Below are 115,343 nucleotides of genomic sequence, written 5' to 3' on the forward strand. Positions count from 1 at the left end.
ATCCGTATCGACGGTGTCCTGCACGAGTTCACCACCGTGCCGGGCGTCAAGGAGGACGTCACCGACCTGATCCTCAACATCAAGCAGCTGGTCGTCTCCTCGGAGCACGACGAGCCGGTCGTGATGTACCTGCGCAAGCAGGGCCCGGGTCTGGTCACCGCCGCCGACATCGCGCCCCCGGCCGGTGTCGAGGTGCACAACCCCGACCTCGTCCTCGCCACGCTCAACGGCAAGGGCAAGCTGGAGATGGAGCTGACGGTCGAGCGTGGCCGCGGTTACGTCTCCGCCGTGCAGAACAAGCAGGTGGGCCAGGAGATCGGCCGTATCCCGGTCGACTCCATCTACTCGCCGGTGCTCAAGGTCACGTACAAGGTCGAGGCGACCCGTGTCGAGCAGCGCACCGACTTCGACAAGCTGATCGTCGACGTCGAGACCAAGCAGGCCATGCGTCCCCGTGACGCCATGGCGTCCGCCGGTAAGACCCTGGTGGAGCTGTTCGGTCTGGCCCGCGAGCTCAACATCGACGCCGAGGGCATCGACATGGGCCCCTCGCCCACGGACGCCGCCCTGGCCGCCGATCTGGCGCTGCCGATCGAGGAGCTGGAGCTCACGGTCCGCTCCTACAACTGCCTCAAGCGTGAGGGCATCCACTCCGTGGGTGAGCTCGTCGCCCGCTCCGAGGCCGACCTCCTGGACATCCGCAACTTCGGTGCGAAGTCCATCGACGAGGTCAAGGCGAAGCTGGCCGGCATGGGCCTGGCCCTCAAGGACAGCCCGCCCGGATTCGACCCGACCGCCGCCGCCGACGCCTTTGGTGCCGACGACGATGCGGACGCGGGCTTTGTGGAGACCGAGCAGTACTAAGAGCTCGGACCTTCCGGTCTGCACTCGGGTGCGGGTGCGCTGTGGCTGGTCGCGCAGTTCCCCGCGCCCCTTCCGGTCGGGCCCCTTCGGGGCCTCGACCGGATCTCTGACAGACAACCGTCTGCTCAGATACTGACTTCGGTACCTGATACGGCCGGGGCAGACACACAGGAGAAGAACCATGCCGAAGCCCACCAAGGGTGCCCGTCTGGGCGGCAGCGCCGCGCACGAGAAGCTGCTCCTCGCGAACCTCGCGAAGGCGCTCTTCGAGCACGGCCGTATCACCACCACCGAGGCGAAGGCCCGCCGTCTGCGGCCGTACGCCGAGCGTCTGGTCACCAAGGCGAAGAAGGGCGACCTTCACAACCGCCGTCAGGTGCTCCAGGTCATCACGGACAAGAGCATCGTGCACACGCTCTTCACCGAGATCGGCCCGCGGTACGAGAACCGTCCGGGTGGCTACACCCGTATCACCAAGATCGGTAACCGTCGTGGCGACAACGCGCCCATGGCTGTCATCGAGCTGGTCGAGGCGCTGACGGTCGCGCAGCAGGCGACGGGTGAGGCCGAGGCCGCCACGAAGCGTGCCGCCAAGGACGCCGACGAGGTCAAGGCTGCCGAGGTTGTCGAGGTCGAGGACGCCAAGGTCGACGTGACCAAGGCCGACGAGGCCGAGGACGCCGCCGAGGAGTCGAAGGAGGCGTAAGGCCGTCCTTTGACTGCGGCGCCGTAGTGGCTGGTTGCGCAGTTCCCCGCGCCCCTGAAGGGGCGCGTGAGCGGGTCCGTTCCTTTCAGGGACGGGCCCGCTTTTCTTGCCCTGAGAGGATTCTCCCGTGAGTGACGAAGTTCAGCCCGGCCATGTCCGCATCCGCCTCGACCTGTCCTACGACGGGAGTGGGTTTCACGGGTGGGCCAAGCAGGCCGGGGGGAAGCGGACCGTGCAGGGGGAGATCGAGGAGGCGCTGCGGGTCGTCACCCGGTCACAGGGGACGACGTACGACCTGACCGTGGCCGGGCGGACGGATGCCGGGGTGCACGCGCGGGGGCAGGTGGCGCATGTCGATCTGCCGGCCGGGGTGTGGGAGGAGCAGCGCGAGAAGCTGCTGAAGCGGCTCGCCGGGCGGCTGCCGAAGGACGTGCGGGTGTGGGCGCTGGGTGAGGCGCCGGCGGGGTTCAACGCGCGGTTCGCGGCGCTGTGGCGGCGGTACGTCTACCGGGTCGGGGACCGGCCGGGGGGCGTGGACCCGCTGCTGCGCCATCACGTCCTGTGGCACGACTGGGAGTTGGACGTCGCCGTGATGGACGCGGCCGCCAAGTCACTGGTCGGGGAGCACGACTTCGCCGCGTACGCGAAGAAGCGGGAGGGGGCGACGACCATTCGCGAGATCCTCGGCTTCGGGGTGACCCGGCGGGCGGACGGGGTCGTCGAGATCGAGGTGCGGGCCGACGCCTTCTGCCACAACCAAGTGCGGTCGATGGTGGGCGCGTTGCTGTTCGTCGGCGACGGGCACCGGGGCGTGGAGTGGCCGCGGCGCGTTCTTGACGCCGGCGTGCGGGACAGCGCCGTGCATGTCGTGCGGCCGCACGGGCTGACCCTGGAGGAAGTCGCGTACCCGGCGGCCGGCCTGCTGCTGGAGAGGCAGCGGGAGGCGCGCCGGGTGCGGGTGCGGTCGGCCTGACGGATGTGACGGATCAGCCGGCGAGGACCGTCTTGAACTTCGGTTCCAGGTACGGGGCCAGGGAAAGGGCGTAGCTGCCGCTCATGTGGCTGTAGTCCCAGTAGACGACGTGCCCGCCGATCACGGCCGGGCAGTAGCCGTCGGCGCAGAAGGCCGGAATCGTGTCGATGACCTTGAACCCGGACTTCTGGGCCGCCTCCCGTTCCATGAGGCGGAACTCGGCGCGGTCGATCATTTCCGTGGACGGGCGGCTGCAGGCGCCGATGTCGTCGGAGTTCTGGGCGAGGCAGTCCGGAACGGAGCGGTTCGGGTACGGCGTGTCCGTGAGGTAGACGAGCTTCGCGCCGGTGGCCTTCAGGCGCTTGAAGGTCTGGTCCGCGCCCTCCTCGGTGGTGGTCCCCTGGACCCGGTTGGCGACGACGAGCACGTCCGGCTTGAGCTGGTCGATCTTGTCGAGGGCCGTCTTCCGCCAGCTCGTGCACTCGGTGTAGTCGCGTCCGAGGTCCTCGCGGGTGATCTTGTACACCTCGGGGGTACAGCCGCTCTTGATCACGGTGATGACCTTGACGTGCAGCTTCTTGCCGAGTTCGTTGAACGCGTTGCCCCACTGGTAGGCGTGCGAGTCGCCCATCAGCACCATCGTCCGCTTGGCCGTGGTGTCGCCGATGACGCACTCGTCGCGCAGGGTGTAGCCGGTGATGAGCAGGTCGTCGATGCAGCCGTGGTCGCCGCGGTCGCTGGGGGCCTTGAGCAGGGCCGACTCGCTGATCCGGGGATGGTCGCGCTCCTTCACGGCCTGTTCGACGGAGGCGATGCCCTGGTAGCCGTTGGCGGCGGCGCCGGAGGCGGTCTGGACCGACAGGTTGAGCGGCACCCGTACGGCGAGAGTCGTGGCGACGGCCGCGGTGCCGGTCAGGGTCAGGCCGACGAGGATGCCGCGCCACGGGATCTGTACCAGCTTGGCGTTGGCCTTCAGCCGCCGTTCGATCAGGTAATGCGTGGCGACGGCCAGTACGAAGGAGCCCGCAGCGACCCGGAAACGGTCGGAGTAGCTGAACTCGCGGGTGACGATTTCGGGCCAGAGGATCAGCATCGGCCAGTGCCAGAGGTACCAGCCGTAGCTGACGTTGCCGACGAAGTCGGTCACGGGGTTGAACAGGACCCGCTCGACGCCGTGGCGGGGCGCCGCGCAGCCGCCCGCGATGACCAGGGCGGCGCCCAGTACCGGGCCGCCCACGGCGTATCCGGGCAGCGGGGTCTTCTCCGTGATGAGGAGTGCGGTGACCAGGGTGGTGCCGAGCCCGGCCCAGGTGAGGAAAGCCGCGAAGCCCTGGTTCACACGGGACAGGAGCCGGGCGTTGAGGGCGACGAAGACGCCGAGGGCGAGCTCCCACACCCGGGTCTGGGTGCCGAAGTAGGCGAGCGGCTGGTTGGTCTGGGTCTGCGTGACCGACAGATACAGCGAGCCGCCGATCACGGTGGCCAGGAAGAGTCCGATGAAGAAGCGGCTGCGGAAGACGACCCGGCTGAACCAGGCGACGACGACGAGCGCGAGTGGCGCGACGACGTAGAACTGCTCTTCGATGCCCAGCGACCAGAAGTGCTGGTACGGCGACTGGCTGCCGTCGTTGGCGAAGTAGTCGGTGCCGTTCTCGGCGAGGCGCCAGTTGATGAAGCTCAGCGAAGCCGCGAAGCCGTCTGACATGTAGTCGCGGAAACGGAACGGGCTGGCGTAGATCCAGGCCACGACGGCCGTCACGACGATGACGAGGGAGGCGCCCGGCGCCAGCCGTCGGAACCGGCGGGCCCAGAACTTGCCGAGCGACACCTTGCCGGTCTTGTCGATCTCCGCGAGGAGCTGGCTGCCGATGAGGAAGCCGCTGAGCGTGAAGCTGACGTCGACGCCGCCGTGGATGCCGAGGATGCCCGTGTGCATCAGGACGACCATCGTGATCGCTACGGCTCGCAGGCCCTGCAGGTCGGGGCGGTATTTCCGCAGCCGGTCTTCCTTCGGGGCGCTGCGGCGGTGCCGGTCCGACCGGTGCTCGGGCGGCTCCGTCGGGTCGCCTACAGGGATGGCTTGATGGGTGGTCACTTCTCTCCAGTAACTGTCCGGTCGGGCCGGCGGATTCAGTGGGCCGTCGGGCAGGCGGCAGCCGTCCCGCTGACGCGCACCCCCTGGGCGGGAATGCGGATGCCGCAGGACAGCCGCAGCTGGGCGGGCAGCTCGTTCTCCGCGCCGACGTGGGAGTGGCAGCCCACCACCGCCTCGCGCAGAATCGATTCGCTACCGATGGAGGCGTCGTGGTCCACCACGGACTCATGGATCCGGGCGCCCTCGGCCACGGTGACGCGTTCGCCGACGATGGAGCGGTCGACGACCACGTGCGGGCCGATGACGGCGCCCGGGCCGATCGTCGAGCCGCCCGTGACGCGGGCGGTCGGGTCGACGGTGGCCGTGGGGTGGATCAGGGCCTCGGCGGGCGGGCCGACCAGCGGCGAGGCCGCCCGGCCGGTGACCAGGTCGGCGGAGCCGTGCACGAAGGCCAGCGGGGTTCCCAGGTCACGCCAGTAGTCGGCGGTGGTGTGGCCGAAGACGCGGCCGCCCCGGGCGACGAGCCCCGGGAAGGTCTCCTGCTCGACCGAGACCTCGCGGTCGGCCGGGATGGCGTCCAGGACGGACCGGCGGAAGACGTAGCAGCCGGCGTTGATCTGGTCGGTGACGCACTCCTCCGCCGTCTTGGGCTTCTCCAGGAAGGAGAGCACCCGGCCGTTCTCGTCGGTGGGGACGAGCCCGAAGGCGCGGGGGTCGGCGACCCTGGTGAGGTGCAGGGTGACGTCGGCCCGCCGGGCCTCGTGCCGCTCCAGGACGGCGCGCAGGTCGACACCGGAGAGGATGTCGCCGTTGAGGACGAGGACCGGGGCGTCGGACGGGCCGCGCAGCAGGCGGCCGGCGTTGCGGATGGCGCCGCCGGTGCCCAGCGGGACCTCCTCGACGGCGTAGGAGATCTCCAGGTCCTCGGAGAAGCCCCGGAACTCGTCCTCGAAGAGGTCGGCGAGATACGAGGTGGCGAACACCAGGTGCTCGACACCGGCCGTCATCAGCTTGGCCACCTGGTGGCGGATGAAGGAGGAGCCCGCGACGCCGAGAAGCGGTTTCGGGGTGTGGTTGGTCAGTGGGCGCAGGCGGGTTCCCTTGCCGCCCACCAGAATGATGGCTTCTTGCATGATTGCCTCGCTCGGTCAGCTAGCGGTGTCAGTCCCGGGGCCCGCGTAGTCGGAGGTGAAACAGGACTTGATCGCCTTCTCGGAGAGGGGGCGACCGGCGAAGTCGAGCCGGGAGGCAACCTTGTCGTCGGGCTTGTCGTTGGGGTCGTCGTCGAAGTAGATCGACCACCAGTAGACGCCGCTCATCTTCCGTTCCTGGACCACCCGGCAGACGGCGGTGTACCAGTTGGCCTGCACCTGGAGGTTGACGGCGCGCTTGGCGTAGAAGTTGCCGGGGGAGTGGTAGGCGCCGTTCATGGCGCCGATGCCGGCCTCGGCGACGGTGATCTTCGGCAGGGTGCCGGTGGCCTTCTTGTCCAGCCAGTCGTCCCAGCCGTTGACGAGGGTGTCCACCGAGGCGTCGTCGTCGACCTTGACGGGGAAGTACGCGTCGATGCCGAGGTGGCTGACGGGCATGGAGATCGGGCCGCTGACGTAGTTGTCCCAGTTCGCGTCGTACGCGACCTCGCCGGTGAACTCCTTCTCGGCCCTGTCCACGAGCGCGTTCCAGCGGTCGTCGCCCTCCATGGAGTTCAGCTCGGTGCCGATGACGAAGGTCGCCGCTTTCTCGCCCTGGGCCGCCTTCAGGTAGGGGGTCAGGAACTTCTCGTACGAGGCGAACCAGGCGTCACGGTCGGAGGGGGCGATGTTCCCGCGCCAGTTGCCGTCCGCGATGTCGAGCGACGTCTCGTCCATGAGCGGCCTGACCGTCGTGCGCAGTCCGGCCTCGTGGAAGATCGCCAATATCCGGGCGAGCCGCTCGGGGGTGGGGGTCTTGGTGCCGCCGGTGATCTTCGTCGAGGACTTGTTCCCGGTGAAGAACGGGAAGGAGACGCTGACGGAGTTGGCGTGCAGGCCGACCAGGTAGTTCGCGTGGAGCCGGGCCTGCTTCTCCACGTAGGCGAGGGGGTGGTCGGGGTTGTCCTCCCAGTAGAGCTGGACGCCCCACTGCGGCATGCCCTTCTTCCACTCCTTGCCGACCTTGGCGATCTCGGTGTTCTCCGAAGGGGCCGCGGTGCCGGTGCCGGACTTGGACCCGGCCGGGTGGGCGGGCTCGCTGCCGTCGAGCACCAGGTGGGGCATGAGGGATCCGGACGACCACTGCAGGGGGTGGTCGCCGATCACGAAGGGTGCCGCGACCACGAGGGAGATGACGGTGACGGGGAGCACGGCGAGCATGGGCAGGCGTGCGCGCTTCATGGGTGTGAGGTCTCTTCCGGATCAGGCGGGCTTGGCGATGACGACGAACTTGTTCTCCTCACGGCGGAGGAACTTCCAGAGGCCCTTGATGCCCCCGATTCCTTCGATGAGGGAGAAGTAGGGCAGCAGCAGGAGGACCGCCACGGGCTCCCACCACCTGCGCCGGCCGCTGACCGAGGCGATCGCGTTGAGCCGCAGCCCTTCCCAGTACGCCCAGATCACATACGCGAAGCTGATCGACCACAGAATGACCACGGACTGGGTCACGGGCGAGGTGTTCATGTCGCCGATGAACCAGGCGACGAAGATGATCGTGCCGACGTGCTGAAGAGGTCCGAGGATCCAGCTCGTCACGCAGATGGTCAGGAACCAGCGGTAGCGCAGCGGGACCCTGCGGTTGAAGCAGAGGGCGACCAGGCCCCAGGCCCAGCGCTCGCGCTGCTTGATGAAGTCCTTGGCGTTGGCCGGTGAGGCGCCGTAGCAGCGGCCGTTGAACCAGTCGCTGCGGCCCGGGTAGAGACGGCAGAAGGTCAGGGCGAGCCGGGCGTCCTCGACGATCTCCCTGGGGCCGAAGTCCCAGCCGATCTCGGCCTCGATGGAGGCACGGATGACGAGCAGCTCGCCGTGCACGCCGGCGGCCGGGGTGCCGAGGCCGGTGAAGGCCCGGAAGCGCGCGATGTCGTCGGCGGGGCGGATGGCGTCGGCGAACCAGGTGAGCAGGCTCACCGCGTTCTCGCGCGGGTAGGTCAGGATGCCCTGCGCCATGTGCTTGACCTCTTCGGGGGTCGCACGGCGCTGGCGGTTGATGAACTGGGCGAGGGACGCCGAGGTGTCGGGGCCGACACCGGTGTCGTCGTCCATGTGCAGCACCCAGACGTGGTCGAGGGCCTCGCGCTCCTCGATGCGCAGCTCGTGGGCGTAGTTGTTGGCACGGGCCTTGAAGCGGGTGCCGTTCTCGGTCTCGTACGCCTTGGGCACGGTGACCACGCGGATCAGCGGGCTGACCGCGGCCAGCTCGTCGATCCGCGCCCCGGCCTCGCAGCCCTCCTCGGTGAGCACGTCCACGCGCATGTACGGGAACCACTCCGGGAGGTGCTCCACGTAGGAGAGGACGGAGCGCTCCAGGGCCGGGTAGGTGTCGTGCCGCCCGATGGTGGGGACGAGGACGATCAGGAAGTCCTGGTCCACCAGCGCCGGCGGAGTCATCAGATGCGCCTTGCGGAGCCGGCGGCGGATGAGGAAGAAGCCCTGTACTGACACGAGTACACCGGGAACCGGAAGCGCCCAGCAGATGGTGATGAGCCACGCCAGCGGCGAGTCGCTGGGTGTGTACGACCACAGGCTGAACAGGGTCAGGAAGACCAGTGGGATCAGGAACGGCAGGATGGCCGGTTTCCAGGCGGCGGTGCGCTTCGCCAGTTTCACGGTGTGCCGCGAATGCGGCGCACCGCTGTCGACCGTTGTCGATGCCATGACGGCTGTGGAACTCCCCGTGAGATCGGTGGCGCGCGGAGGCATCGACGGACCTCGGCCGTGGCATGGCATGGCAGAGCACGCCAGGACGGCTTCGCTGTTCCGGGTTCGATCCCCCCGCGCCTTCTATAGGCGCCTCGGTCAGCCGCCTCTCAGATGCCCCCCCGGGCGCCCGAACCACTGACCGAACAGAACAGCGATCCTTGCATGTATGTGCAGTACATGGGAATGCGTGTGTGGAAGTTGTGTTCGGAAGTTAACCTCAGTGACTCTTGTTCAGTGATTCCCAGTCCACATCCGAAACGTGGACGGGGCGTCCACCGGTGATCACTTTCGGTGAGCCGTAGGTCCGCTTCACATCGGCCGTGGTGTTCTTCGCCCGGGGCTCGGCGAGATTGTCGTACGACAGTGCCTGGCCCCACACCGTCCACATGACCCATGGCGTCCGGGTCAGGGTCCGGGGCTGCGCCGCGTTCAGCGGGACGTGGAAGGACTCGGCGACGATGCGCGGCCTGCGGTACTTCTCCAGGCCCCGGTACCAGACCTCGGTCCAGGCGCCGCCGACCGGCTTGGCCGGGGTGTCGCTGTAGTCGTCGACGCCCACTATGTCGACGTAGCGGCCGCCCGGATAGTACGCCCCGGGCCGGCGGCCGTAGGTGCCGTCCCAGGAGCTGGGCGACCAGACGAAGATCAGGTTGTGCAGGCCGCGGCGGTGCACCAGGTGGTCGTGGGCCAGCCGCCACAGCTTCCGGAAGGCGGCGGGATCCTGCCCCGCCCACCAGAAGCCGTGGCCCGGCGGGGTGTTCATCTCGTGGTACGGGCGCAGCAGCACCGGCACCCCCTGGCCGGCGAGATAGCCGAGATGGTCCGCGAGGAAGTCGAGGTCGTGCAGCAGGGCCTGGTGCTCGGCGCTGCCCGCGGTGACCACCCGGCCGAACCAGCCGCGGTCCTTCGCGCCGGGGGAGTTGCGCAGCAGGGTCTGCTCGAAACCCTTGACCGGGCTGCCCGGGTAGGGCTGGTGGAAGGAGAAACCGACCAGGCCCGCGGGGCCGCCGCCGTTGTGCGGCAGGGAGACCTCGGCGCCGGAGGCGCACTCCTGGTGGGTGCCGGAGGGCCGGTAGGAGCCGTCGGCCGCCCGGGGCAGGCCCGACCACACGCCGACCGCGAGATCCACGGCGTCCTCGGTGTACCCCCAGAAGCGCCGGCAGGCCGGCCAGGCCCGGGAGTAGGAGCGGGCCGTGCCCACCGCCCAGCCCGGCTGCCCGTAACCGGGGCCGAGGTCCAGCTCCACGAAACCGGGCAGCCGTCCGGTGATGTCCCGGGCCTTGCGGTAGTAGTAGCCCGGCTGCTTGGTGCCCCGGTAGTCGCCGTAGCCCGCGTTGTAGCGCTCGTTCTGCAGCTCCACGTGCTGCCCGATCACGGTGCGGGTCGCACGGCCGCGGCGGGCGTCGTTCTCCAGGCCGGCCAGCAGCGCGTAGACCCGGCGGGCCGCCGGCGTCGCGTCGGGGTCACGGTCCCGCAGGTCGGTGGGGACGAGCCGCGGGACCCGCGCGGCGTCCCGGTCGTCCCGCCAGGCCTCCCACAGCGCCAGCGGACCCAGCAGCCCGGCGACGGCACCCGCCCCGACGAGCCCGACCCGTCCCCGCATGCGCATGATCCCCGCCCGCCCCCGTTCCCTCCCCGACCGAACCCGAGGCCATTGTGCCGCCGGTCAGAACCTAGTAGGACTCCTGACTCCGCTAGGTCTTCACGTTGGGCCTGCTCAGGAGCATGTTGGGCAGGTGGACGCCGGGTCGACGACGATCAGGGCCTCGCCGGTGAAGTTGCCGATGCCGGGGCGGAGGAAGGAGTCGGCCATGTCGGTGCGCACCGGGAAGTGCGGGTTCCGGTTCGCCGCGCAGGGTCACGCCCAGGGAGAGCCTGAGCGGCGCGGCGATGCGGTACCTGCCGGGCGGGAAGTAGACCGTGCCGCCCTGGCCGGCCGCGTCGATGGCCTTCTGGATGGCGGGCTGGTCGTCGGCGGAGTCGTCGCCGAGGGCGCCGTACGCGGTGTCCCGCACGTTCAGCCGGCCCGCGCCGGTGCCGGACGCGGCGGCCGCCGGGGCCGCGGTGGCGACCGTGGTGGCGAGAGCCGTGCCGTCGAGGCCGGCCGCACCGGCGAGCAGTCCGCGTCTGGACGTGTCCGTCATGAGTCCCCCCAAGGGCCCGACGACCGGTGATCTCCTTGATCACCGGTCGGGCCCGGGGAGAGTCTCAGGTGCTCCGCGGATACGTCACTGGTTCGCGGCCGCCGAGGCCTGGGCCTCGCCCCGCCTGCGGATCTGCCGGAAGGTGAACTCCGCCAGGTCGTCACCGGTCTGGAAGACCTTGGTGTCCTTGGTGGTGACGTCCTTGCCGTTGAGGAAGCCGGCGGTGGTGAAGTAGGCGTACCGGCCGTAGGAGTTGGTCGTCGTACGGCAGACGCCGGAGGTGCAGAAGGCCTTCACCCCGGAGCCGGCCAGTGCGCTGACGAAGCCCTTCTTGTCGGCCTCGGTCTTGGCCTTGGCCGCCTGCGCCTCGGTGTCGAAGACGGCCACGCCCACCGTCACCGCGGCGCCGTCCTTGAAGTAGGTGACGCGCAGCAGCCGGGTGCAGTCATTCTTGGTGAGGATGTTCGGGAGGGTGCCCTTGGCGGCCGTGGCGCACTTCTTGGTGTCGGCCGTGGCGCCCTTCTTGTACACCGTCTCGCCCATGGTCAGCTGGGTGCCCGGGAAGAGGGTCTCGGCGCTCAGTGGCGCCGTGTCCTTCTTCACACTGGATATGAATTCCTCGGGGTCCAGCGGCGGCGGCGCACTCGTCGGCGCGAAGGACGGCGCCGAGTCCGCCGAGTCGCTCGGCAGCGAGGCGCTCGCGGGCAGGTTGCTGGGTGTTCCGGAGGCGTTGTTGTCGCCGTTCGCGGACACCACGGCCATGGCGACGGCCGTGCCGATCGCCAGCGTGGCGACCACGCCACCACCGATGAACAGCACTCTGCGCCGCTTGTTCCGCGTCTCCGAGGCCTCGGCGAGCGCGGCCCAGTCCGGGGTCTGGTCGGTGCCCCCGTTCCAGGGCTGCTGCGACTGCGGTTTCCAGGGATCCCACTGGGACTGGGGTCCCCCCTGCCCATAGCTCATGGGGCGCATCTTAGACGGGGGCCGGGGGTACTGGTGTGACAGTACGAAGGGTGATAGTGGACCTTTGGGGCACGGGGGAGCATCCCGGTGCCGTCGCGCGCCGCGGAAGTCCGCGCGAGCTCGTTTTGACCCGTCAGGGGGCACCCTTGTAAGCTTCCTCATCGTTGTGTATTGGTTCGCTCATTCTCACGGGAGTGGCCTCTACCTAGGTTCCCTGGAGCAGTTACCAGTGGGCGGCATACGGGCAGCGTCTCCGGCATTGTCGTCCCCAGCTGCACGATCGCTTCAGTGATGCCATGTGTCAGTACCCATCCACTGAAGAAGAAGGCTGCGAAGTGCGTACGTACAGCCCTAAGCCCGGCGATGTGACTCGCCAGTGGCACGTCATCGACGCCCAGGACATCGTCCTGGGTCGTCTCGCCACCACCGCCGCGTCCCTTCTGCGGGGCAAGCACAAGCCGATCTACGCTCCTCACGTCGACACCGGTGACTTCGTCATCATCATCAACGCCGACAAGGTGCACCTGTCCGGCAACAAGCGGACCCAGAAGATGGCGTACCGCCACTCCGGCTACCCGGGCGGTCTGCGCTCCGTCCGCTACGACGAGCTGCTGGACAAGAACCCCGAGAAGGCCGTCGAGAAGGCCGTCAAGGGCATGCTCCCCAAGAACACGCTGGGCCGTCAGATGCTCTCGAAGCTGAAGGTCTACAAGGGTGACGTGCACCCGCACGCTGCGCAGCAGCCGGTGCCGTTCGAGATCACCCAGGTCGCGCAGTAAGTCCGGCCACCCCCTAAGACTGAAGAGAATCTGAGGAGAATCGTGGCCGAGACCACCGTTGAGCAGCCGGTCGAAGAGACCGAGACCGAGCTGGTCGACATCGACAGCTACACCACCGAGTCCGAGGTCCCCGTCGAGGGTGAGTACACCTCGGAGTCCCTCGCGTCCCGCTTCGGCGACCCGCAGCCGGCCGCCGGCCTGGGCCGTCGCAAGAACGCCATCGCCCGCGTCCGGATCGTCCCGGGCACCGGCAAGTGGAAGATCAACGGTCGCACCCTTGAGGACTACTTCCCCAACAAGGTGCACCAGCAGGAAGTCAACGAGCCCTTCAAGGTGCTGGAGCTCGAGGGCCGTTACGACGTCGTCGCCCGCATCGCCGGTGGCGGTGTCTCCGGCCAGGCCGGTGCGCTCCGTCTCGGTGTCGCCCGCGCCCTGAACGAGGCCGACGTCGACAACAACCGCGGCCCGCTCAAGAAGGCCGGCTTCCTCAAGCGCGACGACCGTGCGGTCGAGCGCAAGAAGGCCGGTCTGAAGAAGGCCCGCAAGGCCCCGCAGTACAGCAAGCGTTAATCGCTCGCTGCCTGCCCGTACGCATATACGGGCCCGGCCCGCGTATCCGGGTCCTGGCTCGGCGCGTACTCCGAACGCCCCGGCGGCACGCCACATGTGCCGCCGGGGCGTTCGTTTATCCCGGCCAAGGGCGTATAACGACACAAGACGCTCAAAGGCTGGTGTGATCGCATGACTAAGCGCCTGCCATCATTTCCTGGCAGCAAAGACGCTTCTTCAGGAGGACAAGTGGGACGACTCTTCGGCACGGACGGCGTGCGCGGCGTCGCCAACGCGGACCTGACGGCCGAGATGGCGCTCGCGCTGTCGGTGGCGGCGGCGCACGTGCTGGCCGAGGCGGGCACGTTCGAGGGCCACCGGCCGAAGGCGGTCGTCGGGCGGGATCCCCGCGCGTCCGGGGAGTTCCTGGAAGCGGCCGTGGTCGCGGGCCTGGCGAGCGCGGGCGTCGACGTCCTGCGCGTCGGGGTGCTGCCCACCCCGGCGGTCGCGTTCCTGACCGGCGCACTCGGCGCCGACCTGGGCGTCATGCTCTCCGCCAGCCACAACGCCATGCCCGACAACGGCATCAAGTTCTTCGCCCGCGGCGGCCACAAGCTCGCCGACGAGCTCGAGGACCGGATCGAGGCGGTCTACGAGTCCCACCGCCACGGCGAGCCCTGGGAGCGGCCCACCGGCGCGGGCGTCGGCCGGGTACGGTCCTACGACGAGGGCTCCGAGCAGTACATCGCCCACCTGCTGTCGGTCGTTCCGAACCGGCTCGACGGGCTGAAGATCGTCCTGGACGAAGCGCACGGCGCGGCCGCGGGGGTCTCGCCGGAGGCGTTCCGCCGGGCCGGCGCGGACCTCGTCACGATCGGCGCGGAGCCGGACGGGCTCAACATCAACGACGGCTGCGGCTCCACGCACCTCGGCAAGCTGAAGGCCGCGGTCGTCGAGCACGGGGCCGCCTTCGGCATCGCGCACGACGGCGACGCGGACCGGTGCCTGGCCGTCGACCACACCGGCGAGGAGATCGACGGCGACCAGATCCTGGCCGTGCTGGCGCTGGACATGCGGGAACGGGGTGCGCTGCGCGCCGACACCGTCGTCGCCACCGTCATGTCCAACCTCGGCTTCAAGCTGGCGCTGGAGCGGGAAGGACTGCACCTCGTCCAGACCGCGGTCGGTGACCGGTACGTCCTGGAGGAGATGAAGGAGCACGGGTACGCCCTCGGCGGCGAGCAGTCCGGGCACGTCATCATCCTCGACCACGCGACGACCGGTGACGGCACGCTGACCGGGCTGCTGCTGGCGGCGCGGGTCGCCCAGACCGGGCGGTCGCTGCGGGAGCTGGCGGGCGTGATGGAGCGGCTGCCGCAGGTGCTGATCAACGTGCCGGACGTCGACAAGTCCCGGGTGAAGACCTCCGGGGACCTGGCGGCGGCCGTCGCGGAGGCGGAGCGGGAGCTGGGGGAGACGGGGCGCGTGCTGCTGCGCCCCTCGGGCACCGAGCCGTTGGTACGGGTGATGGTGGAGGCCGCGGACATCGAGCAGGCCCGGTCGGTGGCGGGGCGGTTGGCCGACGCCGTGAAGTCCGCGCTCGGGTAGGTTTTCTCGCCGGGTTCGGGCCGCCGGGGGAGGTGCCCCTTAAGGGGCACTGTCCCTCGGCCGGGGCGAGCGCGCCGGGGGTGATCAGACGCAGAGGCGGCATGACGCCTCTGCGACAGGCGGGGATGTCAGAGCTTGCGCAGCCTCAGCCGCTGCACCTTGTGGTCCGGGCCCTTGCGGACGACCAGGGCGGCGCGGCCGCGGGTGGGGGCGATGTTCTCGACCAGGTTGGCCTTGTTGATGGTGCGCCACAGGCCGCGGGCGTACTCCAGGGCCTCCTCCTCGGACACCTGGGTGTACTTCCTGAAGTACGAGTCCGGGTTCTGGAAGGCGGTCGCGCGCAGCTTGCGGAAACGGTTGAGGTACCAGCGCTCGATGTCCTCGGCGCTCGCGTCGACGTACACGCTGAAGTCGAAGTAGTCGGCGAGGCCGACCCGGGTGCGGCCGTCCTTGCCGGGCAGGGCGGGCTGGAGGACGTTGAGCCCTTCGACGATCAGGATGTCCGGGCGCCGGACGGTGAGCTTCCGGTCCGGCACGATGTCGTAGATCAGGTGTGAGTAGACGGGGGCGGTGACCTCGTCCTTGCCGGCCTTGATGTCGGCGACGAAGCGGGTCAGGGCCCGGCGGTCGTACGACTCGGGGAAGCCCTTGCGCGCCATCAGACCGCGGGCTTCCAGTTCCTTGGTGGGAAGCAGGAAGCCGTCCGTCGTCACCAGCTCGACGCGCGGGTGCTCGGGCCAGCGGGAGAGCAGGGCCTGCAGGAGCCGGGCGACGGTCGACTTCCCGACGGCCACCGAGCCCGCCACGCCTATGACGAACGGGGTGCCGGACTGGGAGCCCTGTTCGCCGAGGAAGGTGTTCAGGGCGCCTCTGAGCCCGTCAGTGGCACCGACGTACAGATTGAGCAGGCGGGACAGCGGGAGGTAGATGTCCCGCACCTCGTCGAGGTCGATGACGTCGCCGAGGCCACGCAGCTTCTCGACCTCCTCGGCGGTGAGCGGCAACGGTGTCTTGTCGCGCAGCGCGCTCCACTCGGAACGGGTGAGGTCGACATAGGGAGTCGCCTCCGGCCTGTGCCGGTGGGCGCTCCGGGGCATCGGGGAGACCGGAGAGATCACAATCCATTGTTAACGGAGTTTGAACTGGGTGGGGGGTGGGGTCGGTCACGTGGTCAGCGGTCCGGCGGTATCCGAAGCCCTTCGTTCTGTTCTGCCGGCACGCTTCGTCGGGGAGCTCTCAGCCCTCGTTGTCCAGCGCGGCTCCGGGAGCCTTGCGCAGGGCGAGGCTTCTGCCTGCCAGCTGTGCGAGCGACTTGGCGCGTGCGACAAAGATCTCCGGGTCGTCCATCCTGGCAGTCACCTGCGGCGGATAGATGTCGGAATCGACGTGGCCGGGAAACGCGTCACGCAACGCGGTCAGAACATTCGTCTGATCAGGCTCGGGGAGTTCCCCGAGGAAGACATGGCCCGATGCGGCACCTGCAGCGACATCACGCTTTGCCTGATCGTCCGTCACATGCCGGAGAACGAAAGTGGCCACATCGTCGAAGAGGGCGGACGTGGCGAACCAGTTGAGGTCCTCTCCCGGCCCGCTGGGTGGGAGAGACACGAGCTTTGTCATCGCTTCTTTTCCTCTCGCAGTCCTTGTAGCAGGGTGGGCGGGCGGAGTCTCGGAAGTCCCGGCAGTCCGGGGCACCGGGACGCGGCATGACGACGGGCCCCGTGATGCGGCGACATCGTTCCCCCCGGTTGCCGGCGGGCCTACGCCTGCCGGGTGGTCATGCGCCGGTCAAGCGCGGGCCATGGTAGGCGTACGGCGGCCGTGCCGGGCAAGCGACTTCGTGCGAGGAGCGGCGGGGGAGTGGCGTGAAGTCGCGCATTGTCCGGGGGCGAGGGGGTGTGTTCACGGCACGCCCACGGGAATCCCGCGGCAGTCCTGCGTGCGGGACCGGTGGGCGGGATCCGCGGGCGACCGGTGACGGCCGGATGAGGTCGGCTGGGTTTCCATCGGTGCGGATCGGCTCGATGATTTCCGATTTCGGGCACGCTGAGCCGTGTTCGGGTGGAGGTCGGCACTTAGGCTGCCGCTCATGTGCGGAATCGTGGGATACGTGGGGGCGCAGTCGGCGCTCGATGTGGTGGTCGCCGGGCTGAAGCGGCTGGAGTACCGCGGGTACGACTCCGCGGGCGTCGCCGTGCTCGCGGACGGCGGGCTGGCCTCGGCGAAGAAGGCCGGGAAGCTGGTCAACCTGGAGAAGGAGCTGACGGAGCGGCCGCTGCCGGCCGGTGCCACCGGGATCGGGCACACCCGCTGGGCCACGCACGGCGGGCCGACGGACGCCAACGCGCATCCGCACCTCGACAACGCGGGCCAGGTCGCCGTCGTCCACAACGGGATCATCGAGAACTTCGCCGCGCTGCGCGCCGAGTTGGCGGAGCGCGGGCACGACCTCGCCTCCGAGACGGACACCGAGGTGGTCGCGCATCTGCTGGCGGAGGAGTTCTCCGTGACCGCCGACCTCGCGGAGGCGATGCGGCTGGTGTGCCGGCGCCTGGAGGGCGCGTTCACGCTGGTCGCCGTGCACGCGGACGACCCGGACGTGGTCGTCGGCGCACGCCGGAACTCCCCGCTGGTGGTGGGCGTTGGAGAGGGCGAGGCCTTTCTCGCCTCGGACGTCGCCGCGTTCATCGCCCACACGCGGTCGGCGATCGAGCTGGGCCAGGACCAGGTGGTGGAGCTGCGCCGGGACGGCGTGACGGTGACGGGCTTCGACGGCGCCCCGGCGGACGTCCGCTCGTACCACGTCGACTGGGACGCGTCGGCAGCGGAAAAGGGGGGTTATGACTACTTCATGCTCAAGGAGATCGCCGAGCAGCCCAAGGCGGTCGCCGATACGCTCCTGGGCCGCATCGACGCGGCCGGCTCCCTGACCCTCGACGAAGTCCGGATCGGCGCCACCGAGCTGCGCGAGGTGGACAAGGTCGTCATCGTCGCCTGCGGTACGGCCTTCCACGCAGGCCTGATCGCCAAGTACGCCATCGAGCACTGGACGCGCATCCCCTGCGAGGTGGAGCTGGCCAGCGAGTTCCGGTACCGGGACCCGATCCTGGACTCCCGGAGCCTGGTGATCGCCATCTCCCAGTCCGGCGAGACCATGGACACCCTGATGGCCCTGCGGCATGCGCGGGAACAGGGCTCCAAGGTCCTGGCGATCTGCAACACCAACGGCTCGACGATCCCGCGCGAGTCGGACGCGGTGCTGTACACCCACGCCGGTCCTGAGGTCGCGGTCGCCTCGACCAAGGCGTTCCTCACCCAGTTGGTGGCCTGCTACCTGGTCGCCCTGTACCTCGGACAGGTGCGGGGCACCAAGTGGGGCGACGAGGTCGGCGCCGTGATCCGGGACCTCTCGCACATCTCCGGCGAGGTCGAGCGGGTCCTGGAGACCATGGAGCCGGTACGGGAGCTCGCGCGCTCCCTCGCCGACAAGAAGACGGTGCTGTTCCTCGGCCGGCACGTCGGCTACCCGGTCGCCCTCGAAGGCGCCCTGAAGCTCAAGGAACTGGCCTACATGCACGCCGAGGGCTTCGCGGCGGGCGAGCTGAAGCACGGCCCGATCGCGCTGATCGAGGAGGACCTGCCGGTGGTGGTCGTCGTGCCGTCACCGCGCGGCCGGTCCGTCCTCCACGACAAGATCGTCTCCAACATCCAGGAGATCCGGGCCCGGGGCGCGCGCACGATCGTGATCGCGGAGGAGGGGGACGAGGCGGTGGTCCCGTACGCAGACCACCTGATCCGCATCCCGGCCACCCCGACCCTGCTCCAGCCCCTCGTCTCCACGGTCCCCCTCCAGGTCTTCGCCTGCGAACTGGCCACGGCCCGCGGCAACGAGGTCGACCAGCCGCGCAACCTGGCGAAGTCGGTGACAGTGGAGTGAGGCGAGGCGGCCGGGCGGGCCTGCGGTGGCCGGGGCGATCGTAGAGTGCCCGGGTGAGCATCATCGGGGTAGGGATCGACGTCGCCGAGATCGACCGGTTCCGGGAGTCGCTGGAGCGGACTCCCGGGCTGGCCAGGCGGCTTTTCGTGGAGCGGGAGTTGCTGCTGCCGAGCGGGGAGCGGCGCGGTATCGCCTCGCTCGCGGCGCGGTTCGCGGCCAAGGAGGCGCTGGCCAAGGCGCTGGGGGCACCGCCCGGGCTGCTCTGGACGGACGCGGAGGTGCTCGTGGAGGACAGCGGGCGGCCGTGGTTGCAGGTGAAGGGGAGCGTGGCCGCGTGCGCGGCGGAACTCGGGGTGCGGTCCTGGCATGTGTCGCTCAGCCATGACGCCGGGGTGGCGTCGGCGGTGGTGATCGCGGAGGGGTGACCCGGGCGGGGCGGGCGGATGCGCGCCCCACCGGTTCCGGGGGAGACTCGGGGCATGCGGACTGCTTACAGCGTGGAGACGGTACGGGCGGCCGAGCGGGAGTTGATGGCGCGGCTGCCGGAAGGGGCGCTGATGCAGCGGGCCGTCGCCGGGCTGGCCGCCACCTGCGCCGAGTTGCTCGGACGGGTGTACGGCAGCCGGGTGGTGCTGCTGGTCGGCAGCGGGGACAACGGCGGCGACGCGCTGTACGCCGGGGCACGGCTGGCGAAGAGGGGGGCGGGGGTCGCGGCCGTGCTGCTCGCGCCGGAGCGCACCCACGCCGGCGGCCTGGCGGCGCTGCGCCGGGCCGGCGGTACGGCCGTACTCCCCGGTGCCGCCGAGGAGTTGATCCTGCGGTCCGATCTCGTCGTGGACGGGATCGTGGGGATCGGCGGGAAGGGCGGGCTGCGGCCCGAGGCCGCCGCGCTGGTCGCCGTGGTGGAACGGTCGCGCGCCGTCGTCGTCGCCGTGGACCTGCCCAGCGGGGTGGACGCGGACAGCGGCGAGGTGCGGGGAGCGGCCCTACGGGCGGACCTGACCGTCACCTTCGGCACGCACAAGCCGGGGCTGCTGATCGATCCGGCGCGGGAGTACGCCGGTTCGGTGCGGCTGGTCGACATCGGGCTCGAACTGCCCGAGGAGGCCGAACTGGAGGCCTTGCAGGACGTGGACGTGGCGCGGCTGCTGCCGATGCCGTCCGCGGAGAGCGACAAGTACCGGCGGGGAGTGGTGGGGATCGCCGCCGGGTCGGCCCGTTATCCCGGGGCCGCGGTGCTCGCCGTCGCGGGGGCGTTGCGGGGCGGGGCCGGGGCCGTACGGTACGTCGGGCCCGCCGGGGACGAGGTGCTGGCGCGGTTTCCCGAGACGCTGGTGTCGGACGGGGGGCCGCGCAAGGCCGGGCGGGTGCAGGCGTGGGTGGTCGGACCGGGAGCCGGAGACCACGCCGAGGCCGTCGCCGAGGTGCTGGAGGCGGACGTGCCGGTGCTGGTCGACGCGGACGGGCTGCGGCTCGCCGACCGGGACGCGGTGCGTGCTCGTACGGCGCCGACGCTGATGACGCCGCATGCCGGGGAGGCGGCGGCGCTGCTGGGGGTACGGCGGGAGGAGGTCGAGGCCGGCCGGCTCGCGGCGGTGCGGGAGCTGGCGGGGGCGTATCGGGCGACGGTGCTGTTGAAGGGGGCGACGACGCTGGTGGCGGAGCCGGGGGGAGGGGCGGCGGCCGTGCGGGTGAACGCGACGGGGACGCCGTGGCTGGCCACCGCGGGGAGTGGGGATGTGCTGTCGGGGCTGGCCGGGTCGTTGCTGGCGTGCGGTCTTGACGGGCGGGACGCGGGGAGTGTGGCGGCGTATCTGCACGGGCTCGCGGGGCGGTTCGCGGCGGAGGGGGCGCCGACGGTTGCGCATGCGGTGGCTGACGCGTTGGGGGCGGCGTGGAGGGGTGTTTTCCCACCCACCCGCCCGACTCGGTAGGCCAAGACCTCACCCTCCAGGGGCAGCGTTGTGCGGCGGGTGCGGCCGGGTGGGGGCTGATCGCGCAGTTCCCCGCGCCCCTGAGGGGCACGCGCTGCTCGCCTCGGCCGCGGAGTGGGGCCCCGTGATCCTGAGGGGCGCGTGCTGCTCGTGTCGGCCGCGGAGTGGGGTGGGGTGCTCGGAAGGGGGGCGGTTCTGTCGGGCGTGTGGGTACCCCGTCTCGCCGGAGGCCCCTGCATCCGTCGGGTGACCTGGCCGCGCGGCTTCGCCGGATTTCTGGGTGTGCGGGGTTGTCTGATCGCATGATTAGTGGACGAATCGTGCGTTATCGGGGCGGTTCTGCACGCGGGGTCGCGGGGGCCCTCGTCGCCGCCGTGGTCGTTCTGTGCCTCGGGGCCGGGAGCGTCGCCGCGGACACCGTTCCCAACCCGCCCTCCGCCGTTGCCGAGTCGGAGCTGGTGCCGGGGGTCGCGCCCGGCCCCGGGCAGCCGTGGCAGATCGACACCCCCGACCAGATGCTGGCGCCGAAGGTGTACACGCCCAGCGCCAAGGAGGACGCCGTCGAGCCCAAGGAGGCGCCGCCGGGGGCGTACGACCTCGTCGAGTACGTGCCGCTCAGCGACGCCGTCGCCAAGGTGAGCTGCTCCAAGCTGACCGGGCCGTACCAGCGGCAGATCGAGCAGTGGCTGAAGCTGAAGGTGGACGGGAAGCAGTCCACCGCCGACTGCAAGGCCATCCAGAAGTTTCAGAAGCAGTACAAGATCAAGCCGGCCATCGGGTTCGCGGGGCCCGTGACCTGGTACCAGATGATGCTCCTCTCGGCGAAGAAGAACCCGAACGCCAAGAAGAACTGCCCCGTGAAGTCGTACCGGGTCGTCTGTGTCGATCTCAACCGGCAGGTCACCTGGGTGCAGAAGGGCAGCAAGGTGGTCTTCGGGCCGGTGCAGATGCGGAGCGGACGGAAGGGGTACGCGACCCGGGCCGGGTGGCACACCGTCTACTGGCGGCACAAGAACCACTGGTCGACCCTGTACAACTCGCCCATGCCGTACGCCCAGTTCTTCGACGGCGGCCAGGCCTTCCACGCCGTCTACGGCTCCATCTACACCACCGTCGGCTCCTGGGGCTGTGTGAACCTCAAGCTCGGCGACGCGAAGAAGCTGTGGGGTGTGCTGAAGAAGGGCGACAAGGTGTACGTGTGGGGGCACCGGACGGGTACCTGAACCGGTGCCCGGCGGGTACCCGAGGGTGACCGGGGCCCGTACGGGGGCCTGTGCCGGAGGGCTGTCAGAGGCCTCTGAGACACTGGGGGCGCGATGAGTGAGACAGCTAGTGCACCGACCGCGCCCCTGCGCGCCCGCGCCGAGATCGACCTGGCCGCCCTGCGGGCCAACGTGCGGACCCTGCGCGCCCTCGCGCCGGGCGCGGCCCTGATGGCCGTGGTGAAGTCCGACGCGTACGGCCACGGGGCCGTCCGGTGTGCCCGCGAGGCCGTCCGGGCGGGCGCGGGCTGGCTCGGTACGGCCACCCCCGAGGAGGCCCTGGCGCTGCGCGCGGACCCCGGGCTGCCCGCGGACGTGCGGATCATGTGCTGGCTGTGGACCCCCGGCGGGCCGTGGCGGGAGGCCGTCGAGGCCGACCTCGACGTGTCGGTGAGCGGGATGTGGGCGCTGCGGGAGGTCGTCGCGGCCGCCCGCGCCGCCGGCCGCCCCGCGCGCGTACAGCTCAAGGCCGACACCGGGCTCGGGCGCAACGGCTGCCAGCCCGGTGACTGGCCCGAGCTGGTCGCCGAGGCGCTGCGCGCGCAGACGGCGGGGCTGGTCCGGATCACGGGGCTCTGGTCGCACTTCGCCTGCGCCGACGAGCCCGGCCATCCCTCCATCGCCGCCCAGCTCACCGCCTTCCGCGAGATGCTCGCCCACGCCGAGGAGCAGGGCGTGCGCCCCGAGGTGCGGCACATCGCCAACTCGCCGGCCACCCTCACCCTCCCCGAGTCCCACTTCGACCTGGTCCGCACGGGTATCGCCCTCTACGGCCTCTCGCCCAGCCCCGAACTGGGCAGCGCGGCCGACTTCGGGCTGCGTCCGGTGATGACCCTCTCCGCCTCCCTCGCCCTGGTGAAGCACGTCCCGGGCGGCCACGGCGTGAGCTACGGGCACCTGTACGTCACCCCCGGTGAGACCACTCTCGGGCTGGTCCCCGTCGGCTACGCGGACGGCATCCCGCGCCATGCCTCCGGCACCGGACCGGTGCTGGTCGGCGGCAAGTGGCGGACGGTCGCCGGGCGCGTCGCCATGGACCAGTTCGTCGTCGACCTCGGCGGCGACGAACCCGAAGTCGGCTCCGAGGCCGTGCTGTTCGGTCCGGGCGACCGGGGCGAGCCCACCGCCGAGGACTGGGCCCAGGCCGCGGGCACCATCGCCTACGAAATCGTCACCCGCATCGGAACCCGGGTTCCCCGCGTCTATGTGAACGGGGAACCGAGTGGGCAAGAACCAGGGGACGAGGACTGACCTCAGGGGTTCGGCAACGGCAGAACCCGGTTACACCTGTAACAGCAGCAACACACGCAACACTCACCTCGTGAGCATCACCCGTATCACCTAACGAGCGAACTGCAGTACGGCGAAGAGGAGCGGTACGTGAGCGAGAGCAGTGCGGAGGCCGTAGCGGACGCCGCGGCGGCCGTCGCTTCCGCCACGGGGGCGGACGGGAGTTGGCTCAAGGTCACCGGTATCGCCGGGGCCGCCATAGGAGTGCTCGCCGCCGGGGCGGCCGCGGGGGTCGCCGTGGAGCGGATGACCGTCGGCCGCGGGATGCGCCGCAAGGCCCGGCTGGCCCTGGACTCGGCGGGACCGTACGGCACCCTGCGCGGCACACCCGGCAAGGCGACCTCCGACGACGGCACCGAGCTGTACTACGAGGTGGACGAGGTGGAGCCCGACCTCGGCCCGGCCGTCTCGCCGCGCCGCCGCCGGCTCTTCGGCCGCAAGGCGCCCGCCCCCGTCACCGTCGTCTTCAGCCACGGCTACTGCCTCAACCAGGACTCCTGGCACTTCCAGCGGGCGGCCCTGCGCGGGGTCGTCCGCACCGTGCACTGGGACCAGCGCAGCCACGGCCGCTCCGAACGCGGTGTCGCCCAGCACGAGAGCGGCGTTCCGCTCACCATCGACCAGCTGGGCCGGGACCTGAAGGCCGTCCTCGACGCGGCCGTCCCCGAGGGGCCGATCGTGCTGGTCGGGCACTCGATGGGCGGCATGACCGTGATGGCGCTCGCCGCGCAGTACCCCGAGCTGATCCGCGAGCGGGTCGTCGCCACCGCCTTCGTCGGTACGTCGTCCGGGCGGCTCGGCGAGGTCAACTTCGGGCTGCCGGTCGCCGGCGTCAACGCGGTGCGCCGGGTGCTGCCCGGAGTGCTGAAGGCGCTGGGCACCCAGGCCGCGCTGGTGGAGAAGGGACGGCGGGCCACCGCCGACCTGTTCGCCGGGATCATCAAGCGGTACTCGTTCGCGTCCCGGGACGTCGACCCGGCCGTCGAGCGGTTCGCCGAGCGGATGATCGAGTCCACCCCGATCGACGTGGTCGCCGAGTTCTACCCGGCCTTCACCGACCACGACAAGACCGCGGCCCTCGCCTATTTCCAGAACGTGCCGGTGCTGGTGCTGGCCGGGGTGCAGGATCTCGTCACCCCCAGCGAGCACAGCGAGGTCATCGCCGATCTGCTGCCCGACGCCGAACTGGTGCTGGTCCCGGACGCCGGTCACCTGGTCATGCTGGAACACCCGGAAGTGGTCACCGACCGCCTCGCCGACCTGCTCACCCGCGCGGGTGCCGTGCCGGCAGGGGCTACGGTAAGTGGCTATGGAAGCACCAGCAGCACGGCACAGCCAGGCTGACGGCCTGGCCGGAGCCGGGGCCGGCAACGGCACGGAGTTGATCGTTAACTCTCCCGGGCAGATGGGGGAGCTGGGGCGCCGACTGGCCAAGTTGCTGCGCGCCGGTGACCTCGTGATGCTCAGCGGGGAACTCGGCGCCGGCAAGACGACGCTGGCCCGCGGACTGGGCGACGGGCTCGGTGTGCGCGGGGCCGTCACCTCCCCGACCTTTGTGATCGCCCGCGTCCATCCGTCCCTCGGGGACGGGCCGCCGCTCGTCCACGTCGACGCGTACCGCCTGGGCGGCGGGCTCGACGAGATGGAGGACCTGGACCTCGACGTCTCGCTGCCCGACTCGGTGGTCGTCGTGGAGTGGGGCGAGGGCAAGGTCGAGGAGCTGACCGAGGACCGGCTCGTCGTACGGATCCACCGGGCCGTCGGGGACACGACCGACGAGGTACGGCACGTGACCCTGACGGGGCTCGGGGAGCGGTGGGCCGCGGTGGCTCTGGGCGTGCTGTCCGCCTGAGCGGCGGGCGGAGCCGGGTCCGCCGTTGCGGTGGGCGCGGGCCGGGGGCCGCGTGAACATTCCGACAAGGCGTCGGCAAGATATTGCGTTTCGTGACTCGGGCGTGGTCACATGGTACCCAGCCCGTAGTTAGGTGTACCTAACTTCGTCCGCCCCCGCAGCTCAGGAGGCGTCCATGCCCGCGTCCACGTCCAAGGAGCGGCGGCCGTTCGCGGTCGCCGGAGTGTCCATGCGCGAGCTTCTGGCGTCCTGTGCGGCCGCTGACGCGGTGTCGAGGCCGCCGAGAGTGCCGGAGCTGCCTCTGAGGCCGGTCGAGCAGGACCGTAGGGCTGCCTAGGCGGGGGCGGCCGGTAGGTTCTCCGGCGCGGCTGTGTGGGGGCTGAGCGCGCCCGCGCGGCGACAGCCGCATATCGATACAGCCCCGCGCCCCTACGGGGCGCGTTCCTCGGGGGCGTTCAACGGATCACCATCACCTTCACGCCGATCGTCGCGAACATCCACATCGCGTCGCCGTCGGGGCGGGTTTCGCGGATGCCGCCTGTTTTGACCGTCGGGTCGGGGGGTTCGATCATGCTCGTGCCGGTGGCCGCGCTGAAGCCGATCGCCGAGCCGTCCTTCGTGGTGGTGAAGCGGACCACGTGTTCGATGGGGAGGCCGTCCGTGCCCGTGACCGCCTTGGAGCGGGACGTCACCCAGTAGGCGCCCACGGGCGGGTCGATCGTGCCGGGCCGCACCGGGAAGGTGCGCTCGACGCGCTCGCGCTCGTCGACGAGCCAGACCCGGTCGTCGTCCACCGAGTACACCACCCGTTCACCCGTTCCGGAGTTGTTCGGCAGGGCGGTGGGGTGGTGCTGGTCGCGGGGTGCCTTGGTCGCCGGCGCTCCCGGGGCGGGGCTCGACGAGGGCCTGTCGCCGAGGCCGGGCGGTACGGTGGCAGAGGCCTGGTAGGCGAGGAGACCGACCGCCCCGACAGCCGCCGCGGTGAGGCCGGCCACGATTCCCGAGCTGGTCCCTGACACGTGCGCCACCTCTGACTCGCCGTATATGTCGTACTTCGTACAGACCGTAGCAGTCAGTGACCGTCCGCCCCTGGCGGCCGTGCTCGCGGCGTCGGAGCCGTAGGCTGTTCGCGTGCTCTTGCTCGCTCTGGATACCGCCACCCCCGCCGTCACCGTCGCGTTGCACGACGGTGAGGCCGTCATCGCCTCGTCGGGTCAGGTGGACGCGCGCCGGCACGGCGAGCTGCTGCTGCCGGCCGTCGACCGCGTTCTCGCCGAGGCCGGGGTCAAGCTGGACGCCGTCACCGGGATCGTCACAGGCGTCGGTCCCGGTCCCTACACCGGCCTGCGGGTCGGTCTGATGACCGCGGACACCTTCGGGCTCGCGCTGGGCGTGCCCGTGTACGGCCTCTGCACGCTCGACGGGCTCGCCTACGCGGCCGACGTCGAGAAGGGCCCGTTCGTCGTGGCGACCGACGCCCGCCGCAAGGAGGTCTACTGGGCGACGTACGCCGACTCGCGCACTCGGCTCACGGATCCGGCCGTCGACCGGCCCGCCGACATCGCCGAGCAGGTCGCCGGGATGCCCGCCGTCGGAGCCGGGGCGATGCTCTACCCCGGCACCTTCCCGGTCGTGCACGAACCCGAGCACGTCTCCGCGGCCGCCCTCGCCTCGCTCGCCGTCGAGCGGCTGGCCGCCGGCGAGGAGCTGCCCGCGCCCCGGCCGCTGTATCTGCGCCGGCCGGACGCCCAGGTGCCCAAGAACTACAAGGTGGTCACCCCCAAGTGACGGCACAGTTGCGCGAGATGCGCTGGTGGGACATCGACCGGGTCCTGGAGCTGGAGAAGGGCCTGTTCCCCGAGGACGCCTGGTCGCGGGGGATGTTCTGGTCCGAGCTGGCCCACTCGAGGGGTCCGGAGGCGACCCGGCGGTACGTGGTCGCGCTGGCGGACGAGCAGGTCATCGGGTACGCGGGGCTGGCCGCCCAGGGCGAACTCGGGGACGTCCAGACCATCGCCGTCGCCCGCGACCACTGGGGCACCGGGCTCGGCGGACAGCTCCTCACCGAGCTGCTGCGGGCCGCGACCGCCTTCGAGTGCGCCGAGGTCATGCTGGAGTGCCGGGTCGACAACACCCGCGCGCAGAAGCTCTACGAGCGGTTCGGCTTCGAGGCCATCGGGTTCCGACGCGGCTACTACCAGCCGGGGAACGTGGACGCCCTGGTGATGCGCCTGATGACGAAACCGGGCGGCGGCCCCGCCGACGGCCCCACTTCCGGACAAGGAACCGAGATCAATGGCTGACGAACCCCTGGTTCTGGGGATCGAGACCTCCTGCGACGAGACCGGCGTCGGCATCGTCCGGGGCACCACGCTGCTCGCCGACGCCATCGCCTCGTCCGTCGACGAGCACGCCCGCTTCGGCGGAGTGGTGCCCGAGGTGGCGTCCCGGGCGCACCTGGAGGCGATGGTCCCGACCATCGAGCGCGCGCTGAAGGACGCGGGCGTGAGCGCGAAGGACCTGGACGGCATCGCGGTCACGGCCGGCCCCGGCCTGGCCGGCGCGCTGCTGGTGGGTGTCTCGGCGGCGAAGGCGTACGCGTACGCGCTCGGCAAGCCCCTGTACGGCGTGAACCACCTCGCCTCCCACATCTGCGTCGACCAGCTGGAGCACGGTCCGCTGCCGGAGCCGACGATGGCCCTGCTGGTGTCCGGCGGGCACAGCTCCCTGCTGCTCTCCTCGGACATCACCTCCGACGTACGGCCGCTCGGCGCGACCATCGACGACGCGGCCGGCGAGGCCTTCGACAAGATCGCCCGCGTGCTGAACCTGGGCTTCCCCGGCGGCCCGGTCATCGACCGCTACGCGAAGGAGGGGGACCCGCGGGCCATCGCCTTCCCGCGCGGTCTCACCGGTCCGCGCGACCCGGCGTACGACTTCTCCTTCTCCGGCCTCAAGACGGCGGTGGCCCGCTGGATCGAGGCCAGGCGGGCGGCCGGCGAGGACGTCCCGGTCCGCGACGTGTCGGCCTCCTTCCAGGAGGCGGTCGTGGACGTCCTGACCCGCAAGGCCGTCCGGGCCTGCCGCGACGAGGGCGTCGACCACCTGATGATCGGCGGCGGGGTCGCCGCCAACTCCCGGCTGCGTGCCCTGGCCCAGGAGCGCTGCGAGGCCGCGGGCATCCGGCTCCGCGTCCCCCGCCCGAAGCTGTGCACGGACAACGGCGCGATGGTGGCCGCCCTCGGCGCCGAGATGGTCGCGCGCAACCGGGCCGCGTCCGGCTGGGACCTCTCGGCGGACAGCTCCCTGCCGGTGACGGACCCGCATGTGCCGGGCCACCACCACGACCATGTGCACGAGGTCAGCAAGGAGAACCTGTACACGTGACGGTCGCGTTGATGTGGGAGGCGCGGGCGGTGCCCGGCCGGGGCGCGGACCTGCTGACGTGGGCGCGTGAGCAGGGCCTTTCCGGGACCCCGCTGCGCCGGGAGACCTTCCGGGCACCGCAGGACCGGGTCCTGGTGATCACCTGGTGGGACGGGTCGTACGACGACTCGGGCTTCCCCGAACTCGCCGACCCGCCCGGGGACCTGGTGACCCGCCCGGTGCACCGCTGGCGCTTCGAGTCGGCCGGGGTGGAGACCCTCTAGGGCCTCGGCCACGTCTGGCGGATCTGGGCGTCGGTCATGGCGGAGGTGCGGGCCGTCGGGGCCTGTTCGAGGCCGAAGCCGATGAGCAGGACCTCGGCGTAGCGGCGCCAGGCGTCGGGGGCGATGTCGTGGGTGCGGTCCACGACGGCGCCGACCATGTACAGGTAGGCGTACACGTCGGAGGCGGCGAAGTCCGCGCGGACCGCGCCCGCCGCCACGGCCCGTGCCACCAGGCCGTCGACATGGCCGCCGAGTTCGTCGCGCATCGCGGCGAGCGGCCCGGTGCCGAGGTCCGCGTGGGCGAGGATGACGTCCAGGGCCCGGTCCCCGGCGCGCCAGCGCGCCGTCTCCAGCAGGTACTGGCGCAGCGCCCGGCCGGGGTCGGTGTGCTCTTCGGCCGCCGCCGCGAGCCCCAGGAACGTGGTGAACCGCTCGGTGAACAGGGCGTCGATCAGCGTCTGGAGGTCGGCGAAGCGGCGGTAGACCGTGCCGACGCCGACCCCCGCCTCGTGGGCGATCTCGTTGAGGGTGACGACGGCACCCCGCCGCGCGATCATGCGGTTGGCCGTGTCCATGATCAGCTGACGGTTTCGTTCCGCGTCCGCGCGCAGCGGGCGTTGCGTTTCCCGGGTCACACCGGGACATTCTCCAGTACGGCCGGGCGGGGCAGCCGGCCGGCCAGGAGCAGGGCGCCGGTCACGGTGCCCCACAGCAGCCAGGAGTAGACCCCGGCGCGCTCGAACACCCCGGCGGTGCTCGCCGAGGCACCGACCAGGGTCTCGCTGAGCAGGCCCAGCACGCCGACCGTGACACTGAAGACGCGGTACGGCGTCGGGGCGCCGAGACCGCGCAGCGACCCCGCCATGATCACGACGGTGTTCGCGCACAGGATGCCGACGGCGGCCGCGACGACATGGACGACCAGGCTGTAGCCCGGCCCGTGCGCGGAGCCGTGGAAGAGCCCGACCAGGACGAACGCCACGCCGTGGGTGGCGGCGAGGGCGACGACGACGCGCCGCGCACGGCCGCTGACCAGCACGGACAGCAGGATCACGCCGGTCGCGAAGAGGATCCCCTGGAGCATGAAGGAGGTGTTCATCAGCTGGTGCTCGGGGGAGCAGAGCTCGCGGCCCTGGAACTTGGTGCCGCAGTCCGGCACACCGAGGTCGCTGATGTAGTTGGTGGCGTAGCTGTAGGGCGGATCGTTCCAGGCCGCCGCGGTGACGGCTTCGGCGATCACCCATTGCAGGGCGTTCACCACCAGGACGACGGCGCCCAGCGACAGCCGACGGCTGCGTGACATCGGGACTCCTCACGTTGCGGACCAGGCCGGCACGCACCACCGTAGCACTAAGCGGATAACTCTATCCGCTTAGTGTGGTGGCGGGCCGTGAGGAGTGCCCTGCCGCAGGTCAGGAAGCCGTCTGCGGCGCCCCGGCGGTCACACCACCTCCGTCTCGCAGCGCAGCATCCGGTCCGGGCCCAACCGCCGCACCGGACCCGTCAGTTGCAGCCGCACCGCGGCTCGGACCTCCGTGCTCGAAGCGCCCACCCGCAGCTCCAGCCCGCCCGGCTCCACCACCCGTGCGCCCTCCCGGTCGGTGAACGCCGAGAGGTCGGTGTGGAAGCGGAAGGTCAGCCGGCGGGACTCGCCCGGCGCCAGGTCCACGCGCCGGTAGCCGATCAGGCGGACGTCCGGGCGGGTCACCGACGCCACCGGGTCGTGCAGGTAGAGCTGCACGACCTCCGTGCCGGCCCGGTCACCGGTGTTGCGGACCGCCACGGTCACGTCGTAGGAACCGTCCGTGCCGATCCCGGCCGTGGCCTGCGACACGAGGTCCCACGCGAACGTCGTGTACGAGCGGCCGTGCCCGAACGGGTACAGCGGGGTCGGGTCCAGGTTGCTGAGCTCGCCCGCCAGGCCGAGCGGGGGCTGAAGGTAGGTCCAGGGCTGGCCGCCGGGCACCCGCGGGACGCTCACCGGCAGCCGGCCCGAGGGGTTGACGCGGCCCGACAGCACGCCCGCCACCGCCGGGCCGCCCTCCTCCCCGGGGAAGAACGCCTGCACCACCGCGCCGAGCCGGCCCTGCCAGCGGCCCAGCGCGTAGGGGCGCCCGGTGAGCAGGACCAGGACCACCGGGACGCCCGTCGAAAGCAGCGCGTCCAGCAGGTCGGCCTGGACGCCGGGCAGCGACAGATCGGCGACGTCACAGCCCTCGCCCGACGTGCCCCGCCCGAACAGGCCCGCCCGGTCGCCGAGCACCGCCACGCACACGTCCGCCTCCGCGGCGCGCGCCACCGCCTCCTCGAAGCCCGCGGTGTCCGGGTCGGAGACGTCACAGCCCTCGGCGAACGTCACCTTCGCGTCCGGGAGTTCGGCGCGCAGCGACTCCAGGACGGTGGGGATGGCGATGCCCAGGTCGACCTCCGGGTGGTGGGTCAGGACATGCGACGGGAAGGAGTAGCAGCCGAGCATGGCCAGGGCGTCGGCCGCGCGCGGGCCGACCACCGCGACACGGGTGCCGGGGGCCAGCGGCAGGACGCCGTCCGGGTTGTCCAGCAGGACCACCGACTCCTCCGCCAGCCGGCGGGCCAGGCCGCGGTTGGCCGCCGAGTCGAGGTCGACCGGGCCCTGGGGCTCGGGATCCCAGTCCGCGTCCAGCAGCCCCAGTTCGCACTTCTGGAGCAGCACCCGGCGGACCGCCCGGTCCACCAGGACCTCGGGGACCGTGCCCTCCCGCACCGCCGTCACCAGCGGGCGGCCGTAGCACTTGAGGGTCGGCAGTTCGACGTCGATACCCGCCGCCAGCGCGAGACGGGCCGCCTCCGCCTCCGTGCCCGCCACCCGGTGGAGGGTCTGCAGGAAGCCGATGCCGAAGTAGTCGGCGACGACGGTTCCCGTGAAGTCCCAGTCGTCACGGAGCAGTTCGGTCAGCAGACGGGGGTCCGCCGACGCCGGGACACCGTCCGTCTCGTTGTACGCCGCCATCACCGAACGGGCCCCGCCCTCGCGCAGCGCCATCTCGAACGGGGGGAGGGTGACGTCCGCGAACTCCCGTACCCCGGCCCGCACCGGGGCCAGATTGCGGGCGCCGGCCGAGGCGGCGTACCCCGCGAAGTGCTTCAGCGTGGCGATGATCCCGGCCGACTCCAGGCCCCGGACATAGGCCGTGCCGATCGTGCCCACCAGGTACGGGTCCTCGCCGATCGTCTCCTCGACCCGGCCCCAGCGCGGGTCCCGGACCACGTCCAGGACGGGGGCCAGACCCTGGTGCACGCCGACCGAGCGCAGGTCCGCGCCGATGCTCCGGCCCAGCTCCTCCACCAGCGGCGGGTCGAAGGCGGCGCCCCAGGCGAGCGGGACCGGATAGGCCGTCGCCTGCCAGGCCGTGAAGCCGGCCAGGCACTCCTCGTGGGCGATCGCCGGGATGCCGAAGCGGCCGGCGGCGGTGATCCGGCGCTGGGCGCGGGCCAGTGCGCGCGCGCCCAGCGCCGGGTCCACAGGGGCGGTGCCGAAGGAGCGGGTCAGCTGGCCGAGGCCGAGGGTGACCAGCTCGTCCCAGACGTAGTCGGCGGTCATCTCGCGTTGCAGCGGGGCGACCCCGTCGCCGTCGGTGGCGGCGCCCACCCACACGCCGTAGAGCTGGGCGGTCTTCTCCTCCAGGGTCATCCGGGGGAGCAGGTCGTCGACGCGGGCCGGGGCGGGCAGTGCGGGGTCTCGCCAAGGAGCGGTGGTCATGAAACTCCCGTCACGAATGTTTCGTACAACACACCGAATGTTCCGGGAACCTATGGCGTGCGCAGGTCTTCGTCAAGGGGGAGCGCAGGGATACGATCGCGGGCATGACGCCTCCGAAGCCCGCAGAAACGCAGACGGCGACACTCGCCGAAATCGCCCGTGAGGCCGGCGTGTCCGCTCCGACTGTTTCGAAGGTCCTGAACGGGCGCGCGGATGTCGCGCCGGCGACCCGCACCCGGGTCGAGGAGCTGCTGCGCGCCTACGGCTACCGGCGCCGGCGCGCCGAGGCCTCCCGGTCGCCGCTGATCGACCTGGTCTTCCACGAGCTGGAGAGCGCCTGGGCGATGGAGGTCATCCGGGGGGTGGAGAACGTGGCCCGGGACGCCGGGCTGAGCGTGGTGCTCAGCGAGAGCGCCGGGCGGCTCACCCCGGGGCGGACCTGGGCCGACCAGGTGGCGGCGCGGCGGCCGCACGGGGTGGTGCTGGTGCTGTCGGGGCTGGACGAGTCGCAGCGGGCGCTGCTGCTGAGCCGGTCGATCCCGTTCGTGGTGATGGACCCGGCGGGGGACCCGGGGCCCGACGTCCCCTCGATCGGGGCGACGAACTGGCAGGGCGGCCTGGCCGCGACCCGGCACCTGGTCGAACTGGGGCACCGGCGCATCGGGGCGATCAGCGGGCCGGCCCGGATGATGTGCAGCCGGGCCCGGGTGGACGGCTACCGGGCCGCGCTGGAGACCGCCGGGCTCCCCGTCGACCAGGGCCTGGTCAAGGCCGGGGACTTCCACCACGACGCCGGCTACCGGCTCGGCCTGGAGCTGCTGCGCATGCCCGACCGGCCCACCGCCGTCTTCACCGGCAACGACCTCCAGGCGCTCGGGCTGTACGAGGCCGCGCGTGAGCTGGGGCTGCGGATCCCGGAGGACGTGAGCATCGTCGGGTTCGACGATCTGCCGGTGGCCCGCTGGGTGGGGCCGCCGCTGACGACCGTACGGCAGCCGCTCACCGAGATGGCCGAGGCGGCGGCCCGGCTGGTGCTGGAGATGGGGCGGGCGGAGGAGGCCACCACCGCGACCCGGGTGGAGCTCGCGACCAGCCTGGTGGTGCGGTCGAGCACGGCGGCGCCCGCGGCCGGGTGAGACCGGCTGGCCGGAAGTTGACGTATTGACGGGTGGTGCGGGCGTCTCCACACTCCACCGAAGCCAATCGGTTGTACGACCGAAAGTTTCGGAGGCACCCGCAGTGAGATCTCTGAGAACAGGCTTGTCCACCCGCTTGTCGACCCGCTTGTCCACCCGGTTGTCCACGGGCTTGTCCCTGGCGGCACTCGTCACCGGCGCCGCACTGCTGTTCACGGCGCCCGCGGCGCACGCCGCCGACACCCCGCTGCGCGACCTCGCCGCCGCCAAGGGCAAGGTCATCGGCACCGCGGTCACCGGCGCCAAGCTCACCGGGACGTACGGCGACGTCGCCGGCGCCCAGTTCAGCTCGCTGACCCCGGGCAACGCCATGAAGTGGGGGTCGGTCGAGCCCACCCAGGGCGGCTTCAACTGGACCGAGGCCGACCAGATCGTCGCCTTCGCGCAGGCCCACAACCAGCAGGTACGCGGCCACACCCTGGTCTGGCACAGCCAGAACCCCGGCTGGCTGACGAACGGCACCTGGACCTCCGCCCAGCTGAGCAGCCTGCTGCAGAACCACATCAGCACCGAGGTCGGCCGCTACCAGGGCAGGATCGCCGCCTGGGACGTCGTCAACGAGCCCTTCAACGAGGACGGCACCTACCGCTCCACCCTCTGGTACAACGGCCTCGGCGCCGACTACATCGCCAACGCCCTGACCTGGGCTCACGCGGCCGATCCGGCGGCCAAGCTGTACATCAACGACTACAACGCCGAGGGCGTCAACGCGAAGTCCACGGCCCTGTACAACCTGGTCAGGTCCCTGAAGGCGGCGGGCGTCCCGATCGACGGGGTCGGCCTCCAGGCCCACCTGATCCTCGGCCAGGTGCCCTCGACCCTCCAGCAGAACATCCAGCGCTTCGCCGACCTCGGTGTCGACGTGGCGATCACCGAGCTGGACATCCGGATGGCACTGCCCTCCGACTCCGCCAAACTCGCCCAGCAGAAGGCCGACTTCAAGTCGGTGCTGGCCGCGTGCGTGGCCGTGAGCCGCTGCGTCAACGTCACGGTGTGGGGCTTCACCGACTCCGACTCCTGGGTGGACAGCACCTTCCCGGGGTACGGGGCGGCAACCCCGTACGACGCGAACTACGTGCCGAAACCGGCGTACTACGGGATCGCGGAGGCGCTCGGCGGGACCACGACCACACCGCCGCCGACCGGTGCCTGCTCGGCCGCCTACAGCGTGGGCAGCCAGTGGAACACCGGGTTCACCGGCCAGGTGACCATCTCCTGCTCGGGCGCCTCCCTCACCTCCTGGAAGGTGAACTGGACGTACGGTGCCGGGCAGCAGATCACCCAGGCCTGGAACGCCGTCTGCACCCAGTCGGGCGCGGCCGTGTCCTGCGCGAACGCCTCCTACAACGGGACGGTGGCGGACGGGAGTTCGGTGACCTTCGGGTTCAACGCGTCCTGGAGCGGCAGCAATCCGGTGCCGACGGTCACACTGAGTCCGGTCTGAGAAGGGTGAGATTTTCCGAAGAAAACCTCTTCGCGGCGCTCGCGCTAACAGTCCCCTAATAATTCGGACTTACGTTCCTGTCTCGTGACGGGACACGAGGAGCAAGGCGGCGCGGGCAGACGGGCGGGCCGGCGGTCGAGAGGGCTGAAGATCGTCGGCCTCACCCTGGCGGGGGTCATGACGCTGGGCGTCGCGGGCGCGGGGTGGGTCTACTGGCACCTCAACGACAACATCAAGAGCGTCGACATCAACAGCGCGCTCGGGGACGACCGCCCGGCGAAGGCGGTGACGACGCCGACGGCCACCGCGTCCGCGTCGGCGTCCCCGCTGCCCACCGGCTCCGTCAACATCCTGGTGCTGGGCTCGGACTCGCGCAGCGGCAAGGAGAACCAGGAACTCGGCGGCGGCGACAGCTCGGGCGCCCGCTCCGACACGGCGATGGTCGTCCATGTCGACGCCGGCCGGACGTCGGCCACCGTCGTCAGCATCCCCCGCGACACCCTGGTCACCCGCCCCTCCTGCCCGCTGTCCTCCGGCGGCTCGACGTCCGCCGCCTACGGCGCGATGTTCAACAGCGCCTACTCGGTGGGCGGGGCGGTGTGCGCGGTGAAGACGGTCGAGTCGATCACCGGCGTCCGCATGGACCACTACCTGGAGATCGACTTCTCGGGCTTCGCCAAGCTGGTGGACGCGCTCGGCGGGGTGACCGTGACCACCGACCAGGACATCGACGACGACGACAGCCATCTGCACCTGAAGAAGGGCACCCACCACCTCGACGGCACCACGGCCCTGGCGCTCGCCCGCACCCGGCACGGCATAGGCGACGGCAGCGACCTCGGCCGGATAGGCCTCCAGCAGAAACTGGTCAAGGCCCTGCTGGACCAGATGGCCTCCATCAGCCTCCTGACCAACCCGGCCAAGCTCTACGAGGTCGCCGACGCGGTCACCTCCAGCCTCACCACCGACACGGGCCTGGACTCGCTCAGCGAGCTGATGCGCCTCGGCCAGAGCCTCAAGGGCCTGACCTCGGACCACCTCAAGACGGTGATGATGCCCGTGGTGACGGCACCCTCCGACCCCAACCGGGTGGTCGCCGACGAGCCCGAGGCGAGCGACCTGTGGAAGTCACTGCGCTAGGACCTGTGACCGGCCCTGTCACCGGCCCTGTCACCGGTGCGGAAAAAACTTCGGGAAATTCCGGCGCGTGTGTCGATCCGGTCCCGGCGCGTTCGACGCAAGGGTGAGATGCGGGGAGAGACCCCGCACCGCACCGGAATCCCAGGAGCCACCATGCCCCGTTACCTGTCGCTCGTGAAGATCGACGAGTCCGCCGCCCCCGCCGAAGGCCCCAGCCAGGAGCTGATGCAGCGGATGGGCGAGCTGATCGAGGAGATCACCAAGGCCGGCGTGATGCTGGACACCGCGGGGCTCACGCCGACCGCCCAGGGCACCCGGGTGCACTGGGAGGGCGGGAAGATCTCCGTCACCGACGGGCCGTTCACCGAGTCCAAGGAGGTCGTCGGCGGTTACGCGATCATGCAGTGCAAGGACATGGCCGAGGCCCTGGAGTGGACCAAGCGGTTCCTCAAGGTGCACGAGGAGTTCTGGACGGTGACCTGCGAGGTGCGGGAGATCGCGGAGGGCTGACCCTCCTGGCGTACCGCCGTCCGGGGGTGTCGAATGGAGGGCTGTGAGCACACAGCCCTCCGTCGACGCCGATGCCCGGCACGCCATCGAGACCGTCTTCCGTCTGGAGTCGCCCCGCGTGATCGCCGGCGTCGCCCGGATCGTCCGGGACGTCGGCATCGCGGAGGAACTGGCGCAGGACGCCCTCGTCGCCGCCCTGGAGCAGTGGCCCCGGGACGGGGTGCCCGACAACCCGGGCGCCTGGCTCATGGCCACCGCCCGCCACCGCGCCGTCGACCTGGTCCGGCGCCGGGAGAACTACACCCGCAAGCTCCGGGAGATCGGCCGGAGCCTCGCGGACGTGCCCCCGCCGGAGCTGCCCGCCGACCCCGACGGCATCGACGACGACCTGCTCCGCCTGGTCTTCACCGCCTGCCACCCGGTGCTGTCGCCTCAGGCCCGCACCGCCCTCACCCTGCGCCTCCTCGGCGGTCTGGGCACGGCCGAGATCGCCCGCGCCTTCCTCGTCCCCGAGCCGACCGTCGCCCAGCGCATCGTCCGCGCCAAGCGCACCCTCGCCACCAGGAACATCGCCTTCGAGGTGCCCTACGGCCCGGACCGCGAGGCCCGGCTCGGCTCCGTGCTCGACGTCATCTACCTGATCCACAACGAGGGGTACGCGGCCACGGCGGGCGACGACTGGCTGCGCCCGTCGCTGTGCGAGGACGCGCTGCGGCTGGCCCGCGTGCTGTCCTCGCTGATGCCGAAGGAGCCGGAGGTGCACGCCCTCACCTCGCTCCTCGAGTTCCAGTCCGCCCGCACGGCCGCCCGCACCGGCCCGGACGGCACCCCCGTCCTGCTCGGGGACCAGAACCGCCGCCGCTGGAACCGCATGCTCATCGCCCGCGGCATCAGGGCGCTGGCCCGCGCGGAGGCCACGGCGACGGGCGCCCCGGGGCCGTACGCGCTCCAGGCGGCCATCGCGGCCTGTCACGCGCACGCGTACACCTACGAGGAGACCGACTGGAGGTCCATCGCCACCCTGTACGGCCTGCTGGCGGCCCGGTCCCCGTCCCCGGTCGTCGAGCTGAACCGGGCGGTGGCCGTGTCGATGGCGGACGGCCCGGCGGCGGCGCTGGCGATCGTGGACCCGCTGACGGCCGAACCGGCCCTGCGCGACTACCACTTGCTGCCCAGCGTGCGAGGTGACCTGCTGGCCCGCCTCGGGCGTACGGCGGAGGCCCGCGCGGAGTTCGAACGGGCGGCGGGTCTGGCACGCAACGAGCGGGAGCGGGAGCTGCTGCTGGCCAGGGCACGGGAGTGCGCTGCGTAACCTGGAGGCACACAGCTGTTCACTCGCAACTCTGTTCCCATGGCAACTAGTTGGCCACTACAGTGACCCGGCTCCTGTACAGGGGCTGTACCGACCATGGGGGGTCGACAACTTGAGAATGTTCACGCGCCGCCGTACGGCGGCGCTCGCGACCGCGGCCGTACTGGCCGCGACGGGCACCCTGGCGCTCGCGCCGGGTGCCGTCGCCGACGACGCCGGCAACTGGCCCGGCACCGAGGGCAAGATCCTCGTCGACGGGGGCATGCTGATCGACCCGGCGACGGGCAGAACCACGCAGATTCCAGGCGTCGGCGGCGACTACGCCGCCTGGGCGCCGGACGGCAGCCGGCTGGTCACCAGCGCGGGCCAGATCTCCAGCTACCGTCCCAGCGGCTCCACCAAGATCACCCTTCCCTGGGCGGACGGCGTGCGCTCCAGCGCCGTCTACGAGGACCTCGCCTACGGCTGGAACGGCCGGTACGTCGTCTTCTCCACCGGTGGCCAGCTCGTCTACGGCCCCTCGGACGGGTCGTGGGCCCCCGAGCCGCTGCTCAGCAGCACCCTGGAGCCGTCCACCGTCTGCGACACCCACCCGACGGTGAACCCGGCGTCGGGTCTGGTCGCCTTCCAGCGCAACGTCGCCTACGGCTGCTACGACAACGCCGGCGTCTACGTCTACGACTCGGACGCGAAGACGGTCAAGCGCGTCCTGACCGACGCCGAGCAGCCCGACTGGTCGCCCGACGGCACCAGGCTGGCCTTCGTCCGCAAGGACACCGACGGCAACTACCAGGTGTTCACGGCGAACGCGGACGGCACCGGTGTCAAGCAGCTGACGACGGGACCGCGCTCGTACGCCAACCCGTCCTGGTCGCCGACCGGCACCCGGATCGTCTTCGACGCGCACACCTCGCCCGACAGCGGCGACGTGCACACCGTCGAGTACGCGGACGTGGCCACCGGCGAGCTGACCAAGGTCGCGGACACCGCCGGACAGAACTTCGGCGTCAACCCCAGCTGGCAGCCGGTCCGCAAGAACACCACCGCCCGGGTCTGGGGCGCCGACGCGAACGCCACCGACATCGCCTCCTCGCGCTGGAGCTGGAACACCGTCGGCCAGAGCGAGCCGGGCCTGCTGGACGCCAAGTCCGCCGTGCTGCTCGGCCAGGACGACTCGGCCGACGCGCCCGTCGCGACCGCACTGGCCGGCAAGCGGCAGGGCCCGGTGCTGACGACCGTGAAGACCGGGCTGTCGACGGCGGTGAAGAACGAGCTGAAGCGCACCCTGAAGAAGGGCGCGAACGTCTGGATGGTCGGCGGGACCTCGGTCCTCACCACCAACGTCTCCACCCAGCTGAAGTCCCTCGGCTACGTCCCGAAGCGGGTCTCCGGCACCGACCGCTACGACACCTCGGTCAAGGTGGCGAAGACGGTCACGACCAGCCCGACGTACGTCTTCCTGGCCAGCGGCACCGACTACCAGGCGGCCCTCCCGGCGGCCGCCGCGGCCGGCGCCGACGGCACCGGCAGCACCGGCAGCGTGGTCCTGACCAGCGGCAAGTCGCTGACGTCGGCGGTGAAGTCGTACCTCAACAGCCTCAACCCGGCCAAGACCATGGTCATCACGGTCGGGGCCGACGCGAAGTACGCGCTGACCCATGCGTCGTTCTCCAAGTGGCCGTCGACGTACTACTACTACCCGATCACGGGGGCCAACAGCGAGGCCCTCTCGGTGGCCCTCGCCAAGTTCTGGTGGACCACCCCCGGCCAGGCCGCCGTCGCCTACGCCGGCTCCTGGCGGGACGGGGTCTCCGCGGGCTCGGCGATGAACGTCTACGGGCCCGTGCTGTGGACCTCCCGGCCCGCCCTGTCCGACGAGGTCAAGAGCTATCTGCTGCGCGAGTCCGCCGGCACCCAGTCCGTGGTCGCCTTCGGCGACACCGGCTCGGTCACGGCGGGCGCGCTGAACACGGCGGGCTCGTCGATCAGCGCGAGCGGCAACGACTTCGAGTACCGGCCGTACTTCAACGGCGTCGCCTCGGCCGCGCGCACCTTCGCGCTGCGCACGGACGCCGGTGAGCCCGCTTCGGCCGCCACCAAGTCCGGCCGGGCGACCGACCGGAACCCGACGTCGCTCAGGACGGCCCAGCACCAGTAGCCGGCCGCGGGGGGGCGCCGACGAGCATGGTCGGCGCCCCCGCCACCCGGGTCAGGAACACGGTCGCCGCGTTCGGCCCCTGCGGCTTGACCTTCCTGCGCAGCTCCTCCGGCTCCACGGCCGAGCCGCGCTTCTTCACGGTCAGGGTGCCGACCCCGCGCTCCCGCAGCAGCGCCTTCAGCTTCTTCACGTTGAAGGGGAGCCGGTCGGTGATCTCGTACGGCGTCGCCCAGGTGGTGGCGCGCAGTTCGTCGGCCGTGATGTACGCGATCGTCGGGTCGACGAGCCCGCCGTCCAGCTCCTCGGCCACCTCGGCGACCAGATGGGCGCGGATGACGGCGCCGTCGGGCTCGTACAGGTACCGCCCCACGGGACGGACCCGAGGATCGGGCAGGCCCCGGCCGAGCAGCGTGCGCGGGCCGGGCAGCAGGGTGGCGCGGACCGCCCCGGGCGCCGTCCCGAACCACAGCACCGCCTCCTTCACGTCGCCCGCGTCCGAGATCCACTCCGCCTCGGCATCCGCCGGGACCGCCTCGTGCGGGACGCCGGGGGCGATCTTCAGCGCGGCGGTGCGGGCCGCCCCGCGGGCCGCCTCGATCGCCCAGGACAGGGGCGGCGAGTAGGCCTCCGGGTCGAAGATGCGGCCGCGGCCGCCGCGCCGGGCCGGGTCGACGAACACGGCGTCGTAGCCGGCCGTGTCCACCTCCGTGACGTCCGCCTCCCGGACCTCGATCAGGCCGGCCAGCCCCAGCGCGTCGGCGTTCGCCCGCGCCGCGGCCGCCGTCACCGGGTCCCGGTCCACGGCGAGCACCCGGATCCCGGCCCGCGCGAGCGCGATCGCGTCGCCCCCGATCCCGCAGCACAGGTCGGCGACCGAGGTCACCCCGAGCGCCGTCAGCCGCTGGGCCCGGTACGAGGCGACGCTCGCCCGCGTCGACTGCTCGACCCCGTTCGGCGTGAAGAACATGCGGTCCGCGTCCGCCTCCCCGAACTTCGCCGCCGCCCGCTGCCGCAGCCGGGCCTGGGTGAGCGCCGCCGACACCAGTTCGGCGGGGTGCGTGCGGCGCAGCCGGGTGGCCACGGCGAGTTCGTCGGCGGGGGCGGTGCCGCGCACCTCGGCGAGGAGGGCGCGGCCCTCGGGGGAGAGGAGGGGGGCGAGGAGGTCGTTCACCGGGTCATTGTCGGCCAGTCGGTGGATGGTTCGCCTCCGGCGGCGGTGTCGGCGCCGGTTCCGGGGGAGGGCCTGGAAGGATCCGACGCCATGCGAGTAGTCGTACAAAATGACAAAAATGGGTTGAAGGCGGGTATGGCGGGCCTGCTGGCCGCGGCCGCCCTGATGTCCGGCTGCGCGGGGCCGGACACCGGCTCCACCGCCCGTCCCGCCGCCGGCCAGCAGCCGCACCGGGCGGCGCCCGCCCCCGACTCCCACGCCGCCCGGGTCGCCGCCGCCCGGCGCTGGGGCCTGGACGCGGTCCCGCTGCGGCCCCCGGCCCCGCCGAAGATGAAGCCGAGGATCACCGCGCGCGACGGCTTCGAGGTGGACGGGCAGGAGGAGGACGACCTGCCCCCGGTCTTCACCACGATCCCGACCAGGCAGAAGATCGTCTTCCTCACCATCGACGACGGCTGGAACAAGGACCCGCGGTTCCTCCGCATGATGAACGACCTGCGGATCCCCTACACCGCGTTCCTCAGCAACTACCTGGTCAAGGACGACTACGGCTTCTTCCGCACGATGCAGGCCGAGGGCCACACCCTGAACAACCACACCCTGACCCACCCGTATCTGCCGGGCCTGTCCTACGAGGAGCAGAGGGACGAGATCTGCGGCATGCAGGCGATCATGAAGAAGCAGTTCGGCAAGGCGCCGACGGTCTTCCGGCCGCCCTACGGCAACTACAACGGCGACACCCTGCGCGCCGCCAAGTCCTGCGGCATCAAGTACGCGCCGATCTGGGACGAGGAGGTGTTCGTCGACCACTGGGAGTACCGCGAGTGGGACCGCGGCCTGCACCCCGGTGACATCGTGCTCACGCACTTCCGGGGCAAGGACGACTGGGACGGCACGATGATCGACGACATGCGCCGCTTTCTGAACAAGGTCACCCGCGAGGGTTATGCGGTGGCGCGCCTGGAGGACTACCTGTGAGCCGGCCGAGGGCGGCGGCCGCGCTGCTGACCGCCGCCCTCCTCCTGGCGGGCTGCGCGCAGTCCGTCGACCCGATCGAACGGCTGGGCAAGAAGGCGGCCGACCGGGTACGGCCGCACGGCCCGGCCGGCGAACAGCTCTACCGCCACTGGGGCCTGACCGCCCCCCTCCTCCCGGCGCCGCACCCCCCGCTCCACCCGCTCGCCCTCCGCACGGCCCTCCCCCCGGTCGTCGACCACGTCCCCACCACCGACAAGGTCGTCTTCCTCACCTACGACGACGGCGCCGAGAAGGACCCCCGGTTCGTGGACATGGTCCGTGAACTGCGGCTCCCGGTGAGCATGTTCCTCACGGACAGCGTGGTCGGCCCCGGCTACGGCCACTTCGCCCGCCTCCAGGAGGTCGGCGCGAGCGTCCAGAACCACACCCTCGACCACCCGGCCATGCCCGGCCTGCCCTACGCCGGCCAGCGCGCCGAGATCTGCGGCCAGCAGGAGAAACTCAAGTCCCGCTTCGGCATCCGCCCCCGCCTCTTCCGCCCGCCCTACGGCACGTACGACACCACCACCCTGCACGCGGCGGCCGACTGCGGGGTGACGGCGGTGGTCCTGTGGCGCGCGGCGATGACGGCCGACGGGATCGCGTACCGCCGCGGTGAGAAGCAGCTGCGCCCCGGCGACATCGTCCTGGTCGGCCCGGACGAGGCCACGGGCCTGACCCTGCGCGAACGCACCACCCGCCTGCTCCGCCGGGTCCAGGAGAACGGCCTGACGGTGGGGCGGCTGGAGGACTACCTGTAGGACCGGCAGGCGCCGCATCCCGGCCCGTGCGGCGTTCGGTTCCCGGCCCGTCAGGCGTTCGAGTTCCCGGCCCGTGCGGCGTTCGGGGACGAGGCCGAAGGTGAAAGCGGGGGGGCGGGGGCGGCAGCCCCAGGGGCGTTCACCGCGGCCCCGGTCACCGTTTTTTCGGCGCCGCGCCGCAGGTAATTGGCACTCCGCTTGACCGAGTGCTAATCGCGGTCATAGTCTCGGCTCTGGCACTCGGCAGATGAGAGTGCCAACAACGCGACGGGCAGGTCCGGCACCCGCGACGACGGATCCACCTGGTCGCCACCTCAGACAGTTAACCCCGTGAGATCTCCGAAGGGGGAGGTCGGATCGTGACGACCACCAGCTCCAAGGTTGCCATCAAGCCGCTCGAGGACCGCATTGTGGTCCAGCCGCTCGACGCCGAGCAGACCACCGCCTCTGGCCTGGTCATCCCGGACACCGCGAAGGAGAAGCCCCAGGAGGGTGCTGTCCTCGCCGTGGGCCCGGGCCGTTTCGAGAACGGCGAGCGCCTGCCGCTCGACGTCAAGGTCGGCGACGTCGTGCTCTACAGCAAGTACGGCGGCACCGAGGTGAAGTACAACGGCGACGAGTACCTCGTCCTCTCGGCTCGCGACGTGCTCGCGATCATCGAGAAGTAGTCACCTCAAGCACATTCTGCTTTGAGCTGCGCCCCTGGCCCCCGCGACCTTATGAAGCCGGGCGCCGGGGGCGCGGCTCGTTTCACCCACGTTTTCCGAGAGGGCTGAACCGCTCCCATGGCGAAGATCCTGAAGTTCGACGAGGACGCCCGTCGCGCCCTCGAGCGCGGCGTCAACAAGCTTGCCGACACGGTCAAGGTGACGATCGGCCCCAAGGGCCGCAACGTCGTCATCGACAAGAAGTTCGGCGCACCCACCATCACCAACGACGGTGTCACCATCGCCCGCGAGGTCGAGCTCGACGACCCGTACGAGAACCTCGGCGCCCAGCTGGTGAAGGAGGTGGCGACCAAGACCAACGACATCGCGGGTGACGGTACGACCACCGCCACCGTGCTGGCCCAGGCGCTCGTCCGCGAGGGCCTGCGCAACGTCGCCGCCGGTGCCTCCCCGGCCGCCCTGAAGAAGGGCATCGACGCGGCCGTCGCCGCCGTCTCCGAGGAGCTGCTCGCCACCGCGCGCCCGATCGACGACAAGGCCGACATCGCGGCCGTCGCCGGTCTGTCCGCGCAGGACAGCCAGGTCGGCGAGCTCATCGCCGAGGCGATGGACAAGGTCGGCAAGGACGGTGTCATCACCGTCGAGGAGTCCAACACCTTCGGTCTGGAGCTGGACTTCACCGAGGGCATGGCCTTCGACAAGGGCTACCTGTCGCCGTACTTTGTGACGGACCAGGAGCGCATGGAGGCCGTCCTGGAGGACCCCTACATCCTCATCAACCAGGGCAAGGTCTCCTCCATCGCGGACCTGCTCCCGCTGCTCGAGAAGATCATCCAGGGCAACGCCTCCCGCCCGCTGCTGATCATCGCCGAGGACGTCGACGGCGAGGCGCTCTCCACCCTCGTCGTCAACAAGATCCGCGGCACCTTCAACGCGGTCGCGGTCAAGGCCCCCGGCTTCGGCGACCGCCGCAAGGCGATGCTGGAGGACCTGGCGGTCCTCACCGGCGCCACGGTCATCTCCGAGGAGGTCGGCCTCAAGCTCGACCAGGTCGGCCTGGACGTGCTGGGCTCCGCCCGCCGTGTCACGGTCACCAAGGACGACACCACGGTCGTCGACGGTGCCGGTGACTCCGGTGCCGTCACCGGCCGCGTCGCCCAGATCAAGGCCGAGATCGAGAACACGGACTCCGACTGGGACCGCGAGAAGCTCCAGGAGCGCCTCGCGAAGCTGGCCGGCGGCGTGTGCGTGATCAAGGTCGGCGCCGCCACCGAGGTGGAGCTGAAGGAGAAGAAGCACCGTCTGGAGGACGCCATCTCCGCGACCCGCGCCGCGGTCGAGGAGGGCATCGTCTCCGGTGGTGGCTCCGCGCTCGTCCACGCCGCGAAGGTGCTGGAGGGCGGCCTGGGCAAGACCGGCGACGAGGCCACCGGTGTCGCCGTGGTCCGCCGCGCGGTCGTCGAGCCGCTGCGCTGGATCGCCGAGAACGCCGGCCTGGAGGGCTACGTCATCACCTCCAAGGTCGCCGAGCTCGACAAGGGCCAGGGCTTCAACGCCGCCACCGGCGAGTACGGCGACCTGGTCAAGGCCGGCGTCATCGACCCGGTCAAGGTCACCCGCTCCGCCCTGGAGAACGCCGCCTCCATCGCCTCCCTCCTCCTGACGACCGAGACCCTGGTCGTCGAGAAGAAGGAAGAGGAGGAGCCGGCGGCCGCCGGTCACTCCCACGGCCACTCCCACTGAGGCAACGCCCCAGTAACCGAAGAAGCCCCCGTCCCCGGTCGTCCGCCGGGAACGGGGGCTTCGCCCCTCGCGGGTACTTCCTACTGTCGTACTGATTTCGCCCCTCGTCCTGTCTTTTCCGCCCTCGTCCCACCTTTTGGGCACCGGAGCGGTCCTCGCCGGCCACCGCCCGCTTCCCCCCGGGCCTGCGGCGCGACCCAGCCGGCCGTCACGGCCGTCACTGCGGCCCGTACTTGCGCCCCGTCTTCGAGGTGATCCCGCCCAGCAGCCCGCGCGGGGCCACCTTCGCCAGGCCGGTCAGCACCTTGTACCGCGGGTCCGGGATCGACAGCGTCTTGCCGCGCGCGAGGTCGGCGAGCGCCGCCTCGACCAGCTTGTCGGCGTCCAGCCACATCCAGTCCGGGATGTTGTCCGTGCCCATCCCGGCCCGCTGATGGAACTCGGTGCGCACGAAACCGGGCGCCAGCGCCATCAGACGGACGCCGGTCCCCGCCAGATCGCGCGCCGCGCCCTGGGTGAACTGCACCACCCACGCCTTCGACGCGCCGTAGGTGCCCCGGGGCACGAAGGCCGCCACCGAGGCCACGTTGACGACACCGCCGCGCCCGCGCTCCCGCATCGCCTCGGCCGCCGCCGAGGTCAGCCGCAGCACCGCCTCGCAGTGCACCTTGAGCATTCTCAGCTCGTCGGCCATGGAGACGTCCAGATAGCGGCCCTTGTTGCCGAAGCCGGCGTTGTTGATCAGCAGGTCGACCGGGTTCCGGCGGTCGCCGAGGCGGGCGGCGACCGACTCGATGCCGGTGTCCTCGGCGAGGTCGGCGGTGAGCACCTCCGCCTCGATGCCGTGCCGGTCGTGCAGCTCGGTCGCCTGTTCGCGCAGGCGTTGGGTGTCCCGCGCCACCAGGACGAGGTTGTGCCCGTCCGCCGCCAGCCGCCGCGCGAACGCGGCACCGATCCCCGCGGTCGATCCCGTAATCAGAGCCGTTGTCATGGCCCAAGGGTAGTTACCCGGACTGACGGCGTCCGCTGCGCGCACCAGCTCTCCCGATGGGTGAAGCGCTGGTGAACGGCTCGCGGGTGACGGCCGTTCAGTCCTGCTGCGCGGCCACGTACTTCCGGGCCAGTGCCAGCGCCTCCGGGTGCAGCGCCGCGCCCGCCGCGAGGAGCCGGGGCAGCAGCTCCCGCTCGGTGGTGGTCGCACGGAACTCCATCGCCGCCGTCACCCCGTGGGCCGGCCGGTGCACGATCTCGATCGGGTCGCCGGCCCGGATCTCACCCGGTTCGATCACCCGGAGGTAGGCACCGGACGCACCCTTCCGCGTGAACCTCTTCACCCATCCCCGCTCGCCCAGATGGCCCTGAAAAGTACGGCACGGGATGCGCCCGGAGGTGACCTCCAGTACGACCCCGGAGCCGATCCGCCAGCGCTCGCCGATCAGTGCATCCGACACGTTCAGCCCGTTTGTCGTGAGGTTCTCACCGAAACAGCCGTTCGGCAGCGGCCGGCCGAGCTCCTTCTCCCAGGCGTCCAGGTCCTCGCGCGCGTACGCGTACACCGCCTGGTCGTCGCCGCCGTGGTGGCGCAGCTCGCACACCGTGTCCCCGGCCAGTCCGCTGCCCGCGACCCCCTTCGGGCCGGGCGCCTGCACCCGCACCGGGCCGTCCACGGGGCGCTTGTCGATGCCGGTCACGCCGTCCTTCTGGTCCGTGTGGGGCGACGGCGTCGGGATTCCGAGGTTCACCGAGAGAAGCTCCATGGTCCGACGGTACGGGACCGCCCTCAAAGCGTCGACGCATTATGGGGCGTGCTGTCCAAGCCCGCCTTATGCTCGGGGGGTGATAGAGGCCCGTCATCTCCGCGTCCTGCGCGCCGTCGCCACCACCGGTTCCTTCTCGGCGGCGGGGCGCGAACTGGGCTGCACCCAGCCCGCCGTCAGCCAGCAGATGAAGGCCCTGGAGACCTCCGTGGGCACCCCGCTGCTGGTCCGCAACGGCCGCGAGATGCGCCTGACCCAGGCCGGCGAGGCCCTCGTCCGGCACGCCTCCGGGATCCTCGCCGGGCTCACCGCCGCCGAGGAGGAGGTCGCCGCGATCGCCGGCCTGCGCGCCGGCCGGGTTCGCCTGGTCTCCTTCCCGAGCGGCAGCTCCACCCTGGTCCCGACGGCACTGGCCGCCCTGCGCGCGGCCCACCCCGGCACCCGGGTCTCCCTGGAGGAGGCCGAGCCGCCGAAGTCCGTGGAGCTGCTGCGCGCCGGCGACTGCGACATCGCGCTGGCCTTCCGCTACGAGGGTGCGGCGGGCGCCGAGGAGTGGGACGACCTGGTGGTACGGCCGCTGCTGACGGACCGGCTGGTCGGCCTGGTGCCCGAACGGCACCGGCTCGCACACGCGGCGTCGGTCGCCCTCGGGGAACTCGCCGACGAACCCTGGATCGCGGGCTGCCCGCGCTGCCGGGGACAGCTCGTCCAGGCGTGCGAGAGCGCGGGCTTCACGCCCCGCATCGACTTCGCCACCGACGACTACCCGGCCGTGGTCGGCCTGGTCGGCGCCGGTCTGGGCGTCGCGGTGCTGCCCCAGCTGGCGATCGAGTCGGTACGTCCGAGAGGTGCGCGCACGGTGGCGCTGGAACCCGCGGTGGTGCGGGAGATCGTCGCCCTCACCCTGCCCGACCTGGCACAGGTGCCGGCGGTGGCGGCGACGCTGGAACAACTGCGCCGGGCGGCCCGGCGGGCCTGAGAAGGAGGGGGCGACGGGCGGCCCGCTCGGCAGCGGTTTGAAGAAACGTTCTTTCTGATATGCGGGAGGAATCGGCTCTTTCAGGTGTGCGGGAGGGAGTCGCCGCTGGTCGTCGATGCCGACACCAGCCTGTTGCGCGCCCGCCCCATGAGCTCTTCGCGCTCGTCCTCGGTCAGGCCGCCCCAGACGCCGTACGGCTCGCGGACCGCCAGCGCGTGCGCCGCGCACTCCGCGCGGACCGGGCACCTCATGCAGACCTCCTTGGCCGAGTTCTCACGGGCACTCCGAGCCGCCCCGCGCTCGCCCTCGGGATGGAAGAAGAGCGAGCTGTCGACCCCACGGCAGGCAGCCAGGAGCTGCCAGTCCCACAGGTCCGCGTTCGGTCCGGGAAGGCGGGAGAAATCTGCCATTACGTGACCCCTTGTAGCCGTTCTGGGCGGATACGGTGCCAACGACCGTACATCTCCGGTCTAGAGAGATGAAAATATGACTCATTGCGAATCTAGCCCCAGACACCGTGAAACGGGAAGAAAAAGGTCTAAATGGGGCATTGGATGTGATGAAAAGTTGAGGGTCTGACGTCCATGTCTGCACCGTGTCCGCCCCCTCACGTAGAGTGCCGAATACGGCACGCAGCCCCGTAACTCTTTCGAGTGACCGTCGTTGAGAGTGCGGAGGCGGTTGAAACAACAAGCGCTCGGGCAGGCGTCCGAGACGGTCGACCGCACAGGTGACGATTCCGTACCAGCCTGGAGGCTCAAGGTGACGCGCATCAGCTGCGGAGGGCGGTCATGACATCCGTCCTCGTCTGCGACGACTCCCCGCTTGCCCGAGAGGCGCTGCGCCGCGCGGTGGCGACCGTGCCCGGCGTCGAGCGCGTGACCACGGCGGCCAACGGCGAGGAAGTCCTCCGCCGCTGGGGCGCCGACCGCTCCGACCTGATCCTGATGGACGTGCGCATGCCCGGGCTGGGCGGTGTCGAGACCGTGCGCCGGCTGCTGTCGGCCGACCCGGGCGCGCGCATCATCATGCTCACGGTCGCCGAGGACCTGGACGGGGTGGCCCTGGCCGTCGCCGCCGGCGCCCGCGGCTACCTGCACAAGGACGCCTCGCGCGCGGAACTGCGCGCGACCGTCACCCAGGCGCTCGCCGACCCCACCTGGCGGCTGGCGCCCCGCCGTCTCCGCTCGGCCGAGATGGGCGCCGCGCCCACGCTCACCGCGCGTGAGATCCAGGTCCTGGAGGGCATGAGCCACGGCCGCTCCAACGCCGAGATCGGCCGCGAGCTGTTCCTCTCCGAGGACACCGTGAAGACCCATGCCCGGCGCCTGTTCAAGAAACTCGGCGCCTCCGACCGCGCCCACGCGGTGGCCCTCGGCTTCCGCTGGGGACTGGTCCGTTAGCAGGGCGGTGAGCTGCGCCGCAGCGGGACCGCGGACCGACCGGACGCCCCCGCCTACCCCATGGTGGGCGGGGTTCGCAAGGCGGATCGCCGGAGGCCCGCTGCTCGTTTCGGCGCCGATGCCGCATCCTTGAGGTGTGGAGTCTCTCGGGGACGAGTCGTTCGAGCGGAAGGGGAGGGCGCAAGGGATGAGTTCCGGCGCACCTGCTCATAACGCTTCGGTGCACAACGACGGACGCGGTGCCACACCGCCGACGGCCGCAGGGCACGATGGACCGATGCGCGACGACGAGGCGGTCACCGCCATAGGGACGATCGGCGCTCTCGTCCATCGCGCCGTCGACGGGGACGAGCAGGCCACGCACGACCTGCTCGCCCATGTCCACCCACTCGCGCTGCGCTACTGCCGTACGCGCCTGTCCCGCCTCCCGGGCGACGCCCGCCACTTCGTGGAGGACCTGGCCCAGGAGGTCTGCGTCGCGGTTCTCCTCGCGCTGCCCCGCTACCGCGACACCGGCCGCCCCTTCGAGGCCTTCGTCTTCGCCATCGCCTCCCACAAGGTCGCCGACCTCCAGCGGGCCGCGATGCGCCATCCGGGCTCCACGGCCGTCCCCTCCGACGAGATGCCGGAACGCCCCGACGACTCCCTCGGCCCCGAGGAGCGGGCGCTGCTCAGCAGCGACGCCGAATGGGCCAAGAAACTCCTGGCCAACCTCCCCGAGAACCAGCGCGAGCTCCTTCTCCTGCGCATCGCGGTGGGCCTCACCGCCGAGGAGACGGGTCAGATGTTGGGAATGTCACCGGGCGCGGTCCGGGTCGCCCAGCACCGGGCCCTGAGCCGGCTGCGCGCCCTGGCGGAGCAGTAGGCGGAGCAACGGCCGCACGGCCCCCGGCCCCCGATGAACAGGCGGCCGCACATTTCCGTACGAACATACGAGGCCTGAAGCTGAGTCGTACCGTGGAATTTGGGGCCTGTGCTTCCCGTTAGCATGGACATCCGCACCGTTCAAGGCCATTTGGGGAAGGTGTCATGACTGCCAACGTCGACGGAGTGCCCGGAAAATTCGCGACACTCGGGCTTACCTACGACGACGTGCTGCTGCTGCCGGGCGCATCCGAGGTGCTCCCAAACGCGGTCGACACCTCGTCCCGCATCTCCCGCAACGTCCGGGTCAACATCCCGCTGCTGTCGGCGGCGATGGACAAGGTGACCGAGTCCCGTATGGCGATCGCGATGGCCCGCCTCGGCGGCGTCGGCGTGCTGCACCGCAACCTGTCGGTCGAGGACCAGGTCAACCAGGTCGACCTGGTCAAGCGGTCCGAGTCCGGCATGGTCACCGACCCCATCACGGTGCGTCCGGAGGCGACGCTCGCCGAGGCCGACGCCCTGTGCGCCAAGTTCCGCATCAGCGGTGTGCCCGTCACCGACCCGGCCGGCAAGCTGCTCGGCATCGTCACCAACCGTGACATGGCCTTCGAGAGCGACCGCACCCGCCGCGTGCACGAGGTCATGACCCCGATGCCGCTGGTCACCGGCAAGGTCGGCATCTCCGGCACCGAGGCCATCCAGCTGCTGCGCAAGCACAAGATCGAGAAGCTGCCGCTGGTCGACGACGAGGGCGTCCTCAAGGGCCTGATCACGGTCAAGGACTTCGTCAAGGCCGAGAAGTACCCGAGCGCCGCCAAGGACGCCGAGGGCCGCCTGCTCGTCGGCGCCGCCGTCGGGGCCAGCCCCGAGGCCCTGGAGCGGGCCCAGGCGCTCGCCGATGCCGGCGCGGACTTCCTGGTCGTCGACACCTCGCACGGTCACAACAGCAACGCCCTCAGCTGGATGTCGAAGATCAAGTCGAGCGTGGACGTCGACGTGATCGGCGGCAACGTCGCCACCCGCGACGGCGCCCAGGCGCTCATCGACGCCGGTGTCGACGGCATCAAGGTGGGCGTGGGCCCCGGCTCTATCTGCACCACCCGCGTGGTCGCCGGCATCGGTGTCCCGCAGGTCACCGCCATCTACGAGGCCTCCCTCGCCGCCCGCGCGGCCGGCATCCCGCTGATCGGCGACGGCGGTCTGCAGTACTCCGGCGACATCGGCAAGGCGCTCGCCGCCGGTGCCGACACCGTGATGCTGGGCAGCCTGCTGGCCGGCTGCGAGGAGTCGCCGGGCGAGCTCCTCTTCATCAACGGCAAGCAGTTCAAGTCGTACCGCGGCATGGGATCGCTCGGCGCGATGCAGTCCCGCGGCCAGGGCAGGTCCTACTCGAAGGACCGGTACTTCCAGGCCGAGGTCGCCGCCGACGACAAGCTCGTGCCCGAGGGTGTCGAGGGCCAGGTGCCCTACCGCGGCCCGCTCTCCAACGTGCTGCACCAGCTCGTCGGCGGCCTGCGTCAGACCATGGGCTATGTGGGCGCCGCCACCATCGAGGAGATGGAGTCCAAGGGCAAGTTCGTCCGCATCACCTCCGCGGGCCTCAAGGAGAGCCACCCGCACGACATCCAGATGACGGTCGAGGCCCCGAACTACAGCCGCAAGTAGTCACCACGGCCTTTCCAGGGCGGTCCCGGGCGTACCGGGGCCGCCCTTGTCGTACCCGTCGGCGATACTGGAAGACGCTGAAACGAAGAGGGAAAGGCCACAGACGTGACTGAGATCGAGATCGGGCGCGGCAAGCGCGGCCGCCGGGCGTACGCCTTCGACGACATCGCCGTCGTCCCCAGCCGCCGTACGCGGGACCCGAAGGAGGTCTCGATCGCCTGGCAGATCGACGCCTACCGCTTCGAGCTGCCGTTCCTGGCCGCCCCCATGGACTCGGTCGTCTCCCCGGCCACCGCGATCCGCATCGGCGAGCTCGGCGGCCTCGGCGTGCTGAACCTCGAAGGTCTCTGGACGCGCTACGAGGACCCGCAGCCGCTGCTCGACGAGATCACCGAGCTGGACGCGGACGCCGCGACCCGCCGCCTCCAGGAGATCTACGCGGCTCCCATCAAGGAGGAGCTGATCGGGCAGCGCATCAAGGAGGTGCGCGACTCGGGCGTGGTCACCGCCGCCGCGCTCTCCCCGCAGCGCACGGCCCAGTTCTCCAAGGCCGTCGTCGACGCGGGCGTGGACATCTTCGTCATCCGCGGTACGACGGTCTCGGCGGAGCACGTGTCGGGTTCGCACGAGCCGCTGAACCTGAAGCAGTTCATCTACGAGCTGGACGTCCCGGTCATCGTCGGCGGCTGCGCCACGTACACCGCCGCCCTGCACCTGATGCGTACGGGCGCCGCGGGTGTGCTCGTCGGCTTCGGCGGTGGCGCCGCGCACACCACGCGCAACGTGCTGGGCATCCAGGTCCCGATGGCCACGGCCGTCGCGGACGTGGCCGCCGCCCGCCGCGACTACATGGACGAGTCCGGCGGCCGGTACGTGCACGTGATCGCCGACGGCGGTGTCGGCTGGTCCGGCGACCTCCCCAAGGCGATCGCCTGCGGCGCGGACTCGGTGATGATGGGCTCCCCGCTCGCCCGCGCGACGGACGCGCCCGGCAAGGGCCACCACTGGGGCATGGAGGCGGTCAACGAGGAACTCCCGCGCGGCAAGAAGGTCGACCTCGGCACGGTCGGCACCATCGAGGAGATCCTCACCGGCCCGTCGCACACCCCCGACGGCTCGATGAACCTCTTCGGCGCCCTGCGGCGGGCGATGGCCACGACCGGCTACAGCGAGCTGAAGGAGTTCCAGCGCGTCGAGGTGACGGTGGCGGACAGCCAGCACAAGCGGTAGTCGCCGGAGGACGAGCGAAGGGCCGGACACCCGGTTGGGGTGACCGGCCCTTTCGCGTGCCGCAAGCCGGTCAGGCCGCCGCCTTCCTGGCGCCCGAGAACGCCGCCCACCCGGCGATCGCGAAGAAGAGGAAGGTCAGCGGGTCGGTCTCTTCCTTCCACGCGTCCTGGACGACGCCGAAGTGCTGGAAGAACAGCTCGGAGAAGCTCACACCGAGCTGGTCGGCGCCGATCATCGCCTCGCCGACCAGCTGGCCCAGGTAGACGGAGCCGAGCGCGAGGACGGTGCTGACGACGGCGAGCAGCGGGTTGCGGCCGCCGAGCCTGCCGGCCGCGAGGCCTATGACGAAGCCGACGCCGACGGCCGCCCAGCCGATCTCGTGCTTGGTGAGGCCGATGACCACACCGTAGAGGGCGGCGGCGGCCACGGCCGCGACGACGGCACCGACCACGCCGAGGGCGACATTGCCCCGGGGCGGCGCGGGCGGCGCCGGAGGCGGGGGTACGGCGCCGGGCTGCGCGGCGTACGGCGCGGGCGTCTGCTGCTGGGCGAACGGGTTGCCGTCGACGGGCTGCGGCTGGGACTGGGACTGGGGCTGCGGCTGGGACTGAGGCTGCGGTGGTGGTGGAGCTGACTGGCTCATGACAGAAAATCCCCCCTGGTGGATCACCGCGCGAACAGCGAGGTGAAAAAACGTGCGCACACCTGTGCGACGAGTGAGGGGAGACTAACAGGAGCCTGTGACAACGCTCCTGGCGATTTCTCCGCGGCCGCGGAGCAGGGTTCAGAGCCGGTGCGCCGCCCCCGTCGGTGTCGCCCCGCGCGTGTCCAGCAGCAGCTGCGCCTTCACCGACAGGCCCTGGAGGTCGTACGTCCGGTGCTGCTGGACCAGGATCGTCAGATCGGCGTCGGCGGCCGCCTCGTAGAGGGAGTCCGCGCGGGGGACCGGGCGGTCCAGGACGTTCCAGGACGCGATGTGCGGGTCGTGGTAGCTGACCGAGGCGCCCAGTTCCATCAGCCGGATCGCGATCTCGCGGGCGGGCGTGGCCTGCTGGTCGGCGAGGTCGGCCTTGTAGGTGACGCCGAGCAGCAACACGCGCGCGCCGCGGGCCGACTTGCCGTGCTCGTTGAGCAGCGCGGCGGCGCGCTGGACGACGTACCCCGGCATCCGGTTGTTGACCTGCTGGGCCAGTTCCACCATGCGCAGGCCGCGGCCGCCGACGCCGGACAGGTCCTGGGCGACCCCGTGGCCGCCGATGCCGGGGCCGGGGCGGAAGGCCTGGAAGCCGAACGGCTTGGTCTCCGCGCAGCGGATCACGTCCCACAGGTCGACGCCCAGGTCATGGCAGAGGACGGCCATTTCGTTGACGAGGGCGATGTTGACGTGCCGGAAGTTGGTCTCCAGGAGCTGTACGGTCTCGGCTTCGCGCGGGCCACGCGCGCGTACCACCTTGTCGGTGAGCCGGCCGTAGAACGCGGCGGCCGACTCCGTGCACGCGGGCGTGAGGCCGCCGATGACCTTCGGGGTGTTGGCCGGGGTGAAGTCACGGCTGCCGGGATCCACCCGGCTGGGCGAGTAGGCGAGATGGAAATCGCGCCCCGCGCGCAGGCCCGAACCCTTCTCCAGCAGGGGCCGCAGGAAGTCCTCCGTCGTCCCCGGGTGGACCGGCGACTCCAGGATCACCGTGGTGTGCGGGCGCAGCCGCTCCGCCAGGGTGCGGGCCGCGACCTCCACCCGGCTCAGGTCGAGCCCGCCGTCGGCGCCGCGCGGGGTCGGCGCGCAGATCACGGCCGTCCGTACCCGCCCCAGCTCGGCCGGTTCCTTGGCCACCCGGAAGCCCCGCGCGAGCATCCGGCGCAGCTCGGCGGGGCTGAGCGAGCCAGCCTCGGGGCCGGTGGCGTATCCGATCGTGGGGATGCCGGCGGCCACGGCGGCCTGGGCGAGGGGCAGGCCGTAGGGACCGAGTCCCATGACGGCGAGGTCTGCGGGCATGGCGTGGGCCGTCCTTCCCAGTAACCGAAGCGGGACAGGTGCGCAAGCCCTGTGGACAGGATGAGCGAAGCGCAATGTCAGACTAGGAGTAAATATGAACGTTATGTGGGATTGTGTACGTGTGTCTTCCGGGGGTTCGGTGAGCGTTGTCCACAGGCTGGGGGCGCGTGGTGGCTGAAGTCGGGCAACGCGGTCAGACTTTGGGCATGGGCCGCACCTGCCGGGTGCGGCCGATGCGACCGACGACCGACGACGAGCCATGACCGATGGCGGCAGAGCGGGAGGCAGCGGTGAGGACAGCGACACTGGGGCCGAAGCAACGGGCGGAGTCCTTGGCGGCCATGGCCGAGCGCGAGCTGGACGTGCTGGTCGTGGGCGGCGGAGTGGTAGGCGCCGGAACCGTGCTGGACGCGGCCACCCGGGGCCTGAACACCGGCATCGTCGAGGCCCGTGACTGGGCCTCCGGCACCTCCAGCAGATCCAGCAAGCTGATCCACGGCGGGCTGCGCTATCTGGAGATGCTCGACTTCGCCCTGGTCCGTGAGGCCCTCAAGGAGCGCGGCCTGCTCCTGGAGCGCCTCGCCCCGCACCTGGTCAAGCCGGTGCCCTTCCTCTACCCGCTCCAGCACCAGGGCTGGGAGCGCCTGTACGCCGGCTCGGGCGTCGCGCTCTACGACGCGATGTCCATGGCCAGCGGGCACGGCCGGGGCCTGCCCGTCCACCGTCACCTGACCCGCCGTCACGCCCTGCGTGTCGCGCCCGCCCTGCGCAAAGACGCCCTGGTCGGCGCCATCCAGTACTACGACGCCCAGATGGACGACGCCCGCTATGTGGCGACCCTGGTGCGCACGGCGGTGTCCTACGGCGCGAAGGCCGCCAACCGCGCGCGCGTGACCGGGTTTCTGCGCGAGGGCGAGCGGGTCGTCGGGGCCCGGGTGAAGGACGTGGAGGGCGGCGGGGAGTACGAGATCCACGCCCAGCAGGTCGTCAACGCGACCGGTGTGTGGACCGACGACACCCAGGCGATGGTCGGCGAGCGCGGCCAGTTCCACGTCCGCGCCTCCAAGGGCATCCACCTGGTCGTCCCCAAGGACCGCATCCACTCCACGACCGGCCTGATCCTGCGCACCGAGAAGTCGGTCCTGTTCGTCATCCCCTGGGGCCGGCACTGGATCATCGGCACCACCGACACCGACTGGGACCTCGACAAGGCCCACCCGGCCGCCTCCAGCGCCGACATCGACTACCTGCTGAACCACGTCAACTCGGTGCTCGCGGTGCCGCTGTCGCGCGACGACGTCCAGGGCGTGTACGCGGGGCTGCGCCCGCTGCTGGCCGGCGAGTCCGACGCCACCAGCAAGCTGTCGCGCGAGCACACGGTCGCGCATCCGGTGCCGGGGCTCGTGGTCGTCGCGGGCGGCAAATACACGACGTACCGGGTGATGGCCAAGGACGCCGTCGACGAGGCGGTGCACGGGCTCGACACGCGGGTCGCGGAGTGCGTCACCGAGGACATCCCGCTGCTCGGCGCGGAGGGTTACCGGGCGATGTGGAACGCGCGGGCCCGGATCGCCGCCCGCACCGGCATCCACGTGGTCCGGGTCGAGCACCTGCTGAACCGGTACGGCTCGATGGCGGACGAGGTCCTCGAACTCATCGCCGCCGACCCGGGGCTCGGCGAGCCGCTCTCGGCCGCCGACGACTATCTGCGCGCCGAGGTCGTCTACGCCGCCTCCCACGAGGGCGCCCGCCATCTCGACGACGTCCTCACCCGCCGTACCCGCATCTCCATCGAGACCTTCGACCGGGGCACCCGCAGCGCCCGCGAGGCCGCCGAGCTGATGGCGCCGGTCCTCGGCTGGGACAAGGACCAGATCGAGCGGGAGGTCGAGCACTACGAGAAGCGGGTGGAGGCGGAACGGGAGTCCCAACTCCAGCCGGACGACCAGACGGCCGACGCGGCCCGCCTGGGAGCCCCGGACATCGCACCGCTCTGAAACCCACCCGATCGAGCGACCCGGGGCCGGGATCTTCTGCCGGACCCCGGCCGTTCTACCGACTGCGAGGGCAGAACTCGGCCGCGAGCAGCGCGGGTTCGAGGTCCGGGTCCCCCACCGCCGTCGTGTTCACGCGGAACGTAAGGACATGCCGGCCGCCGATCGAGGCAGCACTGCGCACATAGCTGCCCGCGATCCGGCCGTTGTGCCCCCACACCGTGGTCCCGCACGGCAGCTTCACAGGAAAGATCCCCAAGCCGTACACCCCATGCGCGGCACGGGTGCTGAGCATCTCGCGCAGCCAGTGCGAGGACAGCAGCTCGCCGTCCAGCAGCGCCGCGTAGAAGCGGTCCAGGTCGTCGAGCGTGGTCACCAGCTCACCCGCGGCGCCGGCCACGCGCGGGTCGAGCTCGGTGACGTCGGAGCCGTCGGCCGCGTAGGCGCGGCCGTGCGGCGCGGGCAGCGAGGCACGGGCACCCGGGAAGGACGTGCCGCTGAGACGGAGAGGAGTGATGATGCGCCGCCGCGCCTCGGTGGCGTACGAGTGACCGGTGACCCGGCGGATGACCATGCCGAGCACGACGTAGTCGGTGCTGGAGTACGCGTAGCGGCCGAGGCCGGTCGAAGGGAGGGCGAGCGCGACACGTACGGCCTGAAGCGGGGTCAGGGGGACGGCCCCTTTGGTGAGCTCGGTGAAGTCGGCGAGCCCGCTGGTGTGGCCGAGCAGGGCACGCAGGGTGATCCGTCGCCCGTCCACCCCTCGTCCGCGCAGCAGCCCCGGCAGGTACCGCTCGACGGGGTCGGACAGGGACAGTCGGTGTTCCGCGGTCAGTTGCAGGACGACGGTGGCGACGAAGGTCTTGGTGATGCTGCCGGCGCGGAAGTGGTCGGCACGGGCGATACCCCGGCCGGCGGCCGCATAACGGACGTCGTCGCCGTCGCGGTCCAGGAAGGCGGCCGCGGGTGCCCGGCCTTTGGTGACGAACTGTGACAGGAGCGGGTCCGTGGCCTCCGCCGAGGACGCGGAACCGACCGTCATCAGGGCGAGCAGCAGGGCAAGAGAGACCGGTATGGCCACCAGTGTCCGAAGCGACGGCATCCGGTCCCTCCCTTGTCTCGGCCCATCATCCCGGCTCGCGTGACGCCCTCGTCACCGGGGGTTCCGATCGGCCCGCCCCGATGAGCGGTCAGGGGCACCCTGGGCGTCGGGCACTTGTCGGGTGAGGGACAATGAAGGCTCTGTCAGGGCGGGTTGCATGAGGGGACGCATGTCGGAGGCGGAGCGGGCGGGTACTTCTCGTCAGGAGACTCGTCAGGACAACAGTGAGCGTCTTCTCGCCGGGCGGTACCGGCTGGGAAGGGTGCTCGGCCGCGGTGGCATGGGCACGGTGTGGCGCGCCGAGGACGAGACCCTGGGCCGGACGGTGGCCGTCAAGGAGCTGCGGTTCCCGTCGAACATCGACGAGGAGGAGAAGCGGCGCCTGATCACGCGCACCCTGCGCGAGGCCAAGGCGATCGCCCGGATCCGCAACAACAGCGCGGTGACGGTCTTCGACGTGGTCGAGGAGGACGACCGGCCCTGGATCGTGATGGAGCTGGTCGAGGGCAAGTCGCTGGCCGAGGTGATCCGGGAGGACGGCCTGCTCAAGCCCAGGCGCGCGGCCGAGGTCGGGCTCGCGATCCTGGACGTGCTGCGGTCGGCGCACCGTGAGGGCATCCTGCACCGGGACGTGAAGCCGTCCAACGTGCTGATCTCCGAGGGCGACGGCCGGGTCGTGCTCACCGACTTCGGTATCGCCCAGGTCGAGGGCGACCCGTCGATCACCTCCACCGGCATGCTCGTCGGCGCCCCCTCCTACATCTCCCCGGAGCGGGCCCGCGGTCACAAGCCCGGCCCGGCGGCCGACCTGTGGTCGCTCGGTGGCCTGCTGTACGCGGCGGTCGAGGGCGCCCCGCCGTACGACAAGGGGTCGGCGATCGCCACGCTGACCGCGGTGATGACCGAACAGCTGGAGGAGCCCAAGAACGCGGGCCCGCTCAAGGACGTCATCTACGGGCTGCTCACCAAGGACCCGGCCAAGCGGCTGGACGACGCCGGCGCGCGGGCGATGCTCGACGCGGTGATCAGCGCGCCGGAGGAGCTGCCGGTGGATGCCACGCGGGTCGTGCCGCTGCCGCCGCAGCCGGACGCGCCGCAGGCGGAGAAGGGCGCCGGGGTCAGGCGGGGCGAGGAGGCCGGGGAGAAGCTGCGCGGGGCGCTGCGGTCCGTGCGGAAGGCCGCGGGATCGGCGAGCGCCGCGTCCGCGGCCCGGACGAAGAGCCCCGCCGCGGAGGCCGGCGGCGCCAAGGGCGGTTCGGTCGCTTCCGGCTCGGGCCCGGTCTCCGGCCCGGCGGGCGGTGCACGTCCCGCTGCCGGTCCTGTCACCGGTTCCGCCGCTGGTTTTGGTGCCGGCAGTGGATCGGCGGGGACCAAGCCCGCCGCGGGCAAGGCGAGTTCCGGGTGGCCCGTGGTGCCGCCGCCGGATCTGGACCTGGCGCCCCGGTCCGTGCCCCGGGCTCCGCTCACGGACGTGGTGCCGAAGCGGACCCTGGTGATCATCGCCGTGGTGGTGGTGCTCGCGGTGCTCGGTACCGTGCTCGCCCTCACGCTGGGCGGCGACGACGGGGACGGCAAGGGGAGCGGCAAGAGCGGCGGTTCCAAGGCGGTGGCCACCTCGGGCGCGAGCGCGAGTTCCGGTGCGGGGTCCGGCGGCGGGTCCTCCACCAAGGAGGACACGAGCAGCGGTACGCAGGCGGACGGCGACTCCGCGGCGGCCGGGAGCGCCGGCGACACCGACGAGTCGGACGACGACGATTCCTCGGCGTCGAACTCCAGTGGCAGCGGCAGCGGTACTGACAGCGACAGCGACAGCGCCTCGGTGGTGCAGACGTACAACGGAGACCAGGGGTACTCGATCGGGCTGCCCAAGGGCTGGAAGTTCCAGACCGGCAGCTCCGCCGGGGACCGGTTCACCGGGCCCGACGGGCAGAAGCTGCTGATCGCCTGGACGAGCACGCCCAAGGACGACCCGGTGGCGGACTGGAAGAACCAGGAGCGTTACATGGTGCGCTCCCAGTACCAGAAGATCCGCATAGCGGCGGTGGGCTACCGCGGCTGGAACACGGCTGACTGGGAGTTCACCTACGTCGACGGCGGCACCGAGTACCGGACCATCGACCGCGGGTTCGTCGTCAGCCCGAAGCAGGGGTACGCGCTGATGTACACCGCGAAGGCCGCCGACTGGAGCAGTGAGCTGCGCAAGGACACCTGGAAGACGCTGACGGCGAGCTTCGAGTCGAAGTGACAAATTCGCATCCCCTCAATGCGACTTGCCTCCGGCACGTATCGTGAGTGGTTGCGGACCGTACGCATCCAGGTAGGTGTGCGGAACGGGCCGCGAAACGAACGGATTTGACCACCGGGCGGCCGGGGGAGGCTACGTGGACGACTACGCGGGTCGGGTACTCGCCGACCGCTACCGCCTGCCCCTGCCCCCCTCCGACGAGTACGAACACACCGAGACCCGGGCCTTCGACACCTACAGCGGGCAGGAAGTGTACGTCCGGCAGGTGCCGTTGCCGGAGGTCGTCGAGGCGGAGGTGCTCGACGCCGAGGGGCTGCCCGACGGGTTCACGGCCCGTGACCGTGGCGCGCGCCGGCCACCGGCCGCCCGTACCGCGACACGCCGGCCGAGCGATCCCGCGGTGCGCCGCGCCGTGGAGGCCGCGCAGGCCGCCGCCCGGATCCCCGACCATCCCCGGCTCGACCAGGTCTTCGACGTGTTCGCCGAGGGCGGTTCGCTCTGGATCGTCAGCGAGTTCGTGGCCGCGCGGTCGCTGGCGACCCTGCTCGCCGAGCGGCCGCTGACGCCGTACCGGGCCGCCGAGGTCGCCTCCGACGTGCTGATGGCGCTCCGGGTGCTGCACGCGCACGGCTGGGTGCACCGCAACATCACCGCCCGCACGGTCCTCGTCTGCGACGACGGCAGGGTGATGCTGACCGGCCTCGCGGTCGGGGCGGCGGAAGAGGCGCTGTGCGGGTACGACCCTGTGCCGGCGCCGGAGGGAGAGGGCGGCGCGGAGGCCGTCGGCCGCGGGCGTGCCGGGGAGGCGGAAGGTTCCGCCACATCCGGCGGTCCGGCCGGTCCGGCCGGTCCCGGAGGCTCGGGCGCCCTCGCTGTCGGGGGCATCGGGAGCATGGGTGGTGCGTCGGGTGGTACGGCCGGCGCGCGGACGGCGCCCGGCGTACCGGAAGCGGATCCCGAGGCCGCCCGGCGTGCCGCCATTCAGGCCCGGGCCGCCGGCGGGCTGCCGGGGGCCGGGCCGGACGAGGGTCCGGGCGGAGCCGGTACGGGCGCGGTGGAGCGGCGGGCGCTGGAGACCGGTGCGGACGTCCGGGCCGCGCGGGCCGGGGCGATCGCCGCGTACCGGGCGGGGGCCAGGGCCGCCGCCCGGGTCCAGGAGGCCCAGCAGAACGGCCGGGCGGCGCTGCCCGGCGCCCGGCCGCCGGCCGACACCGGCACGCCCACACCGCAGCCGCCGTACGGTCCGGGTCAGGCCAACGGTGCCGCACAGCCGCCGTACGCCAACGGGGCGGCCCCGTCGCCGTATGCCCCGGGGCACGGCAACGGGGCGGCCCAGCAGCCGCCGTACGTTCACGGGCAGGTGCAGGGGCCCGGCGGCGGTGTGCCGCCCGGCCAGATCGCCGACCCGTACGGGGTGAGCGGTGCGCCCTCGTCCTGGCACGGGGCCGTGCCCCGCCCCGGGACGGCGCCCGCGGAGCGCACCGCACTGCCGGCCGTCGGTCCCGGCACCGACCTCCCGCGACCGGTCGTGCCCGCCCAGGCTCCCCGTTGGGGCGAGCCGGGTGCCGCCGTGACCGGGCGGCGCGGGCCCGCCACCGCACTGGCCGCCGAGCGGGCACGGCAGGTGCGGATGACCGTGGTCGGGCCGGTGACCGAGCGCTGGGCGCCGGAACAGGCCGGGCCCGTGCACGAGAACTGGCAGCTGGCGGCGCCCATCGGGCCGGCCACCGACCTGTGGGCGCTCGGCGCGCTGCTGTTCCGGTCCGTGCAGGGACACGCGCCGTATCCGGAGGAGTCGACGGCCGAGCTGGTGCAGCTGGTGTGCTCGGAGCCGCCCGCCTTCGCGGAGGAGTGCGGGTCGCTCAGGCCGGTCGTGGAGTCGTTGCTGCGTCAGGACCCCACCGAGCGGCTGGACTTCGAGGAGCTGCGCGGCTGGCTGCGTTCGCTGGTGCGGTCCGCGCCCGAGCCGGACGCCGGCGCGCATGTCGTCGCCGCCCCGCCCGCCGCCGACCCGGCTCGGCTGCCGATCGTCCGCCGGCGCGGGCAACTGGTGCGCTGGCGCCGGGCCGGGCTCCCGGCGACCAGTCCGCACGGCCGGCACAAGCGGGCTCGCCAGGAGGCCAAGTCCCCGCGCAGACTGGGCCGTACGCTGCTTCTGCTGGTGCTGCTCCTGCTGGCCGCCGTGGTCGCGTACGCCATGCTGTTCCTGCCGAAGAAGGACAGCGCGGACAACGGCGGCGCGACGAACGGCGACCGGACGGGCGCGGCCGGCGAGGCCGGTCCCGCGCCGACTCCGAGCCCGACCCCCACGCCGACACCGACGCAGACGGCGGCCCCGTCCACCGAGACGCAGACCACCGCCGGTTCGACGGGCGGCGGCACGGCCGCCGACGGCTTCACCCTGCGCAACGACCCGGACGGCTTCCAGGTCGCCGTCGCCCAGGGCTGGAGCCGCACCCCGCGGAACGGCAGCGGCCAGGTGATCTACTCGCACGGGAAGTTCGAGCTGATCGTGGTGGCCGGGCGGGACAGCGCGGCTACCTACGGCAACGACCCGATGACGTACCAGCGGGACAAGGAGGCGGAGTTGCAGCCGTACCGGGACTCCAGCTGGGCCACGGCGGGCGGGCTGCGGACCATCACGGTGGGCCGGCAGGTGTCGGCCGAGGGGCAGTTCACCTGGACGGACGGCCGGCAGGGCGACCTGTTCGTACGGAACATGGTCTTCCTGATCAACGGGCGGTACCACGTCGTGCAGGTCCGCGGTCCGGAGTCGGAACGGGACGAGGTCACACGGCTGTACGACCAGGCGTCGTCGACATACAAGTACACGGGCTGAAGCTCAACGCCGGTGCAAGCCGAATGGTTCCCGTTCCGGTGGGCGGATTCCGTTCACTTTCCGTGGCGAAAGCGAAAACCGTCACAGTGCTGTCTCCGTGGGACCCCACCGGTTCCATGACCGCAGGGTGGTCCTTAGTCTGACCCTGACAAGAGCATTGCGGGGCAACGTGAATCAGATGCAGGGCCTGCTCATCGCGGGCCGCTACCGGCTGGCCGACACCATCGGCAGCGGCGGCATGGGCCGGGTGTGGCGCGCCCATGACGAAGTGCTGCACCGGGCTGTCGCCATCAAGGAGTTGACGGCCGCGCTCTACGTCTCCGAGGGCGACCAGGCCATCCTGCTGGCCCGCACCCGGGCGGAGGCCCGGGCCGCGGCCCGTATCAACCACTCCGCCGTCGTCACCGTCCATGACGTCCTCGAACACGACGGCCGTCCGTGGATCGTCATGGAGCTGGTCGAGGGCCACTCGCTGGCCGACGAGGTCAAGGAGCGCGGGCGCGTCGAGCCGCGGGAGGCCGCGCGGATCGGGCTGTGGGTGCTTCGCGCGCTGCGCGCCGCGCACAGCGCCGGGGTGCTGCACCGGGACGTCAAACCGGGCAACGTCCTGATCGGCCGGGACGGCCGGGTCCTCCTCACCGACTTCGGCATCGCCCAGATCGAGGGCGACACCACGATCACCCGTACCGGGGAAGTCGTGGGATCCGTCGACTACCTCGCGCCGGAGCGCGTGCGCGGGCACGACCCCGGGCCGTCCTCCGACCTGTGGGCGCTGGGCGCGACGCTGTACACCGCGGTGGAGGGACGCTCGCCGTTCCGCCGCACCTCGCCGCTGACCACCATGCAGGCCGTCGTCGAGGACGAGGCCACCGAGCCGCACAACGCGGGCCCGCTGGAGCCGGTCATCACCGCGCTGCTGCGCAAGGAACCCGCCGAGCGGCCCGGCCCCGAAGAGACCGAGCAGATGCTCGCCGAGGCGGCGGAGGGCCGGCGGCCGAGCGGGGCGCAGGCATACGTACCGACGCGGTCGCAGATCACCGAGGTGTCACACCCGGACGCCGGGACGCCGTACGAGGGCTCCTACGACAGCTCGCGGGACTCGGCGTCGTACGGCAGCCCGTACGGCGGCTCGCAGGGCGGGTCGTACGGCGGCTCGCAGGGCGGTTCCTACGGCGGTTCGCAGGGCGGTTCCTACGGCGGCTCGTACGAGGGACGGAGCCCCTCGGGCGGTTCCATGGACGCGGCGACGGCCATCGGGCCGCCGTCGGTCTCCGCCGCCGCCCAGCCCAGGCGGCGCCGGCTGCGTACGCTCGCGCTCGTCGTCGCCATGGCCGCGCTGCTCGGCGGTGGCGCGGCGGTCGCCCTGCAGAAGTGGGACTTCGGGCAGCAGGAAGGCACGGGCAGCGTGGCCGCGCCGGCCACCTCCGGTTCCTCCTCCGGCGGCTCGACCTCGGCGCCGGACGGCGCGGTCCCCACCGACTGGCAGTCCGTGGAAGACCCGTTGGGCTTCAAGCTCTCCCTGCCCAAGGGCTGGAAGCGGAGTGTCTACGGCATCGACGGCGACCTCAAGCAGATCGACTACACGCCCGACAACGGCCGCCACTTCCTCCGCATCGCCATCGACAGCTCGCCCGACTTCTCCGACGCGCTCGCCCACCAGGAGGACCTGGAGCAGCAGTTGCAGCGGCTGGTCGACTACCACCGCGTGACCATGAAGAAGAACCTGTACCGGGACCGGGACGGGTCGGTGTGGGAGTACACCTGGACCGCGCTCGCGAAGGACGGGGCGAACGCCGCCGGACCGCGGCGCGCGATCGAGGAGACCTACTACTCGCGGGCGGGCGTCGAGTACGCGATCTACATGTCGTCGCCGGCGAAGGACTGGGCGACCGCGAACAAACAGTTCAAGTGGGTGCTGCAGAGCTGGGACCCGGGGACGTCCGGCTGACGCCGCGCGCTTCCGTGCGCCGCCCCGGGCGCGTTTGTTGGCCGGTCACCGTCCGGAACGCAGGCGTCCGGTGCGGCATCATGGGGCCATGGGGACCGACGGGGAAGCCGTCCGTCTGATCGCGGGGCGCTATCGCCTGGAAACGCGGCTCGGGCGGGGCGGGATGGGTGTCGTATGGCGCGCGACCGATCAGTTACTCGGTCGGCAGGTCGCCGTGAAGGAACTCACCGTCGACGACTCGCTCCCGGACGACGACGCCCGGCTGCGCCGCGACCGCACCCTGCGGGAGGCGCAGGCCGTCGCGCAGCTGCACCACCCGCACATCATCGTCGTGCACGACGTGGTGGAGGAGGGCGAGCGGCCCTACATCGTCATGGAGTTGATCGACGGCGGCTCGCTCGCCGACCGGATCTCGCGGAGCGGTCCGGTGGACGTCGGGGAGGCCGCGCGGATCGGGATCGCCCTGCTGAGCGCGGTGCGGACGGCGCACACGGCCGGGGTGCTGCACCGGGACATCAAGCCGGCGAACGTGCTCGTCGAGGCGGACACCGGGCGTGTCGTGCTCACCGACTTCGGGATCGCCCAGGTCGCGGGCGCCACCACGCTCACCGAGACCGGTTCCTTCGTCGGCTCGCCCGAGTACACCGCGCCCGAGCGGATGTCCGGCGTCCGGGCCGGTCCCGCGTCCGACCTGTGGTCGCTGGGCGCGCTGCTGTGCGCGGCGCTCAGCGGCGAGTCGCCGTTCCGGCGCGACTCGCTCGGCGGGATCCTGCACGCCGTGGTCTCCGACGAGATCCGGCCACCCGCCCAGGCGGAGCCGCTGCTGCCGGTCGTACGCGGGCTGCTGGAGCGGGATCCCGAGCGGCGGCTGGGTGCGGCGGAGGCCGAGCGGATGCTGCGCGGCTTCCTGGAGACGGGAGCCGTGGCGGTCACCAGTAGGTCGGAGAGCGTCGGCGTCTCCGCGTACACGCCGACCCAGCGGGACCTGCCCTGGCCGCCGGCCCCGGCACCGGCCGGGCCGCCCCGGTACTCGCCCCGCGGGGTGCTGGTCGCCGCGCTGCTGGTCGCGGCGATGGCCGGCGCCGGGGTGTCGGCGGCCGCGCTGCTGCTCAACGGCGGCGGGGGCGGCGGTGCCCCGGGCCCCGGAGGTACGGCGACCGCCTCCGCCTCGCACACGGCGCCCCCCTCGACCCCGCCGCCGTCCTCGCCCTCGTCCTCGGCCTCCCCGCCGCCGTCCTCCCCGTCCTCGCCTCCGGCCACCGGCTCCCGCACCGCGCCCTCCGGTTACCGCCTCGCGCGGGACCCGGCCGGCTTCTCCCTCGCCGTCCCGGAGGGCTTCACCCGCGACCCGCAGGGCCAGCGCGTCTTCTACCTGTCGCCGGGGCAGACCTTCCGGCTCGGCATCAAGGTCTCCGAGCCGCAGACGGGCGGACCGGGGACGGCGATGCGGCGGGCGGCGGCCGACGGGCCGAGCACGAACCCCGGCTACCACGACGGCCGGGTCACCGACACCACCCACTTCGGACACCCCGCCGCCTTCTGGGAGTTCACCTGGAAGGGCTTCAGTGCGACGGAGGGCCCCCGGCACACCTACGACCTCTGCTGGGAGGAGGACGGCCGGATGTACGACGTGTGGGTGTCCGCGCCGGTCGGGAAGGTACGGGAGGCACGGGAGTACTTCGACGTCGCGGTGGACACGTTCGCGGTGGACTGAGAACCCTGACGGGGGTGACTCGGCCGGGGTGACGCCGACCTCCCGCCGGCCGTGGGCCTCTGACCGCGCCGCTTCGACAAGGGCATGGTGCGCAAGGTACTCATGTGACATGAGTGAAGACGGCGAACAGCCGGTCGAGGAACGTCTGATCGGTGGGCGCTATCGGCTCGCCGAGCGCATCGGCTCCGGGCCGTCCGGCACCGTGTGGCGCGCCCGGGACGAGCAGGACGGGCGGCAGGTCGCCGTCAAGGAGCCGCGCCTGACCGGCGAGCCGGACGACGAGGAGCGGCAGCGCGCCGCACACCGCCTGCTGCACGAGGCCCGCGCCGCCGCCCGCGTCGACCATCCGGCCGCCGTCGCCATTCACGACGTACTCCTCGAAGGCGAACTTCCTTGGGTCGTCATGGAGTTGGTGGAGGGCGAGTCGCTCCAGGAAGCCCTCGCCGCGCACGGTCCGCTGGCTCCCGCCGAGGCCGCCCGGATCGGGCTCGCGGTGCTCGGTGCCCTGCATGCCGCCCACTGTGTCGGCATCGTGCACCGTGACCTCAAGCCGTCCAACGTTCTCCTGGAGGCCGGGGGCGAGCGGGTCGTGCTGACCGACTTCGGTATCGGTGCGGGGCAGCAGGGGCACACCGGCTCCGGCGACGGCGAGGACGGCTCCGGCGAGGACGGCTCCGGCGACGGCGGCTCCGACGGTTTCGGTGGTTTCGGCGGTTTCGTCGCGCCCGAGTGTGCCGCGGGGCGCGGCGCCGGTCCCGCCTCCGACCTGTGGTCCCTGGGCGCGCTGCTGCGGGCGGCCGGCGGGCCGGACGCCGGTCCCCTCGGCCCGCTCCTGGACAGGCTCCTCGCCCCCGACCCGGAGGCCCGGCCGGCCGCCCCGGAGGCCGCCGAGGTCCTCGCCGCGGTCGCGGGGGAGGCCCTGCCGAAGTGGGTCACGGAACCCATCGCACCGGCACAGTCGCCGCCCCCGGCCGCATCGCCCCCGCCGGCCCCCGAGCCCCGCCGCCTCACCCCCTTCGCCGCGCTCGGCCTCCTGCTCGCCAAGAAACCGGAACGCGGCTGACCGGCGCTGACCGTCCCCGTCCAACACCCTGATCAGCACATTCTCTGCCAGTGATCACTGGCGCTATGTGTGTACTCGGTGAATCCGGGTTACCCACGGGTACCCAAAGGCCCCGCTCCCGAATACCCTGCGGCTCATGACGGACTCGCAGGCCCCGGCCCACGCACCGGCGCACACCGGCACGAATCCCCTCGCCCCCGCCCCCGCGGGCGCCAGAACGGCCGCCGACGTGGTCACGCCCGAGCTGGTCGCCCAGCTCACCAAGGGCGTCGCCGGCTCCGGACGCACGGCCAACCACATGCCCTTCACCGGCGAGAAGCTGGCCGACCTGCCCGAGTCCACCCCCGAGGACGTGGCGAAGGCCTTCGACGCCGCCCGCGCCGCACAGGCCGTGTGGGCGAAGGTGCCGGTGCGGCAGCGCGCGGCCGTCCTGCTCCGCTTCCACGACCTGGTGCTGGCCCGGCAGGCCGAGGTCCTCGACCTCATCCAGCTGGAGACCGGCAAGGCCCGGCTGCACGCGCACGAGGAGGTGCAGGCGGTCGCCGTCGCCGCCCGCCACTACGGCCGCAAGGCCCCCTCCTACCTCCGCCCCAAGCGGCACGCCGGTGCCATGCCCACCCTCACCAAGGTCACCGAACTGCGCCACCCGCGGGGCGTGGTGGGCCAGATCGCCCCCTGGAACTACCCCCTCGAACTCTCCGTCGGCGACGCGCTCCCTGCCTTCGTCGCGGGCAACGCGGTCGTCATGAAGCCGGACACCGAGACCTGCCTGACCGCCCTGTGGGCCCGGGACATCCTCATCGAGGCCGGGCTGCCCGCCGACGTCTTCCAGGTCGTCCTCGGCGAGGGCCCGGTCGTCGGCCCCGAGGTCGTCAAGCACGCCGACTACGTCTCCTTCACCGGCTCCACCCGCACCGGCCGCGAGGTCGCCCAGGGTGCCGCCGCCCGGCTCGTCGGCGTCTCCCTCGAACTCGGCGGCAAGAACGCCATGCTGGTCCTGGCGGACGCCGACATAGAGAAGGCGGCCGCCGGTGCGGTCCGCGCCTGCTTCTCCTCGGCCGGCCAGCTCTGCATCTCCATCGAGCGGCTGTACGTCCACGAGTCGATCGCCGACGCCTTCGTCGAGCGCTTCGCCGCCCGTACCAAGGCGATGCGCCTCGGCCGGTCCCTCGCGTACGGCGCGGACATGGGGTCCCTGGTCGGGGAGCGCCAGCTGGAGACGGTCACGCGGCATGTGGCGGAGGCCGTGGAGAAGGGCGCGACGGTCGTCGCCGGCGGCACCGCCCGCCCCGACATCGGCCCCTACTTCTACGAGCCGACCATCCTCGACGGCGTCGAGGACGCGATGGCCGTCTGCACGGAGGAGACCTTCGGCCCGGTCGTCTCCCTCTACCGCTTCAAGACGGAGGAGGAGGCCGTCGAGCACGCCAACGCGACCCCGTACGGCCTCAATTCGTCGGTCTGGACGAAGAACGGCGGCCACGGCCGCGAGGTCGCCGCCCGCCTGCGCACCGGCACGGTCAACGTCAACGAGGGCTACGCCCCCGCCTACGGCAGCGTCCAGTCCCCGATGGGCGGCATGAAGGACTCGGGCCTGGGCCGGCGTCACGGCTCGGAGGGCATCCTCAAGTACACGGAGGCGCAGACGGTCGCCCAGCAGCGCCTGCTGCCGATGGCTCCCTCGCTGGGGATGGACGACGAGAAGTACGCCCAGTTCATGAGCACCAGCCTCCGGGTGATGAAGGCACTGAGGCTGCGCTAGCCGACCCGTTTTGTTTGGGGGCGCGGGCCGTATCGATATGCGGCTCCGAGGCGTGGCCGCGACCAGCCACACACAACCCGCACGTACGCTCAAAGAGGAGAAATCGTGCCCCAGGATGCCTACGACTACGACGTCATCGTCGTCGGCTCGGGATTCGGCGGCTCCGTCACCGCCCTGCGCCTCACAGAAAAGGGCTACAAAGTCGGCGTCCTGGAAGCCGGCCGCCGCTTCACCCGCACCACCCTCCCCAAGAACTCCTGGGACATCAAGAACTACCTCTGGGCCCCCGCACTCGGCTGCTACGGCATCCAGCGCATCCATCTCCTCGGCAACGTCATGGTGCTGGCCGGTGCGGGCGTCGGCGGCGGCTCGCTCAACTACGCCAACACCCTCTACGTCCCCCCGAAGGCCTTCTTCGACGACCCCCAGTGGCGTGGCATCACGGACTGGCAGGAGGAGCTGAAGCCGTACTACGACCAGGCACAACGCATGCTCGGCGTACGGCTCAACCCGACGATGACCCCCTCCGACGTCCACCTGAAGGCGGCGGCGGAGAAACTCGGCGTCGGCGACACCTTCCATCTCGCCCCCGTCGGCGTCTTCTTCGGCGACGGCAAGGACGCCGACGGCGAGGCGAAGGCCGCGCCAGGCGACCAGGTCGCCGACCCCTACTTCGGCGGGGCCGGCCCCGCCCGCAACGCCTGCACCGAGTGCGGCGAGTGCATGACCGGCTGCCGGCACGGCGCGAAGAACACCCTCAACGAGAACTACCTGCACCTCGCCGAGCAGGCGGGCGCGGTCGTCCACCCCATGACCACCGTCGTCTCCGTCACCGACGACTCCCAGGGCGGCTACGCGATCGCCACCCTCCCCACCGACGACAAGAAGGCGGAGGGGCGGATCCTCAAGGCGCGCCGGGTCGTCGTCGCGGCCGGCACCTACGGCACCCAGACCCTGCTGCACCGGATGAAGGCCGGCGGCCAGCTGCCGTACCTCTCCGACCGGCTGGGCGACCTGACCCGTACCAACTCCGAGGCCCTGGTCGGCGCCCAGACCGACGACCGCCGCTACCGCAAGGCGCACGGCACCCCGAAGGCGGACTTCACCCGGGGCGTCGCGATCACGTCCTCGATCCACCCGGACGAGAACACGCACATCGAGCCGGTCCGCTACGGCAAGGGCTCCAACGCGATGGGCGGCATGTCCATCCTCCAGGTGCCGTACGCGGAGGGCTCCTCCCGCGTCCTCGGCTGGCTGGCGAACGCGGCCCGCCACCCCCTCCTCGTGCTGCGTTCGCTCTCCAACCGGCGCTGGTCGGAGCGGACCATCATCGGCCTGGTGATGCAGTCGCTGGACAACTCCCTGACGACGTATCTGAAACCGGACGGCGTCGGCAAGGGCCTGCTCACCGCCCGGCAGGGCCACGGTGCCCCCAACCCCAAGCAGATCAGGGCCGCATCGGAGGCGGCCACCGTGCTGGCCGCCGAGATCAACGGCTTCGCCGGCAGCAACGTCGGCGAGCTGATGGGCACCCCGCTCACCGCGCACTTCCTCGGCGGCTGCCCGATCGGCGACTCACGCGAGACCGGGGTCATCGACCCGTACCACCGGCTCTACGGCCACCCGGGCATCTCGGTCGTGGACGGCGCCGCCGTCTCCGCGAACCTGGGCGTGAACCCGTCGCTCACCATCACCGCGCAGGCCGAGCGTGCGATGTCGTACTGGCCCAACAAGGGCGAGGCGGACCCGCGGCCCCGGCAGGGCGAGGCGTACGAGCGCCTCCGGCCGGTCGAGCCGCACCGGCCGGTGGTTCCGGCCGAGGCGTTCGGTGCGCTGCGGCTGCCCTTCCTCGGCATGCCGGCCGTGCCCCCGAAGAAGTAGCCGGACGCCGAAGAGGGACCTGTGCCCCCCTCCGAGCCCAGGTCCCTCTTCGTCCGGTGTGCGCGGCCGCCGTACGACGACGGTCCGCGCGACCTCGTTCACATGGTTATGCGGCCGCCCCGGCCTTCCGGCGCCGCACCACGAACACCGCACCGGCGCCGGCCACGACGGCGACCCCGCCGACGAGGCCGATGACCGGGAGGGCCGAGCTGGAGCCGGTCTCGGCGAGGTTGCCGGTCGGCAGGTCGGAGACGTTGCCCTGCGGCTTCTTCACGGAGTCCTTGCCGCCGTCGTCGCTCGGCGTGGCCGTACCCGGGTCCGGGTTGGACGAGCCGGCCTTGAGGACCGTGAAGTCGTACTGGGCCCAGCCCTCGGCGATGCAGTCCTGGCCGTCGACCTTGTCGAGGTAGGCGCCGGAGCCGAAGGAGTAGGCGTCACCGGCGGGCGCCTTGGCGTCGATGGAGACGCGCAGGTCGACCGACTTGCTCGCGCCGGACTTGAGCTTCTCGACGTAGAAGAAGTAGTCGCCGGCCCAGTCGTCGCTGCCGATCCGGTCCCAGGAGCCGCTGTCGGGGTTCTTGAACTCCAGGTCGACGTACGGGCTGAGGTACTTCGACTCGGTGAGCTCGTAGTTCTCGATCTCGGCGTAGAAGGCGACACCCTCGATGTCGGTCTTGGACTCGTTGGTCACGACCAGCTTGAAGCCGTGGAAGCCGTCACCCGCGACGATCTTGCCGGGCAGGCCCTTGATGTCGGCGGACACCTTGGCGTTGCTGAAGTCCTCGTCGAGGTCCTCGCAGTACGGGACGTCCGGGTCGGACGGGTCCTCGCTGGGCTCCGCCGACTCGGACGGCTCGGCCGAGGCGGACGCGGACGCCGACGCGCTGGCGCTCGCGCTGTCGCTGGGCGAGGCGGAGTCCGACGGGGGCTCGGAAGCCGGCGCGCTGTCGCTCGGCGAGGCGGAGTCCGACGGGGGCTCGGACGCCGGCGCGCTGTCGCTCGGGATCTCGCTCGGCGCGGACTCGGACGCGGGCGTAGAGGGCGTGTCGTCCGCGAAGGCGGCCGGTGCGGACAGCAGGGCGACCGGCGCGATGACAGCCGTGGCTGCTGCTGCGGCCATGGCGCGGCGAAGCTTCATGAGGACCCCCGTGACGTAGGTGCGGCAGACGGATGTAACCGCTGGTTCCGGTGATGTGACCGGCGAATCCAGAGAATGGTTGCCTCCACAATCACAGGATTCTTATGTGACGGTCGTCACTTCGCCCTGGGGTGCCTGCTACCCGGACCGGTCGCTCTCGGAGGCCTGCCCATGTCCCCGGACGAATGCCCCCGGGCGCGGTACGGCCCGCCCCGGGGCAGGTGACGCAGCGGATCACGGGCAGGGGCGTGTCGCCGGCCGGTCCCGAGGCTATTCTCGCCCCCGTCGAACGGCCGAACGAGAGAGTGTCATGTCTGACAGACGGTCCGAGCAGTCGTCGGGGGACGAACCGTCGTCGTCCTCCTCCATACCCGATGAGGTGTGGGAGCAGTTCATTCGCGACACCGAGCGCGACATCCGCAAGTCCGCTCCGAAGGAGGCCTCCGCCCGGGCCCGTGAGGTGACCGAGCGGCTCAAGGGCCGCCAGGAGCCCGAGGGTTGGCGGACCGGTCCGGCCTGGCAGGAGAGGGACGGGCGGGCCGCCCGGCGCCGTAAGATCTGGGCGGTCGTGGGCCTGCCGGTGGCGATCGCCGTGGCCGTCGTGGCCATGCGGCCCTCACTGATCCCCGGCGATCCCTTCGGCTCGTCCTCCGGTACCGACACCGACGCCGCCACCTCGCAGCTCCCCGCCGAGACCGCCGCCCCGACCGCGCCGCCGTCCGCGGTCGCCGCCGACACCCCCACCCTCGCCCACCCGTTCGCCGGTTCCCCGGCGCTGCGCTGGGCCGACGGCGCGGACGGCATCGTGCTGCCGAAGGCCACCGCGCTCGGCTCGATCCCCAAGGACCGCGTCGAACTGGCCCTCCAGCAGACCAAGAAGCTGCTGGTCGACGCCAACCTCAACCCCGAGGTCGTGGCCGGCGCGCACCCCGATGCCGCACTCGCCGTGCTCGACCCCAAGCAGCCCCGCCTGCTCGACGAGCTCAACACCGCTCTGCGCACCCCGAGCAAGACCCACGATCCGCTGTCACTCTTCACCCGCTTCGACCCCGAGGACGTGCACCTGGCCGGCCAGGTCGTCAAGACGCGCGGCCGGATCACCTTCGCCAAGGGCAAGTTCGCGGGCGTGGCCGTGCACGCCGACTTCACCTTCGTCTACCCGGTCGTCCGTCCCGACGGCTCCACCGAGGTCACCCGCACCATCGTGCGCCGGGTCATCGACACCGAACTCTCCGACCCCGCGCACTACCAGGTCACCCCCGGCCGCCTGACCCTGCTGAGCTACGACCAAGACGCCGGCAACTCGGCCTGCGACATCAACGACGGCTATCTGCACCCGCAGTTCCCGTCCCAGGCGCCGACCGGCAGCGCCGCCCCGTCCGGCCCGTCGATCGACCCGTACGACCGCAGCCGGAAACTCGGGAACGAGCCGGAGGGATGCGGCACGGTGAGCCGTACCTAGCCGTCTGAGGGCGCGCGGGTGTGCGGGTGCCTGCGGGCAGGCGAAGGGCCCCGCGGGACGGAGCCGCGGGGCCCTTCTTCCGTCAGCACCGACGTCAGGGCAGCGCCGGTGCCGGGGAGCGGCGCCGGGGGGTTGCGCCGCTGGTCTCTGTGCCCTGCGCCACCGTCCGTGCCCCGGGTCGGCGCCCCGGCGTACTCGGGGCGTACGGCAGGTCTCGACCTTTGACGGACGGTTCGGCACACGGCAATTCCGTTGCCTGAACTGGGACTTGGGAGCTGTGAAGGCCTTGGGGGCCTTCTAGGCATCGTGCTGGATGCACGCGGCCTCCGCAACCGTTTGACCCAGCCCTTGTGCATTTTTGCAATTTTCCGCCGGTCGGCCCCGGGCGTCCCCGGAGCCGGCCGTCTCTGGTGTGACCGGGCTGCTGTCCCCTGCCGTCCGGTCACGTGACTGGAGCGAGGTCCCACGGCGCACGGCATGATCCGTACGCCTCATCGCTCCAGTGAGCCACGCGTGGTTCTTTCGGGCCCGCCCCTGGCTGACACGGACACCCCACCAACGAAGCGGTTCGCGTGCCGGTCACGCGCCGTACGGGTGAGAAGGCCCCGAACTCAGATCCGCCCGAACCCAGATCCGACCGACTCAGGTGCGACCGGCTCAGATGCGGCCGCGGCACAGTTCGAGGAGTGTCATGGCGAGGGAGGTGCCCGGCCTGCCGAGCGCCCCGCTGTAGTGGCCGAGGACCTCCATCTCCCGGGACAGGTTCACCCGGCGGCCGCCGGAGGTGATCCGGGCCTCCTGGATGACGGCGGAGACCGCCATCCGCTCCTGGATCAGACCGATGATCCGGTCGTCGAGCGCGTCGATGCGCTCCCGCGCACCGGTGATCACATCGGCGGCCTCGGCGGTACGGGCACCGGTCTTCTCGGCGGGGCTGACGTGCTGCTCGGCGGGGCTGGCGGTCATGTCGGGGGCTCCTGGTTCTCGGGAGACTCCCCGGGCCGGCACGATCCGGAGAAACACCAGGCGCCCCGGACCTTGTCGGCCCGGGGCGCCTGGGGAAGTCGCTTGTCAGTTGCTCAAGCGTGACGACCATGGCAGCCGGCGGGCCGGTTGCCATAGGTAAAGAGGAAGGTCGTCTGGGTGAGCATGGCGGCGAGTATGCCACATCACCTCGTCGGGGTGTCCCACGCCCGCCCCGTTAGAATCGGTAACCACAGACCCCCGCCCCACCGCCGGAAGGCACCCCGTGTCATCAGCGACTCCCGCTGCCGCCACCCCCGACACCGTCCTGGTCGTCGACTTCGGCGCGCAGTACGCCCAGCTCATCGCCCGCCGCGTCCGCGAGGCCCGGGTCTACAGCGAGATCGTGCCGAGCACCATGCCGGTCGCCGAGATGCTCGCCAAGAACCCGGCGGCGATCATCCTCTCCGGCGGCCCCTCGTCCGTGTACGAGGAGGGTGCCCCCCGCCTGGACCGCGCGCTCTTCGAGGCCGGCGTCCCCGTCTTCGGCATGTGCTACGGCTTCCAGCTGATGGCACAGTCCCTCGGCGGCAGGGTGGACAACACCGGCTCCCGTGAGTACGGCCGTACCGACCTGCACGTCTCCCGGCCGGCCTCCACCCTCTTCGAGGGCACCCCGGACGAGCAGCACGTGTGGATGTCGCACGGCGACGCCTGCTCCGCCGCCCCCGAGGGCTTCGCCGTCACCGCGTCCACGGACGTCGTCCCGGTCGCCGCCTTCGAGAACGACGAGAAGAAGCTCTACGGCGTCCAGTACCACCCCGAGGTCATGCACTCCACGCACGGCCAGCAGGTCCTGGAGCACTTCCTGTACCGGGGCGCGGGCCTCACCCCGTCCTGGACCACCGGCAACGTGATCGAGGAGCAGGTCGCCCTCATCCGCGAGCAGGTCGGCGACAAGCGCGCCATCTGCGGTCTGTCCGGCGGCGTGGACTCCGCCGTCGCCGCCGCGCTCGTCGCGCGCGCCATCGGTGACCAGCTGACCTGCGTGTATGTCGACCACGGTCTGATGCGCAAGGGCGAGACCGAGCAGGTCGAGAAGGACTTCGTGGCCGCGACCGGCGTCAAGCTGGTCGTCGTGGACGCCGAGGAGCGCTTCCTGACCGCCCTCAAGGGCGTCTCCGACCCGGAGGAGAAGCGCAAGATCATCGGCCGCGAGTTCATCCGGGTCTTCGAGCAGGCCCAGGCCGAGATCATCGCGGACGAGGGCCCCGAGGTCGCGTTCCTGGTGCAGGGCACGCTCTACCCGGACGTCGTCGAGTCCGGCGGCGGCACCGGCACCGCCAACATCAAGTCCCACCACAACGTCGGCGGTCTCCCCGAGGACCTGGAGTTCAAGCTCGTCGAGCCGCTCCGCAAGCTCTTCAAGGACGAGGTCCGGATGGTCGGCCAGGAGCTCGGCCTGCCGGAGGAGATCGTCCAGCGCCAGCCGTTCCCCGGCCCCGGCCTCGGCATCCGGATCGTCGGCGAGGTGACCAAGGACCGCCTCGACCTGCTCCGCGAGGCCGACGCCATCGCCCGCGAGGAGCTGACCGCGGCCGGTCTCGACCGCGACATCTGGCAGTGCCCGGTGGTCCTGCTCGCGGACGTCCGCTCGGTCGGCGTCCAGGGCGACGGCCGCACCTACGGCCACCCGATCGTGCTGCGCCCGGTCTCCTCCGAGGACGCCATGACGGCCGACTGGTCCCGCCTGCCGTACGACGTCCTCGCGAAGATCTCCACCCGGATCACCAACGAGGTCAGTGACGTCAACCGGGTCGTCCTCGACGTCACCTCGAAGCCGCCGGGCACCATCGAGTGGGAGTAGGCGAGCGGGCGCGTAGGTCCTATCTGCGCCTGACGGTGCGCAGGGGCGCACCGGGCTGCCAGATCTCGACGACCAGATAGGTGTCGTCCTCGACGCGGGTCCGCACGACCTCCGTCAGCTCGGTACGGAAGAGGTGGAACGGCTCCGGCGGTTCCACCTCTGCCATGTACGCCCCCTTCACCGCCGGATCCACGACCTCGTACGCCCGCCCGGCGATCCGTACGTCCCCGCCGCCCATGCCGGTGCCGTCCCCCGGATTGGCCTGGAGCGCGAACCGCGGGTCGCGCAGCAGGTCGAGCGCCTTCACCGAGTCCGGCATCATGCCGAGCCAGACCCCGCCGTCCAGGAAGCGCACCTCCAGGCCCGAGGTGCGGGGGGAGCCGTCCCTGCGGAGGGTGGCCAGGACGTGGTGGCGGTGGGCGGCGAAGCGTTCCTCGACGGTTCGCGCCAGGTCGGGCGCGGCGGCGACGAAGGCCGCCCAGTCGGTACCGGCTGTTCCGCTCGGAGGGGCTGTACGTGTCATACGAGCCAGTGTGCTGCCGATACCCGACACCTTCTGTCGTGATTTGCTCGCGCGCGTCATCTTTACAGAACAGCTCTGTTTTCCTGCGCTGACCGACGGTAACTTCCGCCCGTAACACAAACCCAGTGCTGGAGGACCTATGCACGGGCCGACTCCGCCCCTGCCGCTGCCCACCGATCAGCTCCGGTTCGCGATGCCGCCGATGCACGACTCGCTCGACGACGAGCGCCGGCATCTCAAGGAACGGCTCGCGGGCGCGCTGCGGATCTTCGGCCGGGCCGGATTCGAGGACGGGGTGTCCGGGCACATCACCGCCCGCGACCCCGAGTACTCGAACTGTTTCTGGGTCAACCCGTTCGGCATGCCGTTCAAGCACGTCACCGTCAGCGACCTCGTCCTGGCCAACCAGGACGGCCAGGTGATCGAGGGCCGCTACCACGTCAACCAGGCCGCCTTCACCGTCCACGCCCAGGTGCACGCGGCCCGCCCGGACGTCGTCGCCGTCGCCCACTGCCACTCCGTGCACGGCCGCGCCCTGTCCGCCCTCGGCGACCTGCTCGACCCGATCAGCCAGGAGAGCTGCGCCTTCTACGAGGACCACGCCCTCTACGACGCCTACACCGGGGTCGCCGTCGACGCCGAGGAAGGCCGCCGGATCGCCGGCGCCCTCGGCTCCCGCAAGGCACTGGTGCTGCGCAACCACGGGCTGCTGACGGTCGGCGACTCGGTGGACGCGGCCGCCTGGTGGTTCCTGTCGATGGAGAAGTCCGCGCAGGTCCAGCTGACCGCCAAAGCCGCCGGCCGCCCGCTGCTCATCGACCACAAACTCGCCGTCGCCACCCGCGAACAGCTCGGCGGCGACCTGGTGGCCTGGATCAACTACCAGCCCGTGTGGCAGGACATCAGCCGCGCCGAACCGGACCTGCTGAGCTAGCGGCCTCAGAAACTCCGGAGCACGGCCGCCTTCGTCAGCGCGAACTCCTCGTCCGTGAGTACCCCGTCCCGGTGCAGCTCGCCCAACTCCCGCAGCCTGCGCAGCAGTATGTCGTGATGGTCGGCCGACTGGCGCGGCACGGCCGCCGGGGGCCGGTCCCGGTCGGCGTACTCCGCGCCCGCGTGGGTCGAGGGATGCGGCAGCCGCGCCGTGACCGCCGCCGCGACCAGCGCCGTCAGCAGATCGCGGCGGACACTGCCCCACAGGTCCAGGGCGTAGGGGTCGCGCTCCGCCGGCAGCTTCGAGAACACCGTCTCCCGGGTGACGAACCGCAGAAAGCCGTCCTCGTAGCCGGAGTTGGGCAGCCACTCCACCTGCACCAGGTCGCCGACGCCGATGATCCGGGGCCCGGTCGCCCGCTTGACCCGGTCGGAGGTGTCGGCCCAGTCGATCCGCACCTGCATACCGTCGAACGACACCGTGCCGTCCGAGGACCGCACCGACACCGGCACCGGCGGTCCCGGCAGCAGATACGCCTTCGTCGGCTCCGTGGGGATCTGGTCCAGCAGCAGCGACTGCCGGATCTCCGCCACGACGTACTCCGCCACCCCAAAGCGGTCCCCGTCCACCGTCAGCAGGTACGGATCCGCTCCTTCCGGCAGCCGCCCGCCCGTCGCCTGCAGCAAGGGATCCGCGCCCTCGCGCAGCCGCAGCCGCATCCGCCCGCGTTTGCGCTCCGGCTCGTACACCACCCCCGACACCGCCTCCAGCGGTACGGCGATCTCCCCGTACGTCTGCCGGAACAGCGGCACGGAGCGATGGCGTCCCGGCGTGATCCGGACCGTGCTGCCGTCGAAGGCCCAGGTCCCGTCCCGCTGGATGATCTCGGCCATGGGGGAATTCTCGCAGTCGGGTCAACCTGTCGGCCGTACCTTCACCCGTCGTGACCAACCTGCTGAACGCGAACAGCGTGGCGTAGGGCACAATTCGCTCTCGACACAAGGGAGTTGCACGGCGTCGTCCGGCCCCGGGGAGGGCCCTGCGCGTCGTGCCCCGGGCGTGGGGAAGGCGGGCGTCGGGCGTGGCGGTGCAGGAGGCGAGGCAGGGTGCCGGTTCCGGTGTCCACGGGGGCGGGTGCGCGTGCGGGGACTGTCCGCACGGGGCACGCGAGGGGCACCGGCGGGCGGTCGCCGAATTCCTCCTCAAACGGGAGGAGTTCGCGGCCGGACAAGGGCTGCCCGCGGCGGTGGCCCACTCCGCCTCCGCCTCCCGCCAGTGGGTCTCCGAGGAGCTCTCCCAGTCCGCCGAGGTGGTCGCCGAACGCGGCCGTGCCGAGGGCGAGGCCTGGCTCGCCCGGCTCTGGCTGCGCACCGCGTGCACGGTCTGGGCGGCCGTCGTGATCATGCTGCTCGCCCAGTCCCTCACCGCGATCGGCGCCGGCTGGACCAGCGCCCGCACCGCCGGACTGGTCGCCGCCGTGGCCGTGGCCCTCACGCTGACCGCCGCCTCCTGGTTCCACCGCTCGCGCGGCGGAGTGCTCGCCCCCGTGATCGGCGAGGACAACCGCATGTCCACCTCCCGCACCGTGGCCGCCTCCTGGGTCCTCTTCGTCGCCTACGCCGTACTCGTCCTGGCCTGCCGCCTGGCCGTCGCCTCCTCTCCCGCCGACCGGGACGCCCTCATCTCCGGCCTCGATCTCGCCCGCGGCGCCGGTATGGTGACCGTCCTCGCCGTGGTCTGCGGCATCGCCGTCCTGGTGCGCCGGGTGGTCGGCCTGCGCATCGTCGGCCAGCGCCTGCAGAAGGTGCGCGCGCACCGCCCCCGCGCGGCCGATCTGCTCACCGACGACTCCGGCCGGGGCACCTTCGCCGACATCCAGTACGTCGTGATCAGCGCCGTCGCCCTCGTCTTCGCCGCCGTACGCCTCGCCCGCCGCCCCGACCAGCTCCCGGACCTCCCCTGGGGCCTCGCGACGGTGGTCCTGATCTCCGCCGCGACCTACCTCGCCGGCAAGTACGCCGAGGGCGGCCGCCCGGTCATCCTCTCCGTCGTCCGCGCCCGCGAGGCCGGTGACCTGGACGCGCCCATCCGCACGGGCGACGACATCGAGATCCGCGGCACCGGCTTCGTCCCGCCCGGCGCCCAGACCGCCGACCGCCTCTCCCGCATGGTCGTCCGCGTCGGCGCGGTCAACGTCCATGTGCCCCTGGTCCCCGTCGCCGGCGGCTTCAGCAACCCCACGGACAGCCTCCTCACCGTCCCCGTCCCCGCCGAGGTGGAACCCGGCTGGGTCGAGATCCAGGTGGTGACGGCGGCCGGGGCCGCCACCAATCGGTGCGTGGTGGAGGTGACCGAGTAACGGGACCGGGTGAGGGGGGGGCGGCCGGGTGAGGCGGCCCGCGGGCGGATGACGAAGACCGGCCGAAATTCGTAAAAATATCCGGAGGAGGGTTGAGCCGGGCGCGGTTGTCGTACGTATGGTCTGTTGGGGGCTCTGGGTACAGCGGCGAGAGGCGGCTAGTGGCGATGACTCACGGCATTCGTACGGACACGCACCCCCCGTATCTCGACGGCGATCGTGGTCTTCGCGACACCGCCACCCGATACGCCCTCCTTCCCTTGCGGATCTTCCTCGGCGTCACGTTCATCTACGCCGGCCTGGACAAGCTGACCGACAGCGCCTTCCTGAAGTCCGGCGGCTCCGGCTCGATCGGCGACACCATGCGCGCGGTCCGCGACTCCGCCGCGATCCCGGCCCTGGTCGACCTGGCCCTGAAGAACCCCGTCGGCTTCGGCACCGCGATCGCCATCGGCGAACTCGCCGTCGGCCTCGGCACCCTCTTCGGCCTGCTGGCCCGCCTGGCCGCCCTCGGCGGTGCGCTGATCTCGCTCAGCCTCTGGCTGACCATCAGCTGGGCCAACTCCCCGTACTACTACGGCAACGACCTCGCCTACCTGATGGCCTGGCTGCCCCTGGTCCTGGCCGGCGCCCCCTACCTCTCCTTGGACGCGATGCTGCGTGCCCGGCGCCGACACCGGTCCGGGGGCCTGCGCTAGCACCCCGCCGGCGCGCCCTAGTTCTCCGGTGCGCGGCGCCTGCGTATCGCCCGGGTCAGGGACGCGGTCACGCCTGCCAGGAAGAGGCCGACCACCATCACGGGGATGACCGCGAACCACTCGGTCGTCCACAGGCCCCCCGCGTCACCGGCGTAGGCGATTCCCGATGCCGTGAGGAAGACACCCACGATCAGCCGCCCGGGCTGGAACTCATGCCGCAGCACGGCTCACCTCCACCTGTCCCGCGCCGACCTGGAGATCCAGGTCGAGCGTGCCCGTGTTCTTCGCGCCGCCCGTCGGCCGCAGCGTCACGTCCTTGTGCTTGCCCGGTTCCACGTCCACGTCCTTCTTGTCGTCACCGGGCAACTGGATGTCGCCCACTCCCACGTCGATGCTCATCCGCACGGTCACGTCCGCCGGCACGACGATCTTCAGCCGGCCCGCCCCCACCTCGGCGGCCGTCGACACCGTCTGTCCCCGGCCGACGCGTATACGGGTCAGGTCGAGCGTGGCGACGCCCGTCCCGAGGTCGTACGTCGGCGACACCTCCGCCGCCGTGGCCGGGGTCCAGCTCTCGCGCGTCCAGTGGGTGCTGATGTCGGACGGCAGGGCCGTCGCCGCCGCGAGCAGGCCCGCCGTGACGAGCGCCAGGAACAGTGAGCCGGCCCCCGTGCGTCCCAGGAACGAGCTGACCGCCGTACCCAGGCCGAACACGATCAGCGCGCCGGCCAGACCGGCCTGGAGGCTGGTGCCCAGCGGATGCGTGTCCCATGTCAGGCCCGTGCCCAGGCCGGCCGCCAGCAGGGCGAACAGGAAGATCCAGCCGCCGATCCAGCGCGGTCCGCGCGGTCTCGGGGGCGCGCTCTGCCGGGCACGTATGTCCTGGCCGTGGACCCACGGGGTGCTCAGCCGGAAGTCGAGTCCCGGGACGTCCCGGCCGCGGGCGTCGCCGGGGCCCCACAGATAGCCGGTGCCCCCGACATGCGTGCCGTCCTTGACGATCGGGTCGCGCCACCACGACGGGTAGGTGATCGAGATCGGCGGTGCCTGGGCCTCGGGAGGGGCGTCGGCCACCGCCTGCGCGGCCAGCGGGTCGGGGTCCGGGGCGCCCCGCCGCCGCGACCAGTACCCGGCGCCCGCCAGCAGAACGGAGAGGACGACGGCGAACGCCAGCACCCCGCCGTTCCTGATCATCGTCAGCAGCACTCCGCAGCCGACCAGCGCGAACAGCACGGCCGCCAGGGCCTGCCCGTCGACCCGGCCGGTCAGCAGCTTGCGGACCTCGTTCTCCTCCTCGTCCTCGTAGGGCACGAAGAGCCAGGCGAAGCCGTAGAAGAGGAGACCGATGCCGCCGGTCGCGGCCAGCACGGCCAGGGTGATGCGGAAGATCACCGGGTCCAGGTCGGTATGGCGCCCGAGCCCCGCGCACACGCCCGCGATCATCTTGTGCCGGCGGTCGCGCCGGAACCGGGGGAGCGCCTCGGCGACCGCTTCCGCGCCGGTGGCGTCGCCCTCCGTCCCGGTGGCCCCCGTCCCGCCCGCCTCCGTCGCGGCGGGCGCGGCATCCGACGGCCCGGGGCCCGGGGCGGGCCGCGGGCCGGGGCCGGGTCCCGGACCCGTCGCGGCGTGCTCGTGATCAGTCATGAGTCAATGGTGACGGCCGAGCCGCCGCAACGGCAGTCGGGATGACCCTGGCCGAACCCTGAAATCGGCCCCGAAGCCGAGCCGGGAAGCGTTCGAACCGGGCCTCGGCGACGGACTTGGGCCGATCGCCGCCGGAGGTTCCGGCACTCGCCGCGGAGAAATCCGAAGATCAGGGGAGTCTCGGGGGCCGACCCTGATGCCCGGGGACTCCCGGCGTGTGAACATCGATGGCATGCCGGAAGCCGCAGCAGCGCCCCTCGACGACCCGCGGCCGCCGCGCAAGCTCTACCGCAGCAGCGACGGCCGTTGGCTCGGTGGGGTGGCGCGGGGGCTCGCCGGGCATCTCGGCCTGCCCGTCGTGTGGGTGCGGCTCGTCTTCGTCGGCCTGTTCATGGCCAACGGCCTCGGCGCACTGCTGTATGCCGCGTTCTGGTTCTTCGTACCCCTCGGCCTGGGCGGCGTCGGCGGTCAGAAGCCGCCCTCCCTGGTCACCACCGAGACCTCGGCGGACGGCCGCCGCAGACTCGTCGCCCGCAGACCCGACAGAGGCCAGATCGCGGCGCTGCTCCTCATGGTCGTCGTGTCCATAGTGTTCGTGGGCAGCGTCAACCTCACCAGCGGCGCCAAGGCCTATCTCCTGCCCGCGGTCCTGGTCGCCGCCGGCGTGGCGCTCGTCTGGCGCCAGGCGGACAACGCCCGCCGGGCCCGCTGGGTCGAGGTCGGCAGCCGGCGCCGCACGCTCTCGCTGCTGCGCGCGGGCGTCGGCGTCCTGCTCGTCACCGCGGGCGTCTCGGGCGTCTTCGTCATGCAGGGCTCCGCCGCGCACATCGGGGCGGTGCTCCAGGCCTCGCTCGCCGTGCTCGTCGGCATCACGCTGCTCGCCGGGCCGTATCTCGTGCGGATGACCCAGGACCTCTCCGAGGAGCGGCTGATGCGCATCCGCGCCCAGGAGCGCGCCGAGGTCGCCGCCCATGTCCACGACTCCGTGCTGCACACCCTGACCCTGATCCAGCGCAACGCGGAGAACGCGAACGAGGTGCGCCGCCTCGCCCGCGCCCAGGAGCGTGACCTGCGCACCTGGCTCTACAAGCCCGAGGGCAGCGGCAAGGAGGAGGCCGACGAGCCCGCCACCCTCGCCGAAGCGGTCCGGCGCAACGCCGCGGAGGTCGAGGACAAGCACGGCGTCCCCATCGAGGTCGTGGTGGTCGGCGACTGCCCGCTCGACGAACGGACGGGCGCGCAGATGCAGGCCGCGCGCGAGGCGATGGTCAACGCCGCCAAGTACGGTGGCGAGGGCGGCGCCGTCCAGGTCTACGCCGAAGCCGAGGGCAGGACGGTCTTCGTGTCCGTCCGCGACCGCGGTCCCGGCTTCGACCCCGACTCGATACCCGCCGACCGCATGGGTGTCAGAGAATCGATCATCGGCCGCATGGAGCGGCACGGCGGCACGGCACGGCTGCGGTCCGTGCCGGGCGGCGGCACAGAGGTCGAGCTGGAGATGGAGAGGGCGGAGAAGACGTCATGAGCGACGCGACCGAGGCGAACGGCCCGGCGGAAGGCACGGAGCAGGCCGGGCGCCGGGTGCGCGTGGTCCTCGTCGACGACCACCGGATGTTCCGTACCGGTGTCCAGGCGGAGATCGGCCAGACCGAGCAGACCGGCGTCGAGGTGGTCGGCGAGGCCGCCGACGTCGACCAGGCGGTCTCGGTGATCACCGCGACCCGGCCCGAGGTGGTCCTCCTCGATGTGCACCTGCCGGGCGGCGGCGGGGTCGAAGTGCTGCGCCGGTGCGCCTCGCTGACGGCGGACGCCGAACGGCCGGTGCGCTTCCTCGCGCTGTCCGTGTCGGACGCCGCCGAGGACGTGATCGGCGTGATCCGCGGCGGCGCCCGCGGCTATGTCACCAAGACGATCACCGGCACCGACCTGGTCGACTCGATCTTCCGGGTACAGGAGGGCGACGCCGTCTTCTCCCCGCGGCTGGCCGGGTTCGTCCTGGACGCCTTCGCCTCCACCGACGCCCCGCCGGTCGACGAGGACCTCGACCGTCTCACCCAGCGCGAGCGCGAGGTCCTGCGCCTGATCGCGCGCGGCTACGCCTACAAGGAGATCGCCAAGCAGCTGTTCATCTCCGTCAAGACGGTCGAGTCCCATGTGTCGGCGGTGCTGCGGAAGCTGCAACTGTCGAACCGGCACGAGCTGACCCGCTGGGCGACCGCGCGCCGCCTGGTCTGAGGCGGCGCCGGGGCGGCTCGGCTGCCCGCCGAGGCCGGGCCGACGGGGTTCACGCGACCCGCGTCGCCCCGGCGAACGGCATCTCGTCGATGGGGGCGATCCGTACCGGCGCCGACGGATTGGGGGCGTGGATCATCTGGCCGTTTCCGATGTAGATGCCGACGTGACTGATGCCCGAGTAGAAGAACACCAGGTCGCCCGGCTGGAGTTCGGAGCGGGAGACGCGGCGGCCGGCGTTGATCTGGGCGTAGGTGGTGCGGGGGATGGAGACGCCGGCGGCGCGGTAGGCGGCCTGGGCGAGTCCCGAGCAGTCGAAGGCGTCGGGGCCGGTCGCGCCCCAGACGTAGGGGCTGCCGAGCTTGGCGTAGGCGTACGCCACGGCGGCCGCGGCACGGGAGTCGGAGGCCGTGGCGCCGCCCGGGGCCAGGGTGGCGCGGGCCCCGGTGGCCGAGCGGGACGCGCGTGACGAGGCACCGTCCCCCGTGACCGCCGCCCGCTGCTGGGGCGAGAGCCCGTCCAGCAGCCGCCGGGCCTCGTCGAGCTTGCCGGTGACCGTGGTCTTCTGCTGCTTCAGCTCGGCCTGCCGGGACCTCAGCGAGGCCAGCTCGACGTGCGCCGCGCCGCGCAACTGCTCGATCTCCCGCAGCTGCCTGCGCACCCGCGCCACCGCGCCGGCCTGCGCGGCACCGGCCCGTTCGGCGAACGCGGCGTTGTCCAGATAGCGGTCGGGATCGCTGGAGAGCGCCAGCTGCCAGGCCGGATCGATACCGCCGTCGCGGTACTGCGCGGCCGCTGCCAGACCGAGAGCGTCCCGCGCGGAGTTGAGCTTCTCCTGCTTGCGGGCGGTCTCGTCCTGGAGCGCCTTGAGCCGTCGCTCGGCCGTGTCGGCCTTCTCCTTCGCTCCGTCGTACTTCTCGGTGGCCGCCTCGGCCTCCTGGTACAGCTGGTCCACCTTGGCCTTCACCTGCGACGGTGTCAGTTGCGGCTCGGCGTGCCCGGTCCCTTCGAAGCCCGTCGCGGTGGCCGCGCCCGCCAGGGCGAGGGTGGCGGCCGTGCGGGCCGTATTGCCGCTGAGCGAGCGCTGTCGGGGCTTGCGGTGCGCTGCCACCTGGACTGGTCACGTCCTTTCGTACGACCGCCGTGTCGTCCGTACGCACACCAGGGGGAGCACGCATACGTCCGCGGGGGTGCGGATTGCGCGTCCGGCGGCGGCCCGCACAGGGGAGCGGGCCGCCGCCGGACTTTCTCGGCGGTGGTGTCCGACTGCCGCCCCTGGCCCGGGCGGCGGTGGGGAGTCGGCCACCTGGGGGAGGACGCTAGGCCGGAGTGTGTCGGCCTGGTAACGCGATGCGCGGAATTGGTGTGACCGGATCGTTACCCGACGGTATGTGACCGGGATTCCGGTCCGGAGCCGTCGGCTTCACGGGGCGGGATGACCGAAGCGGCGGTTCCGGGGCGAGCGGGGTGCGCGGGGTGCTATGGGGTGCATATATGCGATGCCGTGCGGGCGGGTGCGGGCGGACGGCGGCGGGCGCCGAGGGAGGGGCCGGTGCCCGGCGCTCCAGGGGACCCTGATTAGGCTCCGGGGCCATGGGCGTACTCATCCATCTCTTCGTCGGCCTGCACATCATCGGCATCGCCGCGCTCCTCGGCGGTTTCCTCACCCAGATGAAGGCGATGGGCCAGGGCACCGCCCGGTTCGTCCCCGGGATGCTGCACGGCGCGTTCACCATGCTCGCGACCGGTGTGATCCTGGTCGGCCTCAACGAGGCCGACGACCACCACGTCAACACCGTCAAGATCGGCGTGAAGCTCGCGCTGCTGATCGTGATCCTCGGGCTCGTCTACGTGAAACGGGACGACGAGAAGGTGGAGAAGGGTGTCTTCGGCCTGGTGGGCCTGCTGACCATGGTGAACATCTTCATCGCCGTGCTGTGGACGTGACCCTCAGGAAGCGTTCCTGAGGGCGGCGCGGGTGGCCGCCACCGCGCCGGCGGCGACCGCCAGCCAGGCGGCCACCGCGACCCACACCAGTACCCGCCCCGGCCACCTCAGCCACGGGACGCCGACGGCGGCCGCGACCGACAGCATCGCCGCGGCCGTCATCCCCATCGGGAAGACCGTCGCCCAGCGGCGCACGTCGTAACGCGGCCGGGGGCGCGCCACCTCGGCGGCCAGCAGCCCGACGTACCAGGTCAGGGACAGGACGAGCAGCGCCACCGTCACCGTGCGCAGGACGCCCCGGTCGTCGTCGTTCCACAGGTACAGCCGGGCGCTGTCGGCGGCCAGCAGCTTCGCCCCGGCCAGTGCGGAGATCGCGAGCGCGCCGCCCGCGACCCAGTGGTCGCCCGGCCCCTCGGTCACCTGCCGCCACTCGAAATGCGCCACGGCGAACCCGTACAGCACCAGCCCCAGCCAGAACAGCACCAGCGCCGTGTGCGCGAGCCACGCGGTCGTCGCGGCCGCCGCCAGCGTCGCCCCCAGCACGGCAAGCCCCTGCGTGGCCACACAGGTCAGGAACACCGCACCGGGCATGTGCCGCTTCCAGTGCCGTACGACGAGGGCCAGCAACGGCGGCCACAGCACCGCCGACAGCGCCAGCAGGGCCTCGGCGAGGGTCTGCCGGCCGAGCGCCGAGAACCGGGTCCCCAGGACCGTCGTGGCCGCCACGGCCGTGAGCGCGCCCGGCGTCTCCGCCTCCGCCACCCACCGCCGACGGTCCTCCAGCAGCCGTACGAGGAACTGCGCGGCCAGCACCGCCCAGGCCACGCAGGCCAGCGCCAGCGCGACCCGGGAGACCGTCTCAGCCCCCGCCAGATGCAACGCCACCGACACGATGCCGGTGGCCATCACAGCGGCCCCGGCCGCCGGCGGGCGCTGCGCCCACCAGGCGTGAAGGGGTGAAATGCCGGACATGCCGCCGATGCTAGGGACCCTCACCCGCCGCGCGAGCGGGGCACGCGCGCGTGCGGCACGAAAAGCGCGCGTGTGCGCGCCTCTCAGGCCGGTCGCACCACGCTGTGGATGATCGACTCGCCCCCGTAGTAGATCGACTCCTCCCGGACGTACGCGCCGGGCTTCGGGGCGTGGATCATCATGCCGTTGCCGATGTAGATGCCGACGTGGGTGACGTCGTCGTAGAAGAAGACCAGATCGCCGGGGAGGGCGTCGGCGAGGGAGACGGTGGTGCCGGCGTTCACCTGGTCGTACGTGGTGCGCGGCAGGGAGACGCCCGCGGCCTTCCAGGCGGCCTGGGAGAGGCCGGAGCAGTCGTAGGAGCCGGGGCCGGTGGCGCCCCACACGTACGGCTTGCCGATCTGCGCGCGGGCGAAGGCGATCGCCTTGGCGGCCTTCGTCCCGTAGGAGGAGTCGGAGGAGTCGGAGGAGGACGACGAAGACGATGAAGACGACGACGATGTTGACGAGGAGCCGCTGGAGGCCGATGTCGACGAGGACGCCGCCTGCTGCTTAGCGAGTTCCGCCGCCTTGCGTGCCGCCGCCGCCCGCTGCTGCTTCTCGATCTCCGCCAGCCGTGCCTTCTCCTGGGCCGTCAGCTGCGACAGCAGCTCCCGTGCGGAGGTCAGCTTCGTCTGGACGGTGGTCTTGGCGGTCTTGAGGTCGTCCTGCGTCTCGGTGAGCGTCTCCAGGCTCTGGGCGGCCTCCTGCCGCTTCGCCATGGTCGCGGACTGCTGTGTGGTGTAGTCGTCGACCGCGTCCTTCTGGCGCGAGGTCAGCCGGGTCATCAGCTGCGTCTGGTCGAAGTAGTCCTGAGGACTGTCCGCGAGCAGGAAGGTCGCCGTGTCGGGCGCACTGGCCCCGGTCCGGTACTGGGCCGCGGCGAACGACCCCAGTTCCTCACGCGCCTTGTTGAGCCGGTCCGTGCGCTCGGCGACGTCGTCGAGCAGGGTGTCGACCTGCTTGCGCTGCTTGCCGGTCTTCTCCTTGGCCGCGTTGTACTTCTCGGTCGCCGACTCGGCCTGCCGGTAGAGGGCGTCGACCTTCTTCTCGACCTCCTCCAGGCTGGGCTTGCCGTCCTCGGGGGGTGCGGCGTTGGCCGTCTGGGAGAGCAGTGCCACGGAGGTGAGGGCGGCGGTGGCCAGGGCGGGGGTGCGTATGCCTGCTACGCGCGTTGCGGACGGACGTGACTTGCGGTGCGACGCCAACGGGGGCGACTCCTTCCGTGTTCCGCCTACCGAGTTAGCTGTCGGGTTCGGGCGGGTGGTTCGGAAGGGTTGCCCTACGGTCCGTTCCCCGGTGGGAAGTCGGGACCGATTCACCCCAAGGTCGGTGTGGGTCCCCGGTTCCGGATGCGCGGCGGCACCCTGGATTCGGCGGAGGCCGTGCGGCCCGGCGAGGTTCGCCGGTGGAGGTCGTACGGCCTGCCCGGCACGCTAACCAACTCGTGTGCCCTGTGTGAAGTTTGATGTGCGATATGCCCGATACATTTTCGTGACCTTGGTGTTGCGGATCGGTCGGATCGGTTGATCGGGGATGGTATGGGGTCACTTGTCCGGTGCGGTCGAGTGGTCCGCGTGCTCGACTGACGGGTGCGACCGTGCTCACGGTGTGTGATCGCTGACCGTGAGGGGCCGATTCCGGCAGGTGACCGGGGTGACTTTCCGGGGTGGGGACCGGTTGTCAGTGAGGCGCCCTAGACTCGGAGAGCGATGAGCAGCCTCTTTGACGACAGCTTCCTGGCGAGCCTCCAGCCCCCGCGCGGCCACGAGGAGGAACCCCCGCCGCCGCCCGAGGACGAGCACGTACCGGAGCCGATTCCGGACGATCTGTTCGGCGGGCAGTTCGACGCGCCCCCGGACCGGGACGCCTACTACCGCGACGGTGCCGCCCGCCCGGCCCTGGACCCGGCCGCGCTCCTGGAGGGGCTGAACGAGAACCAGCGGGCGGCCGTCGTGCACGCCGGCTCCCCGCTGCTGATCGTGGCCGGCGCCGGTTCCGGCAAGACGCGCGTGCTCACCCACCGCATCGCGCACCTGCTCGGCGCGCGCCAGGTGCACCCGGGGCAGATCCTCGCGATCACCTTCACCAACAAGGCCGCGGGCGAGATGAAGGAGCGCGTCGAGCACCTCGTCGGCCCGCGCGCGAACGCGATGTGGGTGATGACCTTCCACAGCGCGTGCGTGCGGATCCTGCGCAGGGAGAGCAAGAAGCTCGGCTTCACCTCCTCCTTCTCGATCTACGACGCGGCCGACTCCAAGCGCCTGATGGCACTGGTCTGCCGGGACCTGGACCTCGACCCCAAGCGCTTCCCGCCGAAGTCGTTCAGCGCCCAGGTCAGCAATCTCAAGAACGAGCTGGTCGACGAGGAGGACTTCGCCGCCCGGGCGAGTGACGGCTTCGAGAAGACCCTCGCCCAGGCCTACGCCATGTACCAGTCGCGGCTGCGCGAGGCGAACGCCCTCGACTTCGACGACCTGATCATGACGACGGTCAACCTGCTGCGCGCCTTCCCGGACGTCGCCGAGCACTACCGCCGCCGCTTCCGGCACGTCCTGGTCGACGAGTACCAGGACACCAACCACGCCCAGTACGCGCTCGTGCGCGAGCTGGTCGGCACCGGCGCGCACGAGGCGGACGTGCCGCCGGGCGAGCAGGACCTGCCGCCCGCCGAACTGTGCGTGGTGGGCGACGCCGACCAGTCGATCTACGCCTTCCGGGGCGCGACGATCCGCAACATCCTCCAGTTCGAGGAGGACTACCCGAACGCGACGACGATCCTCCTGGAGCAGAACTACCGCTCCACGCAGACGATCCTCTCCGCCGCCAACGCGGTCATCGAGCGCAACGAGTCCCGCCGCCCGAAGAACCTGTGGACCAACGCGGGCGCGGGCGCGCAGATCACCGGCTACGTCGCCGACACCGAGCACGACGAGGCGCAGTTCGTCGCCGACGAGATAGACCGTCTGACGGACGCGGGCGAGGCGAAGGCGGGCGACGTCGCCGTCTTCTACCGCACCAACGCGCAGTCCCGTGTCTTCGAGGAGATCTTCATCCGCGTCGGCCTGCCCTACAAGGTCGTCGGCGGTGTCCGCTTCTACGAGCGCAAGGAGGTCCGGGACGTCCTGGCCTACCTCCGGGTCCTCGCCAACCCCGAGGACTCCGTCCCGCTGCGCCGGATCCTGAACGTCCCCAAGCGCGGTATCGGCGACCGCGCGGAGGCGATGATCGACGCCCTCGCCCAGCGCGAGAAGATCAGCTTCCCCCAGGCGCTCAAGCGCGTGGACGAGGCGTACGGCATGGCCGCGCGGTCGACCAACGCGGTCAAGCGGTTCAACACGCTGATGGAGGACCTCCGTACGGTCGTGGAGTCCGGCGCCGGACCGGCCACCGTCCTGGAGGCGATCCTGGAACGCACCGGCTATCTCGCCGAGTTGCAGGCCTCCACCGACCCGCAGGACGAGACCCGGATCGAGAACCTCCAGGAGCTCGCCTCCGTGGCGCTGGAGTTCGAGCAGGAGTCCGGGGAGGGCGAGGCGCCGGCCGGGCTGTCCGCCTTCCTGGAGCGGGTGGCCCTGGTCGCCGACTCCGACCAGATCCCCGACGAGGACGAGGACGGCTCCGGCGTCATCACCTTGATGACCCTGCACACCGCCAAGGGCCTCGAGTTCCCGGTGGTCTTCCTGACCGGCATGGAGGACGGCGTCTTCCCGCACATGCGCGCGCTCGGCCAGACCAAGGAGCTGGAGGAGGAGCGGCGCCTCGCGTACGTCGGCATCACGCGCGCGCGGGAGCGGCTGTATCTCACGCGGTCGGCGATGCGCAGCGCCTGGGGGCAGCCGTCGTACAACCCGCCCTCGCGCTTCCTGGAGGAGATCCCGGCCGGGCATCTGGAGTGGAAGCGGACCGGGGCGATGGCGCCGGTGTCCTCCGGGCCCGCGTCGGGCGTGGCGGCCTCGCTCTCCTCGACCCGCTCGCGCTCCTCGGCGTCCGGCGCGTCCGGCTTCGCCACCCGGCGGACCTCGGAGAAGCCGGTGGTCTCGCTGGCCGTCGGCGACCGGGTCACCCACGACCAGTTCGGCCTCGGCACGGTCGTCGGGGTGACGGGCACGGGCGGCAACGCGGAGGCGACGATCGACTTCGGCGACACCAAGCCGAAGCGGCTGCTGCTGCGGTACGCGCCGGTAGAGAAGCTGTAACCGCACAGACGCTGCGAAGACAGAAGGCCGAGCCCCGCTGCCACGAGAGCCCCGCTGCCACGAGCGGGGCTCACTGGCCGGGATCAGGAAGGATCAGGTCGGGTCGAGCCCGTGGCTCCGCAGCCACGGCAGCGGGTCTATGGCGGAGCCGCCCGCCGGCCTGACCTCGAAGTGCAGATGCGGGCCGGTCGAGTTGCCGGAGTTCCCGGAGTACGCGATCGGATCCCCGGCCTTCACGGTCGTACCCGAGGCGACGCGGTACGACGAGAGGTGGCAGTACCAGGTCTCCGTGCCGTCCTTCGCCGTCACGATCATCATGTTGCCGTAGGCGCTGTTCCACTTGGTGGAGACGACGCCGTCGGTCGCGGCCATCACCGTCGTGCCGTAGGAGACGGGGAAGTCGATGCCCGTGTGGACGGACATCCAGTTCACGCCGGCCTGGCCGAAGTAGGCGCTGAGCCCCCGCTGGGTGACCGGGAGGGCGTACTTGGGGCGCAGCCGCTCCTTGCGGGCCGCCTCCGCCGCCGCCTTCTTCTTCTCGGTCTCCTGCTGGGTCTTGAGATCGATGCGCTCCTGGGTCCGGCTGGCCCGGTCGGCGAAGTCGTCGGCGCCCGCCGAGAGCGTCCTCAGCTGGGCGTCCAGCTTGCTGTTGGCGGCGGACGGTTTCACCGACTGCGCGTCCGAGGCGGAAGCGGTGGAGTCCTGGCCGTCGCCGCCGGTCAGGGTGCCGACGGAGGCGGCCGCGATGCCGGCGACCCCCATCACACAGGCCGAGGGCACGGCGACGGTCAGCAGCGCGGAGCGCTTGGGGGGCGTACGGCGGCGGGAACGCGCCCCTGCGCGGCCGCCGGCGCGTGTCGCGGCCGGGGTGGCCGGAGTGACCTCTTCCTGGTCCTCCAGCAGTGGCGTTACTGCAGGTAGCTCACCGGTCGCGGCCAACTCCCCGGCATCCGGGGAGTCCTCCGTGAACTCCTGGAGCTCGTCGTAGGGGAGCTGCTCGAACATCTGAGTCGCCGACTGGTCGAAGGGGTCGGCGGGCTGCGGCTCGTGCGCGTGCTCCTCCGGCTCCGCGGGCTGGGCCGGGGTGCCGTCGGAGTTCCACTGCGTGGCGTCGTACGCGCCGGTGTCGAAGGCCTGGGTGCCCCACTCCCACTGCTGGGTCGCGCCGACCATGTTCGACTGGTCGGGCTGGAGCCAGGCGTTCGCGTCCCAGTGGCCGCTGCTGTCGGCGACCGTCCCGTGTGCCGCCTGCGGCGGAACGGTCCAGGCAGTGCTGTCGTAGGCGCCGGAGTCGTAGGTGGCGTGGTGCTGGGCCGCGTAGGGGTCGTAGTTCAGCGTCTGGTCGCCGGTCGTCTGCCACTGCGTGGCGTCGTACGCGCCGGTGGCCTGACCGTCTCCGGGGAGATGGCCGAAGAGCGGGTCGCTGTGGAACGAGGTGCCGGTAGCGGTGTGGTCGCCGTACGTGGTGAAGTCGCCGTACTGGGCTTCCTGGGTGCCGTACGGCGCGTAGTGCGCCTGGTCGGCGTCGGAAGCCGGGGCCGGGGTGGTCATGATCCCCGACGGGTGACGGTCGTTCACCAACTTCTCTTTCGCCTCGACAACAGGGGCTGCCAGAGCAGTGCGGCGACTGTACCCGGCGGTATGCGGGCGCGACAATCTTCAACAGGTTTCGTGGTTTCGGGAAACGGGCATTCGGCCGTGTTTCGGGGGACGACGGGCGCGGGTTTGGCCTTGTGTTCGAGGAGTGTTCGAGGTTTCAGGGGTCCAAGTCGGCGGTGCCCGGCAGTCGTTGCCCGCCCGAACCGACCCGAATGACCGCCTCGCCGGGCTCACCCGACTTGGCCGGATCGCCCGGCTCGCCCGGCCTCGTCCTCAGGCCACCGTCAGGCCGCTCGCGATCCGCTCCTCCGTATGCACCTCGTCGAGGGCCTGCCGTATGCCGGTCGCGACCGCCGGGTGGACGGGCAGGGCGAGGTGGCCGATCCCGGTCACCTGCACGTTCGTCGCCATGAGGTCCGGGTGGTCGATCCGGGCCGTCTCGACCGGCTCCATCAGCGAGTCGAGGTCGCTCCAGAAGCTGACGAACCGGGTACGGCAGCCGGGCGCGGGCCGGGTCAGCTCCTCGATGACCTCCGAGCCGGGGCGCATCTGCCGCACGATCGGGTGCGCGTCGGCGAGCGGCGCGACCCGGGTGCCGGAGTGCGGGGTGCCGAGCGTCACCAGGGTGCGGACGCGGTAGTCGCCGCCGAGCCGCTGGACGTAGTAGCGGGCGATCAGGCCGCCGAGGCTGTGCCCGACGATGTCGACCCGACGGCTGCCGGTGCGCTGGCAGATCTCCTCTATGTGCCGGCCCAGCAGGCCGGCTGCGGTGCGGATGTCGCAGGTCAGCGGCGAGTAGTTGAGCGACTCGACGCGCTGGCCGCCGTGCTGGGCGAGGGCGCGGCGCAGCAGGACGAAGACCGAGCGGTTGTCGATGAACCCGTGCAGCAGCACGACCGGCGGCGCCGTCCGGACCGGCAGCAGGGCCGTGCCGTCACGCGGTGCGGGCTGCGCGGGGGAGCGGCGCTCGGGGGTGAGACCGGTCGGGTAGAGCAGCAGATGCCCCGCCAGGATCGCGGCCTCCAGTGCCGTCGACTTCAGGAAGGCCAGCGACAGGCCGGCGAACCCCCCGGGAAGAATGCGACGGCAGAGCGGGAGAAAGGGCTCGAGTACCCCGGTGACCTTCATCGGCCGACCTCCTGTCGGCGCGCGGAGGACCGCTCTGTCCCCCGCGTGCCCTCATGGGAGGCCGAGCGGAGGTGGCGAGGGTACGACGACGGGCCGCGTCGCGCGCCCCTGTTGCCCCCGCGGACCACGCTGCGGCTCCCTGACGTGTCCCACTGTGTGTGATTTCCCCCTCGGTAACCTCCGCGAAACTGCCGGTTGCGGGATGCTGGAGATAACGTTCGTTCACTGGAGACGGGTGGCGGAACGCGCCATATGTGCGGTACTTGTCGGTACGCACACATGCTGGTGCGTTCGTTTCGTGGTCATGGAGGCAGTGATGGGTGTGGCAGCCGGTCCGATCCGCGTGGTGGTGGCCAAACCGGGGCTCGACGGCCACGACCGCGGGGCCAAGGTCATCGCACGGGCGTTGCGCGACGCGGGCATGGAGGTCATCTACACCGGACTCCACCAGACGCCGGAACAAATCGTCGACACGGCCATCCAGGAGGACGCCGACGCGATCGGCCTCTCCATCCTCTCCGGCGCCCACAACACGCTGTTCGCCGCGGTCATCGACCTCCTCAGGCAGCGTGACGCCGAGGACATCCTCGTCTTCGGGGGCGGCATCATCCCCGAGGACGACATCGCCCCCCTCAAGGACAAGGGCGTCGCCGCGATCTTCACGCCGGGGGCGACGACGACGTCGATCGTGGAGTGGGTACGGGAGAACGTCCGGCAGCCCACGGAGGCGTAGGCCACGTTCGCGTCACGGTGGGCCTGCCCGGCCCGACCTGGCCCGGCCTGACCTCGGTGGCCGGGCGGGGCGGCCCGGGCGCTCAGGTGTCGGCCGGCCCCAGTTCCTCCAGCATGACCGCCCGCAACCGCAGCGTCGTCGCCAGCCGCTGGAACGCCTCCGCCCAGTACCCGCCGGCACCCGGTGACGCGTCCTCCCCTTCGTCCGGCACCGCCAGCAAGGCGTCCAGCCGGCCCGCCTCCGCGGGATCCAGACAGCGCTCGGCCAGGCCCATCACCCCGCTGAAGCTCCAGGGGTAACTCCCGGCGTCCCGTGCGATGTTGAGGGCGTCCACCACGGCCCGGCCGAGCGGCGCCGACCACGGTAGGGCGCAGACACCGAGCAACTGGAACGCCTCCGACAGGCCGTGCGCCGCGATGAACCCGGCCACCCATCCGGCTCGCTCCGCCCCTTCCAACGTGCCCAGCAGCTTGGCCCGCTCGGCCAGCGACACCGCGCCGGGACCGCCCGCCTCCGGCGCCGCCGGGACCCCGAGCAGCGCCCTCGCCCACGCGGCGTCCCCCTGCCGTACGGCGGCCCGGCACCAGGCCGCGTGCAGCTCGCCCTGCCAGCCGTCCGCCACCGGCAGCGCCACGATCTCCGCGGGTGTACGGCCGCCGAGCCGCGCCGACCAGGTGGTGAGCGGGGCCGCCTCCACCAACTGCCCCAGCCACCAGGACCGTTCGCCGCGCCCGGTCGGCGGTTTGGCCACCACCCCGTCCCGCTCCATGCCCGGGTCGCACTCCGGCGGCGCCTCCACCGCGAGCACCGGGCCGTCCCCCGTGTGGTCGACGGCCACACACGCCCCGGCCCGCACCGCCATCCGCCCCGCCAGCGCCGAGCCGGGCAGCGCGGACAGCAGCTCCGCCGCCGTCGTTCTCACGTTACGGCTCCGGTCCGACAGCGCCAGTTCCAGGAACGGCTCGTCCCCGGCGGCCAGTCCCGTGCGCAGCGAGTCGAGGAACATCAGCCGGTCCTCCGCCCGCTCCGTCGCCCAGGTCCCGGCCAGCAGTTCGCGCGCCGTCTCGGGAGTCCGGGCCCGCAGCGCCCCGAGCAGCGCGACCCGTTCGGCGAACAACCCCTCCTGCCACAACCGCCCTGTCGCCTCCGTGTCCCCGGGGCCGGGCAGGCTCGCGCCACCGCCCGGGGCCGCACGCAGGGCGAACCGCCAGTCCTGGTTGAGCCGGGCCAGCCACAGGGCGCGCGATCCGGCGAAGGCCAGCGCGGCGGGCCGCAGGTCGGTACGGCCCCGGGCCGCGTCCAGCAGCGCGGGCAGCATCTGCGGAGGCGCGGCGAACCCGCGTGCGTTGGCCGCCGCGAGCCACTGGGGCAGCAGCTCCATGAGGTCGGGCGAGGTACCCCGGCGACCGCCGGTCCCGGTGCCGGGGCGGTCGGACAGCAGCATCACCAGCCTGCGTGCCGCCGCGGCCGGCAGCGCGGGGCGCGGGTCCTCGGGAGCCGGTTCGGGGCGGTGCGCGGCCGGCGCGGGCCGCAGTCCGGCCCGTCGGCGTACGGTCGCCACGGCCGCCTCGTCCAACAGGGCCACCGGAGCCTCCCGCCCGGGCCCGCCGGTCGCGGGCGGACGCCGGTCCGTGCCCAGCAGAGCGGTGGTGACGAGGTCTTCCCAAGCGGTCACGGGGTTCCCTTTCTGCGAGGCGGTCGGGTTGTGCGAGGTGGGCGGGTTGCATGAGGTCGTTGGGTCGTGCGAGGCGGTCGGGTTCTGCGAGTTGGTCGGGGTTGCGTGGGGCGGTCGGGTCAGCACAGCGGCACCGCCTCGCCCGCGTGTTCCGGCCAGGCCGTCAGCGGGGTGAAGCCCCGGTGGCCGCACTCGCCGAAGACCGTGACCGGAGCCCCGCCGGAGAGCGCGACCAGCCGCCACAGACCGGGCCGGGAGCGGGCGGCGGGAGAGAGGGGAAGCGCCAGCTCCCCGTCGGAGTCGGCCAGTTGCCAGGAGTCGCCGTCCGGGACGGGTACCACCCGGCCCAGCGTCACCGGCACCGACTCCAGCCAGGGGTCCTCCCGCAGCGCCTCCCCGTACCGGGCCGCCGCCTGGGCCGTCGTCATACCGGGCGGCCGTATCGAGAGGGGTGCGGGCGCGGCGAACCGCTCGCCCAGAGCCGCCCGGTGCCCGCCCGTGCCGGGGTAGGCGGACAGCTCCGCCTCCAGGGCGAGACCGACCGGCAGCGCCAGCTCCGGGGCGCGGCCGGCCGCGCCGTAGGAGAGGAGCAGTGCCGTACGGCCCGAGTCGGCGCCGTGCAGCCAGATCCGGCGGGTCGTCAGCTTCGCGTCCGCCGTGTCGTACTGGGCGAGGACCAGCCACCGGTCGCGCAGCGGCGGGCCGTCCGCCGAGGCGGGCAGACCGATGCGGGAGCGGACCGTGGCGGCCAGACCCTCCGGAAGCCGGTCGCGGCGCAGCCAGCCCTGGTCGAGAAGGTGCAGCAGCGCGCATTCCTCCAGCAGCCGCACCGGCCAGCCCGGCCCGGAGCCCGGTATCGCACCCAGCTCCCGCACCCGTCCGGCCAGCCCGGTCGCCTGGGCGTCGACCATGCGGGCCGCCGTCTCCTCCCACAGCCCGTACCCCGTCTGCTCGGCCGAGGCCAGGCCGCCGCGCAGCAGGTCCGTCAGGCGCTGCTCCAGCTCCGTGGCGCCCGCCGTGACCCGCTCGGCCCGCCGCTCCGCCCGCCGCCGGGCTGCCTCGGGATCAGCGGCTGCCGGGGAACTCCCGCCGCCCGCCGGCCGTTTGTCCTCCGCGCGCTTGCGCCGGCCCGCGATCCACTGCTCGGCCCAGTCCGGCGGCTCTGCCACCGTCGGCACCGTGTCGTCCTCGGCCGCCCACAGCAAGAGCAGCCCGAGGGCGTGTTTGCAGGGGAACTTCCGGCTGGGACAACTGCACTTGTACGCGAGCCCGGCCGGGTCCGCGATGTCCACGATCGTCTGGTACGGCTTGCTGCCGCTGCCCTTGCACAGTCCCCATACCGTCCCCTCCTCGCAACTCCCCGCCTCGGACCACGGCCCCGCCGCTCCGAGTTTGCTTCCCGCCTTGCGTGACGCGGCGTCAGGAGCCAGTGCCAGCACCTGGTCCGCGCTCCAGCGCACCCCCTGCTGAGTCATGTCATCGAAGGTAGATCCCCCCACTGACAATCGGTCCTGCGGGCGCATTTGTACAGGTCAGGGCGATTGTCAGTGGCGTGGTGCACGGTGGACACCAGATCCGAACCGGCCGAGCTGGAGGGGGCCTCAGCCATGACTGTGTCCGTGGAACCGACCGATCCGACGACCGCCGTACCGAGCCAGAACGACGCCGCGACCGGGGGCGGGGACGTGACCGGGGGCGCCGCCACCGCCCCCGACGCCCTGCGGCCGCACGCCGAGCACGCCTTCGCCGCCGAACTCGCCGTGCTGGCCGCACAGGACGACCGGCCGCGCCCATCCCGCTGGAAGATGTCGCCCTGGGCGGTGGCCACCTATCTCCTCGGCGGCACCCTGCCGGACGGCACGGTGATCACACCGAAGTACGTCGGCCCGCGCCGTATCGTCGAGGTCGCCGTCACCACCCTCGCCACCGACCGCGCCCTGCTCCTGCTCGGCGTGCCCGGCACCGCCAAGACCTGGGTCTCCGAGCACCTGGCCGCCGCCGTCAGCGGTGACTCGACCCTGCTGGTGCAGGGCACGGCCGGCACTCCGGAGGAGGCGATCCGCTACGGCTGGAACTACGCCCAGCTGCTGGCCAACGGCCCGAGCCGGCACGCCCTGGTGCCGAGCCCGGTCATGCGGGCCATGGCGGAGGGGATGACGGCGAGAGTCGAGGAGCTGACCCGGATCCCGGCCGACGTGCAGGACACCCTGATCACGATCCTGTCCGAGAAGACCCTCCCGATCCCGGAGCTGGGACAGGAGGTGCAGGCGGTCCGCGGCTTCAACCTGATCGCCACCGCCAACGACCGCGACCGGGGCGTCAACGACCTGTCCAGCGCCCTGCGCCGCCGCTTCAACACCGTCGTACTGCCGCTGCCGGAGAGCCCGGACGCCGAGGTCGACATCGTCGCGCGCCGCGTCGACCAGATGGGCCGCTCCCTCGACCTGCCCGCGGTGCCCGACGGCATCGAGGAGATCCGCCGGGTCGTCACCGTCTTCCGGGAGCTGCGCGACGGCGTCACCACCGACGGCCGCACCAAGCTGAAGTCGCCGAGCGGCACGCTCTCCACGGCCGAGGCGATCTCCGTCGTCACGAGCGGCCTCGCCCTGGCCGCCCACTTCGGGGACGGCGTGCTGCGGGCCGGCGATGTCGCGGCCGGCATCCTCGGCGCGGTCGTTCGCGACCCGGCCGCCGACCGGGTCATCTGGCAGGAGTACCTGGAGACGGTCGTCCGCGAGCGGGACGGCTGGAAGGACTTCTACCGCGCCTGTCGGGAGGTGAGCGCATGAGCGACTCCGCGCGGCAGCGGACCGGGCCGCTGCTCCTGGGGGTACGGCACCACGGGCCCGGCTCCGCGCGGGCGGTGCGGGCCGCTCTGGAGACCGTCCGGCCGAAGGCCGTGCTGATCGAGGGGCCGCCCGAGGCCGACGCGCTGATCCCGCTGGCCGCCGACCCGCAGATGCGGCCCCCGGTCGCCCTCCTCGCCCACGCCGTGGACGAGCCCGGCCGCTCGGCCTTCTGGCCGCTGGCCGACTTCAGCCCCGAGTGGGTGGCCCTCCGATGGGCCTTGGAGCACGAGGTCCCGGCCCGCTTCATCGACCTGCCGGCCACGCACACGCTGGCGTGGGGGAGGGACGAGGAGGAGGCGGTCGCGCCGCCGGACACCGAGGCCGGCGACTCCGGCACCGAGGCCGGTGAACCCGACGTGGAGGCCGATGCGTCCGAGGCCGGGGCCGGTGCATCCGACGCCGAGCTGCGGATGCGGGTCGACCCCCTCGCCGCTCTCGCCGAAGCCGCTGGTTACGACGACCCCGAGCGCTGGTGGGAGGACGTCGTCGAGCACCGGGGCGGGACCGGGGAGCGGGAGCGGGACGCCCTCGCGCCGTTCACCGCGGTGGCGGAGGCGATGGCGGCGCTGCGGGAGACGTACGGGGTCGGCGGGCGCGACCGGGACCCGGTGCGCGAGGCGCATATGAGGCTCCAACTGCGAGCGGCACAACGGGAGTTCGGCGAAGAGGTCGCGGTGGTGTGCGGGGCGTGGCATGTGCCGGCGCTGCGGGTGCGGAGCACCGTCGCGGCCGACAAGGAGCTGCTCAAGGGGCTGCCCAAGGTCAAGACGGACATGACCTGGGTGCCGTGGACCAACCGCCGGCTGGCGCGGGCGAGCGGATACGGCGCGGGTATCGACTCACCGGGCTGGTACGGGCACCTGTTCCGGGCCCCGGACCGGCCGGTGGAGCGGTGGCTCACCAAAGTGGCCGGACTGCTGCGCGAGGAGGACCGGATCGTCTCCTCGGCCCATGTCATCGAGGCGGTACGGCTGGCCGAGACCCTTGCCGTGATGCGTGGCCGCCCGCTGCCCGGCCTGGGCGAGACGACCGACGCGGTGCGGGCGGTGCTCTGCGAGGGCTCGGACGTTCCGCTGGCGCTGGTGCACGACCGGCTGGTGGTCGGGGACGTGCTCGGGGAGGTGCCGGAGGCGGCGCCCGCGGTGCCGTTGCAGCGCGACCTGGTCCGGGAGCAGCGCCGGCTCCGACTCAAGCCGGAGGCGCTGGAGCGGGAGTTGGAGCTCGACCTGCGCAAGGAGACCGACGCCGGGCGCAGCCGGCTGCTGCACCGGCTGCGGCTGCTGGGCATCGGGTGGGGCGAGCAGGCGCAGTCGCGGGGGAGCACGGGCACGTTCCGGGAGACCTGGCGGCTGCGCTGGGAGCCGGAGCTGTCGGTGCGGGTGGCCGAGGCCGGCGTGTGGGGGACGACCGTCGAGGGCGCGGCGACGGCCAGGGCCGAGGCCGACGCGGTGCAGGCGACCGCCCTCGCCGACGTCACCGCGCTCGCCGAGCACTGCCTGCTCGCCGGTCTGCCGGACGCGCTGCCCGTGGTGATGCGGGCGCTCGCCGACCGGGCCGCGCTGGACACGGACGTCGGCCAACTCGCGCAGGCCCTCCCGGCCCTGGTCCGTTCCCTGCGCTACGGCGATGTACGGGGTACCGACACCCGGGCGCTCGCCGAGGTGGCCGCGGGCCTCGCCGAGCGGGTCTTCGTGGGACTCCCACCGGCCTGCGCCGCCCTCGACGCGGACGCGGCGGAGGAGATGCGGGGGCACGTGGACGCCGTGCACACGGCGGTGGGGCTGCTGAGTGAGACGGTGACGGGTGCGGAGACCGTAACGGTGGCGGGTGCGGACACCACGACGGTGGCGGGTGCCGGGACTGTGATGGTGACGGGAGCCGAAACGGGGGCGGGGGCGGGGAAGGGGACCGCGACGGCGAGGGACGCGGAGACCGGCTCCGGCTCAGGCCCCGGCCACCGTGACCTTCGTGTTCGCTGGCGGGCGGTGCTGCGTGTGCTCTCCGGGCGGGACACCGTGCCCGGGGTGCTGCGGGGGCGGGCCGTGCGGATTCTGCTGGACGAAGGGGAGCTGGGGGCGGCGGACGCGGCCCGGCTGATGGGGCTGGTGCTCTCGCCGGGGACCCCGCCGGCGGACGCGGCGGCCTGGATCGAGGGGTTCGTCGGGGGGAGCGGCGGGGGCGGGATGCTGCTCGTGCACGACGAGCGGCTGCTCGGCCTGGTCGACGCGTGGCTGACCGGGGTGCCGGCGGAGGCGTTCACGGACGTACTGCCACTGCTGCGGAGGACGTTCTCGGCATATGAGCCCGGGGTGCGCAGAACGCTCGGCGAGCTGGTGCGCCGCGGCCCGGGGGAGCGGCCGCAAGGAGCCGGGCAGGCCGGCCGGAGACCGGGTTTCGGCGCCGAGGCGGATGCCGGGCGCGCGGACGCCGTGCTGCCGGTGCTGCGGCTGCTGCTCGGCCTGGACGGCACGGCGGCGGTTGACGACGACCTTGTGGGGGCGGGGAGATGACAGTGGATCTGACGGACGGCGGCACCGGCTTCGACGCCCCGACGCGAGAGGTGCCGGAGATGCAGGACGCGCAGGAACGGCTGCGGCGCTGGCGGCTGGTGCTCGGGGGCGAGGCCGCCGACGGGACCGGATGCACGCTGTCCGGGCGGGACGCGGCGATGGACGGGACGCTGGCCGCGCTCTACGGGAAGGGGGACAGACCGCGGTCGGGGCGGGAGCGTTCGGCGGGGCTGGGGGCCTCGGCGCCGTCGGTGGCGCGCTGGCTCGGGGACATCCGGAAATACTTCCCGTCCTCCGTCGTCCAGGTCATGCAGCGTGACGCCATCGACCGGCTGGGGCTGGCCGCGCTGCTGCTGGAGCCGGAGATGCTGGAGGCGGTGGAGGCCGATGTGCACCTGGTCGGCACACTGCTCTCGCTCAACAAGGCGATGCCGGAGACGACGAAGGAGACGGCGCGGGCGGTCGTACGCAAGGTCGTCGAGGACCTGGAGAAGCGGCTGGCCACCCGTACCCGGGCCACCCTCACCGGAGCCCTCGACCGCAGCGCCCGGATCAGCAGGCCGCGCCACCACGACATCGACTGGAACCGCACGATCTCGGCCAACCTCAAGCACTACCTGCCCGAGTACCGGACGATCGTGCCGGAGCGGCTCATCGGGTACGGGCGGGCGTCACAGTCGGTGAAGAAGGAGGTGGTGCTCTGCATCGACCAGTCCGGGTCGATGGCCGCCTCGGTGGTGTACGCGTCGGTGTTCGGGGCGGTGCTGGCGTCCATGCGGTCCATCGAGACCCGGCTCGTCGTCTTCGACACGGCGGTGGTCGACCTCACCGACCAGCTCGACGACCCGGTGGACGTCCTGTTCGGCACCCAGCTCGGCGGCGGCACGGACATCAACCGGGCGCTCGCCTACTGCCAGTCGCAGATCACCCGGCCGACCGAGACCGTCGTCGTGCTCATCAGCGACCTCTACGAGGGCGGGATACGGAACGAGATGCTGAAGCGGGTCGCGGCGATGAAGGCGTCGGGGGTGCAGTTCGTGGCGCTGCTCGCACTGTCGGACGAGGGGGCGCCGGCCTACGACCGGGAGCACGCGGCGGCGCTCGCCGCGCTGGGGGCACCGGCGTTCGCCTGCACACCCGATCTCTTCCCGGAGGTGATGGCGGCGGCGATCGAGAAGCGGCCCCTTCCGGTACCGGACACATTGTGAAGGAGACCGCATCAAGTCAAAGAGGTCTTGTGAACCGGTCATGATTACCCGTCGGTAAGGTGGGGCTTGCGCAACGGAGGGCCGGGCGTGCGAGGATCGACGCCCGCGTGGCGGTTCGCGTATCTCCGGGCCCTCGCGCCGCGTCTCAGCTCCGTGTCCTCGTCCCGCCGCACGGGAGGATCCTCCCCGCCTTGACCTCGCCAGCCGTTGTGCCCGGTTCCGCCGCGCGTGTGTCGCGCACGGCGGCGGGGCGACGTGCGCTGCAACTGGCGCTGCTGGCCGGCGGACTGCTCGCGCTCGGCCTCCTCTGCGGAGGGCGGGCACAGGCGGCCGAGGGGACGCCATCGGCGCCGGCGGTGCCGTCGTTGACGGCCGTGGTGGGCCGGCTGGGCGTGGAGAAGCTCCTCCCGCACGGCGAGACGGCGCGGGAGGAGAAGAAGGCGACGCCCCTCGGGACACCGCCCCGCGCGATATCGCCCCGCGCGATATCGCCCCGCGCGACAGCGCCCCACGTGACACCGGCCCACGCGACATCGCCGCGCCCGACAGCACCTCGCGAGTCAACGGCCCGCGAGGTGACGGCCCGCGAGGCAGCGGTCCGCGAGGCGACAGCCCGCGCAACGCCCCGCGAGGCGACGGTTCACAAGGCCGCGCCCCACAAACCCGTCACCCACTCGACCCCCACACGCTCCACGCTCTCCTCGGCCCCCACCCTGCCCACCGCTCCCACGACACCCACCGCACCCGTGGCCCGAACGGCCCCCACCGCACCCGCGGTCCGCACGGCACCCTCCGCTCCCACCCTGCCCACCGCACTCGTGGCCCCGGTCGTGCCGGTGGTAGGCGAAACGGTTCGCTCGGTGACCGTGACCGTCACTGGGGTCGTGACTCAGGGGCTCGGTGACGTGGCGCAGCAGGTGTCGGAGTTGCCGGCGGAGCTGGCCACGCTGCCCGTGCGGTTGCCCACGCTCCCCACGCTTCCGGCGCTGCCGGGCACGTCCACCACCCCGCCGGTGTCGGAACCGCCCGGTGAGTCGCTCCCGGTGCCGGTCACCTCGGCGCCCGGCACCACCGAGCCGCACCCCGCCGTGACGGACGGCGGCCGGCAGCAGACGTCCCGTACGAAGAAGCCGGCGGCGACCGTCGGGCCGTACGGGCCGCAGGGCACCGTCGTCGCCCTCGCCCCCGTCTCCGGGACGGCGGCGCACACGCACCCCGGCGGCCGCCGAGCCGCCCACACCTTCGACGTCCCGAGCCACCCCGCGCCCACCGGAGACCCGGACGGGACGCTGGGCAAGCCGGTGGTCGACGGCAGTTCCTCCCGGCACGGCGACGCCTACGCCGTGACCTTCGACGACCGGGCGCCGCTGCGGCTCGTGCCCGGTGCCGCCGCGCGCGTCCACGCGGCCGGGACCCGGGACAGGTACCGGGACATCCCCGTCTTCCCCGGCTAGGACCGCGGACCGCTTTCCTCACTCCCCGCCACAGACCTGTCGCGCGGGGGCGGAACAGGTCTGCCCGTCCGTCCGGAACCCCTGGGATCCCCCTTCGGATCCCCCGTGGACTTCCCCTGCGAGCGTTCCGGACGGCGATGTCCCCAGCCGCGCTTCCGGCCCACCGGAGGCACTCCCGGCTCCGCGGATGCGTGACGTACGCGCCGGAGCCCCGAAGGACTGACACACACATGAACAAGAACATCAGCGTTTCCCTCGTCATAGCCGCCGACGCCGCCGCCGCACGTCGGCGGTCCGGCGCGGAGGGGACGAGCCGGGTGGCCGGGATCCGTGCCGCGCAGGCCATCCAGGGCGCCCGGGCGGCACGGGCCGCGCAGGCCACGGCCAAGGCTCAGGCCACCGCCCGGGCACACGCCCAGGCCCTGCAGAGGCGCGCGGCGACCATGATCGGCGCCGGCACCGCCCCCATGACCTCGGAGTACCTCCACGGCCCGCAGGCCAGGACCTACTCCGTCTGACTCCGCGGAGTGGCTCGGCGCGGGCGGCCGAACACCGTCGGTTCGCCCCCGCCGGGACCTCGCGGACCGGGCCGGCCGATGCCCCGTGGGGCGGGGAGCGGCGGCCCACCCCGGAGGCTCGCGGCCTTCGGGGCGGAGGCCTCACCGGGCCAACCCCAGCCCGGTGAGGCCTCGCACATCGTTCGCAAGACGGCACGCCGTGCCATCAGAACCCCGAATACCCGGCATCATGTGACAGGTATCACCGCTCAGGTGTGACCCCTGATTTAGAGACCCCCCGCGAGCGGCGATAATCTGCGAGATGGACATGCCGCGCGCTCGGACACCGTGTGCGCCCCCCTTGTGACACATTGCGGACGTCACGTTGCCCTTCGCGGCACGCCCACGCATCCAACGAACCGCGAGATCACTGATAGGGACGGACGCGCGTGGACCTGTTCGAGTACCAGGCGAGGGACCTCTTCGCCAAGCACGATGTACCGGTGCTGGCCGGTGAAGTCATCGACACGCCTGAGGCGGCGCGCGAGATCACCGAGCGTCTGGGCGGCAAGTCCGTCGTCAAGGCGCAGGTGAAGGTCGGTGGTCGTGGCAAGGCCGGTGGCGTCAAGCTGGCCGCCTCCGCGGACGAGGCCGTCGCCCGTGCGACGGACATCCTCGGCATGGACATCAAGGGCCACACGGTCCACAAGGTGATGATCGCCGAGACCGCCCCGGAGATCGTCGAGGAGTACTACGTCTCCTTCCTCCTCGACCGTGCGAACCGCACCTTCCTCTCCATCGCCTCCGTCGAGGGCGGCATGGAGATCGAGGAGGTGGCGGCCACCCGTCCGGAGGCTGTCGCCCAGACCCCGATCAACGCGATCGACGGTGTGGACCTGGCCAAGGCCAAGGAGATCGTCGCCGCGGCGAAGTTCCCGGCCGATGTCGCCGACCAGGTCGCCGACATCCTGGTCAAGCTGTGGGACACCTTCATCAAGTCGGACGCCCTCCTCGTCGAGGTCAACCCGCTCGCGAAGGTCGTCTCCGGTGAGGTCCTCGCCCTGGACGGCAAGGTGTCGCTGGACGACAACGCCGAGTTCCGCCACGCGGACTGGGCGGAGCTCCACGACAAGGCCGCGGCCAACCCGCTGGAGGCCGCCGCCAAGGAGAAGAACCTCAACTACGTCAAGCTCGACGGCGAGGTCGGCATCATCGGCAACGGCGCGGGTCTCGTCATGAGCACCCTGGACGTCGTCGCGTACGCCGGTGAGAAGCACGGCGGCGTGAAGCCCGCCAACTTCCTCGACATCGGTGGCGGCGCCTCCGCCCAGGTGATGGCGAACGGCCTGGAGATCATCCTCGGCGACCCGGACGTCCGGTCCGTGTTCGTCAACGTCTTCGGTGGCATCACCGCCTGCGACGAGGTCGCCAACGGCATCGTGCAGGCCCTGAAGCTCCTGGAGGACCGCGGCGAGAACGTCTCCAAGCCGCTGGTCGTCCGTCTCGACGGCAACAACGCCGAACTGGGTCGCAAGATCCTCACCGACGCCAACCACCCCCTGGTGCAGCGCGTCGACACCATGGACGGCGCGGCCGACAAGGCCGCCGAGCTGGCCCACGCCGCCAAGTAAGCACTCAGGACGAGGACAGAACACACCATGGCTATCTGGCTCAACAAGGACAGCAAGGTCATCGTCCAGGGCATGACCGGCGCCACGGGCATGAAGCACACCAAGCTCATGCTGGGCGACGGCACCAGCGTCGTGGGCGGCGTCAACCCGCGCAAGGCCGGTCAGAAGGTCGACTTCGACGGCACCGAGGTACCGGTCTTCGGCACCGTCAAGGAGGCCATCGAGGCCACCGGCGCCAACGTCTCGGTCATCTTCGTGCCGGAGAAGTTCACCAAGGCCGCGGTCGACGAGGCCATCGACGCCGAGATCCCGCTGGCCGTCGTGATCACCGAGGGCATCGCCGTGCACGACTCGGCGTCCTTCTGGGCGTACGCCGGCAAGAAGGGCAACAAGACCCGGATCATCGGCCCGAACTGCCCCGGCATCATCACCCCGGGCCAGTCGAACGTCGGCATCATCCCGGGCGACATCACCAAGCCGGGCCGTATCGGCCTGGTCTCGAAGTCCGGCACGCTGACGTACCAGATGATGTACGAGCTGCGTGACATCGGCTTCTCGACCGCCGTCGGCATCGGTGGCGACCCGATCATCGGCACCACGCACATCGACGCCCTCGCCGCGTTCCAGGACGACCCCGACACCGACCTGATCGTGATGATCGGTGAGATCGGTGGCGACGCCGAGGAGCGTGCGGCCGCGTTCATCAAGGAGAACGTGACCAAGCCGGTCGTCGGTTACGTCGCGGGCTTCACCGCGCCGGAGGGCAAGACCATGGGTCACGCCGGCGCCATCGTCTCCGGTTCGTCGGGCACCGCCCAGGCGAAGAAGGAGGCCCTGGAGGCCGCGGGCGTCAAGGTCGGCAAGACCCCGACCGAGACGGCGAAGCTGGCGCGCGAGCTGCTCGCCGGCTGAGCGTTTTCGACGCCGCCCGACTGAACGCCGGTAGGCCCGTTCCCCGAGGTGGGGGGCGGGCCTGCCGGCGTTTCACTCACTCACCCGCGCTCGCGGGGTGCCGCTGCAGCTGACGCGACTACGGCACCCCGTCAGGGGCGCGGGGCTGTATTCGATGTTGCGGCTACCGCCGCGTGGGCGCGACCGGCCCCCCCCGCACCCGAACGCGCTACCTCGCCACCGGCACCAATCTCTCCGGTCCCTTCTCGGCGATCCTCCGCAGCTTCGCCTGCAAGGCCCGCTCGCCCGCCGACAACGGCCCCAGCCCCACCTCCGCCGGTACCCCGCTGATCGCCTGCGCCGGACCGATCGGCGCCTCGTAGTGCGTCGGCGCCGTCCGCAGCGTCAGCGTCGTCGCCGCGATGATCGTCGCCGTGAAGGCCAGCGCGGACCGGGTCCAGAAACGTGTCCGGCGTTCGGAGCAGGTCCGCACAGCGGTCGGCCGGGCCGCCTGCAGACGCTCCGTCGAGGCCAGTTCGGCCAGCCGCCGGTGCAGCGCGGCGGGGTCCGCCAGCTCGGGAACCTGCGCCGCGACCGCCCGCCGCGCGTGGGTCAGCCGCCGCGCCGCAGCCGGCGTACTCGCCTCCGTCTCCGCCGCCGTCTCCGGCAGGTCGAGGCCGACACCGTCGTACAGCACGAGCGTGCGACGGTAGGACGGCGGGAGTTCCAGGAGTGCCTCCAGTACGGCGCGGTCGGCCGCGTCGGCCGGCGGGGCTTCGGGCTGGCGGTAGCGCAGCCGGAACCGGTGCCAGGGGGAGAGCGCGCACTCGTGCGCCACCGCCCGCACCCAGCCGGCCGGGTCCCGGTCGCGGGCCACCTGCGGCCAGTTCTGCCAGGCGAGTTGGAAGGCCCGCTCGACGGCTTCCCGCGCCAGCTCCCGGCGCCCGGTGAGCAGATAGGTCTGCCGTACCAGGGCCGGGGCGCAGAACGCGTACAGCGCGTCGAAGGCCTGAGTGGGCGTCAGGACAGGGGACGGTACGGCCTGGTCGGAGGGGACAGAGCTCTGCGTCACCGGGCGCACCTTCCTTCGAAAAAACACATAAACATATATTGGGCGACACTTCGGTGGTTCGCCTGTTACGACGGGAAAGCGCGTGTCGTTGGGAGCATGGCCGTCGTGATTCGGATGCCCGCCCACCGACCGCCGTCGGCACCCCCGTCGCGCGCGCCGCGCCCGCCGCTTCTGCCGCTCCTGCTCACCCGGTTGCGCGACCGTTCCCCCGGGCTGGCCGCGAGCCTCCTGGGCGGCGCGATCGCGGCCGGACTCGGACTCGCCTGCTTCGCCGTGCTGGTGATGGCGCTGTGGGTCAGCTCGCCGTATCCCGACAGCGGACCGGGCGGCGCGCTGCATCTCGCGGCGGCGCTGTGGTTCCTCGCCCACGGGGTCGAACTGGTCCGCACCGACACCCTGTCCGGAGTGCCGGCCCCGGTCGGGGTGACGCCGTTGCTGCTGCTCGTGCTGCCGGTGCTGCTGGTGTACCGGGGGGCGCGGGAGGCGGTGGACGCCCCGGAACGCGACGGCGACGGCGTCGATACACCGCCGCCGGTCCGGGCCCGTACGGCCTGGACCGGGGTCGTGGCCGGCTACCTCGGCGTCGGCGGCTGCGCCGCGTTGTACGCGTCCGGCGGTGAACTGCGTCCCGAGTGGGGGTGGGTGGCGGTGTGCGTGCCGCTGCTCGCGGCCGGCGCGGCGGGCGCCGGGGTGTGGACGGCGTACGGCCGTCCGCGCGAGCCGCTGCTGGGTCTGGCGGTGGTGCTCCCGGGGCCGGTACGGCGACGGCTCCTCGGCCGGGACACCCGGGTGCGGTGGGGTACGGCCGTCCGCGCCTCCCTGGCCGGGGTGACCGTGTTCTTCGGGGGCGGGACGCTGCTGCTCGCGGTGGAGCTGGTGGCGCACGGTGACGCGGCCCGGGCGTCGTTCCTGCAACTGACGGAGGGGTGGACGGGCCGGTTCGCGGTCCTGCTGCTCTGCGTCTCGCTGATCCCGAACGCGGCGGTGTGGTCGGCGTCGTACGCCGTCGGCCCGGGCTTCGCGCTCGGCGCCGGTCATGTCGTGAACCCCCTGGCCGCCGACCCGGCCCCGCTCCTGCCGCCCTTTCCGCTGCTCGCGGCCGTACCGGCGGACGGCCCGGGCGTGCCGGTGAACTGGGTGGCCGGGGCGGTGCCGGTGGCGGCCGGGGTGACGATGGCGTGGTTCGTGGTGGGCAGGGCGGCCAGACGACGCTGGCCGGCCGGGCGTACGGCCGGGGTGATGACACTGGCGGCCCTGCTGTGCGCGCTGCTGCTCGCGGCCCTGGCCGAGTTGGCGGGCGGCCCCCTGGGCGTCGCCGCGCTCGCCCGTTTCGGCCCGGTCTGGTGGCAGACGGGCGCGGCGACCTGCGCCTGGCTCCTCGGGGCGGGCGTCCCGGTGGCCCTGGCCCTGCGGGCCTGGCGGGGGCTGGGACCGGCCTCGCTCGCGGCATGGCTGGGCTTCGGCAAGCAGAAGCCGGGGGAGGAGCCGCCGGCGGAGAAGAAGAGCGAGACCCCGGTCCCGGCCCCGGTGGCCGTCCTCCTGCCCGACCAGGGCGACGGCGACACCTTCGAGCCGTACGAGGCGCTGCCCGCCGAGCCGTACGAGATGGTGCCGGCCACCCCGCCACCGCCCGCCACCTGGCAGGACGACACGGCACGCAAGGCCCGCTGGGCAGCACTACGAAAGGCATCCGAACCATCGGACAGCCCCAGCGGCCCCAGACCGTCGGACGGCCTCGGCGGAACCCGACCGACGGACAGCCCCAGCGGAACCCGACCGTCGGACGGCCCCAGCGGCCCCCGACCCTCGGTCAGTCCGGACGGACCACGACCCTCGGACAGCCTCAGCGGAACCCGACCGTCGGACAGCCTCAGCGGAACCCGACCGTCGGACGGCCCCAGCGGACCTCGACCGTCGGTCAGTCCGGACGGAACTCGACCGTCGGACAGTCCGGACGGACCCCGGCCGTCGGACAGTCCGGACGGGACCCGGCCGTCGGACAGCCCCGACGGTTCCTGATCACCCGTCAGTGAGCCCGAACCGCTCCCGGTGGCCGTCCCCCGGCCCGTCCCGTCAGCTGTTCGTGGTGCCCAGGATGGTGCGGAGTTCCTCGGGGAGCAGGTGGTCGCAGGACTGCTTGGCCTCGTTGGTGAGGGAGTCGGTGACGCAGGTGTAGTAGTCGCGGTAGACCATCTGGGCCGTGAAGGTCGCCGCCACCAGGGCCAGGGCCAGCGACGCCGTGACCAGGCCGCTGATCGCCGCCGTCGTCTGCGGTCGGCCGGCGTTGGGGTTGGCACCGGCAGTGGGGTGGGCGTTGGCGTGGGCCGCGGCCTCCTCGGGGCTGCGCGGCTTGGCGCGGAGCGCGCTGACACCCCAGTAGATGCCCAGCGCGCCCAGCAGCAGTGCCAGGTACGGCCAGCCGAAGAGGGCGAAGAGGAAGCCCCACATACCGCTCAGCAGGGCGTACCGCGCCCGGCGCTGGGCCGGGTCCGTCGGGTCGAAGCGCATGCCCGGGCCGCCGGGGCCGCCCTGACCGCCGCCGCCCGGGCCGCTCTCGTCGGGACGCTGGCCGAAGCCGCCGGACTGCCGGCCGGGCTGACGGTCGCTCCACTGGCTGCCCCAGGGTGATTCCTGGTCGCCGTCACCGGACGGGCGGCGCGGCTGCCACGGCTTGTCCGGCGCGCCCTCCGGCGGCGGAGCGAAGGGGTTGTCGTCCTGCTGGTCACCCTTCGGCCGGTCCGAGGGTGCCTCCGGCGGCGTGGCCGGCCGCTCCCGCAACAGCACGGCGAAACGCGGCCCTCCCTGTACCGACTGCGGGGGGAGCATACGAAGTCCCAGGCTGCGGTCCGGCATCAAGTGAGCGTCTTCCCCTAGATCAAGATGAACAGAGCAGATGGCTACGGCTATGGCTGGCTGGCTTACGGATACGACTGCATGGATACAGCTGATGGCTACGGCTGATCGATGCAGCGGACGAAACGGCTGGTTACTTCGTGAACGCGTCGTATCCCGGACGCGTTCCCGTCTCGGTACCTCCCAGACGCTACCTTCCGGCCACGCCCCCGTCCCGTGGGGGCCGTCCGGTGTGCCGGTATCGTTGCTGACGGTCGGCCGCTTCGTAGACTTCCCCGTATTCCGGGGCGCGAAGCACTCGTACGAATGTACAAAGCGTGTGCGAGTCCGGCCGCCGTACCGACGCTCCCCCGAGAAAGGGCCCCACCGTGGCCGCCAAGCCCGTGGCCAAGCGCCTCGTCGTGCTGGTCTCCGGATCCGGCACCAACCTCCAGGCGCTCCTCGACGCGATCGCCGAGAACGGTGTCGAGGCCTACGGCGCCGAGGTCGTCGCCGTAGGTGCCGACCGGGACGGCATCGAGGGCCTCGCGCGTGCCGAGCGTGCCGGGATCGCGACCTTCGTGACCAGGGTGAAGGACTTCGGGACCCGGGAGGAGTGGGACCGGGCGCTCGCCGAGGCCGTGGCCGCCCACGCGCCCGACCTCGTCGTCTCCGCCGGGTTCATGAAGATCGTCGGGAAGGAGTTCCTGGCGCGGTTCGGCGGGCGGACCGTGAACACGCACCCCGCCCTGCTGCCCAGTTTCCCCGGGGCCCACGGCGTACGGGACGCGCTCGCGTACGGCGCCAAGGTCACCGGCTGCACCGTCCACTTCGTCGACGACGGCGTCGACACCGGGCCGATCATCGCTCAGGGCGTGGTGGAGGTCCGGGACGAGGACGACGAGAGCGCTCTGCACGAGCGCATCAAGGAAGTCGAGCGAAGCCTGCTCGTCGAGGTCGTGGGGCGGATCGCCCGCAACGGCCACCGCATTGAGGGACGAAAGGTAGTTATCCAGTGACCGCCACCGCCGAGAGCAACAAGCGGCCCATCCGGCGCGCGCTCGTCAGCGTCTACGACAAGACCGGGCTCGAAGAGCTCGCCCGCGGACTGCACGAGGCAGGTGTCGCACTCGTCTCCACCGGCTCCACCGCCTCCCGCATCGCCGCCGCCGGCGTCCCCGTGACCAAGGTCGAGGAGCTCACCGGCTTCCCGGAGTGCCTGGACGGCCGGGTCAAGACCCTGCACCCCAAGGTGCACGCCGGCATCCTCGCCGACCTGCGCCTGGAGGACCACCGGCAGCAGCTGGCGGAGCTGGGCGTCGAGCCGTTCGACCTCGTCGTCGTCAACCTCTACCCGTTCCGCGAGACCGTCGCCTCGGGTGCCTCGCCCGACGAGTGCGTCGAGCAGATCGACATCGGCGGCCCCTCGATGGTCCGCGCCGCCGCCAAGAACCACCCCTCGGTCGCCGTGGTCACCAGCCCGGAGCGGTACGCCGACGTCCTCGCGGCCGTGCAGGACGGCGGCTTCGACCTCGCCACCCGCAAGCGGCTCGCCGCCGAGGCCTTCCAGCACACCGCGTCGTACGACGTGGCGGTCGCCTCCTGGTTCGCCTCCGAGTACGCCCCGGTCGACGAGTCGCCGTTCCCGGACTTCCTGGGCGCCACCTGGGAGCGCGAGAACACCCTGCGCTACGGCGAGAACCCGCACCAGCCCGCCGCCCTCTACGTCGACGCCAGTGGCGGCGGCCTCGCGAAGGCCGAGCAGCTGCACGGCAAGGAGATGTCGTACAACAACTACACGGACACGGACGCCGCGCGCCGTGCCGCGTACGACCACGACGAGCCCTGCGTCGCGATCATCAAGCACGCCAACCCCTGCGGCATCGCGATCGGTGCGGACGTCGCCGAGGCGCACCGCAAGGCGCACGCCTGCGACCCGCTGTCCGCGTTCGGCGGGGTCATCGCGGTGAACCGGCCGGTCAGCAAGGAGATGGCCGAGCAGGTCGCGGAGATCTTCACCGAGGTCATCGTGGCGCCCGACTACGAGGAGGGGGCCCTGGAGGCCCTCGCCAAGAAGAAGAACATCCGGGTGCTGAAGGCGCTGGGCGCCCCCGCCAACCAGGTCGAGGTCAAGCCCGTCGACGGCGGTGTGCTGCTCCAGGTCACCGACCGGCTGCAGGCCGACGGCGACGACCCGGCCAACTGGACCCTGGCCACCGGCGAGGCGCTGAGCCCCGAGGAGCTGCGGGAACTCGCCTTCGCCTGGAAGGCCTGCCGGGCCGTGAAGTCCAACGCCATCCTGCTCGCCAAGGACGGCGCCTCGGTTGGTGTCGGCATGGGCCAGGTCAACCGCGTCGACTCCGCGAAGCTCGCCGTCGAGCGGGCCGGGGAGGAGCGGGCACGCGGCTCCTACGCCGCCTCCGACGCGTTCTTCCCCTTCCCCGACGGCCTGGAGATCCTCACCGCGGCCGGCGTGAAGGCCGTGGCGCA

95 protein-coding genes and 1 riboswitch (2 of these 96 running past the window's edge) are annotated in these 115,343 nt (G+C 71.8%); of the genes, 60 read left to right on the forward strand and 35 right to left on the reverse strand.

From position 1 onward, the window contains the following. The 3 genes from ACFWXC_RS21085 to truA form a co-directional block, all read left to right on the forward strand. Positions 1 to 864: the 3' portion of a DNA-directed RNA polymerase subunit alpha gene (locus ACFWXC_RS21085; protein WP_003966937.1), read on the forward strand. It extends 159 nt beyond the left edge of the window; the window shows 864 of its 1,023 coding nt (coding positions 160-1,023); its start codon lies off the left edge, out of view; its stop codon occupies positions 862 to 864. A gap of 181 nt (positions 865 to 1,045) precedes the next feature. Then, positions 1,046 to 1,570, forward strand: coding sequence for a 50S ribosomal protein L17 (gene rplQ / locus ACFWXC_RS21090; protein ID WP_384480737.1), 525 nt, complete (start codon positions 1,046 to 1,048; stop codon positions 1,568 to 1,570). 127 nt (positions 1,571 to 1,697) lie between these two features. Next, on the forward strand, positions 1,698 to 2,543 hold the full coding sequence (gene truA / locus ACFWXC_RS21095) for a tRNA pseudouridine(38-40) synthase TruA (protein WP_384480739.1): 846 nt from the start codon (positions 1,698 to 1,700) through the stop codon (positions 2,541 to 2,543). Positions 2,544 to 2,556: 13 nt separating this feature from the next. Here truA and ACFWXC_RS21100 read toward each other — a convergent pair whose 3' ends face one another. From ACFWXC_RS21100 to ACFWXC_RS21130, 7 genes are all read right to left on the reverse strand, one after another. Next, positions 2,557 to 4,638: an acyltransferase family protein gene (locus tag ACFWXC_RS21100; protein ID WP_384480741.1), complete on the reverse strand. Its 2,082-nt coding sequence runs from the start codon at positions 4,636 to 4,638 to the stop codon at positions 2,557 to 2,559. 35 nt (positions 4,639 to 4,673) lie between these two features. After that, complete coding sequence (locus ACFWXC_RS21105; RefSeq protein ID WP_384480743.1) at positions 4,674 to 5,771, reverse strand: sugar phosphate nucleotidyltransferase; 1,098 nt, start codon at positions 5,769 to 5,771, stop codon at positions 4,674 to 4,676. Positions 5,772 to 5,786: 15 nt separating this feature from the next. Next, the gene (locus tag ACFWXC_RS21110) at positions 5,787 to 7,010 is read right to left on the reverse strand and encodes a glycoside hydrolase family 113 (protein WP_384480745.1); all 1,224 of its coding nucleotides are present in this window, start codon (positions 7,008 to 7,010) and stop codon (positions 5,787 to 5,789) included. A gap of 21 nt (positions 7,011 to 7,031) precedes the next feature. Then, positions 7,032 to 8,483: a glycosyltransferase family 2 protein gene (locus tag ACFWXC_RS21115; RefSeq protein ID WP_384480747.1), complete on the reverse strand. Its 1,452-nt coding sequence runs from the start codon at positions 8,481 to 8,483 to the stop codon at positions 7,032 to 7,034. A 262-nt stretch (positions 8,484 to 8,745) separates the two neighbouring features. After that, positions 8,746 to 10,131, reverse strand: a complete 1,386-nt coding sequence (locus ACFWXC_RS21120; RefSeq protein ID WP_384480749.1) for a glycoside hydrolase family 26 protein — start codon at positions 10,129 to 10,131, stop codon at positions 8,746 to 8,748. 91 nt (positions 10,132 to 10,222) lie between these two features. After that, entirely contained in the window at positions 10,223 to 10,672 is a 450-nt protein-coding gene (locus tag ACFWXC_RS21125; RefSeq protein WP_384480751.1) for a glycosyl hydrolase family 28-related protein, read from the reverse strand. Positions 10,673 to 10,756: 84 nt separating this feature from the next. Then, the gene (locus ACFWXC_RS21130) at positions 10,757 to 11,635 is read right to left on the reverse strand and encodes a hypothetical protein (protein ID WP_384480753.1); all 879 of its coding nucleotides are present in this window, start codon (positions 11,633 to 11,635) and stop codon (positions 10,757 to 10,759) included. Positions 11,636 to 11,970: 335 nt separating this feature from the next. On the opposite strand from ACFWXC_RS21130, the gene rplM reads away from it, so the two are divergent. From rplM to glmM, 3 genes are all read left to right on the forward strand, one after another. Continuing rightward, complete coding sequence (rplM, locus tag ACFWXC_RS21135; protein ID WP_351693668.1) at positions 11,971 to 12,414, forward strand: 50S ribosomal protein L13; 444 nt, start codon at positions 11,971 to 11,973, stop codon at positions 12,412 to 12,414. A gap of 42 nt (positions 12,415 to 12,456) precedes the next feature. Further along, complete coding sequence (rpsI, locus tag ACFWXC_RS21140; RefSeq protein WP_046730620.1) at positions 12,457 to 12,984, forward strand: 30S ribosomal protein S9; 528 nt, start codon at positions 12,457 to 12,459, stop codon at positions 12,982 to 12,984. Between the two features lie 228 nt (positions 12,985 to 13,212). After that, positions 13,213 to 14,571: a phosphoglucosamine mutase gene (gene glmM, locus ACFWXC_RS21145; protein WP_384480756.1), complete on the forward strand. Its 1,359-nt coding sequence runs from the start codon at positions 13,213 to 13,215 to the stop codon at positions 14,569 to 14,571. Between the two features lie 128 nt (positions 14,572 to 14,699). Here the strand turns inward: glmM and coaA are convergent, their stop codons facing one another. Continuing rightward, positions 14,700 to 15,668 (reverse strand): type I pantothenate kinase, encoded by a 969-nt coding sequence (gene coaA / locus ACFWXC_RS21150; RefSeq protein WP_384480758.1) that lies wholly within the window; start codon positions 15,666 to 15,668, stop codon positions 14,700 to 14,702. Between the two features lie 139 nt (positions 15,669 to 15,807). Next, entirely contained in the window at positions 15,808 to 16,191 is a 384-nt protein-coding gene (locus ACFWXC_RS21155; RefSeq protein ID WP_384480760.1) for a hypothetical protein, read from the reverse strand. 469 nt (positions 16,192 to 16,660) lie between these two features. Between ACFWXC_RS21155 and glmS the strand changes: the two genes are divergently transcribed. The 7 genes from glmS to tsaE all read left to right on the forward strand — a co-directional run bounded on the left by glmS (position 16,661) and on the right by tsaE (position 24,846). After that, on the forward strand, positions 16,661 to 18,508 hold the full coding sequence (glmS, locus tag ACFWXC_RS21160) for a glutamine--fructose-6-phosphate transaminase (isomerizing) (RefSeq protein ID WP_384480762.1): 1,848 nt from the start codon (positions 16,661 to 16,663) through the stop codon (positions 18,506 to 18,508). A gap of 53 nt (positions 18,509 to 18,561) precedes the next feature. Further along, positions 18,562 to 18,933 carry a holo-ACP synthase gene (locus tag ACFWXC_RS21165; protein ID WP_384480764.1) on the forward strand — a complete coding sequence of 124 codons (372 nt, stop codon included), beginning with the start codon at positions 18,562 to 18,564 and terminating at the stop codon, positions 18,931 to 18,933. A 54-nt stretch (positions 18,934 to 18,987) separates the two neighbouring features. Beyond that, positions 18,988 to 20,442, forward strand: coding sequence for an NAD(P)H-hydrate dehydratase (locus ACFWXC_RS21170; RefSeq protein WP_384480766.1), 1,455 nt, complete (start codon positions 18,988 to 18,990; stop codon positions 20,440 to 20,442). A gap of 302 nt (positions 20,443 to 20,744) precedes the next feature. Then, the gene (locus ACFWXC_RS21175; RefSeq protein ID WP_384480768.1) at positions 20,745 to 21,665 is read left to right on the forward strand and encodes a L,D-transpeptidase family protein; all 921 of its coding nucleotides are present in this window, start codon (positions 20,745 to 20,747) and stop codon (positions 21,663 to 21,665) included. Positions 21,666 to 21,758: 93 nt separating this feature from the next. Then, positions 21,759 to 22,955 (forward strand): alanine racemase, encoded by a 1,197-nt coding sequence (gene alr / locus ACFWXC_RS21180; RefSeq protein WP_384480770.1) that lies wholly within the window; start codon positions 21,759 to 21,761, stop codon positions 22,953 to 22,955. Positions 22,956 to 23,084: 129 nt separating this feature from the next. After that, positions 23,085 to 24,338: an alpha/beta fold hydrolase gene (locus ACFWXC_RS21185; RefSeq protein WP_384480771.1), complete on the forward strand. Its 1,254-nt coding sequence runs from the start codon at positions 23,085 to 23,087 to the stop codon at positions 24,336 to 24,338. Continuing rightward, positions 24,304 to 24,846: a tRNA (adenosine(37)-N6)-threonylcarbamoyltransferase complex ATPase subunit type 1 TsaE gene (tsaE, locus tag ACFWXC_RS21190; protein WP_384480774.1), complete on the forward strand. Its 543-nt coding sequence runs from the start codon at positions 24,304 to 24,306 to the stop codon at positions 24,844 to 24,846. Before ACFWXC_RS21185 ends, tsaE begins: the two co-directional genes overlap by 35 nt. 455 nt (positions 24,847 to 25,301) lie before the next feature. Here the strand turns inward: tsaE and ACFWXC_RS21195 are convergent, their stop codons facing one another. Then, entirely contained in the window at positions 25,302 to 25,865 is a 564-nt protein-coding gene (locus tag ACFWXC_RS21195; RefSeq protein ID WP_384480776.1) for a hypothetical protein, read from the reverse strand. A gap of 112 nt (positions 25,866 to 25,977) precedes the next feature. On the opposite strand from ACFWXC_RS21195, the gene tsaB reads away from it, so the two are divergent. The 4 genes from tsaB to ACFWXC_RS21215 are packed head-to-tail and all read left to right on the forward strand — an operon-like array spanning position 25,978 to position 28,496. Next, positions 25,978 to 26,634 (forward strand): tRNA (adenosine(37)-N6)-threonylcarbamoyltransferase complex dimerization subunit type 1 TsaB, encoded by a 657-nt coding sequence (gene tsaB, locus ACFWXC_RS21200; RefSeq protein ID WP_384480778.1) that lies wholly within the window; start codon positions 25,978 to 25,980, stop codon positions 26,632 to 26,634. 17 nt (positions 26,635 to 26,651) lie between these two features. Beyond that, entirely contained in the window at positions 26,652 to 27,149 is a 498-nt protein-coding gene (rimI, locus tag ACFWXC_RS21205; protein WP_384480941.1) for a ribosomal protein S18-alanine N-acetyltransferase, read from the forward strand. Further along, entirely contained in the window at positions 27,142 to 28,233 is a 1,092-nt protein-coding gene (tsaD, locus tag ACFWXC_RS21210) for a tRNA (adenosine(37)-N6)-threonylcarbamoyltransferase complex transferase subunit TsaD (RefSeq protein ID WP_384480780.1), read from the forward strand. The genes rimI and tsaD overlap by 8 nt, the downstream gene beginning before the upstream one ends. Continuing rightward, entirely contained in the window at positions 28,230 to 28,496 is a 267-nt protein-coding gene (locus ACFWXC_RS21215) for a hypothetical protein (protein ID WP_384480782.1), read from the forward strand. The genes tsaD and ACFWXC_RS21215 overlap by 4 nt, the downstream gene beginning before the upstream one ends. On the opposite strand, the gene ACFWXC_RS21220 is transcribed toward ACFWXC_RS21215, so the two are convergent. The 3 genes from ACFWXC_RS21220 to ACFWXC_RS21230 form a co-directional block, all read right to left on the reverse strand. Continuing rightward, the gene (locus ACFWXC_RS21220; protein WP_384480784.1) at positions 28,493 to 29,131 is read right to left on the reverse strand and encodes a TetR/AcrR family transcriptional regulator; all 639 of its coding nucleotides are present in this window, start codon (positions 29,129 to 29,131) and stop codon (positions 28,493 to 28,495) included. The genes ACFWXC_RS21215 and ACFWXC_RS21220 overlap by 4 nt on opposite strands. Then, positions 29,128 to 29,799 carry a DUF998 domain-containing protein gene (locus ACFWXC_RS21225; RefSeq protein WP_384480786.1) on the reverse strand — a complete coding sequence of 224 codons (672 nt, stop codon included), beginning with the start codon at positions 29,797 to 29,799 and terminating at the stop codon, positions 29,128 to 29,130. Before ACFWXC_RS21225 ends, ACFWXC_RS21220 begins: the two co-directional genes overlap by 4 nt. A gap of 138 nt (positions 29,800 to 29,937) precedes the next feature. Continuing rightward, positions 29,938 to 32,235 carry a glycoside hydrolase family 3 N-terminal domain-containing protein gene (locus ACFWXC_RS21230; RefSeq protein ID WP_384480788.1) on the reverse strand — a complete coding sequence of 766 codons (2,298 nt, stop codon included), beginning with the start codon at positions 32,233 to 32,235 and terminating at the stop codon, positions 29,938 to 29,940. A gap of 104 nt (positions 32,236 to 32,339) precedes the next feature. On the opposite strand from ACFWXC_RS21230, the gene ACFWXC_RS21235 reads away from it, so the two are divergent. The 6 genes from ACFWXC_RS21235 (at position 32,340) to ACFWXC_RS21260 (ending at position 39,995) form a co-directional block, all read left to right on the forward strand. After that, the gene (locus tag ACFWXC_RS21235) at positions 32,340 to 33,371 is read left to right on the forward strand and encodes a LacI family DNA-binding transcriptional regulator (protein WP_384480790.1); all 1,032 of its coding nucleotides are present in this window, start codon (positions 32,340 to 32,342) and stop codon (positions 33,369 to 33,371) included. A 172-nt stretch (positions 33,372 to 33,543) separates the two neighbouring features. Continuing rightward, positions 33,544 to 34,875: an endo-1,4-beta-xylanase gene (locus ACFWXC_RS21240; RefSeq protein ID WP_384480792.1), complete on the forward strand. Its 1,332-nt coding sequence runs from the start codon at positions 33,544 to 33,546 to the stop codon at positions 34,873 to 34,875. A gap of 177 nt (positions 34,876 to 35,052) precedes the next feature. Further along, a complete protein-coding gene (locus tag ACFWXC_RS21245; protein ID WP_384480943.1) occupies positions 35,053 to 36,015 on the forward strand; it encodes an LCP family protein in 963 nt (320 codons plus the stop codon). 153 nt (positions 36,016 to 36,168) lie between these two features. Next, a complete protein-coding gene (locus ACFWXC_RS21250; RefSeq protein WP_351693607.1) occupies positions 36,169 to 36,525 on the forward strand; it encodes a YciI family protein in 357 nt (118 codons plus the stop codon). A 43-nt stretch (positions 36,526 to 36,568) separates the two neighbouring features. Next, on the forward strand, positions 36,569 to 37,837 hold the full coding sequence (locus tag ACFWXC_RS21255) for an RNA polymerase sigma factor (protein WP_384480795.1): 1,269 nt from the start codon (positions 36,569 to 36,571) through the stop codon (positions 37,835 to 37,837). Between the two features lie 118 nt (positions 37,838 to 37,955). Next, entirely contained in the window at positions 37,956 to 39,995 is a 2,040-nt protein-coding gene (locus ACFWXC_RS21260) for a cell wall-binding repeat-containing protein (protein WP_384480797.1), read from the forward strand. Here ACFWXC_RS21260 and ACFWXC_RS21265 read toward each other — a convergent pair. Further along, complete coding sequence (locus ACFWXC_RS21265) at positions 39,973 to 41,166, reverse strand: methyltransferase domain-containing protein (protein ID WP_384480799.1); 1,194 nt, start codon at positions 41,164 to 41,166, stop codon at positions 39,973 to 39,975. The genes ACFWXC_RS21260 and ACFWXC_RS21265 overlap by 23 nt on opposite strands. 90 nt (positions 41,167 to 41,256) lie before the next feature. Between ACFWXC_RS21265 and ACFWXC_RS21270 the strand changes: the two genes are divergently transcribed. From ACFWXC_RS21270 to groL, 4 genes are all read left to right on the forward strand, one after another. Continuing rightward, positions 41,257 to 42,144, forward strand: coding sequence for a polysaccharide deacetylase family protein (locus ACFWXC_RS21270; RefSeq protein WP_384480801.1), 888 nt, complete (start codon positions 41,257 to 41,259; stop codon positions 42,142 to 42,144). Further along, a complete protein-coding gene (locus tag ACFWXC_RS21275; protein ID WP_384480803.1) occupies positions 42,141 to 42,944 on the forward strand; it encodes a polysaccharide deacetylase family protein in 804 nt (267 codons plus the stop codon). The genes ACFWXC_RS21270 and ACFWXC_RS21275 overlap by 4 nt, the downstream gene beginning before the upstream one ends. 359 nt (positions 42,945 to 43,303) lie before the next feature. After that, positions 43,304 to 43,612, forward strand: coding sequence for a co-chaperone GroES (gene groES, locus ACFWXC_RS21280; protein WP_066995800.1), 309 nt, complete (start codon positions 43,304 to 43,306; stop codon positions 43,610 to 43,612). A gap of 117 nt (positions 43,613 to 43,729) precedes the next feature. Continuing rightward, positions 43,730 to 45,355, forward strand: coding sequence for a chaperonin GroEL (gene groL / locus ACFWXC_RS21285; RefSeq protein WP_384480805.1), 1,626 nt, complete (start codon positions 43,730 to 43,732; stop codon positions 45,353 to 45,355). A gap of 217 nt (positions 45,356 to 45,572) precedes the next feature. Here the strand turns inward: groL and ACFWXC_RS21290 are convergent, their stop codons facing one another. Together ACFWXC_RS21290 and ACFWXC_RS21295 are read right to left on the reverse strand one after the other, a co-directional pair. Continuing rightward, positions 45,573 to 46,346 (reverse strand): SDR family NAD(P)-dependent oxidoreductase, encoded by a 774-nt coding sequence (locus ACFWXC_RS21290; protein ID WP_384480807.1) that lies wholly within the window; start codon positions 46,344 to 46,346, stop codon positions 45,573 to 45,575. A 97-nt stretch (positions 46,347 to 46,443) separates the two neighbouring features. After that, a complete protein-coding gene (locus ACFWXC_RS21295; protein WP_384480809.1) occupies positions 46,444 to 47,112 on the reverse strand; it encodes an MOSC domain-containing protein in 669 nt (222 codons plus the stop codon). 79 nt (positions 47,113 to 47,191) lie between these two features. On the opposite strand from ACFWXC_RS21295, the gene ACFWXC_RS21300 reads away from it, so the two are divergent. Next, a complete protein-coding gene (locus tag ACFWXC_RS21300) occupies positions 47,192 to 48,091 on the forward strand; it encodes a LysR family transcriptional regulator (protein ID WP_384480811.1) in 900 nt (299 codons plus the stop codon). Between the two features lie 80 nt (positions 48,092 to 48,171). Here ACFWXC_RS21300 and ACFWXC_RS21305 read toward each other — a convergent pair whose 3' ends face one another. Further along, on the reverse strand, positions 48,172 to 48,501 hold the full coding sequence (locus ACFWXC_RS21305; protein WP_352223028.1) for a WhiB family transcriptional regulator: 330 nt from the start codon (positions 48,499 to 48,501) through the stop codon (positions 48,172 to 48,174). Positions 48,502 to 48,882: 381 nt separating this feature from the next. Here ACFWXC_RS21305 and ACFWXC_RS21310 point away from each other — a divergent pair, with 381 nt between their 5' ends. From ACFWXC_RS21310 to ACFWXC_RS21325, 4 genes are all read left to right on the forward strand, one after another. Next, positions 48,883 to 49,494 carry a response regulator transcription factor gene (locus tag ACFWXC_RS21310; protein ID WP_003948568.1) on the forward strand — a complete coding sequence of 204 codons (612 nt, stop codon included), beginning with the start codon at positions 48,883 to 48,885 and terminating at the stop codon, positions 49,492 to 49,494. A 277-nt stretch (positions 49,495 to 49,771) separates the two neighbouring features. Continuing rightward, positions 49,772 to 50,359 carry a sigma-70 family RNA polymerase sigma factor gene (locus tag ACFWXC_RS21315; RefSeq protein ID WP_351693558.1) on the forward strand — a complete coding sequence of 196 codons (588 nt, stop codon included), beginning with the start codon at positions 49,772 to 49,774 and terminating at the stop codon, positions 50,357 to 50,359. A gap of 164 nt (positions 50,360 to 50,523) precedes the next feature. Next, entirely contained in the window at positions 50,524 to 52,026 is a 1,503-nt protein-coding gene (guaB, locus tag ACFWXC_RS21320) for an IMP dehydrogenase (RefSeq protein WP_384480812.1), read from the forward strand. A gap of 105 nt (positions 52,027 to 52,131) precedes the next feature. Continuing rightward, the gene (locus ACFWXC_RS21325) at positions 52,132 to 53,256 is read left to right on the forward strand and encodes a GuaB3 family IMP dehydrogenase-related protein (RefSeq protein ID WP_384480814.1); all 1,125 of its coding nucleotides are present in this window, start codon (positions 52,132 to 52,134) and stop codon (positions 53,254 to 53,256) included. 70 nt (positions 53,257 to 53,326) lie between these two features. Here the strand turns inward: ACFWXC_RS21325 and ACFWXC_RS21330 are convergent, their stop codons facing one another. After that, positions 53,327 to 53,899 (reverse strand): hypothetical protein, encoded by a 573-nt coding sequence (locus ACFWXC_RS21330; RefSeq protein WP_384480816.1) that lies wholly within the window; start codon positions 53,897 to 53,899, stop codon positions 53,327 to 53,329. Positions 53,900 to 54,040: 141 nt separating this feature from the next. Continuing rightward, positions 54,041 to 55,249: a nucleotide sugar dehydrogenase gene (locus ACFWXC_RS21335; protein ID WP_384480817.1), complete on the reverse strand. Its 1,209-nt coding sequence runs from the start codon at positions 55,247 to 55,249 to the stop codon at positions 54,041 to 54,043. 290 nt (positions 55,250 to 55,539) lie between these two features. Between ACFWXC_RS21335 and ACFWXC_RS21340 the strand changes: the two genes are divergently transcribed. Next, positions 55,540 to 57,246 (forward strand): glycerol-3-phosphate dehydrogenase/oxidase, encoded by a 1,707-nt coding sequence (locus tag ACFWXC_RS21340; protein WP_384480820.1) that lies wholly within the window; start codon positions 55,540 to 55,542, stop codon positions 57,244 to 57,246. Positions 57,247 to 57,301: 55 nt separating this feature from the next. Here ACFWXC_RS21340 and ACFWXC_RS21345 read toward each other — a convergent pair whose 3' ends face one another. Next, positions 57,302 to 58,345, reverse strand: a complete 1,044-nt coding sequence (locus ACFWXC_RS21345) for a serine hydrolase domain-containing protein (RefSeq protein WP_384480821.1) — start codon at positions 58,343 to 58,345, stop codon at positions 57,302 to 57,304. Positions 58,346 to 58,514: 169 nt separating this feature from the next. Between ACFWXC_RS21345 and ACFWXC_RS21350 the strand changes: the two genes are divergently transcribed. The 7 genes from ACFWXC_RS21350 to ACFWXC_RS21380 all read left to right on the forward strand — a co-directional run bounded on the left by ACFWXC_RS21350 (position 58,515) and on the right by ACFWXC_RS21380 (position 71,797). After that, positions 58,515 to 60,590 carry a protein kinase gene (locus ACFWXC_RS21350; protein ID WP_384480945.1) on the forward strand — a complete coding sequence of 692 codons (2,076 nt, stop codon included), beginning with the start codon at positions 58,515 to 58,517 and terminating at the stop codon, positions 60,588 to 60,590. A gap of 136 nt (positions 60,591 to 60,726) precedes the next feature. Further along, positions 60,727 to 63,429 (forward strand): protein kinase, encoded by a 2,703-nt coding sequence (locus ACFWXC_RS21355; protein WP_384480823.1) that lies wholly within the window; start codon positions 60,727 to 60,729, stop codon positions 63,427 to 63,429. A 178-nt stretch (positions 63,430 to 63,607) separates the two neighbouring features. Beyond that, complete coding sequence (locus ACFWXC_RS21360; RefSeq protein WP_384480825.1) at positions 63,608 to 65,377, forward strand: serine/threonine-protein kinase; 1,770 nt, start codon at positions 63,608 to 63,610, stop codon at positions 65,375 to 65,377. A gap of 88 nt (positions 65,378 to 65,465) precedes the next feature. Then, positions 65,466 to 67,091 (forward strand): serine/threonine-protein kinase, encoded by a 1,626-nt coding sequence (locus ACFWXC_RS21365; protein WP_384480826.1) that lies wholly within the window; start codon positions 65,466 to 65,468, stop codon positions 67,089 to 67,091. A gap of 109 nt (positions 67,092 to 67,200) precedes the next feature. After that, positions 67,201 to 68,154, forward strand: coding sequence for a serine/threonine-protein kinase (locus ACFWXC_RS21370; protein ID WP_384480828.1), 954 nt, complete (start codon positions 67,201 to 67,203; stop codon positions 68,152 to 68,154). Between the two features lie 136 nt (positions 68,155 to 68,290). Next, on the forward strand, positions 68,291 to 69,916 hold the full coding sequence (locus ACFWXC_RS21375; protein ID WP_384480830.1) for a succinic semialdehyde dehydrogenase: 1,626 nt from the start codon (positions 68,291 to 68,293) through the stop codon (positions 69,914 to 69,916). Positions 69,917 to 70,021: 105 nt separating this feature from the next. Then, positions 70,022 to 71,797: a GMC family oxidoreductase N-terminal domain-containing protein gene (locus ACFWXC_RS21380; RefSeq protein WP_384480832.1), complete on the forward strand. Its 1,776-nt coding sequence runs from the start codon at positions 70,022 to 70,024 to the stop codon at positions 71,795 to 71,797. Between the two features lie 106 nt (positions 71,798 to 71,903). Here the strand turns inward: ACFWXC_RS21380 and ACFWXC_RS21385 are convergent, their stop codons facing one another. Further along, positions 71,904 to 72,935, reverse strand: a complete 1,032-nt coding sequence (locus ACFWXC_RS21385; RefSeq protein WP_384480834.1) for an LAETG motif-containing sortase-dependent surface protein — start codon at positions 72,933 to 72,935, stop codon at positions 71,904 to 71,906. 310 nt (positions 72,936 to 73,245) lie between these two features. Between ACFWXC_RS21385 and ACFWXC_RS21390 the strand changes: the two genes are divergently transcribed. After that, positions 73,246 to 74,397: a hypothetical protein gene (locus ACFWXC_RS21390; RefSeq protein ID WP_384480836.1), complete on the forward strand. Its 1,152-nt coding sequence runs from the start codon at positions 73,246 to 73,248 to the stop codon at positions 74,395 to 74,397. A 657-nt stretch (positions 74,398 to 75,054) separates the two neighbouring features. On the opposite strand, the gene ACFWXC_RS21395 is transcribed toward ACFWXC_RS21390, so the two are convergent. Next, entirely contained in the window at positions 75,055 to 75,363 is a 309-nt protein-coding gene (locus ACFWXC_RS21395; protein ID WP_384480838.1) for a chorismate mutase, read from the reverse strand. A 283-nt stretch (positions 75,364 to 75,646) separates the two neighbouring features. On the opposite strand from ACFWXC_RS21395, the gene guaA reads away from it, so the two are divergent. After that, positions 75,647 to 77,227 carry a glutamine-hydrolyzing GMP synthase gene (gene guaA, locus ACFWXC_RS21400; RefSeq protein WP_384480840.1) on the forward strand — a complete coding sequence of 527 codons (1,581 nt, stop codon included), beginning with the start codon at positions 75,647 to 75,649 and terminating at the stop codon, positions 77,225 to 77,227. 19 nt (positions 77,228 to 77,246) lie between these two features. Here guaA and ACFWXC_RS21405 read toward each other — a convergent pair whose 3' ends face one another. Next, positions 77,247 to 77,750, reverse strand: a complete 504-nt coding sequence (locus ACFWXC_RS21405) for a pyridoxamine 5'-phosphate oxidase family protein (protein ID WP_384480842.1) — start codon at positions 77,748 to 77,750, stop codon at positions 77,247 to 77,249. A gap of 139 nt (positions 77,751 to 77,889) precedes the next feature. Here ACFWXC_RS21405 and ACFWXC_RS21410 point away from each other — a divergent pair, with 139 nt between their 5' ends. Then, the gene (locus ACFWXC_RS21410; protein WP_384480844.1) at positions 77,890 to 78,684 is read left to right on the forward strand and encodes a class II aldolase/adducin family protein; all 795 of its coding nucleotides are present in this window, start codon (positions 77,890 to 77,892) and stop codon (positions 78,682 to 78,684) included. Between the two features lie 5 nt (positions 78,685 to 78,689). On the opposite strand, the gene ACFWXC_RS21415 is transcribed toward ACFWXC_RS21410, so the two are convergent. Continuing rightward, on the reverse strand, positions 78,690 to 79,577 hold the full coding sequence (locus ACFWXC_RS21415; protein WP_384480846.1) for a DUF4429 domain-containing protein: 888 nt from the start codon (positions 79,575 to 79,577) through the stop codon (positions 78,690 to 78,692). 188 nt (positions 79,578 to 79,765) lie between these two features. Between ACFWXC_RS21415 and ACFWXC_RS21420 the strand changes: the two genes are divergently transcribed. Both ACFWXC_RS21420 and ACFWXC_RS21425 read left to right on the forward strand, forming a co-directional pair. Continuing rightward, a complete protein-coding gene (locus ACFWXC_RS21420; RefSeq protein ID WP_384480848.1) occupies positions 79,766 to 81,043 on the forward strand; it encodes a hypothetical protein in 1,278 nt (425 codons plus the stop codon). A 167-nt stretch (positions 81,044 to 81,210) separates the two neighbouring features. Continuing rightward, positions 81,211 to 81,741: a DoxX family protein gene (locus ACFWXC_RS21425; protein WP_351742095.1), complete on the forward strand. Its 531-nt coding sequence runs from the start codon at positions 81,211 to 81,213 to the stop codon at positions 81,739 to 81,741. 17 nt (positions 81,742 to 81,758) lie between these two features. Here the strand turns inward: ACFWXC_RS21425 and ACFWXC_RS21430 are convergent, their stop codons facing one another. Next, positions 81,759 to 81,965: a hypothetical protein gene (locus tag ACFWXC_RS21430; RefSeq protein ID WP_384480851.1), complete on the reverse strand. Its 207-nt coding sequence runs from the start codon at positions 81,963 to 81,965 to the stop codon at positions 81,759 to 81,761. Then, positions 81,952 to 83,385, reverse strand: a complete 1,434-nt coding sequence (locus tag ACFWXC_RS21435) for a PspC domain-containing protein (RefSeq protein ID WP_384480853.1) — start codon at positions 83,383 to 83,385, stop codon at positions 81,952 to 81,954. Before ACFWXC_RS21435 ends, ACFWXC_RS21430 begins: the two co-directional genes overlap by 14 nt. 232 nt (positions 83,386 to 83,617) lie before the next feature. Between ACFWXC_RS21435 and ACFWXC_RS21440 the strand changes: the two genes are divergently transcribed. Then, positions 83,618 to 84,910, forward strand: a complete 1,293-nt coding sequence (locus ACFWXC_RS21440) for a PspC domain-containing protein (protein WP_384480855.1) — start codon at positions 83,618 to 83,620, stop codon at positions 84,908 to 84,910. Next, a complete protein-coding gene (locus tag ACFWXC_RS21445; protein ID WP_384480857.1) occupies positions 84,907 to 85,620 on the forward strand; it encodes a LuxR C-terminal-related transcriptional regulator in 714 nt (237 codons plus the stop codon). The genes ACFWXC_RS21440 and ACFWXC_RS21445 overlap by 4 nt, the downstream gene beginning before the upstream one ends. Before the next feature lie 49 nt (positions 85,621 to 85,669). On the opposite strand, the gene ACFWXC_RS21450 is transcribed toward ACFWXC_RS21445, so the two are convergent. After that, positions 85,670 to 86,728, reverse strand: coding sequence for an NlpC/P60 family protein (locus ACFWXC_RS21450; protein WP_384480858.1), 1,059 nt, complete (start codon positions 86,726 to 86,728; stop codon positions 85,670 to 85,672). Positions 86,729 to 87,210: 482 nt separating this feature from the next. Here ACFWXC_RS21450 and ACFWXC_RS21455 point away from each other — a divergent pair, with 482 nt between their 5' ends. Further along, positions 87,211 to 87,564 carry a hypothetical protein gene (locus ACFWXC_RS21455; RefSeq protein ID WP_384480860.1) on the forward strand — a complete coding sequence of 118 codons (354 nt, stop codon included), beginning with the start codon at positions 87,211 to 87,213 and terminating at the stop codon, positions 87,562 to 87,564. A gap of 3 nt (positions 87,565 to 87,567) precedes the next feature. Here ACFWXC_RS21455 and ACFWXC_RS21460 read toward each other — a convergent pair whose 3' ends face one another. Together ACFWXC_RS21460 and ACFWXC_RS21465 are read right to left on the reverse strand one after the other, a co-directional pair. Next, positions 87,568 to 88,536, reverse strand: coding sequence for a tellurite resistance/C4-dicarboxylate transporter family protein (locus ACFWXC_RS21460; RefSeq protein WP_384480862.1), 969 nt, complete (start codon positions 88,534 to 88,536; stop codon positions 87,568 to 87,570). Positions 88,537 to 88,619: 83 nt separating this feature from the next. Then, positions 88,620 to 89,783 carry an NlpC/P60 family protein gene (locus ACFWXC_RS21465; RefSeq protein WP_384480863.1) on the reverse strand — a complete coding sequence of 388 codons (1,164 nt, stop codon included), beginning with the start codon at positions 89,781 to 89,783 and terminating at the stop codon, positions 88,620 to 88,622. 8 nt (positions 89,784 to 89,791) lie between these two features. After that, a riboswitch (cyclic di-AMP (ydaO/yuaA leader) is annotated at positions 89,792 to 89,964 on the reverse strand. 323 nt (positions 89,965 to 90,287) lie between these two features. Here ACFWXC_RS21465 and pcrA point away from each other — a divergent pair. Continuing rightward, positions 90,288 to 92,774: a DNA helicase PcrA gene (gene pcrA / locus ACFWXC_RS21470; RefSeq protein ID WP_384480865.1), complete on the forward strand. Its 2,487-nt coding sequence runs from the start codon at positions 90,288 to 90,290 to the stop codon at positions 92,772 to 92,774. Between the two features lie 93 nt (positions 92,775 to 92,867). On the opposite strand, the gene ACFWXC_RS21475 is transcribed toward pcrA, so the two are convergent. Together ACFWXC_RS21475 and ACFWXC_RS21480 are read right to left on the reverse strand one after the other, a co-directional pair. Next, positions 92,868 to 94,352, reverse strand: a complete 1,485-nt coding sequence (locus tag ACFWXC_RS21475) for a M23 family metallopeptidase (RefSeq protein ID WP_384480867.1) — start codon at positions 94,350 to 94,352, stop codon at positions 92,868 to 92,870. A gap of 294 nt (positions 94,353 to 94,646) precedes the next feature. After that, complete coding sequence (locus ACFWXC_RS21480; protein WP_384480869.1) at positions 94,647 to 95,501, reverse strand: esterase/lipase family protein; 855 nt, start codon at positions 95,499 to 95,501, stop codon at positions 94,647 to 94,649. Between the two features lie 316 nt (positions 95,502 to 95,817). Here ACFWXC_RS21480 and ACFWXC_RS21485 point away from each other — a divergent pair, with 316 nt between their 5' ends. Then, positions 95,818 to 96,234 (forward strand): cobalamin B12-binding domain-containing protein, encoded by a 417-nt coding sequence (locus ACFWXC_RS21485; protein WP_351693455.1) that lies wholly within the window; start codon positions 95,818 to 95,820, stop codon positions 96,232 to 96,234. Positions 96,235 to 96,316: 82 nt separating this feature from the next. Here ACFWXC_RS21485 and ACFWXC_RS21490 read toward each other — a convergent pair whose 3' ends face one another. Both ACFWXC_RS21490 and ACFWXC_RS21495 read right to left on the reverse strand, forming a co-directional pair. Then, positions 96,317 to 97,909, reverse strand: a complete 1,593-nt coding sequence (locus tag ACFWXC_RS21490; RefSeq protein WP_384480871.1) for a DUF5691 domain-containing protein — start codon at positions 97,907 to 97,909, stop codon at positions 96,317 to 96,319. Positions 97,910 to 98,028: 119 nt separating this feature from the next. After that, positions 98,029 to 99,384, reverse strand: coding sequence for an SWIM zinc finger family protein (locus tag ACFWXC_RS21495; RefSeq protein WP_384480873.1), 1,356 nt, complete (start codon positions 99,382 to 99,384; stop codon positions 98,029 to 98,031). Between the two features lie 132 nt (positions 99,385 to 99,516). Here ACFWXC_RS21495 and ACFWXC_RS21500 point away from each other — a divergent pair, with 132 nt between their 5' ends. The 7 genes from ACFWXC_RS21500 to sucD all read left to right on the forward strand — a co-directional run bounded on the left by ACFWXC_RS21500 (position 99,517) and on the right by sucD (position 108,970). After that, positions 99,517 to 100,698: an AAA family ATPase gene (locus ACFWXC_RS21500; protein WP_384480875.1), complete on the forward strand. Its 1,182-nt coding sequence runs from the start codon at positions 99,517 to 99,519 to the stop codon at positions 100,696 to 100,698. Next, complete coding sequence (locus ACFWXC_RS21505) at positions 100,695 to 103,268, forward strand: DUF5682 family protein (RefSeq protein WP_384480877.1); 2,574 nt, start codon at positions 100,695 to 100,697, stop codon at positions 103,266 to 103,268. The genes ACFWXC_RS21500 and ACFWXC_RS21505 overlap by 4 nt, the downstream gene beginning before the upstream one ends. A 59-nt stretch (positions 103,269 to 103,327) precedes the next feature. Then, entirely contained in the window at positions 103,328 to 104,476 is a 1,149-nt protein-coding gene (locus ACFWXC_RS21510) for a VWA domain-containing protein (protein WP_384480947.1), read from the forward strand. 191 nt (positions 104,477 to 104,667) lie between these two features. After that, positions 104,668 to 105,930: a hypothetical protein gene (locus ACFWXC_RS21515; protein ID WP_384480879.1), complete on the forward strand. Its 1,263-nt coding sequence runs from the start codon at positions 104,668 to 104,670 to the stop codon at positions 105,928 to 105,930. 230 nt (positions 105,931 to 106,160) lie between these two features. Continuing rightward, positions 106,161 to 106,448, forward strand: coding sequence for a hypothetical protein (locus ACFWXC_RS21520; RefSeq protein WP_384480881.1), 288 nt, complete (start codon positions 106,161 to 106,163; stop codon positions 106,446 to 106,448). 428 nt (positions 106,449 to 106,876) lie between these two features. Further along, the gene (gene sucC, locus ACFWXC_RS21525) at positions 106,877 to 108,058 is read left to right on the forward strand and encodes an ADP-forming succinate--CoA ligase subunit beta (protein ID WP_384480883.1); all 1,182 of its coding nucleotides are present in this window, start codon (positions 106,877 to 106,879) and stop codon (positions 108,056 to 108,058) included. Between the two features lie 27 nt (positions 108,059 to 108,085). Further along, entirely contained in the window at positions 108,086 to 108,970 is an 885-nt protein-coding gene (sucD, locus tag ACFWXC_RS21530; RefSeq protein ID WP_384480885.1) for a succinate--CoA ligase subunit alpha, read from the forward strand. Between the two features lie 208 nt (positions 108,971 to 109,178). On the opposite strand, the gene ACFWXC_RS21535 is transcribed toward sucD, so the two are convergent. After that, entirely contained in the window at positions 109,179 to 110,030 is an 852-nt protein-coding gene (locus ACFWXC_RS21535) for an RNA polymerase sigma factor (RefSeq protein WP_384480887.1), read from the reverse strand. 87 nt (positions 110,031 to 110,117) lie between these two features. On the opposite strand from ACFWXC_RS21535, the gene ACFWXC_RS21540 reads away from it, so the two are divergent. Beyond that, positions 110,118 to 112,040, forward strand: a complete 1,923-nt coding sequence (locus ACFWXC_RS21540) for a DUF6350 family protein (protein WP_384480889.1) — start codon at positions 110,118 to 110,120, stop codon at positions 112,038 to 112,040. A gap of 54 nt (positions 112,041 to 112,094) precedes the next feature. On the opposite strand, the gene ACFWXC_RS21545 is transcribed toward ACFWXC_RS21540, so the two are convergent. After that, positions 112,095 to 112,874, reverse strand: a complete 780-nt coding sequence (locus ACFWXC_RS21545) for a hypothetical protein (protein ID WP_384480891.1) — start codon at positions 112,872 to 112,874, stop codon at positions 112,095 to 112,097. A 368-nt stretch (positions 112,875 to 113,242) separates the two neighbouring features. Between ACFWXC_RS21545 and purN the strand changes: the two genes are divergently transcribed. Both purN and purH read left to right on the forward strand, forming a co-directional pair. Further along, positions 113,243 to 113,872: a phosphoribosylglycinamide formyltransferase gene (gene purN, locus ACFWXC_RS21550; protein ID WP_384480893.1), complete on the forward strand. Its 630-nt coding sequence runs from the start codon at positions 113,243 to 113,245 to the stop codon at positions 113,870 to 113,872. Beyond that, positions 113,869 to 115,343 carry the 5' portion of a bifunctional phosphoribosylaminoimidazolecarboxamide formyltransferase/IMP cyclohydrolase gene (gene purH, locus ACFWXC_RS21555; protein ID WP_384480895.1) on the forward strand. 97 nt of this gene lie beyond the right edge of the window, so only the first 1,475 of its 1,572 coding nucleotides appear in the window; its start codon is at positions 113,869 to 113,871; its stop codon lies off the right edge, out of view. The genes purN and purH overlap by 4 nt, the downstream gene beginning before the upstream one ends.

The organism is Streptomyces sp. NPDC058683 (assembly GCF_042716195.1).
GTDB lineage: Bacteria > Actinomycetota > Actinomycetes > Streptomycetales > Streptomycetaceae > Streptomyces.

Coding starts and splice junctions, on each gene's coding strand:
- ACFWXC_RS21130 (WP_384480753.1), bottom strand. CDS start 11,635: ATGAGCTATGGGCAGGGGGGACCCCAGTCCCAGTGGGATCCCTGGAAA.
- ACFWXC_RS21480 (WP_384480869.1), bottom strand. CDS start 95,501: ATGAAGGTCACCGGGGTACTCGAGCCCTTTCTCCCGCTCTGCCGTCGC.
- ACFWXC_RS21485 (WP_351693455.1), top strand. CDS start 95,818: ATGGGTGTGGCAGCCGGTCCGATCCGCGTGGTGGTGGCCAAACCGGGG.
- ACFWXC_RS21310 (WP_003948568.1), top strand. CDS start 48,883: ATGACATCCGTCCTCGTCTGCGACGACTCCCCGCTTGCCCGAGAGGCG.
- glmS (WP_384480762.1), top strand. CDS start 16,661: ATGTGCGGAATCGTGGGATACGTGGGGGCGCAGTCGGCGCTCGATGTG.
- ACFWXC_RS21155 (WP_384480760.1), bottom strand. CDS start 16,191: ATGACAAAGCTCGTGTCTCTCCCACCCAGCGGGCCGGGAGAGGACCTC.
- pcrA (WP_384480865.1), top strand. CDS start 90,288: ATGAGCAGCCTCTTTGACGACAGCTTCCTGGCGAGCCTCCAGCCCCCG.
- guaB (WP_384480812.1), top strand. CDS start 50,524: ATGACTGCCAACGTCGACGGAGTGCCCGGAAAATTCGCGACACTCGGG.
- ACFWXC_RS21385 (WP_384480834.1), bottom strand. CDS start 72,935: ATGAAGCTTCGCCGCGCCATGGCCGCAGCAGCAGCCACGGCTGTCATC.
- ACFWXC_RS21425 (WP_351742095.1), top strand. CDS start 81,211: ATGACTCACGGCATTCGTACGGACACGCACCCCCCGTATCTCGACGGC.
- ACFWXC_RS21520 (WP_384480881.1), top strand. CDS start 106,161: ATGAACAAGAACATCAGCGTTTCCCTCGTCATAGCCGCCGACGCCGCC.
- ACFWXC_RS21370 (WP_384480828.1), top strand. CDS start 67,201: ATGAGTGAAGACGGCGAACAGCCGGTCGAGGAACGTCTGATCGGTGGG.
- ACFWXC_RS21235 (WP_384480790.1), top strand. CDS start 32,340: ATGACGCCTCCGAAGCCCGCAGAAACGCAGACGGCGACACTCGCCGAA.
- ACFWXC_RS21250 (WP_351693607.1), top strand. CDS start 36,169: ATGCCCCGTTACCTGTCGCTCGTGAAGATCGACGAGTCCGCCGCCCCC.
- groL (WP_384480805.1), top strand. CDS start 43,730: ATGGCGAAGATCCTGAAGTTCGACGAGGACGCCCGTCGCGCCCTCGAG.
- ACFWXC_RS21125 (WP_384480751.1), bottom strand. CDS start 10,672: ATGACGGACACGTCCAGACGCGGACTGCTCGCCGGTGCGGCCGGCCTC.
- coaA (WP_384480758.1), bottom strand. CDS start 15,668: ATGCCCCGGAGCGCCCACCGGCACAGGCCGGAGGCGACTCCCTATGTC.
- ACFWXC_RS21295 (WP_384480809.1), bottom strand. CDS start 47,112: ATGGAGCTTCTCTCGGTGAACCTCGGAATCCCGACGCCGTCGCCCCAC.
- ACFWXC_RS21440 (WP_384480855.1), top strand. CDS start 83,618: ATGCCGGAAGCCGCAGCAGCGCCCCTCGACGACCCGCGGCCGCCGCGC.
- ACFWXC_RS21305 (WP_352223028.1), bottom strand. CDS start 48,501: ATGGCAGATTTCTCCCGCCTTCCCGGACCGAACGCGGACCTGTGGGAC.
- ACFWXC_RS21345 (WP_384480821.1), bottom strand. CDS start 58,345: ATGCCGTCGCTTCGGACACTGGTGGCCATACCGGTCTCTCTTGCCCTG.
- ACFWXC_RS21315 (WP_351693558.1), top strand. CDS start 49,772: ATGCGCGACGACGAGGCGGTCACCGCCATAGGGACGATCGGCGCTCTC.
- ACFWXC_RS21330 (WP_384480816.1), bottom strand. CDS start 53,899: ATGAGCCAGTCAGCTCCACCACCACCGCAGCCTCAGTCCCAGCCGCAG.
- ACFWXC_RS21120 (WP_384480749.1), bottom strand. CDS start 10,131: ATGCGGGGACGGGTCGGGCTCGTCGGGGCGGGTGCCGTCGCCGGGCTG.
- ACFWXC_RS21115 (WP_384480747.1), bottom strand. CDS start 8,483: ATGGCATCGACAACGGTCGACAGCGGTGCGCCGCATTCGCGGCACACC.
- ACFWXC_RS21105 (WP_384480743.1), bottom strand. CDS start 5,771: ATGCAAGAAGCCATCATTCTGGTGGGCGGCAAGGGAACCCGCCTGCGC.
- tsaE (WP_384480774.1), top strand. CDS start 24,304: ATGGAAGCACCAGCAGCACGGCACAGCCAGGCTGACGGCCTGGCCGGA.
- ACFWXC_RS21270 (WP_384480801.1), top strand. CDS start 41,257: ATGCGAGTAGTCGTACAAAATGACAAAAATGGGTTGAAGGCGGGTATG.
- ACFWXC_RS21445 (WP_384480857.1), top strand. CDS start 84,907: ATGAGCGACGCGACCGAGGCGAACGGCCCGGCGGAAGGCACGGAGCAG.
- ACFWXC_RS21395 (WP_384480838.1), bottom strand. CDS start 75,363: ATGACCGCCAGCCCCGCCGAGCAGCACGTCAGCCCCGCCGAGAAGACC.
- ACFWXC_RS21225 (WP_384480786.1), bottom strand. CDS start 29,799: ATGTCACGCAGCCGTCGGCTGTCGCTGGGCGCCGTCGTCCTGGTGGTG.
- alr (WP_384480770.1), top strand. CDS start 21,759: ATGAGTGAGACAGCTAGTGCACCGACCGCGCCCCTGCGCGCCCGCGCC.
- ACFWXC_RS21360 (WP_384480825.1), top strand. CDS start 63,608: ATGCAGGGCCTGCTCATCGCGGGCCGCTACCGGCTGGCCGACACCATC.
- ACFWXC_RS21460 (WP_384480862.1), bottom strand. CDS start 88,536: ATGTCCGGCATTTCACCCCTTCACGCCTGGTGGGCGCAGCGCCCGCCG.
- tsaD (WP_384480780.1), top strand. CDS start 27,142: ATGGCTGACGAACCCCTGGTTCTGGGGATCGAGACCTCCTGCGACGAG.
- ACFWXC_RS21170 (WP_384480766.1), top strand. CDS start 18,988: ATGCGGACTGCTTACAGCGTGGAGACGGTACGGGCGGCCGAGCGGGAG.
- ACFWXC_RS21455 (WP_384480860.1), top strand. CDS start 87,211: ATGGGCGTACTCATCCATCTCTTCGTCGGCCTGCACATCATCGGCATC.
- ACFWXC_RS21245 (WP_384480943.1), top strand. CDS start 35,053: ATGACGCTGGGCGTCGCGGGCGCGGGGTGGGTCTACTGGCACCTCAAC.
- rimI (WP_384480941.1), top strand. CDS start 26,652: ATGCGCTGGTGGGACATCGACCGGGTCCTGGAGCTGGAGAAGGGCCTG.
- ACFWXC_RS21505 (WP_384480877.1), top strand. CDS start 100,695: ATGAGCGACTCCGCGCGGCAGCGGACCGGGCCGCTGCTCCTGGGGGTA.
- ACFWXC_RS21390 (WP_384480836.1), top strand. CDS start 73,246: ATGTCTGACAGACGGTCCGAGCAGTCGTCGGGGGACGAACCGTCGTCG.
- ACFWXC_RS21365 (WP_384480826.1), top strand. CDS start 65,466: ATGGGGACCGACGGGGAAGCCGTCCGTCTGATCGCGGGGCGCTATCGC.
- rplQ (WP_384480737.1), top strand. CDS start 1,046: ATGCCGAAGCCCACCAAGGGTGCCCGTCTGGGCGGCAGCGCCGCGCAC.
- ACFWXC_RS21435 (WP_384480853.1), bottom strand. CDS start 83,385: ATGACTGATCACGAGCACGCCGCGACGGGTCCGGGACCCGGCCCCGGC.
- ACFWXC_RS21335 (WP_384480817.1), bottom strand. CDS start 55,249: ATGCCCGCAGACCTCGCCGTCATGGGACTCGGTCCCTACGGCCTGCCC.
- ACFWXC_RS21260 (WP_384480797.1), top strand. CDS start 37,956: ATGTTCACGCGCCGCCGTACGGCGGCGCTCGCGACCGCGGCCGTACTG.
- ACFWXC_RS21175 (WP_384480768.1), top strand. CDS start 20,745: ATGATTAGTGGACGAATCGTGCGTTATCGGGGCGGTTCTGCACGCGGG.
- ACFWXC_RS21410 (WP_384480844.1), top strand. CDS start 77,890: ATGCACGGGCCGACTCCGCCCCTGCCGCTGCCCACCGATCAGCTCCGG.
- ACFWXC_RS21290 (WP_384480807.1), bottom strand. CDS start 46,346: ATGACAACGGCTCTGATTACGGGATCGACCGCGGGGATCGGTGCCGCG.
- ACFWXC_RS21230 (WP_384480788.1), bottom strand. CDS start 32,235: ATGACCACCGCTCCTTGGCGAGACCCCGCACTGCCCGCCCCGGCCCGC.
- ACFWXC_RS21495 (WP_384480873.1), bottom strand. CDS start 99,384: ATGACTCAGCAGGGGGTGCGCTGGAGCGCGGACCAGGTGCTGGCACTG.
- ACFWXC_RS21545 (WP_384480891.1), bottom strand. CDS start 112,874: ATGCCGGACCGCAGCCTGGGACTTCGTATGCTCCCCCCGCAGTCGGTA.
- ACFWXC_RS21510 (WP_384480947.1), top strand. CDS start 103,328: ATGCAGGACGCGCAGGAACGGCTGCGGCGCTGGCGGCTGGTGCTCGGG.
- ACFWXC_RS21500 (WP_384480875.1), top strand. CDS start 99,517: ATGACTGTGTCCGTGGAACCGACCGATCCGACGACCGCCGTACCGAGC.
- ACFWXC_RS21110 (WP_384480745.1), bottom strand. CDS start 7,010: ATGAAGCGCGCACGCCTGCCCATGCTCGCCGTGCTCCCCGTCACCGTC.
- sucD (WP_384480885.1), top strand. CDS start 108,086: ATGGCTATCTGGCTCAACAAGGACAGCAAGGTCATCGTCCAGGGCATG.
- ACFWXC_RS21415 (WP_384480846.1), bottom strand. CDS start 79,577: ATGGCCGAGATCATCCAGCGGGACGGGACCTGGGCCTTCGACGGCAGC.
- ACFWXC_RS21540 (WP_384480889.1), top strand. CDS start 110,118: ATGGCCGTCGTGATTCGGATGCCCGCCCACCGACCGCCGTCGGCACCC.
- ACFWXC_RS21375 (WP_384480830.1), top strand. CDS start 68,291: ATGACGGACTCGCAGGCCCCGGCCCACGCACCGGCGCACACCGGCACG.
- ACFWXC_RS21405 (WP_384480842.1), bottom strand. CDS start 77,750: ATGACACGTACAGCCCCTCCGAGCGGAACAGCCGGTACCGACTGGGCG.
- ACFWXC_RS21350 (WP_384480945.1), top strand. CDS start 58,515: ATGTCGGAGGCGGAGCGGGCGGGTACTTCTCGTCAGGAGACTCGTCAG.